The following is a 115,343-nucleotide window of genomic DNA, read 5'->3' on the forward strand; positions in this document are numbered from 1 at the left end:
GTCGGCGACCTCGATGCCGAGCAGCGTGATGCCGGCCAGGAAGGCCATGCCCGCGCCGGCGCCGACGAGGACCGCACCGACGATCGCCATCGAGAGGTGGATCGAGGCCGCGAGGACGATCACGGACGCGGCGGCCAGGACGATGCTCATGCCGAACCAGCGGCGTCGCGAGAGGTCCTTGATGATCGCCGGACCGAGGCCGATGCCGACCGACAGCCCGACGAAGAGGAACGCGAAGAGCAGGTAGAACGCGGCGTCACCGGCGCTGAGCGACTGGGTGAAGAACCGGGCGGTGCCGATCACCACGCCGCCGCCGGCGAACGCGCCGAAGATGCCGAGCACGAGGCCGCGGACGAGCGGCGAGTTGCCGATGAACTTCCAGCCGTCGACGAACTGCCGCACCATGCTGACGTTCTCGCGGTCCGCGGGCGCGGTGCGGCCGCTGATCTCCTTGATGCCGTAGAAGACCACGATCGCCGTGGCCAGCCGGGAGAACGCGTTGAACCAGAGCGCGAGTTGGGCGGGCTCGGCCCAGTCGGCCGGCGCCGCACCGGTGATGCCGCGGACGCTGGCGTCGAGGGCGGCCAGGCCGACGGCCGCGAGCACCGGCGTGAGGCCGTACGTGGTGATCAGGGTCAGCTGGTTGGAGACCTCGAGGCGGGACTTCGGGATCAGGTTGGGTACCGCGGCCTCCTTGGCCGGGATCCAGATCAGCGTGATGGCCTCGATCAGGAAGGTGGCGATCGCCGCCCACCCGACGACGATGCCGCCCGCGAAGCCGAGCAGGGCGACCACCGGGATCGACGCGAACAGCACGAACCGCAGCAGGTCGCAGATGACCATCGTGTAGCGGCGGTCGAACCGGTCGGCGAGCACGCCGGCCACCGGCCCGAGCACGAGCGCGGGCAGCAGCCGCACCGCGATCACGCCACCGAACGCCAGGCCCTTCGCCGTGTCCCCGCTGACCTGCGCCGACGCGAAGATCGAGGTGGCCAGCAGGCCGAGCCAGTCACCGAGCGATGCCACGCCGAGAACGAGCCAGAGCCGCCGGAACGGCCGGATCCGGAGCACGGCCCGCAGTGCGCTGACACCGGAGAGGTCCACCTGCTGCGACCGGTTGGTGGCGGAGCCGCCGGCCCGGGTGGGCCGCTCCAGCTCTTCGCCGCTCACGTTCGTGTCGATGGCCGTACCTCCGCGTCCGGCCCATCGCTGGGCTCCCCCGGGCTCACTTTAGCGGCGCGGACGCCCCTGCCCACCCCGACATTCCCCTGACCCTAGCTGCCCGGACACCCCCTTAAGGGGCTCTGGTACGCGAGGGTGTTTCGCATTGTCAGCGCACCCGCTACGGTGCAGATGTGTCCGGTAAACCCACCGAAACCTCCCAAAGGGAAAGTCTCGACAAGGCGACCGCGGAACTCGATCCGCCGTTCGCCGTCGTCGACCTCGCGGCCTTCGACGCCAACGCGAAAGCGCTGGTGGAGCGGGCCGGCGGCAAGCCGTTGCGGGTCGCCAGCAAGTCGGTGCGCTGCCCCGACCTGCTCACCCGCGTGCTGAGCCGCCCGGGTTGGCAGGGCGTGTTGGCATACACGCTCGCCGAGGCCAACTGGCTCGTCCGCACCGGCGTTACGGACGACGCCGTCGTCGCCTATCCGACCGCGGACCGGGCCGCCCTGCGTGACCTGGCTCACGACGACCGGCTGCGGGCCGGCGTCACCCTGATGGTGGACAGTTCCGAACAGCTCGACTTCATCGCCGCGGTGACGGGCAGCGCCGAGATCCGGCTCTGCATCGACCTCGACGCCTCCTACCGGCTCGCCGGCGGACGGGTGCACCTCGGCGTGTTCCGCTCGCCGGTGCGTGAGCCCGGTCAGGCCCGCACGCTCGCCGAGACGATCGCCAAGCGCCCGGGATTCCGGTTGGTCGGCATCATGTCGTACGAGGCTCAGATCGCCGGTCTGGGCGACGCGCCACCCGGCCGGCGTGCCCGCGGACTCGCCATCCGAGCCATCCAGCGCCGCTCGTACCGCGAGCTGCTGGCGCGGCGCGGTGCCGCGGTCGACGCCGTGCGGGCCGTCGCGGACCTCGAGTTCGTCAACGGCGGCGGCACCGGCAGCGTGCGGCTCACGGGCGCCGACCCCTCGGTCACCGAGATCACCGCCGGCTCCGGCCTCTACGGTCCGACCCTGTTCGACGCGTACACCGCCTGGCGCCCGACCCCGGCCGCGTTCTTCGCCCAGCCGGTGGTCCGCCGGCCCGGTCCCGGCGTGGTCACCGTGCTCGGTGGCGGCTGGATCGCGTCCGGCCCGACCGAGCCGAGCCGGCAGCCGACACCTTGGCTGCCGAGCGGGCTGAAGATGATCGGCACCGAGGGCGCCGGCGAGGTGCAGACGCCCCTGCGTGGCGCCGCCGCCGACGGCTTGCGGGTCGGCGACCGGGTCTGGTTCCGCCACGCGAAGGCCGGCGAGCTCTGCGAGCACGTCAACGACCTGCACCTGGTCGAGGACGGAGCCGTGACGGCGACGGCCCGCACCTACCGAGGTGCGGGCCACGCCTTCCTCTAGTTACACCGAGACGTGCCGGTGCAGGTACTCGCGGATCAAGGCCTTGGCCTCCGCGAGCACCTGCTCGTCGCCGTCGGTGCGGCGACGGAACGCCAGCTTGATCAGCGCGTCGGCCGCCTCGACGGCGATCTCCAGCGCGAACCGCAGGCGTGGCTCGTCGGCCACGTGGAACTGCTCGACGAGCAGCCGGGCCAACTGCTCGGCGATGACCGCGTTGTTGTCGCGCTCCTCGTCGAGCAGGTGCACGTCGACGACGTCGCCGAAGTGCAGGGTCCGGAAGCCGGGCACGGTGCGGTGCATCTCGATGTACTCGTCGATGCCCGCGTCGACGCCTTCCCACCAGTCGGCGAACGTGCCGCTGCCGAAGCGGTTGGCCAGCCGCTCCAGATAGGCCTCCATGTTGCGCAGCGTGAGTGCCTGCACGATGGCCCGCTTGTCGGGGAAGAACTGGTAGACGGAGCCGATCGCCACTTCGGCGCGCTCGGCGAGCAATGTGGTCGTCAGGCCCTCGTAGCCGACCTCGTCGACGATCTCGGCGCACGCATCGAGCATCCGCTGAACGCGGGCCACGCTGCGGCCCTGCACCGGAACCCGGCGCAGGGGGCCCGTGGTGACGGCTGATGTCGTCATGCCTCACCACATCCTTCCTCTTCGGCCCCGCCGCGCGGGGGGAACGTTACTCGGATCAACGAGCAACCCGGATGAGAGGTATTCAGCAGAAGGGCGGTATTTGCGGGGAGTACGCGTGTGACGCTCTTACGCGCGGAACCAAACACTGATATGAATGCTATTCATATTATGGAGGGCGCCGTGACCGCGAGTCGAGCAACCGCGACCAGCGTGCCGCACTGGCGCAACTGGGCGGGCAACCAGCAGGCGACGGCGCGCGAGACGCGGCCCGGCGGCCTCGACGAGCTCTCCGCGATCGTCACCGGGGCCGCGGCGGCCGGCGAGCGGGTCAAGCCCGTCGGATCGGGTCACTCCTTCACCGACATCGCCGTCACCGACGGCATCCGCATCGACCTGGCCGCACTGCCCGGTCGCGTCGACGTCGACCGCGAGCACCGGCGGGTGACCGTGCCGGCCGGCATGACGCTGGCGACGCTCAACGCGTTGCTCAGCACGCACGGCCTGGCGCTGCCCAACCTCGGCGACATCGACGCGCAGACGATCGCGGGCGCCATCTCCACCGGCACGCACGGCACGGGCGCGGCGTACGGCTGCCTGTCCACCTTCGTCGGCGGCCTGACCCTGGTGACCGGCACCGGCGAGGTGCTGCGCTGCGACGAGCACACCAACCCCGAGGTGTTCAGCGCGGCCCGGGTCGGCCTCGGCGCGCTCGGCGTGCTCACCGAGGTGACCCTCCAGTGCGTCGAAGCGTTCACGCTGCGGGCGCACGAGCGCCCCGGCCGGCTGGCCGACGTGCTGGCCGACTGGCCGGCGCTGGTGGCCGACAACGACCACTGCGACCTCTACTGGTTCCCCTACACCGACCGGGTGCAGGTCAAGACGAACAACCGGGTGCCGGCCGACGACCGACCGTTGCCAGGCTGGCGCGGCTGGCTCGACGACGACTTCCTCGCCAACACCGTGTTCGCGGGCGCCTGTCTGCTGGGTCGCGCGGTGCCGGCCACGGTCGCTCCGATCAACGCGGTGTCGGCCCGGGCGCTCACCGAGCGGGTCTACACCGGACGGTCCGATGCCGTCTTCTGCACGCCGCGCCGGGTGCGGTTCACCGAGATGGAGTACGGCCTCCCCCGCGACGCCTTCCCGACGATGCTCGGCGAGCTGCCCCGGATCATCGACCGCCTGCCGTTCAAGGTGCAGTTCCCGGTCGAGGTGCGGTTCACCGCGGCCGACGACATCCCGCTCTCGCACGGGTACGGCCGGGAGTCGGTCTACGTCGCCGTGCACCAGTTCGCCGGCGCACCGTACGAGCCGTACTTCAAGGCCGTCGAGACCCTCGCCCGCGAGCTCGGCGGCCGGCCGCACTGGGGCAAGCTGCACTACCGGGACGCCGAGTCGCTGCGCCCGGTCTACCCACGGTTCGACGGCTTTGTCGCGCTGCGCGACCGGCTCGACCCGCACCGGGTCTTCGCCAACGCTTACACGGAGCGGGTGCTGGGCAGTTGAGCAGCGGAAACGTCCGCTGCGGCCCTTATGCCGACACCACGTCGGCGACTACCACGGTGACGTTGTCGTAGGTGCCCGACGCCAGCGCGAGCGCGACGAGCTCCTTGGCGCACGCGTCCAGGTCGCGGATCTCCCGCAGGGTGCGCCCGATCGTGACGTCCTCGACGTAGTCGGACAGTCCGTCGCTGCACAGCAGCAACCGGTCGCCGGCCTCCACCGGCAGCAGCGCGGTCGCCGCGCGGTAGCTCTCGCCCTGCACCGCCTGCGTGATCATCGAGCGGCGCGGGTGCCCCCGGGCCTCCTCGGCGGTCAGCGCACCCCGGTCGACGAGAAGCTGGACGAACGTGTCGTCGCGGGTCAGCCGCACCATCTCGGTCGCACCGGCGGCCAGCAGGTAGCCACGCGAGTCGCCGACGTGCAGCAGCCCGAGCTGGTCGCCGCGCAGCAGGCCGGCGGTCACGGTGGTGCCGGCGCCCTGCCCCTCGGCTGCGATCTTGGCGTTGGCCCGCTCGACGGCCTCGGCCAGGGCCGCCGCCGGGTCGACGCTGTCGACCTCTTCCAGCCCGCTCAGCGTCGAGATGACGATCTCGCTGGCCATCTCCCCGGCCGGCATGCCCCCGACGCCGTCAGCGATCACCACCAGGCGACGACCGGCGAACGCGGCGTCCTCGTTGTTGGGCCGGGCCGGGCCGACGTCGGTCACGGTCACGGCCTGCAAGATCAAGGGCGGCATGGTTACGAGCATCTCAAACCCGTCGATCGCAGTCTCTACGCAGTATTTCGTAGGGTGTGTGCGTGATGCCGGTGACGCTGGTCGGTCGGACGCGGGAACGCGCCGAGCTGACTGCCGCCTGGGCCGCGACCGCCGGCGGTGCCACCGGCCCCCAGGTCGCGGTGCTGACCGGCGACCCCGGCACCGGCAAGAGCGCCCTGGTCACGGCCGCGCTCGCCGACCTCGACCCGGCCCCGGTGACGGTGCTGCACGGCCAGGCCCGGATCCACTCGCCGGCGCCGTACGACTGGCTGGCCGCCGTGCTGAGCGGCCGCGACACCCGTGGCCTGCCCGCCCCCGGGCCGGCACTGGCCTGGCTCGCCCAGCACGACGCCGCCCCGGTCGAGCGGTTCGCCCCCGGCGCCCTTCTCCGGGTGGCCACGCGCGTGGTCCGCGCGCTGGCCGGCACCGGCCCGGCCGTGCTCGTCGTCGAGGACCTGCACGCGCTCGACCCCGCCAGCCTCAACCTGGTCGGCGACCTGGCCGTCGCACCCGGCCTGCCCGCCCTGCTGCTGGTCACGAGCCGGCCCAGCGCCGACCCCCTGGTCGCCCGCACACTGGCCCGGCTGACCGGCACGCCGGGCGCCGTGCGCCAGCACCTCGGGCCGCTGCGGCCCGCCGACGTCGCCGACGTGCTGGCCCAGGTCTACCCGGGTCGGGACATCACCGAAGCGGCGGCGCGGAAGGTGTGGGACCGCACCGCAGGCAACGCGTACCGGCTGACCGAGCTCATCGCCACCACGGCGGCCGACGACGTGGCCGCGCTGCTGCGGGAGCCCGACGGCACCGCCGAGCCGGCCGCGGAGCTCACCGCGCGCGAGGTGGAGGTGCTGGTCTGCCTGCGCGACGGCATGGCCAACAAGCAGATCGCCCGGGCGCTCGGCATCTCCGTGCGTACCGTCACCGTGCACGTCTCCAACCTGCTGCGCAAGACCGGCACCGCCTCCCGGACGGAGGCGGCGCTGTGGGCGGTCCGCCACAGCCACCGGACTCCCTCGTTGACCCCGCGTAGCCAGCCGTAAACAGTAGGGATTCGTCAAGGGTCCGCATCCATTGACCGACGCCTACCCAGTCGGCAGGCTCCACATTGGTGCTCTTCGACGGCGAGGAGCCCCTTGTCATGAGCGAGGGGGATGGATGAGATCGAGACGATGGCTGGCGGCGTTGACCGCCGCCACGCTGGTCGCCGCGTTCGCAGCGGTGTCGCCGGCCGAGGCCGCGGAACCCAATGCGGCAGACCGCCTCGAGGTATACGTCGGCACGGTGACGCCGGCCCAGCTCGAAGAGCTACGCGCGGCCGGGGTCGACGCGGGTGAGGCGACCGTCGGTGCAGACGGTGCCAACACCAAGGTCGAGACCGTGCTCAGCAAGCGTGAGGCCGACCGCCTCGCCGACCAGGGTGTCAAGCTCGCGGTCAAGAAGGTTCGTGGCAAGGCGGCTTCGCAGGTGCTGCGCGAGCAGGCGCTGGCCGGCTGGGAGGCGTTCCGGCCGTACAACGAGCCCGGTGGCATCCGGGACGAGCTCGTCGCCACCGCCGCCCGCTACCCGAAGCTCACCGAGGTGGTCAACTACGGCCGGTCCACCCAGGGCAAGCAGCTCACCGCGATCCGGGTGACCAAGAACGCCAAGAACGTACGCGACGGCTCCCGCCCGGCGACGCTCTATGTCGGCGCACAGCACGCCCGTGAGTGGATCACGGTGGAGATGACCCGGCGGCTGCTGCACCACGTGCTCGACAACTACGGCAAGGACCCGGTGATCACCAACCTGGTCGACAAGACCGAACTGTGGTTCGTGCCGGTCGTCAACCCCGACGGCTACGACTACACGTTCACCCCCGACAACCGGCTGTGGCGCAAGAACCTGCGTGACAACGACGGTGACGGCCAGATCACCACTGTCGACGGCGTCGACCTCAACCGCAACTTCGGCTACAAGTGGGGCTACGACAACGAGGGCTCGTCGCCGCAGATCACGAGCGACACGTACCGCGGTCCGGCTCCCGACTCCGAGCCGGAGACCAAAGGGCTGCACTCGCTCTACAGCAAGATCCGGCCCGAGTTCTTCATCAACTACCACTCGGCCGCACAGCTCCTGCTCTACGGCGTCGGCTGGCAGGTCAGCACGCCGTCGCCGGACGACGTCATCTCCATCGCGATGGCCGGCGACGACGACCACCCCGCGGTGCCCGGCTACGACCCGGACATCTCGGCCGAGCTCTACACCACCAACGGCGACGCCGACTCCGGCTTGTCGGCCCGGTGGGGTGGCCTGGGCTTCACGCCCGAGATGAGCACCTGCACGGCGGCGGCCAACTCGGTGCCCGACGACGAGTGGCTGGCCGAAGACTGCGTCAGCGACTTCATCTTCCCGGACGACGAGGGCCTCATCCAGGCGGAGTTCGAGAAGAACATCCCGTTCGCGATCGCGACCGGGCGCTCGGCGCTCGACCCGGACGACCCCGTCTCGGTGGTCGGCCGCAGCACGCCGGACTTCGTCGTCGACTCGTTCGACGTCTCCTACGGCACCAAGCAGCCGGTCGCGGTGACCGCGCGGCGGGCGCTCAAGGACGTTCGGATGCACTACACCGTCAACGGCGGCCGGCCGCAAACCGTGAACGTCCGCGAGTGGCGTGGCGGTGAGCGTTACGGCAACGAGGGCAACGACTACTACGCCGAGCTGCGTGGCACCGTGACGCGCGCCAAGAAGGGCGACTCGGTCGAGGTCTGGTTCACCGGCCGCAAGTCCGGCAAGGGCACGGTGGCCAGCGAGCACTTCACCTACTCGGTGTCGCAGGACATCGGCGGCGACGTGCTGGTGCTGGCGGCCGAGGACGTGACCGGCATCAGCCCGGTGCAGACCGGCAGCACGACGGCCAAGTACGCCGACGAGATGGAGGCGTCGCTGCGTGCCGCCGGGCGCTCCAGCGACGTCTACGACTTCGACGCGCGCGGCCGCAAGGCACCCCACCCGCTGGGCGTGCTGTCGCACTACAAGGCCGTCGTCTGGGAGACCGGCGACGACATCATCCCGCGGTCGCAGGGTCAGGTCGGCGGAACGGCGACGAAGGCGGCGCTGGACACCGAGCTGGCCGTCCGGGACTACCTCAACGAGGGCGGCAAGCTCTTCATCACGGGCAAGTACGCGATGTACGCCCAGGGGATCAACGGCTCCTACTACTACGAGCCGGACTTCCCGAGCCAGCCCGAGTGCACGAGCCCGAGCGACCCGCCGTGCCTGCCGCTGTTCAACGACTTCCAGCAGTACTACCTGGGTGCGTACGCGTACATCGACGGCTCGGGTTCGGACGACGACGGCAACCCGCTTCCGCTGAGCGGCAGCAAGGGCCGGTTCACCGGCTTCACGGGTGACCTCAACGCACCAGGCTCCGCGCAGAACCAGGACCACACCGCGTCGTTCCTGGCCACGTCGAGCGTCCTGCCCGAGGCCGAGTTCCCGTGGTTCGGCCCCAGCTCGGCCCCGGTCGGTTGGGTCCGCCCGGGCGCGCCGCCGTTCGACCCGTACGAGGGCGACTACTACGCCTTCAGCGGACGCGGTGACGAGGCCTACAAGCGGCTGAGCCGCACGGTCGACATGGCCGGTGCGTCCAGCGGGGAGCTGCGCTTCTGGACCTCGTACGACATCGAGACGGACTGGGACTTCATGTTCGTCGAGGCGCGCGAGGTGGGCACCGAGAACTGGACGACGCTGGTCGACACCAACGGCAAGACCGGCGACAACCCGGGTGACAGCTGCTCCGCCAACTCGCCTGCCCGGTTGCACCCCCAGCTCAACCACTACGTCACGTACCAGGGCGCCGACCAGCCGTGCCTGAACACCGGCACGAGCGGCAGCTGGCACGCGGCCACCGGCTCGTCCGGCGGCTGGAAGGAGTGGGTGAGCGACCTGACGCCTTATGCCGGCAAGCAGGTCGAACTGTCCATCACGTACATGACTGACTGGGGCACGGAGGGCCTGGGCGTGTTCGTCGACAACGTCCGGATCAACCGCGACGGTCAGCCGCTGGCGTCGACCGGGTTCGAGACCGACCTCGGCGGCTTCGCGGTGCCCGGTCCCCCGGCGGGCTCCGGCCCGAACGTCACGGACTGGACCCGGACCCAGCTCGGGTTCGAGGAAGGCGCCGTGATCGCCACCCGGGACAGCCTCTACTCCGGGTTCGGCTTCGAGGGCCTGGCGCCCGCGCAGCGCGACGACCTGGTCAAGCGGGCGATGCGTCACCTGCTCGGCTGAGTTGAACGGAAGGGCCCCCTCCGCGGAGGGGGCCCTTCCTCATGCTCCGCGCTGGTCGAGCATCACGCGGACGACCCGGGTGACCAGATCCCATGGGACCGGCTCGGCCCAGCGGAACTGGAGGGCGTCCTTGGCTCCCCGGTACGGCGCCACGGCCCGCTCGAAGTCGTCGTCGGCGCGGGGTGCCGGATAGAGCGAGACGAACTTCTTCCAGGCCGCGAAGTAGACCAGGATCTTGCCGTCAACGGTCACCGCCGGGATGTTGTACGAGATCTTCTCTCCGGGGTCCGGCAGGGCGTCGAGGATCGTCGTGCGGACCTGTTGGGTGATCTCCCGCTGGTCGGCGGGCAGCGCGGCGATGTAGTCGTCGACGCTCGCGAACTTGGCGGCCATAACCGTCAGGATGCCGCAGTCGCGGCGGTCAGAACACGAAAACCTGGCGGTCCTCGACCGGTCGGTAGCCGATCTTCGCGTAGATCGAGTTGCTCGTCGGGTTGGCCAGGTCGGTGAACAGCACGACCTCGTGCGGGTGCGCCGACGCACTCACCGCGGCCGTGACGGCCGAACCGTAGCCGTGGCCGCGCGAAGCCCGAGGCGTGTAGACCGGGCCGATCCGCACGACGCCACCGGCCGGCCGCCGCTTCCCGGCCAGGGCGACCGGGGTGCCGTCGACCTCCCACAGGCCGTAGGCGCCGTCCCGGACACCGGCCTCAGCCGTCTCCCGCGCCGACGTGAGCGGCTCGTGGAGCTCCTCGCCACAGGCGGTCAGCCACGCGGCCAGCAGATCCCGATCGGCCGCGCCGGCGACCCGCGCCTGGCCTTTCACCACGGGCGGGACGAGCTCGCCCAGCCGGTAGAGGCGGGACCGGATGCCGGGCCGGGCGGTGGCGCCGGTCCGGCGGCACCAGGCGTCGGCGAACGCGCGCGCCACCTCGTCGGTCGAGTTGACGCCCGGCACGTCGTCGAGGGTCTCGGCCAGCTCGATCGCGGCCGCGACCGTCGCCGGCCCACCGAGCAGGAGGGGCCGTGGCGGCGTCCAGACGAAGGCACTGCCGTCGGGATGCCAGCCGAAGACCGGCCGGCTGCCACCGACGGCGCCCGGGCCGACGTCGGCCACCTTCGCCGAGATGGTCAGCAACAGCGTGTTCTCGACCGGGCGCGCTGACAGAGCAGCTCCGACGGCGCCCTGGAACTCACCGACGTCCGACGTGGTGGACCACATCGGACGAAGGCTAGTCCGTCGTCTTCTTCGCCGCACTCGCCTTCTTCGGCGCCGCCTTCTTCGCCGCTGCGGTCGTCTTCTTGGCCGCCGTCGCCTTCTTCGCGGTGGTCTTCGTCGCCGCAGTCTTCTTCGCCGTGGTGGCCTTGGCGGTGGTCGTCTTGGCGGCGGCCTTCTTCGCCGCCTTCTTGCGCGGCGCCGGACCCTTGGCCCGCTTCTCGGCGAGCATCTCGGACGCCTGCTCGATCGACAGCGACTCCGGCGTCATGCCCCGGCGCAGCGAGGCGTTGACCTCGCCGTCGGTCACGTACGGCCCGAACCGACCATCCTTGATCACCAGCGGCTTCTCGGTGAGCGGGTCGTTGCCCATCTCACGCAACGGCGGAGCGGCGGCCCGGCGCTGCCGGGTCTTGGGCGCGGCCAGCAAGGCCTTGGCCGCCTCGAGCGTGACCGTGAAGAGCTGCTCCTCGTTCTCCAGGGAGCGGAACTCGTCGCCCTTCTTCACGTAAGGCCCGTAGCGGCCGTTGGCGGCCAGGATCTCGGTGCCGTCGTCGTCCTTGCCGACCACCCGGGGCAGCGACAGCAGCCGCAGCGCCTCCTCGAGCGAGAGCGCGTCCGGGGTGTGCGACTTGAGCAGCGACGACTTGCGCTCGCCGCTGGCCACGTACGGCCCGTAGCGGCCGGACTTGAGCACGATGTCCTCGCCGGTCTCGGGGTGGGTGCCCAGCGAGCGCTCGCCACCACCACCGAGGAACAGCTCGTCGACCTTCTCCGGGGTGAGCTCGTCGGGCGCCAGACCCTCGGGAATGGACGCGCGGTCGCCCTGGTTGGCCTCCGGATGATCCTCGCCGTCGGCACCTTCGGCGTGGCCGTTGGATGCCGCCGGCACCAGCGCGCCGGGCAGCGTGCGCTGCAGGTAGGGGCCGTAGCGGCCGACCCGGACGACGACGTCGCGCCCTTGGTCGTCACGGAACAACGGGATCGAGTTGACACTGCGCGCGTCGATCTCGCTGAGGTTGTCGGTGACCAGCCGCTTGAGCCCGCCCGAGGCGGCGATCGTGCCGTCGGCGGAGACGTCGCTGCCGAAGTAGAACGAGGTCAGGAAGTCGGCCGCGGCCATGTCGCCGCCGGCGATCTCGTCGAGCTCGTTCTCCATCGCGGCGGTGAAGTTGTAGTCGACCAGCCGGGGGTAATGGCCCTCCAACAGGCCGATCACCGCGAACGCGAGGAACGACGGGATCAGCGCCTGACCGCGCTTGACCACGTATCCCCGGTCCTGGATGGTCGCCATGATCGACGCGTACGTGGACGGGCGGCCGATGCCCAGCTCTTCGAGCTGCTTGACCAGCGACGCCTCGGTGTAGCGGGACGGCGGCTGGGTGGTGTGACCCAGCGCCTCGAGCTGGTCGGCGGTCAGCGGCTGGTCCTTGACCAGGTTGGGCAGCCGGCGCTCGGCGTCTTCGGCCTCGGCGGACTCGTCGTCGGAGGACTCGACGTAGGCGCGCAGGAAGCCCGGGTCGGTGATCGTCTTGCCGGTCGCGCCGAAGTCGGCCTCTTCGCCGCTCGACGAGACCGCCCGGATCCGGATCGAGACGGACATGCCGACCGCGTCGGTCATCTGCGACGCGATCGTGCGCCGCCAGATCAGCTCGTAGAGCTTGAACTCCTCGGCGGAGAGCTCCTTGGCGACCTCGCCCGGCGTGCGAAAGTGGTCGCCGGCGGGGCGGATCGCCTCGTGCGCCTCCTGGGCGTTCTTGACCTTGCCCGTGTAGCGACGCGGCTCCGGCGGGACGCTGCCCTGGCCGTAGAGCTCGGCGATCTGCCGGCGGGCGGCTGCGATCGCGGTCTCCGACAGGTTGACGGAGTCCGTACGCATATAGGTGATGTAGCCGTTTTCGTAGAGCCGCTGCGCCGTGCGCATCGTCTGCTGCGAGGAGAAGCGCAGCTTGCGCGCCGCCTCCTGCTGGAGCGTCGAGGTGATGAACGGCGCGTACGGCCGGCGCCGGTAAGGCTTCTCCTCGACCCGGGTGACCGTGAACGGCCGATCCTCGAGCCGGGCGGCCAACCCGCGGGCACCGGCCTCGTCGAGGTGGACCACCGCGGCGCCCGGCCGCACCTGACCGGTCGTGGGCTCGAAGTCCTTGCCGGTGGCGATCCGGTCACCGTCGAGCGCGACCAGCGTCGCGGTGAAGGTGCGCGGGCCCTCCTTGGCGGCGGCCGCGTCGACCGCGAGCGTCGCCTGGATGTCCCAGTAGCCGGCGGAGCGGAACGCCATCCGCTGACGCTCGCGCTCGACCACGATGCGGGTCGCGACCGACTGCACGCGGCCGGCGGAGAGCCGCGGCATGACCTTCTTCCAGAGGACCGGCGACACCTCGTAGCCGTAGAGCCGGTCGAGGATGCGCCGGGCCTCCTGCGCGTCGACCAGGTCGCGGTCGATGTCACGGGGGTTGGCCACGGCGGCCTGGATCGCCTGCCGCGTGATCTCGTGGAAGACCATCCGCTTGACCGGGACCTTGGGCTTGAGGGTCTCGACCAGGTGCCAGGCGATCGCCTCGCCCTCGCGGTCCTCATCCGTCGCGAGGAAGACCTCGTCGACCTCCTTGGCCAGTTTGGTCAGCTTGGTGATCTGCTGCTTGCGGTCGGCGGACACGACGTAGAGCGCGGCGAACCCGTTGTCGACGTCGACGCCGAGCCGGGCCCACGGCAGGTCCTTGTATTTGGCTGGGACGTCCGCGGCGTTGCGCGGCAGGTCACGGATGTGGCCCAGGCTGGCCTCCACCACGTAGCCCGGGCCGAGATAGCCCGAGATCGTCTTCGCCTTCGCCGGTGACTCGACGATGACGAGACGGGTGCTCCTGGCGTTGCTCGGCACTGCACTCCCTCACATGTTCGTGGATGTCCAAGGTAACGCGCGGCACGGCGGCGAGGTCGCGATACTCCAGGCGAGCCGGCCGACGGCGGAGCGTCACGCTGAACGGCGACACCGTACACCCAGGTAGAAGGGTGACGGGTGCCACCGCACCGGAACCGGTGTCGATCGAACAGCTGAACAACACGTTCACCCAGGCCAGCATTCCCCTGGTGCCGGTAGTGGACGATCTCCGACAAGCTCCGCCAGACGGGCCAGGCGGCGACGTCCGGTCACCCGGTAGGCGGGGCCGCCGGCCCGCGGGCCGAGCAGTGCGGCGGGCAGGCCCACCGCGGCCAACGCGGCGCCGACCTGATCCCACTGCCCTTCGTCGTTAGCCCCTAATTTCAGGGCAAACCCTGATTCATCCGGCGCACCGGCTGCGGCCACCCAGAGCCGGAGCCTGCGCCCATCGAGGAAGAAACCGGGCGGTGGGCGCTTGACCGCTCCCCGCAGCCACGCCACGCCGAGTCCGGCCAGCGCAGTGGAATAAGAGGTGCGGACGCCCAGGTGACCCTCGACCTCGGTCGGCGACCAGGTCGGTGCCAGGCCGCGCCGGGTGAGCTCGGCGACCAGCACGTGCACCCGCCAGGCCGAGTCGACCACCACCGAGACCCTGGCCGTGCCGCCCATCCGCACCACCTGGCCCGGCCCGGCGAGCAGGCCCGCCAGGTCTCCCGGCGTGGGTTCGCGGGCCTCGACGCCGAACAGCGAGAGCTGCCGCGGCGTCAGCGACACTCCGGTACCTCGTCGAAGGCGCGCGCCAACTCCGGCGAGTTGAGCTTGCTGGTGTCCAGCGCGCTGGCGTCGTACTCCTTGTTGAGGGTCTCGACGGCCGCACCGACCCCGTCGTAGAACGCGGGGTCGGTGTCGAGGTCCTCGATGGCCCGTTTGGCCTTGCCGTAGGCGTCCCGGACGCCGGCCAGCGAGCCGACGAAGCCGTCGACGATCGCCGCGCCCTCGTCCACGTCGGGCACTCCCGCCTGCTCGACCTGCGACCGGGCGGTCTCGCTGGCCTGCTCGGCGCCACCGAGCAACCGGATCAGGTTCTCTTTCGCCTGCGCCGGGGTGGTCCGCGCCGTCATCTGCTGCGAAGTGCCGGAAGAGAGGCTGTCGATCTCTTCGCGCCAGGGGCTCAACGCCTCGCACACGTCCGCCGCCCAGATCCGCGGGGCAGACCGGTCGCCACCGCAGCCGGCGAGCGCCAGCACGATCAGCACGGCCGACAGGACTGCGCGGGGGGTACGCATGTCGAGCAGCATAGAAGCAACGGCCCCCGCTCGACGCGCCTGCGTCGACCGGGGGCCGTTGACCCGTTGTCCGCCGATCAGGCGTTCACGCGCTCCTCTTCGGAGGTGTCAGTGCCCGCTTCGGCTTTTCCCGAATCGGCCTCCGACATGGCGATCGGCTTGCGCTTGCTGAACAGCACCGCACCGACGATGACGGCGACCGCGATGACCGCGATGCCGATCCGCAGGCCGGTGTTCGCGTCGTCGCCGACGCTGAACGTGATGACCGCCGGGGCGATCAGCAGCGCGACCAGGTTCATCACCTTGAGGAGCGGGTTGATGGCCGGGCCGGCGGTGTCCTTGAACGGGTCACCGACGGTGTCGCCGATGACGGTCGCGGCGTGCGCCTCGGAGCCCTTGCCGCCGTAGTGGCCGTCCTCGACCAGCTTCTTCGCGTTGTCCCAGGCGCCACCGGAGTTGGCCAGGAAGACCGCCATCAGGGTGCCCGCGCCGATCGCACCTGCCAGGTAGGAGGCCAGCGCGCCGGCGCCGAGGCCGAAGCCGACCGCGATCGGGGCCAGGATCGCCAGCAGACCCGGGGTGAGCAGCTCGCGTTGCGCGTCGCGGGTGCAGATGTCGACGACCTTGCCGTACTCGGGCCGCTGGGTGCCGTCCATGATGCCCGGGAACTCCCGGAACTGGCGACGGACCTCGACGACGACGGCGCCGGCGGACCGGGCCACCGCGTTGATCGCGAGACCGGAGAACAGGAACACGACCGCGGCGCCGACGATCAGGCCGACCAGGTTCCGCGGGTTGCTGATGTTCAGCAGGTTGAGGATGTAGTTGTCGACGTCCGAGATGCCGGCGTCGGTCAACGAGGTGGCAATCGAGCTCGTGTACGACCCGAACAGCGCGGTCGCGGCGAGGACGGCCGTAGCGATCGCGATGCCCTTGGTGATGGCCTTCGTGGTGTTGCCGACCGCGTCGAGCTCGGTCAGCGTCTTGGCGCCGGCCTCGTCGATGTCGCCGGACATCTCGGCGATGCCCTGCGCGTTGTCGGAGATCGGGCCGAACGTGTCCATCGCGACGATGACGCCGACGGTGGTCAGCAGGCCGATGCCGGCCAGCGCGACCGCGAACAGCGACAGGATCAGCGAACCGCCGCCGAGCAGGAACGCGCCGAACACGCCGGCGCCGATCAGCAGCGCGGAGTAGACGGCCGACTCGAGGCCGACGCTGATGCCGGCGAGCACGACGGTGGCGGCACCGGTCTGCGAGCTCTTGCCGATGTCCTGCACCGGACGCCGCTCGACCTCGGTGAAGTAGCCGGTCAGCGCCTGGATGGCGGCGGCCAGCACGATGCCGATGACGACCGCGCCGATGGCGACCCAGCGCGGGTCGCGGGTGATGCCGGCGACTTCCTCCGAAACACCGTCGAACTCGGCGAACGACGGCTTGAGGTAGAACCAGGAGACCACCGCGACCACGACCGCGGAGATCGCCGCCGAGATGTAGAAGGCCCGGTTGATCGCCTGCAGGCCGTTGCGGTCACTCGCACGGAGGCGGGTGATGAACACACCGATGATCGCGATGATCGCGCCGATGGCCGAGACGATCAGCGGGAAGACCAGGCCGTCCTGGCCGAACGCGGCCCGACCCAGGATCAGGGCGGCGACCAGGGTCACGGCGTACGACTCGAACAGGTCGGCCGCCATGCCGGCGCAGTCACCGACGTTGTCGCCCACGTTGTCGGCGATGGTCGCCGCGTTGCGCGGGTCGTCCTCGGGGATGCCCTGCTCGACCTTGCCGACCAGGTCGGCGCCGACGTCGGCGGCCTTCGTGAAGATGCCGCCGCCGACCCGCATGAACATCGCGAGCAGTGCGGCGCCGAAGCCGAAGCCCTCGAGCACGGTCGGCGCGTCGCCCTTGTAGAGCAGCACGACGACGGTCGCGCCGACGAGGCCAAGGCCGACGGTGAGGAAGCCGACCACGCCGCCGGTGCGGAACGCGATCTGCATCGCCTTCTCACGACCGCCGGTGGCCTCCCGAGCCGCGGCGGCGACCCGCAGGTTGGCGCGGGTGGCCAGAGCCATGCCGGCGCCGCCGATGAACGCGCTGAACACCGCACCGACGACGAAGAACGCCGAGCGGCCGAGCTTGACCATCGTCTCGTTGCCGTCCGCGCCGTGCACCGGCAGGACGAAGAGCAGAACGACCGCGATCACTACGAAGATCGCGAGCGTTCTGAACTGGCGGCGCAGGTAGGCCGAGGCGCCCTCTTGGACGGCGCCGGCGATCTCCTGCATGTTGGTGGTGCCCTGACCAGTCGCCAGAACCGTCCGCCGTAGTGCGGCCGCGAAGCCAAGCGCCACAAGGGCGATGACCAGAGCCACGATCACGTACGAGAAGTTCGCGCTGGAAAGGGACAGCCCGCCGCCCTCGGCGGCCAAGGTCCCGGACCCGGACATCTATGTCCTCCAATAACCGACCAACGCGTCCCGCCGGAGGACTAGCCCGGCGTGGGACGTCTCCAGGTGGAGAGCAATGACGCACCTGACCGGACGGATGGCGAGGTCAGGGCGCTAGCTGATAACCCGCGTACTCTAGCCGTACACCGTGGCGGTATTCACATCGGCGCGGGGTTGTCGCGCACAAAACGTGATCTCTGCTAGCGCGCGACGGGCCAAACCATGCGGACTTCGGTGCCGATGCCCTCGTCGACCGGACGCACCTGGAGATCTTCGACCAATCCCGCTAGCAGGGCGAATCCGACACCGACGGTCAGTGCCTCGTCGGTCAGGGACGTGTTGGCCAGCTCTTCCGGAGGCAGCACCGCGATGCCGAGACCCGCCTCGATCGGCGCGCGGTCGATGACCCGCACGATGTAGTTGCCGCCGTCGGACATCTCGACCTGCACCAGGTTGGGCAGTCCGTACTGGCGGTGCAGCGCGACCGCGCGGGTGCACGCCTCGCCGATCGCGATGCGCACCTCGTCGAGAAGCTCCTCCGGGACCCCGGCGCGCCGGGCCACCGCCACGCCGACCAGGCGTGCGGTCCGGACGTGCGCCGGAGCGGGTGAAAAGGCGAGACGAACTGTCGCCATCACGCGGCCGGACCGGCCTCGGTCGCCCCGTCGACGGTCGCGAACAGGGGGAAGACCTGGTCGAGGGCGGTGATGCGGAAAATCTTCAGCAACGGTTCCTTGTCGCAGACAAGGCTGAGGCCCCCACCCGCGGCGCGCAGCCGCTTGAGCGCGCCGACCAGCACACCCAGCCCGGTGGAGTCGAGAAAGTCGACCCGGCCGAGGTCGACGACGATCTGCGTGGCACCGGCGTCGATCAACTCGATCAGCCGCTCGCGCAGGCGCGGAGCCGTGTAGACGTCGACCTCGCCGCCGACCTCCAGCACGGTGTGCTCGCCCTGGGTCCGGGTCGAGAGCGACAGCTCCATCGAACGCCTCCCGCAGTCGTTGTTTGTCCCTGCGATCTAACCATCGACACGCGGTGTATGCAGCGACGACCTGACCCGCCGTCGACTGATCAGTACATCAGTGCGAGAGTGCAGGCATGACCACAGCGGTTGAAGGGCCGGCTGCCCTGCTCGCCGGCCTGCTCAGCCGACCTCCGGTCACCCATGTCGAAGAGGTCGCCGCCCGGGTCGGTGACCCCGTTCCGTGGCCGTCGTGGGTCCCTCCTTCGGTGGTTTCGGCGTACGCGTCACGCGGCGTGTCGGCGCCATGGCGGCACCAGGCTTCGGCGGCCTCCCTGGCGTTCGAGGGTCGCCACGTGGTCGTCGCGACCGGCACGGCGTCGGGCAAGTCGCTGGCGTACCAGTTGCCGGCGCTGTCGCGGTTGGTCCTGGACCCCCGGGCGACCGCGCTTTATCTGGCGCCGACCAAGGCGTTGGCCGCGGACCAGTTACGCTCCGTCGCCGGCCTTGCTGTCGATGGTGTACGCCCAGCGGCCTACGACGGGGACACGCCCCGCGCCGAACGGGAGTGGATCCGCCAACACTCGCGTTTCGTCCTGACAAATCCGGATATGTTGCACCGAAGCATCCTGCCGGGGCACGCCGCTTGGGGCACGTTCCTCCGCCGGTTGTCGTTCGTCGTCGTCGACGAGTGCCACACCTACCGCGGGGTGTTCGGGTCGCACGTCGCGCACGTGCTGCGGCGGTTGCGGCGGGCGGCGGCTCGCTACGGGCGTACCCCCGTGTTCGTTCTCGCGTCCGCGACGGCCGGCGACCCGGAGACGGCAGCCGCGCGACTGACCGGCCTGCGGGTCGAGGCCGTCACCGAGGACGCGTCCCCGCGCGGTGGTGTGACGTTCGCGCTGTGGGAGCCGCCGCTGGAGACGTCGGCCACGTCCGCGACCCCGGTGCGGCGGTCGGCGGTCCGCGAGACGGCGTCGCTGTTGACCGATGCGGTGACCGCGGGGGTACGCACGGTCGCGTTCGTCCGCTCACGGCGCGGCGCGGAGACGGTGGCCACCGTGGCGCGGCGGTCGCTGGAGGAGGTCTCCCCCGACCTGGCCGGCCGGGTGGCCGCCTATCGGGCCGGCTTCCTGCGCGAGGAACGGCGGTCGTTGGAGGAGGGTCTGCTCTCGGGCTCGCTGCTCGGCCTGGCGTCCACCAACGCGCTGGAGCTCGGCGTCGACCTGGTCGGCCTGGACGCGGTGCTGATCTGCGGCTATCCGGGCACGCGCGCGTCGCTGTGGCAGCAGGCGGGCCGCGCGGGCCGGGCCGGTGACGACGCGCTGGCGGTGCTGGTGGCCCGCGACGACCCGCTCGACACCTATCTCGTGCACCACCCGGAAGCCCTGTTCGGCCAGGCGGTCGAGGCGACGGTGCTGGACCCGTCGAACCCGTACGTCCTGGGTCCACAGCTCTGCTGCGCGGCCGCCGAGGGTCCGCTGACCCAGGCGGACCTCTCGCTGTTCGGCCCGGCCGCCGTGCCGGTGCTGGAGGAGCTGGTCGCTGCGGGCTTGCTGCGCCGGCGCCCGTCGGGTTGGTACTGGCGCCCCTACAAGCGCCCCGACGTGGACCTGCGGGGCAGCGGCGGCCAGCCCATCTGCATCGTCGAGTCGTCGACGGGCCGCCTGCTGGGCATGACGGACGCGTCGTCGTCGCACTTCATGCTTCACGAGGGCGCCGTGTACGTGCACCAGGGCGCGTCCTACGTGGTCGACTCCCTGGATTTCGAGGACGGCTGCGCGCTGGTGCATGCGGAGGAGCCGGACTACTCCACCCACGCCCGCGACGTGACCACGCTGTCGGTGGCCGGGGTCGGCTCGTCGGTGACCGCCGGCCCGGTGTCCATGCATCTGGGTGAGGTCGACGTGACCAGCCAGGTGGTGTCGTACCAGAGGCGGCGCCACGGCTCCGGCGAGGTCATCGACACGCGGCCCTTGGATCTGCCGGCCCGCGAGCTGCGTACGGTCGCGGTCTGGTTCACGGTGTCCCCGGAGGCGTTGTCGGAGGTGGCCGAGGCAGACATACCGGGGGCGCTGCACGCCGCCGAACACGCGGCCATCGGCCTGCTGCCACTGGTAGCCACGTGCGACCGCTGGGACATCGGTGGCATCTCGACGGCGAACCACCCGGACACGGGCCTACCCACGGTCTTCGTCTACGACGGCCACCCCGGCGGAGCAGGCTTCGCCGAACGAGCCTTCGCCGCGGCGTCGTCCTGGCTACAGGCAACCCGCGACGTGATCGCCGAATGCGCCTGCGAGGCTGGTTGCCCGTCGTGCGTTCAGTCTCCCAAGTGCGGGAACGGTAACAACCCCCTGGCAAAGCCCGAGGCCGTGAAGGTCCTGGACATAGTCCTCGCGAACCTGGCCGCGACCCACGCACCGGTCGACGCGGCGCCAGCCGCCATCGGAACGGCCGTGGGCACGCTGCCCGAGGGCGTCGTTGCCGGCGCGGTGACTGACGCAAGTCCGGACCGGGGAAAGGCCGCGGACGACCAAGTCGCTGCGACCGACGCCGGGCTGGTGGATGGCGCGCTCTCTGCGGCGGACGGCGACGGCACGACTGACGTGGCTCTTGCGGATGGCGCGGCTCCGGCCGCACCGGACAAATCGCGTGAGCGGGTAGCTCCACGGCGCAAGCGGGCGACGGCGAAGACCGCTTCGACGGGCGGAGCCGCTGCGGCAGAGACTTCGCGGGGGCAGGCGCAGCTCGCGCCCGCCGACGGCACGGCCGGAGCCGCCGAAGCCGAAGGTTCGGCCGCGCGAGCTTCGCGGAGGCGGGCGAAGCTCGCGCCCACCGACAAGGCGTCCGAAGTTGCTGCCGCGCGGGTTCCGCGAGCACGGGCGAAGCTCGCCGCGACGCCTGTCGCCGATGGACACGACACGGCACCGCCCGTCGCCAAGCGCCGCCGGACGGTTGGCGCGCACCCCGCTGTGCCCGCGAGCCGCACGGAGAGCTCAAGCATCGAGGAGCAGGGCGACGACGGGCTGGCGGCCCCGGCTCGCCCGGCGCTGGCGCAGGGGTCCGCCGAGGACGCCGCAGCCTGACCCCTTCCTGGGTTTCCGCTTGCGGTCGTCGGTGATGATGACCGCATGATGGGCGCGCCGATCGAAGCTTCCGCGCTGGAGCAGGCACTCCGCCCGTTCGGGCGGTCAACGATGCTGCCGGCGGCCGCGTACGTCGGTGAGCACGTGTTCGCCTGGGAACAGCGCCATCTGTTCGCCGGGTCGTGGGTGTCGCTCGGACGCACGGCAGCGCTCGCGGAGGGCGGCAACCAGCGCGCGACCACGGTCGGCGACGTCGGCGTGCTGCTCATCTTCGAAGCCGGCACACCCCGAGCGTTCGCCAACGTCTGCCGGCACCGCGGGCACGAGCTACTGGCCGAAGGCGAGGCCGCGGACCGACCAACGGTGCTGTGCCCGTACCACGGCTGGTCCTACAGCCTCGACGGCCACCTGCGAACCGCGCCGCGAATGGGCCCAGACTTCACCGGCACCGCCTACGGCCTGGTCGAGCTGCCAACCGTCGACTGGCACGGCTGGCTGTTCGTCAACGCCACGGGCACCGCGCGGCCGTTCAGTGCGCACATCGGCACGCTGGCCGCGCACGTCGAGCCGTACCGACCGGAATCGCTGGTCCCTAAGGCCCGACACGACTACGAGGTGGCGGCCAACTGGAAGGTCATCGCGGAGAACTACCACGAGTGCTACCACTGCCCACTGATCCACCCCGAACTGTGCGCGGTATCGCCGCCGAACTCCGGCAACAACTGGCGCGACCCGGGCGCCGCCTGGGTCGGCGGCTCGATGGACCTACGCGACCACGCGGAAACCATGTCGCTGGACGGCCGTTCACACGGTGTCCGGTTGCCGGACGTCGACCAGCGCCTGGTCCGCTACCTCGGCCTGTTCCCGAACATGCTCATCTCGCTGCATCCGGACTACGTGATGACCCACCTCCTCCAACCGCTGTCACCGAGCCGCACCCGCGTCACCTGCGAGTGGCTGTTCCTGGACGAGGTCACCGACCCCTCCTACGCCGTAGATTTCTGGGACCTCACGAACCGCCAAGACTGGGCAGCGTGCGAGTCCGTTCAACGTGGTGTCTCGTCACCTCACTTCGTGCCGGGGCCGTTGGCGCCCAACGAGAACGCCGTCTACGACTGGGTCACCCTGATCGCCCGCGCCTACCGCGACCCAGCGACCACGCTCTAGACCGCCCGAGACGGCCACCACCACCGCGACGCGGCTCCCTGACAAGGTCCGAAGGCGCAACGCACAACCACTAGCCGACGCGGCGATCGGCCTGGCGCGGCGAGAACTCGCCTGCGTCGCGCGTTCGCGAAGCAGGGTCCGTCCACGCGCAGGCCAGCTCATCACGGCGCCCACCCGACCGGGCCGGCCCTTGCGCGAGCCGTCGCGACCCGCGCCGATCCCCTTGGCGGTAGGCGGACTTCAACCGCGACCGTCACCACCACGTCCAAGCCCTGCACCACGCAGCCGCTCATCCGCCCGCCGTTGGCCGAGACGATCTCGGCCGCCCGTGCGCAGGCGGCGTCGCGCCCTTCCAGCGTGCGTGCGGCACCGGCGAGAGCACCGAGGTCGGCGGCGGTTTGTGCCTGGTGGCGGCCGATCGCCGCCACACCAACCGCCGCGCAGGCCAGGCCCAGCAGCACAAACCCCAGCCCGACCCCAAGCACCCAAATGGTCGCCGCACCCCGATCGCGATGTGCCAGAACCGACCGCCAACGCACGACGACACCATCGCGAAGCACCGCCTCACGTGGCCGATCTGTCGCACTACAACCGACCGCGGTCACCATGGGAGGTCCGCATCGTCGGGCTCGCGCGAGGCAGTGGCCGTGGCCGAGACCTCGATCGGCGGTAGGCGGGTGCCGACGACGCGAGCCGGAGCTCGGACCGTGGCGGTCACGATGTCGCCGTTCACCGACACCGTGATAGTGGCGCCGTCCGGGGCCGTTCGGGTCGCTGACAGGCCTCCTTCCTGGCCTCGGGCGGCGGCGAGGGCCACGTCGCGGGCGGCGTCCGCGCATTGGAGTTTGGTTTGGGTGACCGCGACCGCGGCGACTCCGACGAAGAGCAGCAACGCCAACGCCGGTGTGGCGGCTGCCAGCTCTGCCGTTGTCGAACCGCGGTCGCGGCCACGGCCCGTCCAGCCTGGCCGCGAGCGGTCGCGTCGGCCCCGGAGGACTCCCGGCGGCGTCGGAGGTTCGCCGTCTGGGAGTCGACGCGCCGTTGCGGGTTGCGTGAGACGGGCCATGGTCATCAGCCGAGCGCTCGGCTGATGACCGCGGAAAGCGCCGCGATCACTTTGTCGGAGGTGACGACCTTCAGCAGCCCGGCGGCGAACGCGACGGCCGCCAGGGTGCCCACCGCGTACTCCGCCGTGGTCATCCCGTCGTCGGCGCGCAGCCGGGCGAGGAGCATGCGCATGTTTGTGACTCCTTTCGGTCGGTCAGAGGACGTCGCCGAGGATGGCGACGATCACCGGTACTAGACCGGCGAGGATGAAGGCCGGCAGGAAACAGAAGCCGAGCGGCAGCACGATGAGTACGCCCGCGCGGCGCGCAGCGGCCTCCATCGCCACCGCTCGGTCGGCGCGGAGGTCGTCGGCCAGCCGGGTCAGCGCACCGGCCAGCGCCGCACCGCTCGCGGCAGAGCGGACCGCCGCTGCGGCGATCCGGTCACCGCCCGGCATTCCGGCAAGGTGCGACCACGCCTCGACGGGCTCCGCGCCCAACCGCAGCGAGCGGCCCACAGTGGTCAGGCGCTCCTTCAGCGGACCGCCCAGCGCTTCGGCCACCCCGAGCACCGCGACGTCGACCGGCGCGCCCGCTCGCAGTGCGGCGGCGAGCAGGTCGGCGCAGATGGGCGCGTCGGCCTCTTCACGCAGTCGCCGTTGCTTGGCCGCAGCGGGTTCCAGCTGCCCGATGACCCGGTGTGCGACGACCGCCGCCGGAGCGGCAAGCGCCAGCCCCCACCATCCGTCGACGATCACGGCGGTGGCGGCCGCCGTCGCCAATGCGCCGACCTTCGCCGACGATGGACGACGCCGCGGCCGAGGCGAGGCACCACCATCGAGACGCGCCAGCCGACGGCGCGCGGTCGTTCGGCGCAGCAGCAAAGGGGTCATGACAGCCTCGGCTGCAGGCGTTGCGACCAGGCCAGCCCGAGGATCTGCAACCCGACCGCACCGAGCGCGCACAGCGCACCAAGCGGCGTGTGCAACAGCACCGCCAACGGGTCCGACCCGATCGCGTAGCCCAACATCAAACCGCCCAAGGGCAACGCGGCCAGCAGCACCGCGGTGGCCTGTGCGCCGGCCGCCTGCGCGGCTGCCGCGGCCCGGGCACGATCGCCGGCCCGCGCGTCGGCCTCGATGCGGTCGACCAGGTCCGCCAACGGTGCACCGGTGTGGGAAGCCAGCGTCACCGCCGACCGAGCCAGCGTGATCAGACCGTCATCCCCGGGCGATTCCTCGGCGAAAGCCGAGTTGGCCGGGAGACCGGCGCGCAGGTCGGCGGCCAGACCGGTCAACCGATCCAGCGACGCGGACCTGGCTGCCCGCCCAGCCGCAGCTACCCGACGCCGCCGCACGAACAGCACGGCTACGGCACCGTAGGCGCCCAAGGCGACAGCGGCCACCACACCGCCGAGCACGTATCCCACAACCGCGGGGACGCCGATGCCCAGCGGAAAGGCCAGAGCGGAAGACCCGACCGGCAGCCGGAACGACCGACGCGCCACGCCAACCCGAGGAGCGGGCGGCGACAGCACCAGCCGTTGCCGTCGCCGCAAGCGCCGAGAGGACATCACCGCGCACCCGGCCACAACAGATCCGGAACCCGAACACCACGCGCCGCCAGCAACGAGCCCAGCTCGCCCGCCGCCACACCGACGCCAGTCGACCGTTCCCAGGCCGGCCGTACCGTCACGAACCGGTCCGGACCTTCCGTCCCGACCAACCCGACCGTGTCCAGGACGCGGCCGGAGTCGGTCCGCCGCATCTGCAGCACCACCTGCAGGGCCGCCGCCGCCTGGGCGTGCAACGCCACCCTGGGCAGGCCGCCCAGCAGGCCGAGCGCCTCCAACCTCGCAGGTACGTCGGAGATCGCGTTGGCGTGCAACGTGCCCGCGCCACCCTCGTGCCCGGTGTTCAGCGCCCGCAACAGGTCGACGATCTCAGCACCCCGGCATTCGCCGACGATCAGGCGATCCGGTCGCATCCGCAGCGCCTCCCGGACGAGGTCGGTCATCTCGACCCGGCCCGCACCCTCCACGTTGGAGCGCTTGCACTGCAGCCCGACCACGTGCGGGTGGGCCGGCCGCAGCTCGGCCGCGTCTTCGACCAGCACGATCCGCTCGTCGCGAGGCACGAGCTCGATCAGCGTGTTGAGCAACGTGGTCTTGCCTGAGCCGGCGCCACCGATCACCAGGTACGCCAGGCGAGCGGCGACGACCGCGGCCAGCAGGTCGGCGACCGGCGCCGGCACGGTGTCTCGGGCGACGAGATCAGCCAGCGTGTACGGCCGGCCGCGGAAGGTGCGCAACGAAAGATAGGGGCCGCTCGTGGCCACCGGTGGAAGCACGGCGTGCAATCGGGTGCCGTCGGGCAGGATCGCGTCGGCGTAGGGCGACCCGTCGTCGAGCCGCCGACCGGCACCGGCGACGAGCCGTTGAGCCAGACCGCGGACCCACTCGACCGACGAAAGACCGACCCGCTCACGGTGAAGCCCGTTGCCCCGGTCGGCCCACACCTCGACGCCGTTGACCAGCACATCGGTGACCGACGGATCAGCCAACAAGGGAGCCAGCGGCCCCGCACCGACGAGCTCGTCGTGCACCCGGGCGGCAAGCCGCAACACGTCGCGGTCGCCGAGCACCGGGCCACCGGTGTCGCGCACCGCGGCGACAACCGCGGCCGGGCTGACCTCGTCGCGACTCGCGGCGAACCGCCGACGCACCCGACCGGCCAGGTCATCGGGCACTGACCCACCGAACGGCGCCCGTTCGACCGGCAAGGCCGCAGCCGAGCCGACCTCCTGACCACCCGCACCGAACCGCTGGCGCACCCGACCAGCAGACGCAGCCGGACGGCCGAAGGGCGGCGGGTTGGCCGGCAACGCGGTCATGCCGCCGCCTCCGAAGACGCTTCGAAGACCTCTGCAAGAACCACCCGGCACAGGTCCGCGAGTGGCCCTCGGCCGCCCACGGCCGGCGCTTCTCCGTGCTCGAGCCCGCGGGCCAACCCCGGCTCCGGCGCCAGCAGCACCCCGGTCAGCGGGAAACCCACCGACCGCGCCACCTCCTGTGCCGACAGGCGCCCCGGTGCCGGGCCGCGGACCACCACGGACACCGACGAGCAATGCAGCGCGGCCGTCTTGGCGACCTGCGTGGCCGCCGCCGTCGCTCGCAGCTCGGCCGGCACCACCAGCAGCGTGTGATCGGCGCCTTGCAGGGCCGCGACCGCCGCGTCGTCGAGCCGCCGGGGCAGGTCGACCACCACCACGTCGCGTGCCCGGCGACCCGCGTCGAGCACCGCTGTCATCGCGGGCACGGGCAGCGGCAGCGGCTCACCTCGATCGAACGAGACGATCACCAGGTCGCCGCGTTGCGGCAACGAACGCACCAACGCCAGCGGATCAAGCCGGCCGTCGGTGTCGGCCAGCCCCGGCCAGCGCAGCCCGTCAAGGCTCTCCCAGCCGAGGATAAGGTCGAGGCCGCCACCGAGCGGGTCCGCGTCGACCAGCAGCGTGCGGCGGCCGTCTCGCGCGGCGACCACCGCCAACGCCCCGGCCAGCACGCTCGCCCCGGCGCCGCCGCGCCCGCCGACCACGGCGACCACCCGGCCGGCACCGTCGGCGGCAAGCTCGCCGAGGCGCCGCAGCAGCCACTCCTCGGCTTCCGGCAACCGCACGACATATTCCGCGCCTAGTGACTCGGCGAGCTCCCACGCCGGCTCGGGACCGGCCAGCACCAGCCGTTGGCGGCGTGGCAGTCGCGCCCGCAGGCAGGACGCGGCCTGGTCGGCGCCGACCACCACGAGCGGCGCCCTGGACCAGCGTGGTCGGGCCGCGGCGGGGTCGGACGCGACGTCGACCTCGGTGCCGGCGGCGGCCGCGATCCGCAGCAGCTCGTCGAGCAGATCGGCATCGGCCGTCACGACCAGTGGCAGCCGAGTAGCAGGCATCGGGGGCCTCCAACAAGAAGATCGGAGCGGGAAAGGACCCGCCCACCTTCTGATGCGGAGACATGGCTGTTCCAGGCCAATGCCAACCGCTGTGGATAACCCAGAACCTGTGGACAACCAGCCACGGAGAACCACGATGTGATACGCCGAGGACACAGAGGACGGACGAAAAAACGACGACCCCCGTCGGGGGGAGACGGGGGTCGCCTGAGGTTCGGCTCCGGGGGGGTCGAGCCGAACCCACTCAGCGGTTACGGGGGGTGCAACCGCCGAGGGTCGGAAACACGACTGGAAATCGTGTCTCAACTAGCATGCCTGATATGCGCGGTGCGCGTCGAGTGGCGTTTGCCCCAACTCGCACGACACGCCGATGGAGATCCGTGACATCCGTCGCCGCGTCCTGGGGGCGGTACCAAGTTGTACCAGGCTATGCGGTAGATGTCGCACCCCGGTAGGGGCAGCAGGTTTCGCGCCGCACATTAGACTTTCGATCGTGGGCCGGAGCGCCGCGTTTTTCGATCTCGACAAGACCGTCATCGCCAAGTCAAGCGCCTTGGCCTTTGGGCGGCCGTTCTATCGTGATGGCCTCATCACGCGCCGTGACGTCGTGAAATCGGCGTACGCGCAACTGATGTTCCGTCTCGGCGGCACAGACGACCAGTCGATGGCGCGGATTCGTGACTATCTGGCTACCCTCTGCAAGGGCTGGCCGGTCGACCAGGTTGGCCAGATCGTCACCGAGACGCTGCACGAGCTGATCAACCCGTATATCTACGCCGAAGCCGCGACCTTGATCGACGAGCACCAGTCGGCCGGCCGCGACGTGGTGCTGGTCTCCGCCTCCGGCGAGGAGATCGTCAAGCCGATCGGCGCGCTGCTCGGCATCACCGACGTGATCGCGACCCGGATGGGCGTGACCGACGGCCGCTACAACGGCGAGGTCGAGTTCTACGCCGCGGGCTCCGCCAAGGTCGACGCCGTCACCGCGCTGGCCAAGGAGCGCGGCTACGACCTGGCCGACTGCTACGCCTACTCCGACTCGACCTCCGACATCCCACTGCTCGAGTGCGTCGGCCACCCGAGCGCCGTCAACCCGCCCCGCGCGCTGCGCCGCCTCGCCGCCGAGAACAACTGGCCGGTGCTGGAGTTCCGGCACCCCATCCCGATCGGCCGCCGGCTGCGCGAACGCCCGGCCGTCCCGGTCGCCGCCGCGGCGATCGGCGTCGGAGTCGGTGTCGCGATCGGCATCGCCTGGTACGGCCGCCACCGCCGCACCCGCACCGCACCCAGCACCGCGTAATCACAACGGGGACAGAGGGTTCCGATCAAGCGGTCATCGGCGTAGAAAAGGGGATGCGGACCCCAACCAACGACGGGCTCCGTGCACGGCCACCGGGCACCCACGCGCGACCAGCCGCGGCAGGCACGTCCCGGCGGATCGCAAGCAAGCGACCGCCGACGACGACTAAAGGTGCACGCTTGGTAACCCGGCCGGACGTGAGTGACGGCGCCTCAGCCCTGAGGCGCCGTCCACGTCTGTTCGGCCACCTCTTCCAGCGACGCCGCTCCCAGCGAGACCGCCGAAGCGCAATGCCGCAGCCACGACCGCACCCCGTCCGGCGTGCCGGTCGCGAACGCACCCGCCGCGCCGACATACTCCGGCTCCCGGGCCAGATGCCCCACCTCGGGTGCGATCAGCCCACGCGGGTCGAAGCCTGACGACATCAGCGTCAACCGGGCCGCGGCCCGCGCCACCACACCAGGGACGCCGGCGAAGGGCCGCAGAGCCAACAGCTCACCGTGTACGACGGCCGCCAGCACCAGTGGCGGCGCCGCCGTGCCGCCGGCCACCAGCGACGCCAGGGCGTCCAGCCGCGGCCCGGCGGCCGGGTCGAGAGGATGACCAAGCGAGGAGGTGGGCACCGACCCCCGCGCCGCCAGCACGTGCAGCCGCGCGAGCACCTGTCGCGGCGCCTTCGACCAGGTGTCGACCAGCGACGGGAGCGCTGCTGCGACCCGCAGGCAGCCTTGCACCACGGTGTCGGTCACCACGCCGGAGCGAACCAGCTCACGATCATGCGCGTACCCCTCCAAAGCCGCCGAAGCGACCGCGGACCGCAAGCTGACCTCGGCGGCGACCACCCCACCCTGCCGGCGCAAGGCCCGATGTCGCATCGCGGCATCGGCGGCGGCGCGGGCCTCCCCGACGGCATCCCGCACGTCGGCGAGGGCCAGCAGTGGCGCGAGCGGATCAGCGAGAGCGGTCACGACGCAACGCTAGCGGAGCGTACGAAGGCTGCGCGAAAGCGCGCGGTAGTGGCAAGATTCGAACACGTACGGACGTCGCCGTCTCCAACCGGCGCGCGGGCGGGTCCACTCGGCGCGCACACCGCCCCACCGACCCCTCCCAGCCCAGGCGGCCCGGACACTAGATTCCTCCACAGACCCCAACCCCTGCGCAGGGAGCGTGACGATGAGCGAGACCTTGGCGAACTTGCTTCAGGAGAACCGACGTTTCGAGCCACCGGCCGCGCTCGCCGATGCAGCCAACGTCAAGGCCGACGCCTACGCGGAGGCGGACGCCGACCGGTTGGCGTTCTGGGCGAAGCAGGCGCAGCGGCTCGACTGGGCCAAGGAGTGGGACCAGGTGCTCGACTGGTCCAACCCGCCGTTCGCGAAGTGGTTCGTCGGCGGCGAGCTCAACGTGGCCTACAACTGTCTCGACCGCCACGTCGCGGCCGGCAGGGGTGACAAGGTCGCCATCCACTGGGAGGGCGAGCCGGGCGACACCCGCACCCTGACCTACGCCGACCTGTACGCGCTGACCTGCCAGGCGGCCAACGCGCTGACCGAGCTCGGCGTGCGCGCCGGCGACCGGGTCGCGATCTACCTGCCGATGATCCCCGAGGCGGCGGTGGCCATGCTGGCCTGCGCCCGGATCGGTGCGACGCACAGCGTGGTGTTCGGCGGGTTCTCGGCTGACGCGCTGTCCGGCCGGATCCAGGACGCGAGCGCCAAGGTCGTGATCACCGCGGACGGTGGCTACCGCCGCGGCAAGCCGTCCGGGCTCAAGGCGATCGTCGACGAGGCGGTCGCGCAGTGCCCGACGATCGAGCACGTGCTGGTCGTCCGCCGCACCGGGCAGGAGGTGACCTGGGGCGAGCGGGACCTGTGGTGGCACGAGACCGTCGAGACGGCGAGCAACGAGCACGAGGCACAGCCGTTCGACGCCGAGCACCCGCTGTTCATCCTCTACACCAGCGGCACGACGGCCAAGCCCAAGGGCATCCTGCACACCACCGGCGGTTACCTGACGCAGGCCTCGTACACGCAGCACGCGGTCTTCGACCTCAAGCCGGAGACCGACGTCTACTGGTGCACGGCCGACATCGGCTGGGTGACCGGCCACTCCTATATCGTCTACGGGCCGCTCTCCAACGGCGCGACCCAGGTGATGTACGAGGGCACGCCGGACACCCCCCACAAAGGACGGTTCTGGGACATCGTCGACAAGTACGGCGTGACGATCCTCTACACCGCGCCGACGTTGATCCGCACGATGATGAAATGGGGCGACGAGTTCCCGGCCACGGCCAACCTGTCGTCGTTGCGGGTGCTCGGCTCCGTCGGTGAGCCGATCAACCCCGAGGCCTGGATGTGGTACCGGAAGAACATCGGCCACGACAACACGCCGGTCGTCGACACCTGGTGGCAGACCGAGACCGGCGCCATCATGATCTCGCCGCTGCCCGGTGTCACCGCGACGAAGCCGGGCAGTGCGATGCGGCCGTTGCCGGGCATCAGCGCCGACGTGGTCGACGACGAGGGCAACAGCGTGCCGAACGGTGGCGGCGGCTTCCTGGTGCTGCGCGAGCCGTGGCCGTCGATGCTGCGCACGATCTGGGGCGACGACCAGCGCTTCGTCGACACCTACTGGAGCCGCTTCCAGGGCATGTACTTCGCCGGCGACGGCGCCAAGAAGGACGACGACGGCGACCTGTGGCTGCTCGGCCGGGTCGACGACGTGATGCTGGTGTCGGGACACAACATCTCGACCACCGAGGTCGAGTCGGCGCTGGTGTCGCACCCGTCGGTGGCCGAGGCCGCGGTGGTCGGCGCGACCGACCCGACGACCGGCCAGGCGATCGTCGCGTTCACCATCCCGCGCGGATCGGTCGACAGCTCGGGTGACGCGGGTGAGGCGCTGATCAAGGAGCTTCGCGACCACGTGGCCAAGACGCTCGGCCCGATCGCCAAGCCCCGACAGATCATGCTGGTGGCCGAGTTGCCGAAGACCCGATCCGGGAAGATCATGCGCCGGCTGCTGCGTGACGTGGCCGAACATCGGTCGCTCGGCGATGTGACCACTTTGCAGGATTCGACAGTTATGGATCTCATCTCGGATGGCATGAAGTCGGCCAAATCCGACGACGAGTAAATACCGGTCCAACAAGTTGAGCGGGCGGGTCCGTTACCGGACCCGCCCGCTTTCGCGTGCAGGTCGCGGGCGTCGATGTGACGGTGAGTGTCCGCGTCACGAAGATTTTTGAAATAAATCGACGCGTCCCGCTTCCCTCCTGGCTCAGTAATGCTTAGTTTCCTCATTGGCCCCTTATTAGGGGTCGGTTCGTCCGTCCCCGTTACCCCCCGAGGACGGCTCCCTCATACCGGAGGTATCCACGTGCGCAAAGTCGCAGTGGGGCTGCTGGGTCTGTCGCTGGCCGCGACAACGACCAGCTTCGCGCTGAGCGGTGCGGCGCTCGGCCAGTCGCCAGTGGCGGCGGCGAAAGCCCCCACGCAGTCCGAGCCCCAACTGGTCTCGGACGAGCTGTCCAACCCGCTCGAGTCGAAGCGTCGCGAACTTCGCGACGGTGCGATCCAGGACGTCATCGCCGGCAAGGCCCAGCCGCAGATGCTCAACGGCAGCAAGGTCGTCAAGGTCGGTCAGAAGGACCTGAGCAAGGCGGCCCAGAAGCGGACCGGCAAGGCCAAGGTCGACCAGTACGTCGAGCTCCAGCGGGAGAAGTCCGACAAGATCTTCGTGATCCTGACGGAGTTCGGCAACCAGCGCCACCCGAGCTACCCGGACAAGGACATGAACCCGGCCGTGTCGGGTCCGACCACGTTCGAGGGCCCGCTGCACAACCAGATCCCGGCCCCCAACCGGGTGACCGACAACTCGACGATCTGGCAGCCCGACTTCAGCCAGGAGCACTTCCAGAAGCTGTACTTCGGGACCGGCAAGAACGACGAGTCGCTCAAGCAGTACATGGAGCAGCAGTCGTCGGGCCGCTACACCGTCGACGGCACGGTCACCAACTGGGTGAAGGTGCCTTACAATGAGGCGCGCTACGGCCGTTCCAACGACCCGGTCCGCGACGGCCAGCCCGGTGACGACCCCGCCGTCTGCACAGGCAACGTCTGCAGCAACACCTGGGCGCTGATCCGCGACGCCGCCAACGCGTGGTACAACGACCAGCTCGCCCAGGGCCGTCCGGCCGCCGAGGTCAACGCCGAGCTGAAGAGCTTCGACGAGTGGGACCGCTACGACCACGATGGCGACGGCAACTTCAACGAGCCCGACGGCTACATCGACCACTTCCAGATCGTCCACTCCGGCGGCGACCAGGCCGACGGTGACCCGCACCAGGGTGAGGACGCCATCTGGAGCCACCGCTGGGCGGCCTTCCAGGGCACCGGCCAGGGCCCGGTCGACTTCCCGATCGGTGGCGCGCAGATCGGCAACAGCGGCGTCTGGATCTACGACTACACGATCCAGCCGGAAAACGGCGGTCGCAGCGTCTTCTACCACGAGTACTCGCACGACCTCGGTCTGCCGGACGACTACGACACGACCGGCGCGGGCGACAACCCCAACGAGTACTGGACGCTGATGGCGCAGAGCCGCCTCGGCGCGAAGGGCGAGCAGTTCATCGGCGACCGCGCCGGCGACCTGGGCGCCTGGAACAAGCTCCAGCTCGGCTGGCTCGACTACGTGGTGACGCCCGCCGGAGTCAAGGACACCTGGACCCTCGGCCCGGAGGAGTACAACTCCGACAAGCCGCAGGCCCTGGTCGTTCCGCTGGGTCTCAAGGACGTCAGCCACGACGTCGGCCCCGCCGCCGACGGCACCTACCAGTGGTGGAGCGGCGACGCCGACGACCTGACCAACGCGAACGCGAACACGCTCACGCGTCAGGTCACCCTGCCCGCCGGCACGTCCACGCTGACCTTCAAGGCCCGCTGGGACATCGAGGACTGCGGTGCCGACCCGTGCGACTACGCGTACGTCGAGATCGACTCCGGCAGCGGCTTCGTGCCGATCAAGGGCAACATCGCCACGGCCACCGAGGCCGAAGGTGGCGCCGGCATCGACGGTGTCCAGGAGACGTGGACCGACGCGACGTTCGACCTGTCGGCCTTCGCCAACAAGACGGTCGGCCTGCGGTTCCGTTACGAGACCGACCCGGCCCAGCGCGGCAACGACGGCGTCGACCTGCCTAACGGCCTGTTCGTCGACAAGGTCGCGATCACCAACGGCGGCACCACGGTGTTCGCCGACGGCGATGCTGCCGGCAACATGGGCTGGACGGTCGACGGCTTCCAGAACATCACGTCGTCGTTCATCACGCAGCACCCGCACTACTACATCGCCGGTTGGCGGACCTACGTCAGCTACGACAAGTACCTGCAGTACGGCCCGTACTACTTCAACCGGCCCACCGAGGACCGCGTGGACCACTTCCCGTACCAGACGGGTTTGCTGGTCTCCTACTGGGACACCTCGCAGGGCGACAACGACGTGAGCCAGCACCCCGGTGAGGGTCTGAACCTCTACGTCGACGCCCGTCCGAAGACCCTGTACCGCCTCGACGGCCAGCCGTGGCGCACCCGGGTCCAGATCTACGACGCGCCGTTCAGCCTCCGCAAGGCCGACTCGTTCACCCTGCACCACTTCGACCAGGCCATGTACGTCCGCGGGCCGGAGGCGAACCCGCTCTTCGACGACACCAAGGACTACTTCGACGAGGCGCTGCCGAACCACGGCGTCAAGCTGCCTGCGATCGGTGTGAAGATCAAGGTTCTCGAGGAGAAGGGCACGTCCGTCAAGATCAGGGTCAACTGATCTTCGCGGGTACGCCCTGAAGCTCTTTGCGGTAGGCGCCCCCGCATCACTTCGGTGGTGCGGGGGCGTTCTATTTCCAGGAACCGGGGGTAACCCGAGAGCGTCCAAAGGAGGTGCCCGTGAAGCGCCGTCCCGTCGCCGTCGCCGCCGTGTTGCTGCTGGTCGCGTTGACGGCTGCCTGCGGCGCGCAGGGAGGAACCGCCATGCCAACGCCGCCCGCCGCGTCATCCTCGCCTGACGGGCCGGCGGTGCCGGCACCCTCGTCGGTCGCCCCCCGGGGCGGTGGCGGCACGGTGTCGCCGAGCCCTCGTCCTCCGCTTCCGCCGAAGGTCGGCCCGTCGACGCCCAGCGACTACATCGAGGGCGGCACGATCGGTGGGCGGGTGGTCAAGGGCGGGTCCGGCCCCTGCTACGCGGTCGTCAACGACGACAACCAGCGCTTCGCGTTGCACAGCGCCGCCGGGCTCACCCTCGAAGAGGGCAGCTACATCACCGCGCAGGTCGCCCCGCTGACCGCGAAGATCGACTGCGGCGAAGGCATCCCCTACGAGCTGGTCTCGTTCAAGCGTTTGTGAGCTCGACCCAGGTGAACTCGTGGTCGCAGGTCGGCCCCTCGGCGATCCCGATGCGGCGCTCGTCGAGGTCCATCAGCACCGCGTAGACCGTCTCGGACCGCTCGCCATAGACGTCCCGCTCGTCGACGTGCCGGCAGATCGCGTTCGGGTAGCTCTGATGGTCGCGCAGGATCGTCGCCAGGTCGTCTTCGGTCAGCTTGCCCGGCTCGGCCGCGGCGGTCAGCAGGCGCCTGGCCCGGGCCGCGCGGAACAGCGTGGACCCGCCGAAGTCGTTGACCAGGTCGCGCACCGGCAGCGCGGTCTCCAGGTGGTTGGCGTGCGCGAGCACCCCGGCCTCGGGGTGAAGCCAGCCCGCCACGCCCGGCACGAGCTCGAGGTCGATCAGCTCCCCGCCGGCCGGGCCGGCTTGGCCGAGCAGCAGGTTCATCGAGGCGTTGCGCGGGCTGGGCACGACAGCCTTCAGCGCGCGGCCCATGGTGTCGCTCTCGAGCGCGGCACGGAGCACCACGTGGTACGGAACGCCCGGATTGTCCTTAGTGACGCCATCGCGGTCGGTGGTCAGCATGTTGACGCAGATGCCGAGCCCGGCCGAGTTGAGGCCGGCCTTGGCGAGCATGCCGGCCTCGGTCAGCGCGACGATCCGGTGCCCGCGCTCGTCGGTCGTGTCCAGCAGGACCATCGCGCCGCGCTGGTCGGGGTGCCAGTCCCAGTTCTGCGCCATCAGCGTGTGCCCGGTGGCGGTGTGGGTGCCGAGCGCGCCGAGCACCGTGCAGCCGCCGGCGGCGCCGTCCGGCGGGGTCCCGTAGATCAACTCGGTGCGGGCGTTAACCGCGTACAGGTCACCGGCACTGACGCCCGCCCCCTCGGCGGTGGCGTCGAGCATCTCGGCGATCCGTGGGTAGAGGTTCGCGGTCTGCGCGCGGAACGTCTCGCCGGCGCTTCTCGTCGTTTCGGCGGTCAGACCCACCGCACGGAACCGGCCCGCGTAGAGGTCCAGGTTCGCGGTGATCTGGCCGCGCGCAGCCCGCCCGTACGCGAAGCCGCATTCACCCGGCGTACCACTGACGTCGACGTAAGGGACAGGCAGTGTCATACCCCTGACGGTAATCCCTTAGCCCCCGCTCCGGGAGATCTCCGGAGCCGGTCAGGGGCGCCGCTGACCTACGCTGGCCGAATGGAACCGCAGGTGGACGAGACAAGCGTGCTGGTCGACGGGCCGTGGACGCACCGGTCGGTCGGCGCCAACGGCAACCGCTTCCACGTCGTGGAGGCCGGCGCCGGGCCGCTCGTGCTGTTCCTGCACGGGTTCCCCGAGTTCTGGTGGGCGTGGCACGAGATGCTGCCAGCCGTGGCCGACGCCGGCTTCCGGGCGGTCGCGGTCGACATGCGCGGATACGGTGCGAGCGACAAGCCACCGCGGGGGTACGACGGTTTCACCATGGCGGCCGACGTGGCCGGGCTGATCCGGGCGCTCGGCGAGCGGCAGGCGACGATCGTCGGTGCCGGCTTCGGCGGGATGGTCGGCTGGGCCGCCGCGGCGTTCCACCCGAAGATGGTGCGGCGACTGGTCGTGCTCGGCGCCGCGCACCCGCTGCGGTTGCGGGCGGCCATCTTCGCTGATCCGCGCGGGCAGTTCAGCGCCGCGACGCCGACGCTGAAGTTCCAGCTGCCGCGTTACGAGCACGTGTTGGTACGCGACGGCGCCGCGATGGTCGGCGAGTTCCTGCGGCGCTGGTCCGGGCCGGCGTGGCCGTCGACGCCCGGCTTCGCCGACTACGTGGCTCGATGCCAGTCGGCGATGCGGATCCCGCAGGCGGCGTTCTGCGCGCTGGAGGGCTACCGGTGGGCGTTCCGGTCTGTGCTGCGGTTGCACGGGTACCGGTTCGTCAAGCAGATGCAGACGCCCTTGACCACGCCGACGTTGCAGCTGCACGGTGCGTTGGACACCGCCGTGCTGCCCCGTACGGCGCAGGGTTCCGGGCGTTACTGTGTCGCGCCGTACGAGTGGCGCCTCTTGGAAGGTGTCGGCCACTATCCGCACCTGGAGGCGCCGGATCTGGTGCTGGGCGAGGTGCTGCGGTGGGCGAAGTCCTGACAGGGCCTTTCCTGCCGATCAACGTGAGCCGAGACGGAGTCCAGGTGTCGTCTGGCAGTGGCCCGGGATTGCCGGGATACCGGTGTTGTATCTCGGTGATCCCGGGACGCCGCGGCTGGGCTCGTCGCAGGCCGCGTTGAGCGGCAGGAAAGGCCCTAGGCGCGGTGTTCGCGCAGGTCGGTGACCTCGTTGGCCGGCGCCCAGCCCTGGTAGACGCCGAAGTCGAAGGCCTCTAGGCCCAACGACTCGGCGATCGGGGCGCGGCCACCCGTGTACTCGACCCGCAGCCACCCGTCGTGCTCGGCCAGCACGATGAACGGCTCACCCTTCCAGGAGCAGGTGGTCCGCACGTACGCGAGCTCGGCCACGTCGGCCACCGGGACGACCCGGACGTGCCTGCCGGCGCGTACCTCGGTGAAGCCCTCGCCCGGATCCGGTTGGTAGATCCGGACCTGGTCACCGTCCGGGCTCGCGTCGTATTCGCGGTCCTGCCAACGGGCCACGTAACCGTCGCGCATCACTGGTCACCAGCCCGTTTCCAGCCGGGCGCGTCGGCGTCGAGGGTGGCGACCACCGTCTCGGAACCGTCGGCGCGGATCAGCCAGAGCTGGGCGCCATGCGGCAGCCGGGCACTGTCCACCTTGAACTCCGCGATCACGTCGGTGCCTTCGCCGGGCGCGAACCCGTTGCCGCGGAAGGGCGAGCGCTCGATGACCCAGCCCTCCATGGCCCGCATGGCGTTCTCGTTCTGACCGCCGTACGGGATGCGGTAAAGACTCGGCCGGTACGCCGGCCAGCGCAACACGTAGACCTCGGTCGAGTCGGCTGCGAACGGGCTGTTGGCGTAGCCGAGCCCGAGCGCGGTGAACAGCTGCGCCGGGGTGCGCAGGTGCGCGACCTCGGTGACCCGGTGCACGAAGCCCGAGACCCGGTCGTACCCCCGCTCCAGGTAGTAGTCGACCTGGCTCGGCGCGATCGTCTTCTGCATCATCGTCGGCAACGCCGCGTCGACGGCGGCCGGAGCGGGTTCCGGCGCCGGCGCTTCCTCCTTGGGCGCGGCCGCGACCACCGGCTCGTCGTCGCCGGCGTCGAGCCCGACCTCCGCCGCCCAGCTCGCCAGCGCGACGATCTGGGCGCCGGGTAGCTTCGCTCCCACGGGCGTGCCCGGGTTGACCGCGAACGACCAGTTCTCCTGTGGCCAGCTGTTGATCAGCCGGACGAATTTGACCGTGACCGTCTCTGTGCTCTTGTCCAGGTGTTCGGCCATCCGCTCGGCCGAGGTGAACACCACGACGTAGGGCTCGTCGTCGATGGTCTCGGTGCGCCAGACGAAGCCGTCGCTGCCGGGCTGGGCGCCGGCCCTGGACTCGGTGGATACCGGGAGCAACACGCGCGCGAGCAACAAGGTCGACAGGAACGTGTCGGTGCTGCCGGCTCCGGCGGCGGTGAGCAGGCTCTCCTCGACGTCGTTGGCCGGCTGGAAGTCGGCCGGAACGGGACCGCCCGCGGCGGCGAAGACCGACGCCTCCTGCGGTGCGACGGGCCGCTCCAACCAGGACGGTGCCGCGGTGCCGGTGGTCGGCGTGCGGTCGGTCCACGACTGCTGGGACGGGTCGGCCGAGGCTCGGCCCGCCCAGGACTGCGGGGAGCTGGTCACCGGGTTCTCGGCCGTGCCCGCGGAGGCACTGTCCGACCACGACTGTGCGGGGGCGTCGGCTGGGCTCGCCTGGGCGGCTGAGTCTTCCTGACGCGGGTCGCCTGGTTGCGCCGTCGCTCCGGGCTTCGGCTCGGCGGACCACAGGTCGACTGCGGGCGAGCCTGGGGCTGCCGTGGTCGACTGGTCGCTGGTCTGTGCCGGTTGCTGGTCCGCCCAGAGATCTGCGCGGGGACCTTCCGTGCCGGACGCCGTCTCTCTTGCCGACCACAGGTCCGCGCTGAGCGACCCTGACCCGGCGGATGGCTCCTCGGCGTTGGCCACCGGATTCGCGTCCTGCGCGGACCACAGGTCGGCAGCGGGCTTGGCCGCGGCCACCGACTGGTCGGGCTTCTGCTCGGACCACAGGTCCGCGGCAGGGCTGCCCGCAGCCACCGATTGATCCGGCTTCTGATCCGACCACAGGTCCCCAGCAGAGTTGCCCGCAGCTACCGACTCGCCCGGCTTCTGATCCGACCACAGGTCCCCAGCAGAGTTGCCCTCAGCCACCGACTGGGCCGGCTTCTGATCCGACCAGTCGCCCGCAGCAGAGTTGGCCGCAGCCGCCGGCTCGTCGGACTTCTGCCCTGACCACAGGTCCGCAGCAGGCTTCGCCGCAGCCACCGGCTCGTCGGACTTCTGCCCTGACCACAGGTCCGGCGCAGGCTTCCGCGCGGCCACCGGCTCGTCGGACTTCTGCCCGGACCGCAGGTCCGCAGCAGAGTTGGCCGCGGCCACCGGCTCGTCGGGCTTCTGCTCGGACCACAGGTCCGCTACGGACTTGGCCGCGGCGACCGACTCGTTGGGGTTCTGCTCGGACCACAGTTGACCGGCGCGGGGCACCGACTTTGCGGGTTTGTCCTGTTCGGTGGACGGTTGCCGCTCCTGCGACTGCGGTGCGGCGGTTTCGGTCTGTCCATCGGCCGCAGCCGCCCCCGTGGTTGGCTGCCGGCCCGACCACAGGTCGGTCGCACGCGCCGGCGGCTCCGCGGCGGTGGCCTCGGGTCGCTTGTGCTCTGTCCAGAGGTCCGTAGCCCGCGGCTGGTCCGGTGCTTCCCCTTCGGCACCCTGCCGACCGGACCACAGGTCGGTCGCGCGTGCCGCCGGCTCCGCCGTCTCGGACGGCTTCTGCCCCGACCACAGGTCCGTGGCTCGCGGCTGCTCCGAACCCGCCTGCGGTGCACCGTCGGCGAGCCGTTCGCTCGACCACAGGTTCGGGCCGGAACCCGGCTGCTGGGCGGTGTCGACCGACCCGCCAGACCACAGGTCTGTAGCCCGTGGCTTGTCCGCACCCAGAGGGGAGGCCCCATCCGTCGGTCCGGCGACCGGTTGCTCGCCGGACCACCGGTCGGTGGTCGGCGGCTTGTCCGAGCCCGACCGGTCGCCAGACCACAAGTCCGTGGCACGCGCCTGGTCAGACCCCGTCGTTGCCGCCGCATCGGTGGACGGATTGGCCGGCGTCCGTTGACCGGACCACAGGTCGGTAGCTCGGGGCCTCTCCGACCCGGCACCCGGCCCGCCAGCGGGTTGCTGCCCCGACCACAGGTCGGTTGCGCGTGCCGCGGGTTCGGCAGTGGCGGCCGCGTCGGGCCGTTTCTGGTCCGACCAGAGGTCGGTGGCGCGCGGAGCGGGCCTGGCGCCGGTCGCTGACTCGGTCTCCACCGGCGTCGACGGTGCTTGCCTGTCCGGCCACAGCCCCGCCACGGACGGAACCGCGCCTGCCTGCGGGTCAGCCGAGGCAGCACCCCCCGGCGTCGTGGCCGCCGGCGCGCCGGAGACGGGCTGGAAGGGTGCGGGGCTGCTAGCGGCCGACGCGTCCGAGGTGGGGTCGACCCATCGCTGCGCGGGTGCGGAGCCGCTGGCGCGGGAGGGCCACGACGGGTCGCCCGCGCCGGCAGCCGAGCCGGACGGCTGACCTGGCCGCTGTTGAGCGGCCGGCGGCTCCGTCGGTCGCGCTGAGCCGGCGGCGGAAGTCTCGGGCCAGGACTGGCCAGGAGTCCGGCGCACCGAGCCCAGGTCGGACGACGGCGTGGCTCCGGCTCCGAAGGGGCGCCCGCCCGTAGTCGAAAGGTCCGGACCCGCCGGCCCGGACTGCCGGGCAGCCCAGGAATGCGCGGGCGGCCCGTCGGGCGGCTGGGTCGTGGGTGGCGCGGGCGAGGCCGGCCACGACGGTGCCGGACGGGCTGGTGGTGTGCTGTCGGCCCAGCCGGGCGCGTCACGGTCAGCCGCCGGCCGGGGCGATGGCGATGTGGCGGACCCGTTCGGCGTACCCGCTGATGGTCCGGTCTCGTGCGGCGCGCTCGCGGCGGCGCCGTTGGCGGGCGACCAGTTCGCCTGGCGTTGGTCGTCGCGTCCGATCCTGCCCTGTTCGACCTGATCGGGTGCGCCGAAGAAGCCCCCGCCCGAGGTAGGCCGGGACTGTAGCCGCGGGGGCCGCGGCGGCCCTGTGAGCCGCGGCGGACTGGACCTCGCAGGGTCGTCGCGGAACGGTGATCGCGGCCGCATGGGCGGTGCCGGACGTTCGGACGCCTCCCGCGGCGAATCGGCGGGCTGGCGCAACGGCCGCGGCGTCTGGTCACCATGGACCACCGGGGGTGGCCAGACCGACTCGCCGTTGGCCGCGGGCCGCTGGACCTGGCGCTGCGTGGCGTCGCCCACCGGCGGAGGCGGGATCGGCGCGCGGTAGGGCTCCGGGGTGGCGTCGGCGAGCGGCGCAGGTGGGACTGGCGCCCGATAGGGCTCCGGAGTGGCGTCGGCGACGTGCCCAGGGGCGACCGGGGTCCGATAAGGCTCCGGAGTGACGTCGGCGACCTGCGCAGGCGGGAGCGGCGTCCGGTAGGGCTCCGGGACGACATCGGCGACCTGCGCAGGCGGGGCCGGCGTCCGGTAAGGCTCCGGGACGACATCGGCGATCTGCGGAGGCGGCACCGGCGGCCGATAAGGCTCCGGAGTGACGTCCGTGACCTGCGACGGCGGCACCGGCGGGCGATAGGGCTCCGGCGTCACGTCGGTCACCTGCGGCGTCGGAACGGGCCGGTAAGGCGGCGGCGCCGCGGGCGACGACGGAGTGGCATCGGTCGGCGACGGCACCCCGCCGCGCCGGCGCATCGAGGCGATCGGCGAGTCGAACCCGGGTGGCCGGGTCGGACGGTTGCGCTGCGGCGGCTCGATGCTGTCCGGCTCGAGCACGGGACCGGTCACGGCGGCGGCCCGGTCGACGAACGGAGGCTCGATGATCTCGCCCTGGACGACCTGCCCGGGAACGGACGCCCTGGCCCGAGCGCGTGCGGCGGACTCGGCGCGGTCGAGGCGGGCACGGGCACCCATGGTGCGGCCGGGCAGCTTGACGTCACCGCGCGCCAGTTGGGCGACGAACCACGCGGGCAGGTAGCCCTCGATCGGCAGGCCCGGGTTGACCGCGAGCCACCATTCGAGGTTGGGCCAGGTGGCGGCGAGGTCGTGGTAGGGCATGCGCCGCGCCGACCCGGCGTTGTCGGCCAGGCAGATGCGCAGAGCATCACCCGACGTGAAGGCGAGGACGTGCGTGCGGCCGTTGGTGGTCCACGTGCCCCAACCGACCTGTGCCCGCCCGGCGAGCGCGTCGGACGACACCGGCAACAGAAGCTCGGACCGTGCCAGGATGCGGAAGTAGAGTTCCTGGTCTCCGGCACGGAGCGCGTCTCGCATCGCGGCCTCGACCTCGGTGGCCGGTTCCCAATCGGTCACGGCCACCTCCTTCCCGGACAGGCCAGACGCATCGCGTACAACCTACAAGGTGTCGGCTAGATCACGATGTAGGGACGTCACGGGCGATCTCACCGTGCCCACCGTCGATACCCTCCCGATTCGGACCCCCAGGGCAGACCCGAAAGGTGCTCGACGAACGCCGGCTGCGCACCACGTCCCTTCGCGACCGTAGTCGCCGCCGCCTTCTCCCTGCCAATCGTCATCTTGCCAGTTGCCCAGGTCTCCGTCACCGTCCCCGCCAACGCGCGCGGACACCCTCCCGAGCCCGTCCTGGCGCCTCGAACCGGCGACCGCACGGACTCTTCGCCCGCGTGCGACCCGCCCGACCTGGCAACCAACACCGGCGTGACGCTAGCGGTAGTTGACCTCGCCGTGGATACAGATCACCCGCAACGCCGCGACCGGGTGACAAGCGGCACGGACTTTCTGGACACCACGGACCTCCGGGGCCACCGCGCGTTCACTGGAAGAGGCTGGTGTTCTTCTTCTCCGTGCTCAGGTAGTCGGCCGCGGAATCGTCCAGCGCACGCTTGATGTCGCGGAGCATGGACTGTAGGTCCGCGGAGGCGGTGCGCCAGCGGGACTGCCGTTGGTCGTACGCCTGCCTGGCCTCGCCGTCCCATGTGGCGATGAGCGGCGCGGCATCGCGTTCGAGCTGACCCAGCTGGGTGTCGAGGGTGTTCAACGCCCGTTGGATGTCGGAGCTCGCCTGCTGCAGGGCGGGAAAGTTGACGACCAGGACGTCGTCCTTCATCACATCTCTCCTCTACAACGGCAGCTGGATGCCGCGGTTGGTGGTGGCGATCCGGCTCGCGGCGTCGCCGTCCGCGGCCTCGTAGTGTCTTCCCGCGGTGCGGATCGCGCCGGCCGTCTCGCGGAGGGCGCGCTGCATCGCGGCCTGATCCTGTGACCACTGCTGTTTGACCTGCTCGAAGGAGCGGCCTCCGGCACCACGCCAAGCGGACTGCAGCACGGCGAGCTCGGCCATGAGGCTGCTCAGCATGCTTTGTAGCGTCTGGTCGACCTGCTCGAACCTGGCCGCGGTCTGCTGCATCACCGCCGCCTGGGCCTGGGTCTGGGACACCCGGACGTCACCCCGCTCTCGCGTCGAAGTTGGCGAATGTCTCGCATGCCGTCGCTGACGTTAGACCCGTGAGCACACGTTCGGTAGTCCCAAGACCACCGGCTGTGGACAACTTCTGCCTGTGGATAACCTCAGACCGGCTCCCGCGCTCGGGCAGGATCGAGGGATGCACTCTCCTCGATCAATGCCACCACCGCCGACGGCAGGCGCAGCGGCCGCACGCCGCCATAACCGAGCATCGCCAGCGTCTCCGCACCGACCACCGCATGCCGGCGGCCGCGGTCCGTGACGATGCTGACCGTTCCGGCGGGCTGGCCGCCCGGCGCGACCGCCTCCACCAGGGCGGCCCGGCCTGGCGCCACGACCACGTGGTCGACGCCGTCACCCGGTCGCGATCTGACGGCATCCGCGACATCAGGCAGGTCGGCATCGACCACCACATCGGCGACGGCGCGCTCGTCCCGCACTTCGGCACACAGCGCACGCCCGACCGACTCGAGAAGGGAAGGGGTCACGGTGGGCACGAGACCGTCGGGCACGAGATCCGGCGCCTTCGCGCTGGTGGCGAGTCGCCCCTGGCTCAGGTCCGTCGGCCGGTCCTGCCGGCCCGCCGTCAACAGCAGGTCGGCCTGCACCTGCGTGATGCCGGCGAGGCCCTCGCGCACCGCCACCACATACTGCCGCCCGCCGCCCTGACTGGTCACGACGAAGACCTCGCCGATCAACGCCGAAGGCACCCCGGTGGAAGGTTCACCCGCTCCGGCTATGCGCGGCACAGCGAGGTCGACGCCGGCCGGCAGCGCGTCGAGCAACGCCGGAGCGGCCAGCACCGGCGCGGTCGCCCAGCCGAGCGCGGTCAACGCGAGGCCCGGATCGCGTACCCGAAAACGATGCCCTTGCCAGACGAGATGCAGGGAGCCGTCCGAATGCCGTGCCAGCACTCCGCGATCACCCAGCCGCGTGCCGCCCGTCCCGGTGGCGCCGACGAGCAGGGCCGATGCCGGCCCAGGCAGAGCGCAGACGGTCCATGGTGGACCGAGCAGGCGTCCGGCCGCGGGCAACGAGTCCGGGGCGTCGGCGATGCCCAGCGTGCTGCCGCGTGGCACGCCCTCGATGGAGCGGCGCGACACCAGCACCGTCTTGGGCTGCGGCGAGCCGACCGCGAGCAGCGCCGAGGCGTAGTTGACGACCAGGTGCAGCTTGCCCTCGCGATACACGTAGCGAGCGCCGGACTCACGCTCGACGATCATCGCCGAGGTGTCACGCCATGCTGTGCCGCCGCCGTCGACGAGCGCGCCATAAACGACGAATCCGCCCAACGCGATCGCGGCGAGGAGCACTCCGGCCAAGGTCGCGCCGACCGCTCGGCGAAATGGCGGCTGCGCCGGGTCGGTCTCGTGCGTGACCAGGGCAGATACCACGCGCTGCACCATGAACTGGTGCGACTGCAACTGGTCCTGCCGCGTTGGCATCGGGACTCCCTTGTGGTCGGTGCCGGCCCTAGGATGCGGTCAGTAACCGCGCCGAATACGGACGGGAGGCTACCGCGATGACATCGATGACGGTGGACCCGTCGCGAAACACCGCGCGGTCAACTCCACAATGGAAGCGCATTCGGGCCGGCCAGGTGATCACCGCCCAGGTCGCGATCGCTCTGGTACTAGCGGCCATCGGCCGAGGCCCGCTCCTGCTCAGCGCCGCCGGCGTGGCCGCCGCCGCGACGGTCGTCGTCGCGTTTGCCCGTGTACAAGGCCGATGGCTGTTCGACTGGCTGACAGCGGGCGTCCGATACGCGACACGGCGGCGCGCGTTGCCAGCACACGCCAGCGCGGGTGAGCTGCTCCGTTTTCTGGCGCCCGACCTGGCCACAACCGACGACGGCTGCTTCCTCGACGCGGAAGGCCTGGTGGCGGTCTTCGAGTTGGCCGAGCCCGCCGTGCTGCCCGACCTAGCGGCCCTGGTCGGTCCGGTCGCCGATCCGCCGCACGCCAGGTTGGAGGTTCTGGTCGCCGCCGGCCGGCCCAGGCTGTCCGGCACTGCCGCGACCGCGTCCTACCGGCAGTTGACCCAGGACCGGGTATTGACGCAGCGGCGGACCTTCGTCGTAGTCCGGGTGGTGCGGCCGCCGGGATGGTCGGACACCGCCCTACGCCCGACGATGTCTGCTATCAGCCGGCGGATCGCCCGACGCATCGGCCCGCACCGGCGTCTCGACCGCGACGACGCGCTGGCCACCGTGGCGGAGCTCGCCCACCACGACGGCCGCCACGGCGTCGACGAACGCTGGCCCTTCGTCGCGATGGGCGGGCTATGGCAGGCCTGCTACCGGATGGCGCTGCCCGGGGCCGAGGGCGCGGCTCAGCAGGCCCGGATCGTAGCCGGACTGCTCAGCCTGCCGGCAGCCGCGACCACGGTGTCAGTAGCGGTCACCGCGGCCTCGGAGGTGCGCCTGTGCGTTCGCCTGGCCGGCGAGTCGCCACAGCATCTGGCGCACGCCGACCAAGCCCTTGGCGAGCTGGCGGCCGCCGCCCATGCGACCGTCCAGCGGCTCGACGGTGACCACCGCTTCGCGGTTGCCGAAACGCTGCCGTTCACTGGGCACTCCAGGACGCTCGGTCTGCCAACCCGCTACGCAAAAGCGGTGAGCCTGCGCCAGGGGGCTGGGCCGGCGACGCCGGGAGCGCCGGCGACGCCGGGGACGCCGGCGACGCCGGGAGCGCCGGCGACGCCGGGAGCCCCGGCGACGCCGGGGACGCCCGGCAATCCCGGTCGACCAAGGCCGAGCCCGCGCCGGCGGAGAGAGCCGAACCCACCCGAGGTCGCCGACCCGGTCGGCGACGCGCTGCCACCCGCCGGGATGATCCTGGGCTACGACCGACACGGTGTCCCGGTGGTAGCCCAGGTGTTTCGGCCGACCGGGACCCGGATGGTTGTGGTGGGAGAGCTGGCAACCGCGCAGATCCTCACGTTGCGCTCGCTGGCGCTCGGTGCCCGAATCGACGTGCGGACGCGCAGGTGGGCAGCCTGGCACGAGTTCGCCGAGGATCTCGGCGCGGCGGCCGGCACCATGACGGTGACGCCAGACGCGACGCACCTCCAGCGCTGGGCCCAATCACGCGAACCGCCGCCCAGCCAGCTACCTTCCGCAACCGACGAGGCAGGCGCGGCCCGACTACATCCTGGTCCGAGCCCGCGAGACACAGGCCAGCTCGAGATGCGCCAGCCCGCCGCCGGAAGGTACCGGCCGGATGTTGAAGGGCCAGCGACGGACTCACTAGACGCCGGACCGCGGGGAACGCCATGGGAGCCCCGGTTGACGGTTTTCGACGTTGCTACTCGTGGGACTTCGGTTCGCGGCGACCGTGTGGGCGTGGTCGGGAGTTTCGGACGCGACGTCGGCGAGAAGGCGAGCGGCGGGCACCGACGTGATCAGGGCAGCGGTCCGGTCAGGAGTCGCGAGGTCAGGCGGCACGTGCTCGAGGTCGGCTGGGAGGACGATCTCGAGGTCGAGAGCAACGCGGCGGCCGGTAGTCAGGGCATCGACCCGGACGCGAGGTGGCACGCCATGCTCACCGTGCGCGATGAGGTCACCGAGGCCGATGTCGACCTGCTGACGACCGCGGACCTGGTCGTGTTGGGCGCCCTTCCGCCGCAGGGGGCGGCAACCGCGGCCGATGCGCTCGGGTTTGCCGCCGCCGCTGACTGGCTGACTCGGATTCGGGACGACATGGTGGCGGTCGTCTGTGGCGGCAGGTTGCGGTGGGCGGTGCTGGCCGCGACGCCGGTCGAGCAGTCGTTGATCGGTGCACCGAGCGACGTCGATGGGTCGCAGCACGTGACCAGGGCTGGAAACTCACTGTGAGGGGGCGACTAGCGGCGATCTCCATGGCACTATGCCGCGCATGGGTTTCATGAAAGGTGTTCTTGTCAGGCTGCTGGCCACGGCGTTCGCGTTCTGGCTGGCGACTCTGATCATTCCCGGCATCACGCTGGACACCGACTCGACCGGGCAGGTCGTGCTGACCGTTCTGCTGGTCGCGGTGATTTTCGGTGTGGTGAACGCCGTGCTGCAGCCGATCATCAAGACGCTCGGGTGCGGGCTTTACATCCTGACTCTCGGGCTGATCGCCATCGTGGTCAACGCGTTGCTGTTCATGTTGACCGGGTGGATCGCCGAGCAGGTCGATCTGCCGTTCGAGGTCGAGAGCTTCTGGCCCGCGGCGGTGCTGGGCGCGCTGTTCGTGAGCCTCGTCACCTGGGTCCTCGGCCTGATCTTCGATCGCGACTGATCCCGCCAGCAAAAGCGACGAAAGCGGCCCCTGCCGGGGCCGCGGGCACGGCATTGGCCCGCGACCGCATATCGGTCGCGGGCTAACGTCGGCTGTGTGGATACGACCACCAGGGACAGCGCGCGCACGACCGAACCCGTGAACAGCGAGGGCACAACGACGCCGCGCACCCTGGACACCGCACGAACCGCCGCGCCGACCGCTGAACGGACCGAAGCACCGACCGTCGAGGGAACCGCGACAGCATCCGCTGGCAGCGCCCCGATTCCGGTCTGGAAAGAGGTCCGTGGCGAGCATCTGCTCTCCTCCGACCCCAGCCTCATCGACGTCGACCGCGTGTTCCACTGGCTCTCGACCGACTCCTACTGGGCCGCCAACCGCCCCCGCGACATCGTCGAGCGCTCCCTCGAACACTCCGTGGTCCTTGGCGTCTACCGCGAACAGACCCAGGTCGCCTTCGCGCGGGTCGTCACCGATCGGGCGACCTTCGGCTGGTTGTGCGACGTCTACGTCGACCCCGCCGAGCGCGGCCACGGCCTCGGCACCTGGCTCGCCGAGACCGCCCGTGACCTGCTCGCCGACATCGGCGTGCTCCGGATCATCCTCGCGACGCTGGACGCGCACGGGGTCTACGCCAAGGCCGGCTTCGAGCCCGTCGCCCGGCCGGACCGGTGGATGGAGATCGACCGGCGGAACACCCCATGACCGAACTGCGCAAGGGATACCTGTTCGGCCTCGGCGCGTACCTCCTCTGGGGGTTCATGCCGATCTACATCAAACAACTGCACCAGGCCGGCTCCGTCGAGATCCTCGCCCACCGCGTCGTCTGGTCGGTCGTGCTGGTCGCGCTTCTCCTGGCGGCGCTGCGCAGAGGCAAGCAACTGGTAGCCCTGCTCAAGCGACCGCGCGCCCTCGCCGCCATCGCCTTCGCCGCGACGCTTCTCGCGGTCAACTGGTGGATGTACATCTACGGCGTCAACAGCGACCGCGTCGTCGAGACCGCCCTCGGCTACTTCATCAACCCGCTGGTCACGGTCGTGCTCGGCGTCACCGTGCTGCGGGAGCGCCTCAGGCCGCTCCAGTGGCTCGCCGTCGGCATCGGCGCCGGCGCCGTCGCGGTGCTCACCATCGACTACGGCCGACTCCCGTACATCGCGCTGACCCTGGCGGTCAGCTTCGGCGGCTACGGCCTCGTGAAGAAGCGGCTCAGGCTGGCCGCCGCGGAGGGGCTGCTGGTCGAGTCCGGCGTGCTCGCGCTGCCGAGCCTCGCCTACCTGCTCTACCTGACCAGCACCCCGACGAGCACCTTCGGCGACGACGCCCACATCACGATCCTGCTCGTCCTGGCCGGCGCCGTGACCGCGATCCCGCTGCTGTTCTTCGCCGGCGCCGCCAACCGGATCCCGCTGACCGCGCTCGGGATCCTCCAGTACCTCACGCCGATCCTCCAACTGGCGCTCGGCGTCTTCCTCTACCACGAGCCCATGCCGCCGGCCCGGCTCGCCGGCTTCGCGCTCGTCTGGCTCGCCCTGATCGTCTTCACCGCCGACGGCCTCCGCACCGCACGACGCACGGCCCGCGCCAACAGGGAGCTCGCGGGAGCCACGATCTAGGGCACGTCGTACGCGAGCAGCGCCGTCCCGTCGTACCGCGTCAGCTCCAACCGCACCAGCTCACGCCCGGTGAACCGCGTCGCGCCGTTCATCTCGACCGTCTCGCCCGCGGCCGCCACCCACGAGCCGACCTGCTCCTTGGCCCCGTCGGCGCCGTACGCCACGAGCCGGAACGTCCACGACTTCGAGCTGTCCCCACCGGCCTTGTACGTGCACCGCATGTCGATCTCGGTGCCCCACTTGACGCCGTTGATGCCGATCTCCGCGGTCACCGGCACCGTGTTGCCCACGGGCTGCATCGCGACCAGCTTGCCGGTGACCTGCGTGCCCCGGGCAGCGCTGACCGTGCCGGCGTTGGAGCGACCGCCGAACCAGCCGGCCTCCACACCCGCGACCCCGACTCCGACCACCGCGGCGAGGCCGGCCGCGACCAGCACCGCGCCGACGGTCCGACGGCGGCGAGCCCGAAGGGCGCGGCGCCGCTCGTCGCCGACCCGGGTCAGCAGCCCGGGCAGCCGGTCCGGCTGGGGCGCCGCCGAGGACGGGTCCAACAGAGCGGGGTCGGCCAGCCGCCCGAGCAGTCCGGGCAGCACGGCGATCTCCGCGACCGCTTCCCGGCACTCCGGGCAGCCGGCCAGGTGGCGTTCGTACTCGGCGCGCTCGCTCGGCGACAGGGCACCCAGAACGTAGGCGCCGTCGTCGAGCGCGTGCGGGCAGTTGGTCACTGGGTCACCCCCATCTCCTCCAGTACGAGGCGCAACGACCGCAGCGCGTAGTGCGTGCGGGACTTCACCGTGCCGGGTGGCACGCCGAGCCGGGCGGCCGCCTCGGACACCGAGCGTCCTTGGTAGAAACACTCGACGAGGACGTCGCGATGCGCGGCTGACAAGCGGCCCAACGCCTCGGCGACCGTCCACGCCTCCACCGCCCGGTCGGCCTCGTCGACCTCGGGCGGCGGCTCGGGCAGGTCGTCGGTCACCACCTCGCCGACCCGCGACGTCCGCCGGCGCCACGCGTCGATGGCGAGGTGTCGTGCGGTCGTGAACAGCCACGCCCGCACGGAGCCGCGCTCCGGGTCGAGCGCCTCCGGATGGCGCCAGGCCCGCAGCATCGTCTCCTGCACCAGGTCTTCGGCCCGTTGCCGGTCGCCGCTCACCAGCCGCAGCGCGTGCGCGAAGAGCGCGTCTCCGTGCTCTTCGTTGAGCGCGCGCAGCAGCTCAGCGTCGTCGTCGGCCAAGCTCCCGGCCTCCCCTGGTCTGTGTCCACCCGAGTGCACGTACGGGAGGCGGCAGCGGTTCAGCCGTTTCCGTTTTCCGGTGCACCCAACGCGTCAGAGACCGTGCGGGCGACCGCCAGCAGCTTCGCCCGGACCACGCGGGCCGACGTCATCATCTCGGCGGCCGGCAACGCGCAGGCGAGCACCACCCGCCGCTCCATGTCGCGGTCGGGCGAGACGATGACCGCGGCGCAGGCCACGCCGGGTCGGTACTGCCCCATCTCGAGGTGCATGCCGCGGCGCTCGCCGGCGGCCAGGTCGCTCTCGAACGCCTCGGTCGTCGTCAGCGTCTGCTGCGTGAACGGCCGCATGCCGTATTCCCGGAGGTAGCGGAACCGCTGATCGGGCGTCAGCGTGGCCAGCAGGGCCTTCCCCAGCGCCGTCGCGTGCGCTCCCTCGTCGAAACCAGGGACCATCTCCTCCAGGTACGGTGACCGCGGTCCCTCCGCCGACGCGGTGATGGCGACCTGCCCGCCGACGAATCGGCCGAGGAAATGGCTGTAGCCGGTGTCGACGGCCGCCTTGCGCAGCGCGTCACCGACCGCGGGCGGCCCACGGAACGCGGCCACGAGCTCGCGATAACGATCGGCGACCTCGAGCCCGACGATGTAGGTGCCGTCCTCCCGACGGATGACGTAGCCCTCGTAGGCCAGCGTCCGCACGAGGTGATAGGTAGTCGCGACGGTGAGCTCGCACCGGCGGGCGACCTGTTTGACGGTGAGCCCTTTCGGCGCTCGACCCACCGCTTCCAGCACGCGTAGGGCGCGGGACACGCTGCGGATCAGATCCGATGGTTCTGCCAGAGGGTCGCGCACACCCACCTCCGCGGGCCGGGGCTTACACCATATGAAAAAGCTCCCGTCCGCGAAATGCCTGTTGGTATCGAGAACGCCAAATTTCTCGACACGGAGCGTCAATGCGCCCGATACGCGGAGTTTCCTCTACTCGCTCTGTCGGACAGCTGACCGATCAAGAGCAAGATCAAGATGTCCCGGGTTCGCGGTGGACCTGACCGTCGCTCCCGCCGGAGACCGCTCGCTGACGCGTCGCTGCCAGCCTCGCCGTCGGTCACCGGCCCTTTACTGTCAGCGCGACGGGCAGCGGCTCCGCCAAGGCGGCAACCGCCGCGGGTGCGGCCGCCAACAAGCCCGCGACCGCCGCCAAGCCGGCGGTCAGCCGGTGCGGTCCGCGATGAAGTCGCAGAGCGACTCCAAAGCCGCGCGGGTCGGGTTGTCAGGCAACGGCGCGAGCCGCTCCCGCGCCTCCTCCGCATAACTGCGCACGGTCTCCCGAGCCTGCTTCATCGCCGAGGACTCGCGAAGCAGGCACAGTGCCTCGGCGTGCAGGTCGTCGTCCGTGACCGGGCCGGCGGCCAGGATCTCGCGCAGCCGCGCGGCCGCCGGGGACGTGTCGTCCGAGGCCTGCGCGAACAGCACCGGCAGCGTCGGCACACCCTCGCGCAGGTCGGTGCCGGGCGTCTTGCCGCTCTGCTCCGACTCGGACGCGATGTCGAGCAGGTCGTCGGAGAGCTGGAACGCGATGCCCATCTTCTCGCCGTAGCGGGCCAGCGCCTCCGTGGCCTCCGGACCCGCGCCGCCGAACATGCCGCCGAACCGGGCCGAGGTCGCGATCAGCGAGCCGGTCTTCTCCGCCAGCACGTCGAGGTAGTGCGCGACCGGGTCCATACCGGACCGCGGACCGACCGTCTCGGCGATCTGCCCGTGCACGAGCCGGGCGAACGTGCGCGCCTGCAGCCGGACGGCCTCGGTGCCCAGGTCGGCGGCCAGATCGGCGGCCCGGGCGAACAGGTAGTCGCCCACCAGGATCGCCACGGAGTTGGTCCACCGCGAGTTCGCACTGCGCACGCCGCGCCGCACGGGCGCCTCGTCCATCACGTCGTCGTGGTAGAGCGTCGCCAGGTGCGTCAGCTCCATCACCACCGCGGCCGGCACCACCATGGGCGCCGTCGGGTCACCGAACTGCGCGCCGAGGGCGACCAGCAGCGGCCGGAACCGCTTGCCGCCCGCCTCGACGAGATGCCGCGCCGCTTCCGTGACCATCGGGTCGGCACTCGTCACGCACGCACGCAACTCGTCTTCGACCGCGGCCAGGACCTCACGCGCCGACGCCTCGACCTCTGGATCGACGAAGTCGAGCCCGATCGACGTCAGCTCTTGCGCCCCCCTCACCACGTAACCCACGATGCCACACCGCGAAATCGACTCAGCGCGCGGAGGTACCCGGCCAGCACCGGCGTGGCAACCCAAAAAAGCAGGTGGGGGCCGCGAAAGCGACCCCCACCCAAGGAAACCGGGATTATCGGATGAACTGCCCAGCGGTGTCGGACAGGTTGAGCAGGGGTGCCGGCGCCACACCGAGCACCAGCGTCGCGGCCACACCGATCACCAGAGCCGCCGCGGTCAGCGCACCGGGCACGGCGATCGTCGGCGTGGTCTCACCCGGCTCGGAAAGCCACATCATGACCACCACGCGCAGGTACGGGAACGCGAGGATCATGCTCGTGACGACACCGGCGATCACCAGCCAGGTCTGCCCACCGTCCAGCGCCGCACCGAACACGGCGAACTTGCTGATGAAGCCGCTGGTGAGCGGGATGCCGGCGAAGGCCAGCAGGATGAACGTGAAGACACCCGCGAACACCGGCGAGCGGCGGCCCAGGCCGGCCCAGCGGGACAGGTGGGTGGCCTCCCCGTCGGCGTCGCGCACCAGCGTCACCACCGCGAAGGCGGCGATCACCGTGAAGCCGTACGCCACGAGGTAGAACATCGTGCTCGAGATGCCCTCCCGGACCCCGGCGAGCACACCGACGAGCAGGTAGCCGGCGTTGGCGATCGACGAGTAGGCCAGCAGCCGCTTGAGGTCGGTCTGCGTGACCGAGAGCACCGCGCCGACCAGCATGGTCAGGATCGCGATCGCGCCGAGCACCGGGGTGAAGTCCCAGCGCGCACCGTCGAACGCGACGTAGAGGATCCGGAGCAGGGCACCGAACGCGGCGACCTTGGTGCAGGCCGCCATGAAGCCGGTGACCGGGGTCGGCGCGCCCTGGTAGACGTCCGGCGTCCACACGTGGAACGGCGCCGCGGCCGCCTTGAAGAGCAGGCCGATCGCGATCATCGCCAGGCCGGCGAAGAGCAGCGCGCGGTTGGCCGGGGAAGCGGTCGCCGCGGCGTGGATGGTGGCGAAGTCGACGCCGCCAGCCTGCCGCCCCGGGGCCGCCTCCACCGACGCCGTGAAGCCGTAGACCAGCGCGACACCGAACAGGAAGAACGCCGACGCGTACGCGCCGAGCATGAAGTACTTGAGCGCGGCCTCCTGGCTGACGAGGCGCCGGCGGCGAGCCAGCGCGCACATCAGGTAGAGCGGCAGCGAGAGCACCTCGAGCGCGATGAACATCGTCAGCAGGTCGTTCGCCGAGACGAAGAGCATCATGCCGAAGATGGCGAACGTGGCCAACGGGTAGACCTCGGTGGCGCCGTCGGCCCGGGCCGCCTGCTTGCGGTCCTCCTCGGAGCCCACCGTGATCGCGGCCTGGGCGACGAACGGGCCGCCCTTCTCCAGCGACCGCTCACCGATCAGCAGCACCGCCATGATGGCCAGCACGATGATCGAGCCCTGCAGGAACAGCGCCGGACCGTCGACCGCGATCGCGCCGCCGGCCGTCACCACCCGCGTCTCCGCCTGGGTGACCAGAACGACCAGGGCCGCGACCAGACCGGCCAGCGCCAGCACGAGCTGGGTCAGGTGGCGGCTGCGCTTCGGCACGAACGCCTCGACGAGGACACCGAGCGCCGCCACGCCGAACATGATGAGGAGCGGCGCTATCGCGGCGTAGTCGATGCCGGGGAACTTGATCGTCATTTGACTGCTGCCTCCGTGGTGGTGCCGGAGATGGGGGCCGGATCCGACTTGCCCACGTCTTGCATGGTGGCCTGGACGGCCGGGTTGATCACGTCGGTCACCGGCTTCGGGTAGAAGCCGAGGAACAGGATCAGCAGGATCAGCGGTGCGACCACGAGCTTCTCCCGCACCGTCAGGTCACGGCGCATGCGTGGCTCTTCGAGCAGCGCCGGGTTCAGGTTGCCCTGCGTCGTCCGCTGCACCATCCAGAGCACGTACGCGGCCGCCAGGATGATGCCGAGCGTCGCGATCACCGCCACCGGCTTGTTGACGGTGAAGGTGCCGATCAGCACCAGGAACTCCGAGACGAACGGCGCCGTGCCGGGCAGGGCCAGCGAGGCCAGACCGGCGAAGAACAGCACGCCGGCCAGCACCGGCACGAGCTTGCCGGCGCCGCCGAAGTCGCGGATGTTCTGGGAACCGCGGCGGGCGACCAGCATGCCGACCACGAGGAACAGCAGGCCGGTGGCCAGGCCGTGGTTGAGCATGTAGAGCACCGCGCCGGTGCCGGCCTGGGTGGTGAACGCGAAGATGCCCACGCCGATGAAGCCGAAGTGCGCGATCGACGTGTACGACACCAGCCGCTTGAGGTCGTTCTGGCCGATCGCCAGCAGCGCCGCGTAGATGATGCCGATCACCGCCAGCGCGATCGCCCACGGTGCGAACCAGCGCGACGCCTCCGGGAAGAGCGGCAGGCAGTAGCGCAGGATGCCGAACGTGCCGACCTTGTCGAGCACGCCGACCAGCAGCGCGGCGGCACCCGCGGGGGCTGCGCCACCGGCGTCCGGCAGCCAGGTGTGGAACGGGAAGAACGGCGCCTTGATGGCGAAGGCGATGAAGAAGCCCAGGAACAGCCAGCGACCGGTGTTGGTGGCGAAGTCGCTGTTGGTCAGCGCCACCCAGTCGAAGGTGTGTCCGCCGACCACCCACAGGCCGATCACCGCGGCCAGCATGAACAGGCCGCCGACCAGCGAGTACAGGAAGAACTTGACGGCCGCGTACTGCCGCTGGTGCCCGCCGAAGCTGCCGATCAGGAAGTACATCGGGACGAGCATGACTTCGAAGAACACGTAGAACAGGAAGACGTCGGCGGCAGCGAAGACGCCGATCATCGTGAACTCGAGGACCAGCAGCAGCGCGAAGTACGTCGGGATGCTGCGCCGGCTCTTGTCGGCGTCGTGCCACGAGGCCAGGATCACGATCGGCACCAGCACCGTGACCATCAGCAGCATGACCAGCGCGATGCCGTCGACCGCGAAGGTGAACCGGGCGTCCCAGGTCGGGATCCACTGGTACGACTCGCGGAGCTGGAGCCGCTCGCCGCCCGCGCTGAAGGCGATCCACATGACCACCGACAGCACGAAGACCACCAGCGACCAGGCCAGGGCGACGAGCTTGGCGAGCTCCGGCTTGGACTTGGGCAGGCACCAGACGACGATCGCTCCGAGGAGCGGCAACCCCGTCAGCACCGTTAGGTACGGGAAGTCCTGCATCGCTAGCTCAGCCATCCCATCTGCACGGCGACGAACGCGGCGACCACGAGCAGCGCGCCGGCCATCATTGACATCGCATACGACCGGACGAAGCCGGTCTGCAGCCGGCGCAACCGGCCGGAGCCGCCGCCGACCGCGGCCGCGAGGCCGTTGACCGCGCCGTCGATGCCCCGGTTGTCGAAGAAGACCAGCGCGCGGGTCAGGAAGATGCCGGGCTTCTCGAAGACGATCTCGTTGAAGGCGTCGGCGTAGAGGTTGCGGCGGGCCGCGGTGACGACCACACCGGCCGGCTGCTCGACGATCGCGGTGCCGCGGCGGAACAGCAGGTAGGCCAGGCCGATGCCGGCGAACGTGAGCACCAGCGAGAGCGCGGTGATCAGCCCGTGTGACATGACCGGGTGCAGGCCCTCGGCCTCGGGCGGCAGCGGCGGCTCGAGCCACTTGGCGACCGGGGTGGCCATCAGGCCACCGGCGATCGCCGAGCCGATCGCGAGCAGCACCAGAGGTCCGACCATGATCGGTGGCGACTCGTGCGGGTGGTCGATGTCCTCGGTCCACCGCTTGGGTCCGAGGAAGGTGAGCACCCAGAGCCGCGTCATGTAGAACGCGGTGAGCCCGGCGCCGAGCAGCGCGGCCCAGCCGTACAGCCAGGCGGTCCAGCCCTCCCGCTCGAAGGCGGCGACGATGATCGGCTCCTTGGTGAAGAAGCCGGAGAAGCCCGGGAAGCCCACGATCGCCAGCCAGCCCGCGGTGAACGTGCCGAACGTCCACGGCATCAGCTTCCACAGCCCGCCGAAGCGGCGGATGTTGACCTGGTCCTTCATGCCGTGCATGACCGAGCCGGCACCGAGGAACATGTTGGCCTTGAAGAAGCCGTGCGCGAGCAGGTGGATGATCGCCAGCGCGTACGCTCCGCCGCCCAGGCCGACGCCGAGGAACATGTAGCCGATCTGCGAGACCGTCGACCAGGCCAGCACGCGCTTGATGTCGTCCTTGGCCGCACCGATGATGCAGCCGATCAACAGCGTGAGCGCGCCGACGCTGACCACGACGGTCTGCAGCACCTCGTTGGCCGAGAAGATCGCGTTGGACCGGGCGATCAGGTAGACGCCCGCGGTCACCATCGTGGCCGCGTGGATCAGGGCCGAGACCGGCGTCGGGCCCTCCATCGCGTCCGGCAACCACGCCTGCAGCGGGAACTGGCCGGACTTGCCGGTCGCGCCGAGCAGGAGCAGCAGGCCCATCAGCAGCACGACGGTCGACGACAGGCCGCCGACGCCGTTGAACACGTCCTCGTAGTTCGTCGAGCCGAGGTACGCGAACATCGTGAAGATCGCGATGACCAGGCCGGCGTCGCCGACGCGGTTCATCAGGAACGCCTTCTTGCCCGCGGTCGCCGCGGCCGGACGCGTGTACCAGAAGGAGATCAGCAGGTACGACGCCAGGCCGACGCCCTCCCAGCCGAGGTAGAGCATCACGTAGTTGTTGCCGAGAACCAGCAGCAACATCGCGGCGGCGAAGAGGTTGAAGTAGCCGAAGAAGGTGTGCCGGCGGTCGTCGTGCGCCATGTAGCCGACCGCGTACAGGTGGATCAGGAAACCCACACCCGTGATCAGCAGGCAGAAGACGGCGGCCAGCGGGTCGAACAGCAGACCGATGTCAACCTTGAGGTTGCCGACCGAGATGAACTCCCACAGGTTGCGCTCCACCTCCCGGTTGGGCTGGTCGCGCAGCGAGAAGAAGTAGATCAACGTCAGCACGAAGGCGGAGCCGATGGCCGCTGTGCCGAGCCAGTGCGCGAACTTCGCGCTCCGCCGCCCGAGCAGCAGGATGACCGCCGCGCTCACCAGCGGGATGGCGATGAGCAGCCATACGCTGCCCAGTACGCCCGTCGCGTGGGCGTACTCGATCGTCTGTTCCACGAATGCGGCCCCTCTAGTACTTCAGCAGGTTCGCGTCGTCGACGCTCGCCGAGCGCCGCGTCCGGAAGATCGTCATGATGATCGCCAGACCGACCACGACCTCCGCCGCGGCGACGACCATGACAAAGAACGCGATGATCTGGCCGTTGAGGTTGCCGTTGATCCGGCTGAACGTGACCAGAGTCAGGTTGGCCGAGTTGAGCATCAGCTCGATGCACATGAAGAGCACGATCGCGTTGCGGCGGATCAACACGCCGACGGCCCCGATCGTGAACAGGATGCCGGCCAGCACCAGGTAGTAGCTCGGGTTCATTTCTCGGTGCCCTTCGGGGCGGTCTCGCGCGGGCTGAGCTCACGCGTCGGGAGGATCTCGGGGATGCTCGCCCGGTTGAGCGTGCCGTCTGGCAGCCGCGCCGGGGTGGCGACCGAGTCTGAGGTGGCGTACACGCCGGGGCCGGCCTTCGACCCGGGGTGGTTGCCGGCGCGGAAGCGCAGCCGCATGAGATCCGGCTGGGCCAGCCGCTCGCTCTTCGGCTTGTGGATGTGCGCCAGCACCATCGCGCCCACCGCCGCGGTGATCAGCAACGCTGAGGTCGCCTCGAACGCGAAGACGTAGTTGGTGAACAGCAGTGCCGCGATGCCCTGCACGTTGCCGTCGCGGTTGGCGGCCTCGAGACCCACCGCCGTGGTGTCGCCGACCGCGCGGGCGACCAGCGTGCCGACCAGGCCGGCGAAGCCGAGCCCGACGAGGACCGCGGCGACGCGCTGGCCGCGCAGCGTCTCGATCAGTGAGTCCGACGCGTCCCGGCCGACCAGCATCAGCACGAACAGGAACAGCATCATGATCGCGCCGGTGTAGACGATGATCTGCACCATGCCGATGAACGGACCGGCCTGCACGACGTAGAACACGCCCAGGCAGAGCATGGTCAGCACCAGCCAGAGCGCCGAGTGCACGGCGTTGCGGGCGGCCACCATGCCGATCGCGCCGAGCAGCGCGAGCGGGGCGAGAATCCAGAAGGTCACCGCCTCACCCGTCGTGACGGTAGCCGCCAACGCGATGTTGCTCATGACGCTTCTCCCGTCGCGTCCTTGGTGCCGGTCTCCGACCAGGGCGCCTTTTCGGCTCCGGCCGAGGTGCCCGGGTTGGTGAGCGCACCGACGTAGTAGTCCTTCTCGGTGTCACCCAGCCGCATCGGGTGCGGCGGCTGCTCCATGCCGGGCAGCAGCGGCGCGAGCAGCTGCTCCTTGGTGAAGATCAGGTCCTGGCGGGAGTCGCGGGCGAGCTCGTACTCGTTGCTCATGGTCAGCGAACGGGTCGGGCACGCCTCGATGCACAGGCCGCAGAAGATGCACCGGGCGTAGTTGATCTGGTAGATGCTGGCGTACCGCTCACCGGGCGAGAAGCGTTGCTCGTCGGTGTTGTCGCCACCCTCGACATAGATCGCGTCGGCCGGGCAGGCCCAGGCGCACAGCTCGCACCCGATGCACTTCTCCAGCCCGTCCGGGTGCCGGTTGAGGATGTGTCGGCCGTGGTAGCGCGGTGCCGCCGGAGCCGGCTCGAACGGGTAGTCGGTCGTCACGATCTTGCGGAACATGTGCGAGAACGTGACGCCGAAGCCCTTGAACGTGCCCGTGATGGCGCCCATCTCAGCCTTCCTTCTCTTCGGACGTGGTGGACTCGATGACGTCGGGTGCGCCACCGCCCACGTTGGCCGGCTGCCGCTCCGCCACCCCGCGCCGGGCCTGCGGGCTCGGCGGCACCACGAGGTCCATCGGCGGGAGCGGGAAGCTGCCCTGCGGCCGCTGGTTGACCTGTTCCTGCAGCGAGACCTGCGGCTGCTTCTTGCGGTCCGGCCAGAGCAGCGTGATCAGCAGGACCACGACCAGGGCGCCGCCGATGATCCCCCAGCGCACGGCGTCGCTGTTCTCCTTCTGGAGGACGCGGATGCCGGCCAGCGCGAGGATCCAGACCAGGTTGATCGGCAGCAGTACGCGCCAGCCGAGCCGCATGAACTGGTCGTAGCGCAGCCGGGGCAGCGTGCCGCGGAGCCAGACGAAGACGAAGACCAGCAGGATGACCTTGGCGAAGAACCAGATCATGCCGAACCAACCCTCGTTGGCACCGGACCAGATGCTGATCGGCCAGGGCGCACGCCAGCCGCCGAGGAACAGCGTCGTGGCGACCGCCGAGACGGTCACCATGTTCACGTACTCGGCGAGCATGAACAGCGCGAACTTCAGCGAGCTGTATTCGGTCATGAAGCCGGCGACCAGCTCGGACTCCGCCTCGGGCAGGTCGAACGGCGCGCGGTTGGTCTCACCGACGGCGGAGATGAAGTAGATGATGAAGCTCGGCAGCAGCAGGATCGCGTACCAGCCGGGTGCGAAGAACTCGAAGCCCCCCAGTGAGGCGCTCCGGTCGCTGCCGGCCTGGGCCGCGACGATGCCGCTGGTCGACATCGTGCCGGCCGTCATGAACACCGCGACGATCGACAGGCCCATGGCGACCTCGTACGAGATCATCTGGGCGCTCGACCGCAGGCCACCGAGCAGCGGGTACGTCGAGCCGGAGGCCCAACCGCCGAGCACGATGCCGTAGATGCCCATCGAGGACGCGGCCAGGATCACCAGCACGGCCACCGAGACGTCGGTGACCTGCAACGGCGTCTGGTGCCCGAAGATGCTCACGATCGGGCCGAACGGGATGACCGCCAGCGCGGTCACCGCGCAGATCACCGAGATCGTCGGCGCGAAGAAGTAGACGACCTTGTCGGCGGCCTTCGGCAGGATGTCTTCCTTGAAGGCCATCTTCAGGCCGTCGGCCAGCGTCTGCAGCAGGCCGAGCGGGCCGACCTGGTTGGGGCCGGGCCGCACCTGCATGAAGCCGACGACGCGCCGCTCGAACCAGACGCCGAGCAGCGTGGCGAGCACCGCGAAGACGAACGCGAAGACAATCTTGATGAGCGCGATCCACCAGGGATCGTGCCCGAAGTCGGACAGCGTCGGGTCCTGCGCGAGATACACCGCAGGCGTCATCGAACCCCTCCAGCCGAGATCGAGACGACCGCGCCGGAGGTGACGCCGAGCGTCCGCCGAGTGGTCGAACCGGGCGAATTGGTCGGCAGCCAGACAACGCCGGCCGGCATGTCCGTGATCATCGCCGGCAGCGTCACCGCACCGCGGCCCGTGCCGACCGTGACCGCCTCGCCGTCGGCGACGCCGATCGCCTCGGCGGTCGCCTTGTCGAGCCGGACCACCGGCGGCCGGGCCGTGCCGGCGAGCTCCTCGTTGCCGTCGAGCAGGCTGCCCAGGTCGATCAGCTGGTGCCAGGTCGCCAGCACGGCCTCGCCGTCGCCGGGCTCGACCACGTCGGTCGGCTCGTGCAGCGGAGCGTGCGGGCGGTCGGCCCGGGTCACCGGGAGGCCGCCGAGCTCGCGGCGGACCGTGTTGACGTCGCCGGTGCCGAGCGTGACGCCCAGCGCCGCGGCGAGCGCGTCGATCACCCGGCCGTCGTTCATCGACTCGGTCGGCAGCACCGCCTCGAAGGTCCGCAGGCGGCCCTCCCAGTCGAGGAAGCTGCCGGCCTTCTCGGCGACCGGCGAGACCGGGAAGACCACGTCGGCCCGGCGGCTGACCGCGCTGAGCCGGACCTCGAGGCTGACCAGGAACGGCACCGCGTCGAGGGCCTGCTCGGCGAGCTTGGGGTCCGACAGGTCGGCCGGGTCGACGCCGGCGACGACCAGCGCGCCGAGTCGGCCACCGGCGGCGGCCACCAGCATCGCGTCGGTGTCGCGGCCGGGCTGGCTCGGGATCACTCCCGCGGCCACGTCCCAGGCGCCGGCCAGTTCGGCCCGCGCCGCCGCGTCGACGGCCAGCCGGCCACCGGGCAGCAGGTTCGGCAGGCAGCCCGCGTCGACCGCGCCGCGGTCACCCGCGCGCCGCGGCACCCACGCCAGCTTCGCGCCGGTGCGCTCGGCCAGCGCCGCGGCGGCCGAGAGGCCACCGGGCACCGAGGCCAGCCGCTCGCCGACGAGCAGCAGCGCGCCCGGCGCCTTGAGCGCCTCGGCGACCACGTCGTGCTCGGCGAGGACCCGCGCCTCCTCGCCCGGGATGATCCGGGCGACCTTGGCGCCGAGCTTCTCCAGGCCCCGCGTCACGTACGGCGAGAGCGCGTAGATCGGCAGCTTGCGCTTGGTGAACTGCTTGCGCAGGCGGAGGAAGAGGATGGGCGACTCCTCCTCGGGCTCCAGCCCGACGATGACCACCGCCGGCGCCGTGTCGATGTCGGAGTAGGTGACATCGGTGGTGCCGACCACGGAGGAGGCCAGGAACTCCGTCTCCTCGGTCGAGAGCGGCCGCGAGCGGAAGTCGATGTCGTTCGTGCCGAGGGCGACCCGGGCGAACTTGGCGTACGCGTACGCGTCCTCGACGGTCAGCCGGCCGCCGGTCAGCACGCCGACGCCGTGCGCACCGTCGCGCGCGGTGCGCAGCCCTTCGGCGGCGACGCTCAGCGCCTCGCTCCAGGACGCCTCGCGCAGTTCGCCGCTGGCCGCGTCGCGGACCAGCGGCGTGGTGAGCCGGTCGGTGGCGGTCGCGTAGCGGAAGCCCCAGCGACCCTTGTCGCAGTTCCACTCCTCGTTGACCGCCGGGTCGTCGCCGGCCAGCCGGCGGAGCACCTTGCCGCGCCGGTGGTCGGTGCGCATGCTGCAGCCCGAGGCGCAGTGCTCACAGGTCGACGGGCTCGACACGAGGTCGAACGGCCGGGAGCGGAAGCGGTACTGCGAACCGGTCAACGCGCCCACCGGGCAGATCTGCACCGTGTTGCCGGAGAAGTAGGAGTTGAAGGGAACGTCGCCCTCGGCCTCGTCGCCGGCCGCCGCGTCGTACACCTCGTCGCGGTAGACGTTGATCTCTTCGTTGCTGCTGCGGTTCATCAGGTCGATGAACTTGTCGCCCGCGATCTCCTCGGAGAACCGGGTGCAGCGCTGGCAGAGCACGCACCGCTCGCGGTCCAGCAGGACCTGCGAGGAGATGTTGATCGGCTTCTGGTATTCGCGCTTGTGCTCGTGGAACCGCGAGTCGGCCCGGCCGGTCGACATCGCCTGGTTCTGCAGCGGGCACTCACCGCCCTTGTCGCACATCGGGCAGTCGAGCGGGTGGTTGATCAGGAGCAGCTCCATGATGCCCTCCTGCGCCTTCTTGGCGACCGGAGAGCTGAGCTGGGTCTTGACCACCATTCCGTCGGCGACCGCCTGGGTGCAGGAGGCGACCGGCTTGCGCTGCCCCTCGACCTCGACCAGGCACTGCCGGCAGGCGCCCGCGGGCGCCAGCAGCGGGTGGTCGCAGAACCGCGGGATCGCGATGCCGAGCTGCTCGGCGACGCGGATGAGCAGCGTCCCCTTCGGCGCGGTCACCTCGACGCCGTCGATGGTCAGCGTGACCTCGTCGGCCTTCTTGGCTACATCCGTCATGTCAGTGCGCCCCCACGAGAGCCTTCTCGGACAGCCGGGGAGCCGTCCGGCCCTCGATGTAGTCGAGGTAGTCCTGCTTGAAGTACTGCAACGAGGACGTCACCGGGCTCGTCGCGCCGTCGCCCAGACCGCAGAACGAGCGGCCCAGGATGTTGTCACAGGTGTCGAGCAGCGTGTCGAGGTCTTCGTGGGTGCCCTGACCGCTCAGGATCCGCTGGTAGACCCGGACCATCCAGTAGTTGCCCTCGCGGCACGGCGTGCACTTGCCGCACGACTCGTGGTGGTAGAACTCCAGCCACCGGTACGTCGCGTAGACCGGGCAGTCCTGGTCGGAGAAGATCTGCGTCGCCGTGGTGCCGAGGATGCTGCCGGCACCCGCAACGCCCTCGAAGTCGAGCGGCACGTCCATGTGGTCGGCCGTGAGCAGCGGGGTCGACGAACCACCCGGGGTCCAGAAGCGCAGCTCGTGACCGGGCTGCATGCCACCGGCGAGCTCGATCAGCTCGCGCAGCGTGATGCCCATCGAGCACTCGTACTGCCCCGGGTTGTTGATCCGGCCGGACAGCGAGTAGATCATCGGACCCGACGACTTCTCGGTGCCCATCGTCTTCCACCAGTCGGCGCCGCCGAGCACGATGTACGGCACGCTGGCGATGGTGCCGACGTTGTTGACCACCGTGGGCGAGGCGTAGAGGCCGTGGGTCGCCGGGAACGGCGGACGCAGCCGGGGCTGGCCGCGGAAGCCCTCGAGCGAGTCGAGCAGGGCGGTCTCTTCACCGCAGATGTAGGCGCCGGCGCCGCTGTGCACCACGACGTCGAGGTTGAACCCGGACTTGAGGATGTTCTGCCCGAGGTAACCCTTGTCGTACGCCTCGACGACCGCGTTGCGCAGCCGGCGGGCGGCGTGCACCGCCTCGCCGCGGATGTAGATGTACGCCCGCTCGGCGCGGATGGCGTACGAGGCGATGATGACGCCCTCGATCAGCGAGTGCGGATCGTGCGTCATCAGCGGCAGGTCCTTGCAGGTGCCGGGCTCGCCCTCGTCGGCGTTGACGACGAGGTAGTGCGGCTTGCCGTCTCCCTGCGGGATGAAACCCCACTTCAGACCGGTCGGGAAGCCCGCGCCACCGCGCCCGCGCAGGCCCGAGTCCTTGATGAGCTGGATCAGGTCGTCGGGGTTGGCCTTGAGCGCCTTCTTGAGCGCCGCGTAGCCGTCGAGCTGCTCGTAGGTCTTCATCGTCCAGGCGTTGGGCGAGAGCCAACGCTTGGTCAGGACCGGGGTGAGCTTCTCGAGAACTTCCCGCCGAGGAGTGGTGGTCACTTGTTCGCCTCCTTGGCGCCGCGGAGCTTGTCCTCCTGCGGCTTCGGCGCGTCGCCGGCCGGCTTGGCGTCGCTCGCGGGCTTGTTGGCGGCGGCACCGGCCTGCGCCGCTGCCTTGCCCGAGCCGGCGTCTTCCTTCTTCTTGATCGGGGTGTCCGGGTTGAAGCCGGCCACCGCGATGCCGTGCTCCTGGGCCAGGTGCAGGCCGCGCAGGGTGGCCGCGCCGGCCACGCCGTCGGCGACCGCGTCGTCCCGGGTGTCCGGGAAGCCGGCCAGCTGGAGCGACATCTCCTTGAGCGTGCAGAGCCGGGCGCCGCGGCTGGGCTGCGGGCGGTTGCCGCGCTGGAGCTCGTCGACCAGGTCGACCGCGGCACCGGGGGTGACGTTGTCGAAGAAGTCGTAGTTGACGGTCACGACCGGGCCGTAGTCGCAGGCCGCCAGGCACTCGGCGTGCTCCAGCGTGATCGAGCCGTCGGCGGTGGTCTCGTCGTGCCCGACGCCGAGGTGCTCGCTGAGGGTGTCGTAGACCTCCTGGCCGCCGAGCACGTTGCACATCGTGTTGGTGCAGACGCTGACCAGGTAGTCACCGGTCGGGCGGCGCTTGTACATCGTGTAGAAGGACGCGACCGCGCCGACCTGGGCCTTGTTGATGCCCAGCACCTCGGCGCAGAACTCCACGCCGGCCGGGGAGACGTGCCCCTCGACCGACTGCACGAGGTGCAGCAGCGGCAGCAGCGCGGACCGGGTGCGGTCGGCCGGATAGCGGGCCAGGATCTCCCGGGCCCGCTGCCGGATCTCCTCGTCGAAGACCGTCGTTGGCGTCGTCATCGGTCACACCCACCCATCACGGGGTCCAGCGAGGCGCCGCCGGCGATGACGTCGGCGATCAGGCCGCCCTCGGCCATCGCGGGAAGCGCCTGAAGGTTCACGAAGCTCGGCTCGCGGAAGTGCACCCGGTAGGGCCGGGTGCCGCCGTCGGACACCGCGTGGGCGCCCAACTCCCCGCGCGGGCCTTCGATCGCCACGTAGACCTGGCCGGGCGGCACCCGGAAGCCCTCGGTGACGAGCTTGAAGTGGTGGATCAGCGACTCCATCGACTGACCCATGATCTTGGCGACGTGCTCCAGCGAGTTGCCGAGGCCGTCGACACCGAGCGCGAGCTGCGCCGGCCACGCGATCTTCTTGTCGGCGACCATGATCGGGCCGGGCCGGAGCTTGTCCAGTGCCTGCTCGATCAGCTTCAGCGACTCACGGATCTCGGCGAGCCGCACCTGGTAACGGCCCCACACGTCGCCGTCGTTGGAGGTCGGCACGTCGAACTCGTAGTTCTCGTAGCCGCAGTACGGCTCGGTCTTGCGCAGGTCCCACGGAAGGCCGGCGGAACGCAGCACCGGGCCGGTGACGCCGAGCGCCACGCAGGCGGTCACGTCGAGCACCGCGACGCCCTGGGTGCGCTCGGTCCAGATCGGCTGGCCGGAGAGCAGGTCCTCGTATTCCTTGAGCCGCTTCGGCATCATCGTGAGGAACTCTTGGATCTTCTTGATCGCGCTGTCCGGCACGTCCTGCGCGACGCCGCCCGGGCGCACGTAGGCCATGTTCATTCGCAGGCCCGAGACCATCTCGAAGATCTCGAGGATGTACTCGCGCTCGCGGAAGCCGTACAACATGATCGAGATCGCGCCCAGCTCCATGCCGGTCGTGGCCAGCCAGACCAGGTGCGACGAGATCCGGTTGAGCTCCATCATCAGCACGCGGATGGTGGACGCCCGCTCGGTGATCTGGTCCTCGATGCCGAGCAGCTTCTCGACCGCCAGGCTGTAGGCGGTCTCGTTGAAGATCGGCGAGAGGTAGTCCATCCGGGTCACGAACGTCGTGCCCTGCACCCAGTTGCGGTATTCGATCGATTTCTCGATGCCGGTGTGCAGGTAGCCCACGACCGACCGCATCTCGCGGACCGTCTCGCCCTCGAGCTCGAGGATGAGCCGCAGCACGCCGTGCGTCGACGGGTGCTGCGGACCCATGTTGACGACGATGCGCTCGTCGCTGACCGGGTCGGTGCCGCTGACGACGGTGTCCCAGTCGCCGCCGGTGACGGTGAAGACCTTGCCCTCGGACGTCTCGCGCTCGGTGGCGTAAGTCGGGTTAGTGCTCACTGGTAGCTCCTCCGCCGGTCCGGGGGTGGGATCTCGGCGCCCTTGTACTCCACCGGAACCCCGCCGAGCGGGTAGTCCTTGCGTTGCGGGTAGCCCTCCCAGTCATCCGGCATGAGGATGCGGGTCAGACCGGGGTGGCCGTCGAAGATGATGCCGAACATGTCGTACGTCTCGCGCTCCTGCCAGTCGGCGGTCGGGTAGACCGGCGTGACCGACGGGACGTGCGGGTGCTCCGTGCCGACCGCGACCTCGAGCCGCACCCGGCGCCGGTAGGTCATCGACGCGAGGTGGTAGGTCACGTGCAGCCGGCGCTCGTCGGAGCCGAGGTAGTCCACACCGGACACCGAGGAGCAGAGCTCGAAGCGCAGCGACTCGTCGTCGCGCATCGCGCGGGCGACGTCGAGGATCCGCTCGGCCTTGACGTGCAGGGTCAGCTCGTTGCGGTCGACGACCACCTTCTCGATGGCGTCGTCGAGACCCGGGAAGGCCTCGGCCAGCGCGTCGTAGACCTCGTCGAAGTAGCCGCCGTACGGGCGCTCGCTCCCACCGGCACCGACCCGCCGGCGGACCAGGCCGCCGAAGCCGGAGGTGTCACCGGAGCCGGAGATGCCGAACATGCCACGACCGGCCACAGAGGACGGCGGAAGCTCGGCCGGAGCGCCTGTGGTCGCGCCGACCGGAGTGGCCTGCACAGGCACGCCGCCGCCGGGCTTGGCGCTGGGCGCCTGCGGGTCCTGGTTGGTCGGGTTAGCCGACTCGTCCGCCGGCTTCGGGCGCTCGGCGTGCTGCTGAGCGTCGGTCACCGGGTCCTTGTCGGGACTGGTCGTCACCACCGTCCACCTCCCTGGAGGTGCCGTTCTTCCTTCATCCAGTTCTCGATCCGCAGCTGTTCCTCGCGGCCGTCACGGACCGCCTGGGTCCACTCGGCGCGCCGGGCCTTGTCGTTGCGGTAGGACGAAGGCATCGAGCCGTACGGCACGAGCGGAACGTCACCGCGCTCCTTGCGCTGCTCGAGCATGCGCCGGCCGTTGGGGCCGAGCGGCTCGTGGTTGATCTTCTCGCGCAGCTTAAGAATCGCGTCGATCAGCATCTCGGGCCGCGGCGGGCAGCCGGGCAGGTACATGTCGACCGGCACGACGTGGTCGACGCCCTGCACGATGGCGTAGTTGTTGAACATGCCGCCGCTGCTCGCGCAGACACCCATCGAGAGCACCCAGCGGGGCTCGGCCATCTGGTCGTAGATCTGCCGCAGCACGGGCGCCATCTTCTGCGACACCCGGCCGGCCACGATCATCAGGTCGGCCTGGCGGGGCGACGCACGGAACACCTCCATGCCCCAGCGACCCAGGTCGTAGTGCGGGCCGCCGGCCGCCATCATCTCGATCGCGCAGCAGGCCAGGCCGAACGTGGCGCCCCAGACCGACGACTTGCGGGACCAGTTGACGAGCTTCTCCACGGAGGTGAGCAGAACGCCCGCGGGAAGTTTCTCTTCGATACCCATGCTGGCGTGCCTCCCTTCAGTCCCAGTCCAGGCCGCCGCGACGCCAGACGTAGGCGTAGGCGATGAACACGGTGCCGATGAACATGACCATCTCGACGAACCCGAAGAGCCCGAGCGAGTCGAAGCTCACGGCCCACGGGTACAGGAAGATGATTTCGATGTCGAAGACGATGAACAGCATCGCCGTCAGGTAGAACTTGATCGGGAACCGGCCGCCGCCAACAGGCTGCGGGCTAGGTTCGATGCCGCACTCGTATGCGTCGAGCTTGGCCCGGTTGTACCGGCGCGGGCCGGCGATCCGGGCCGACGCGACGGAGAACAGCGCGAAGAAGGCAGCCAGGGCGAACAGCCCCAGGATCGGTGCGTACGGCGAGAGCGTCATGGTCTTCCCTGCTCGTCCTTTCCTGCCCTCTGTCGAGAATCAGCGTCTGAGTATTCACCGTTGTGCAGGCCTTCGCTTGGCGGGGTCGGGCCCAGTTGCCGTGCTTATGCGGCTGGCACCACCTTGGTCATCGCGTTGATGACCCGGTCCATCGCGTCGCCACCGCGAGGATCCGTCAGGTTGGCCAGCAGTTTGAGAACGAACCGCATCAGCGTCGGGTGCGGCATGCCGTGCTTCGTGGCGACCCGCATGATCTGCGGGTTGCCGATCAGCTTCACGAAGATGTTGCCGAGCCGGTAGTACCCGCCGTAGCGGGCCTTCAACTCGGTCGGGTACGCGGCCAGCGCGCGCTCGCGGTCGAGACCGGTGCGGCCCAACGCCTGCGCGACCACCTCGGCCGCGAGCTCACCGGACTCCATCGCGTACGCGATGCCCTCGCCGTTGAAGGGGTTGACCATGCCGCCGGAGTCGCCGACCAGCAGGACACCGCGGGTGTAGTGCGGCACGCGGTTGAAGCCCATCGGCAGCGCGGCACCGAGGATCGGGCCGTCGGCGTTGGCCTCGTCGTTCATGCCCCACTCGGGCGGCGTCGCGCCCAGCCACTCGGTCAGCATCCGCCGGTAGTTGGTCTTGCCGAACGCCGCCGAGGAGTTGAGCACGCCGAGGCCGACGTTGACCCGCCCGTCGCCCATGCCGAAGATCCAGCCGTAGCCGGGCAGCAGGCGGTCGCCGCCCTCCTTGCTGCGCAGCTCCAACCAGGACTCGAGGTAGTCGTCGTCGTGCTTGGCCGGCGAGTGGTAGTAGCGGCGGACGGCCACGCCGATCGGCCGGTCCTCTCGCTTGGCCAGCCCGAGCGCGAGCGGGAAGCGGCCGGAGACGCCGTCGGCCGAGATGATCAGCGGCGCGCGGAACTCCAGCGGCTCGCCACCCTCGCCCTCGGCGGTCACGCCGACCGCGCGGTAGGTGTCGTCGAGCACCGGGCCGGTGACGGTCACTCCGGTGCGCAGGTCGGCGCCGGCCTTCACGGCCTGCTTCGCGATCAGGTCGTCGAAGTCGAAGCGGGTGCGCACCAGGCCGTAGTTGGGGTAGCTGGCGAGGTCCGGCCAGTCGAGCTCGAGGCGCACGCCGCCGCCGATCACCCGCAGGCCCTTGTTGCGCAGCCAGCCCTGCTCCTCGAAGGAGCCGTCGGCGGTGAGGCCCAGCTTGATCAGCTGCTTGACCGCGCGCGGGGTCAGCCCGTCGCCGCAGACCTTCTCGCGGGGAAACTGCGACTTCTCCAGGACCAGCACGCGTACGCCGTGCCGGGCCAGGTGGTACGCGGTCGTGGAGCCACCCGGTCCGGCGCCGACGACGATCACGTCGGCGTCGTTGTCCCTGCTGGCGGCTACCACGACTCCCCCTCGGGTTCCGGCTGTTTTCGCTCCTCGGGGGCTCGTGAAATGCTTCACAAGCTCCCCTGTTTGGAGTCTAGAACCGGGGATACTGTGGGCGGCCGGTTAGGTATACCTAACTCTCGGAGCAGAACCGAGTTGTCGATCGATGTCCGATTCGCCAATCCGACATTTCTGAAAAATGCTCATTCGCGAATGGCGCGGTGCAGCGCGACGATTCCGCCCGACAGATTCCGCCAGCCGACGGCACCCCATCCGGTCTCCTGGATCCGTGCCGCGAGATCTCGCTGGTTAGGCCACATCTGGATCGACTCGGCCAGGTAGACGTACGCGTCCGGGTTGCTGGACACCCGACGGGCGACCGCGGGGAGTGACCGCATCAGATACGAGAGGTAGATGGTGCGGAAGGTGAAGTTGGTGGGGTGGCTGAACTCACAGACCACGAGCCTGCCGCCGGGCCTGGTCACCCGGGCCAGCTCGCGCAGTGCGCCGCGGGTGTCGACGACATTGCGGAGCGCGAAGGAGATGGTGACCGCGTCAAAGGTGGCGTCGGCAAAGGGCAGCGCCAATGCGTCGCCGGCGAGCAGCGGAACGGTCGGCCTGGTGTGCCGGCCGGCGCGCAGCATTCCGACCGACAGATCCGCGCCGACCGCGTAGGCGCCGGATCGGGCCAGCTCTTCGGTGGAGACACCGGTGCCGGCGCCGACGTCCAGCACCTTCTCCCCCGGTTGGAGTCCGAGCGCGGCGCGGGTGGCCTTCCGCCAGCCGCGGTCCTGGCCGAACGACAGCACGGTGTTGGTCAGGTCGTACCGCTCGGCCACCCCGTCGAACATCTCGGCGACCTCGTGCGGCTGCTTGTCCAGGTTGGCTCGCGTCACCCGGCCACTCTATGGTTCGGCCCGCTCCCTGGTCGGGAGCGGGCCGAGGATGTTGCCTGTCCGTCAGCTGTCCGGGGTCACCGTGACGATCCGGCGCCGGCGGGCGACGAGGAACAGCACGACACCCGCGACGACGACCAAGGCGCCGACGCCACCGATGATGCCGGCCTTGGCGCCGGTCACCGGGAGGCCACCGCCGCCGCCTTCGCCGGGCTCGCCACCGGGCGGGGTGCTCGGCTCGCCTGTCGCGGCCGCGCCGACGAAGATGTCGAAGCGCGCCTGGTTGTCGGCCTCGTCCGCGTCGGTGAGCTCCTTGCGCTGCTCGGCGGTGGCCGCGCGCGCTTCGTCGCCGGGCTGCTCGGGGTCGGTCGCGCCAGGCTCGAGCGCGCGGGCGTCGATGATGCCGTCCGTGATCACGCCGGCCTTCGCGTCGTCGGCGACCTTGACGCTGATCTCCGGCAGCAGCACCTCACCCGGCTTGAGCACGATCTCGTCGTCCTCGCAGATGATGCCGTTGACGTCTTCCCACTCGATGCAGTTGCCCGGCACGCTTGCGAAGGTGACGCCCTCCGGCAGCTTGACCGAGTAGCCGACGCCGACCACGCGCTTGCTGCCGTGGTTGAAGATCGCCGAGTCGAGCGGCGCGGTGCCGCCCGGCGGCACCGGGGTGCGGGTCTCCTCGCCGGCCTCGTCGCCGTCGGCGACCACCTCGGCGTAGATGTCCTGCGCCCAGACCGTCAGGTCGTAGCTCTTCGGCTCGACGGTGACGTCGACGTCCGCGGAGTTGTTCTCCTCGTTCGTGTCGCCGGGAACGATGGCGATGATCGAGAAGAAGCCGCCGTCGCCCTTCTTGCCGTTGGCGTTGAAGAGCGGAATGCCGATGACCACGTCCTGGTCAGCGGCGATGTCACCGATCGGGCAGGCGTACGCGGCCGGCCCCGACTTCGTGCAGCCGTCCGGCGTAACGTAGCCGACCTTGCCCTTGAGCCCGGACAGGTCGAGCTTGACCGACACGTCCTTGGCGGCGGCGTTGCCGAAGTTGCGCAACTCAACCTGGAACGGCTTGGCCTTCGCCTCCTTGACGCCCTTGGCGAGGTGGAGGCTGATCGGGGTGACGGCGACGTCCGGGCCGTCGGCGGCGAGCGCCGGTCCAGCGGCGACGGCGACCAGGCCGACCGCGAGAGCGGCGGCCGCACCGGCGCGGAGGACCACGGCGCGCAAGCGCGTGTTCATCGGCTCCTCGTGGGGGCTGTGAGGCAGAAGTTGCCTGTGGGACAGCTGGGAATGGGAACAGCGCACGGTAACCACAGCCGGTTGGAGTGCGCTAGAGCGTGATCGGATAGAAAAACGCCGAGGCGGGATGGTTTCCCATCCCGCCTCGGCTCTATATGTACGACCGCCTCGCGGTCGGCGTCTCATGGGCGATGCGTGTGGTCACGTTCTCGCGACGTCAGGGACGCTATCGACCGTCGAAAACCGCCCGCTAGCAGGCGGTACCAATCGTGTGCTGACCGTTGCCGAAATGTTGCCGAAGCCCGTCGATGAAACGTTTTCAGTGCTGTTCGACGAGCGGCAGGGCCGTGCCGACGCCGCCACCCGGCAGCGCGATCGACGAGAAGTGCGAGACCACGCGGTCGTCGGTCGGGTCGTCGGCCGGCGTGTGGTGCACCCGCAGGTGGTTGTAGAGGGTGTCCCGCTGCGCCGGGATGCGGCCCGCGGACCGGATCATCCAGATCAGCTCGTGCAAGTTGGACCGATGCCGCGCACCGGCGGAAGAGATGACGTTCTCCTCCAACATGATCGAACCGAGGTCGTCGACGCCCATGTGCAGGGCGAGCTGGCCGACGTCCTTGCCGGTGGTCAGCCACGACGCCTGCAGGTGCGGCACGGTCTCGAAGAACAGCCGGGCCACCGCGATCAGCCGCAGGTATTCCAGGGTGGTCGCCTGGGTCCGGCCCTTGAGGTGGTTGTTCTCCGGTTGGTAGGTCCACGGGATGAAGGCCCGGAAGCCGCGGGTGCGGTCCTGCACGTCGCGGATCATCCGCAGGTGCTCGATTCGCTCGGCGTTGGTCTCGCCGGTGCCCATCATCATCGTCGCGGTGCTCTCGAGGCCGAGCCCGTGCGCGATCTCCATGACCTCGAGCCAGCGGGCGCCGGACTCCTTGAGCGGCGCGATCGCCTTGCGCGGCCGGTCGGGCAACATCTCCGCACCGGCGCCGGCGATCGAGTCGAGACCGGCCGTCTTGATCCGGGAAATCGCCTCCTCCAGCGACACACCGGAGACCTTGGCCATGTGCAGGATCTCCGACGGGCCGATCGAGTGGATGACCAGCTGCGGATAGGCGGCCTTGACGGAGCTGAACAGCTCCTCGTAGTACTCGACGCCGTAGTCCGGGTGGTGCCCGCCCTGGAGCATGACCTGCGTGGCGCCGAGCTCGACGGCCTCGCCGCAGCGACGCAGGATCTCCTCGGTCGGGTGGGTCCAACCCTCGGCGTGCTTCGGCGCCCGGAAGAAGGCGCAGAACTTGCAGGCCGTCACGCAGACGTTCGTGTAGTTGATATTGCGATCGATCAGGTACGTGACGATGCCGTCCGGATAGCGGCGACGACGCACCGCGTCGGCCGCCTCGCCGAGCGCATGAAACGGCGCCTCGGTGTAGATCAGCAACGCCTCCTCGGCGGTGATCCGCCCACCGTCGGCGCCCCGCTGCAGAACCTCGTCGATCTCCCGCCGGTTATCCACGGACCGAGCCTAGCCCGCGCCGATCAGGCCGCACGCCGGACCGCGCGGGTAGTGTCGAGCGTCGCGTAGGGGGTGCTGGTGATTCACGGCGTTTGGACCGGCGGGCGGCTAGGTCTGTGGGGCGAGCAAGCGCTGCCAGACGTGCCCGGTGAGCCCGCCACGCTGACGCTCGCCCTGCCGACGGCCGACGGCCGACCGGTCCCCGCCTCCGACGAACCGCCCGCCGACGCCACGCTGGCTTCGTGGCCCGTCTCAGTTGTGCTGCTCGGTCCGGGGCCGGCCCTGGAACTGCTCGCCGATCTCGACGATCTGGACTGGACGCCAGGCAGTGACCTGCGCTACCTGGCGGTCGTCGCCGCGTACGCCAACGGGCTGTTCAACCGTGGTCGACTGCTTCCCGCCCTGGTCACCGCCGACGGCGCGCACGCGGCCCGCTGGCGACCGGTGCTCACCGGCCGCGACGCCGCCGCCTTCCGGGAGTTGGCAGCGGCCATGCCGGGCGCGGTCCGGGCCGTCGACGCCGCGCCGCCTGGCCAGGTGCTGCGCGAGCTGCTCGACGCGTTCACCGACGCGGCCGCCCGCCGCGCCCTGCCGGAGCGGCTGCTGCTCGGCCACCGCCCCGGGCCGAAGGCGCCGGTCGCCGACCGGTGGATGCGCGCCCTGACGGCGGACGACCCGTCGGTCACCGCGACGACCACGCAACGCCCCGAGCTGGCCGCGCTGCGCACCGCGCTGGACGCGTGGCACCGCGCGGCGCACCAGGCCAACGAGCCGGTACGGGTGTGCTTCCGGCTGGTCGAGCCGCTGCCGACCACCGACCGCTGGGACCTCGAGTTCGCGCTGCAGTCGGTCGACGACCCGTCGCTGTACGTACCCGCCGAGGTGATCTGGGCCGGTCAGCGTGTGCCCGGCCTGCCCGCGCGCCCCGACGAGACCCTGCTCGCCGGCCTCGGCCGGGCGGTCCGGCTGTTCCCGCCGCTGGACGAAGCACTCCGCGAAGCGCAACCCACGGAGAGCATCCTCGACACCGCCGCGGCGTTCACGTTCCTGCGCCAGGCCGCTCCACTGCTGCAAGCCGCCGGTTACGGGGTGCAGCTGCCGGCCTGGGCGGGCCGCAAGAGCCTCGGCCTGAAGCTGACCACGCGCACCAAGTCGACGGCGAACGGCGGCAAGGCGCTGGCCGCGCAGGGTGTCGGCAAGGACCAACTGGTGGACTTCAAGGTCGACCTGATGGTCGGCGACGAGGAGATCAGCGCGGCTGACCTGCACGACCTGGCCCGCCTGAAGGTGCCGCTGCTGCGGGTCAAGGGCCGCTGGGTCGAGCTCGACGACCGCCAGCTCACGGCGGCCATCCGGGCGGTCGAGCAGCACCGCACGGGCGAGCTCACCGTCGCCGAGGTGCTGGGCCAGGTCGCCGCGGGCGGCGAGGAGGACCTGCCCCTGGTCGCGGTCGACGCGGACGGCTGGCTCGGCGACCTGCTCTCCGGGGACGCGGACCACCGCCTCCAACCGACCCCGACGCCGCCATCCTTCCAAGGCACGCTGCGCCCGTACCAGGAACGCGGCCTGTCCTGGCTCGACTTCCTCTCGCGCCTGGGCATCGGCGGCATCCTCGCGGACGACATGGGCCTGGGGAAGAGCCCGCAGACACTGGCACTCCTGCTCGCGGAGCGGGAACGCGGCGTCAAAAGCTCGACGCTGTTGGTCTGTCCCATGTCGTTGGTGAGCAACTGGCGCAAGGAGGCCGAGAAGTTCGCTCCCTCGCTCGACGTCTACGTGCACCACGGTGCGACGCGGGACGTCGGGCGGCTCGGGCACGCCGATCTGGTGATCACCACGTACGGGACGGCCTTGCGGGATCTCGACGCTTTGCGGCAGGTCGAATGGGGTCGGGTGGTGTGCGACGAGGCGCAGGCCATCAAGAACTCGGCGACCCGCCAGTCACAGGCTGTGCGGGCCATCCCGGCTGGCACCCGACTCGCGCTGACCGGCACGCCGGTCGAGAACCATCTGGCCGAGCTATGGTCCATCATGGACTTCGCCAACCCGGGGCTGCTCGGGCCGGCCAAGACGTTCCGGCGGCGTTATCAGGAGCCCATCGAGGTGCGGCAGGACGAGGACGCCGCCGCCGCGTTGAAGCGGGCTACCGGGCCGTTCGTGTTGCGGCGCCTCAAGACCGACAAGACCATCATCTCCGACCTGCCCGAGAAGCTGGAGATGAAGGTCTGGTGTCCGCTCACCACCGAGCAGGCTGCTCTCTACCAGGCGGTCGTCGACGACATGATGAACAAGATCGGGTCTAGCGCGGGCATCGAGCGCCGGGGCAACGTGCTGGCCGCGATGACCCGGCTCAAGCAGGTCTGCAACCACCCGGCGCACCTGCTGCGCGACGGGTCCAAGCTGGCCGGCCGGTCCGGCAAGCTCGCCCGGTTGCAGGAGCTGGCCGAGGAGATCGTCGAAGAGGGCGACAAGGGCCTGGTCTTCACGCAGTACGCCGAGTTCGGCACGCTACTCCAGCCTTATCTGGCCGCGCACCTCGACCGGCCGGTGCTCTGGCTCCATGGTGGACTGTCGAAGCAGCGCCGGGACGAGTTGGTCACCCGGTTTCAGAACGACCCGGAGCCGATGATCTTCCTGTTGTCGCTCAAGGCGGCCGGCACCGGGCTCAACCTGACCGCGGCCAACCACGTGATCCACGTCGACCGGTGGTGGAATCCCGCCGTCGAGGACCAGGCGACCGACCGCGCGTACCGGATCGGGCAGGCGCGCAACGTGCAGGTCCGCAAGTTCATCTGCACCGGCACGATCGAGGAGCGGGTGGACGAGATGATCGAGCGCAAGAAGGCGTTGGCGCAACGGGTGGTCGGCACCGGCGAGGAATGGCTGACCGAACTGTCCACCGAGGAGCTGCGCGACCTGTTCGCGCTCGACCCGAAGGCGGTGGGCTGATGCCGATCGGTCCCGACGGCTGGTTCGAGGGCGGCAAGACCATCAAGGTCGAGGGCGGCATCAAGGCTCGCTCGCGCCGCGGCACGATCGGCGAGGAGTGGTGGTCCCGGCGGTTCATCGACATCCTCGAAGGCATCTGCGACAAAGGCCGCCTGGACCGGGGCCGCCGGTACGCGCGCCAGGGCCAGGTGCTCAACCTCGACCTGGAGCCGGGCCGGCTGGGCGCCCGCGTGCAGGGTTCGCGCGCCGAGCCGTACCAGGTGGAAGTCAAGATCCCGGTGTTCGACGGGGCTGCCTGGACCCGCGTCGAGGAGGCGCTGGCACACCAGGCGGTGTTCCGGGCCAAGCTGCTGGCCGGCGAGATGCCGACGCAGATCGTGACCGTTTTCGACGACCTCGGGCTGCCGCTGTTCCCGGCGGAGCTCGACATGAAGTGCTCCTGCCCTGACTGGGGCTTTCCCTGCAAGCACCTGTCGGCGGTGCTGTATCTGCTCGCCGAGGCTTTCGACGACGACCCGTTCCTGGTGCTGGCCTGGCGCGGTCGGGCTCGCGAGGAGCTGCTGGGTGCGCTGCGCGGGCCGGTCGTCGAGGAACCACCGGTCGATCCGCTGGAGGTGCCCGACCGCCCGCTGCGCGTCGACGACTTCTACCAACCGGGCGTGTCGCTGGCGAAGCTCAAGGAACTGCCCGGAGGGTCGACCGCACCCCCTGAGCTGCTGTTGCGCGTGTTGGATCCGCCGGCTGTGCGGGTGCGGCACATTCCCCTGGTCGACCTGCTCCGGCCCGTCTACCGGGATCTCGGCGAGGATCAAGCGTCGTAGTCGACGACCAGCTTGTCGGTGACCGGGCTCGACTGGCAGGTCAGCACGTAGCCCCGCTCGAGCTCGTCGGGCTCCAGCGCATAGTTGCGGGCCATCGTGACCTCGCCCTCGACCACCCGCGCCCGGCAGGTCGAGCACACCCCGCCCTTGCAGGCGAACGGCAGCTCGGAGCGCACGCGCAGCGCGGCGTCGAGGACCCGCTCGTCGCGGCGCATCCGCAGGGTCGAGACCCGGCCGTCGAGCAGCACGGACACCTCGACGGGCGCGGCGTCGTCGGCCGTGCTGGGCCGCCGGGGCGGCTCGGGAGCCTCGTCGACGTGGAAAAGCTCGGTGTGCACGGTGCGGTGGCCGGCGAGCACGTTGCGCGCGTCGGTGACCAGCCCGTACGGCCCGCACAGGAACCATTCGTCGACCTCACCGGCCGGGACGAGCCGGTCGAGGATGCGGGTCAGGCGGTCGGCGTCGATCCGGCCGGAGAGCAGCTCGGACTCGCCGGGCTCCTGCGAGAGCACGTGCACCAGGTGCAGGCGGGCGGCGTACCGGTCCTTGAGGTCACCGAGCTCGTCGGCGAACATCACGCTGCGGGCGAACCGGTTGCCGTAGAGCACGGTGAACCGGCTGTGTTCCTCGGTCGCGAGCGCGGTGGCGACGAGCGAGAGCACTGGTGTGATGCCCGAGCCCGCGGCGATCGCGCCGTAGTGCCGTCGCCGGCCGGCCTCGAAGGCGGAGGTGAACTTCCCCAGCGGGGGCATCACGTCGATCGCGTCGCCCCGCCGCAGCGCGCCGGCCGCGTAGCTGGAGAAGACGCCGCCGGGGATCTCCTTGACGCCGATCCGGAGCAGCCCGGTGTCGGCCAGGTCGGCGGGCGTCGAGCAGATGGAGTACGACCGCCGCGCGTCGTCGTCGACCTTGCGCACGGTGAGGTGCTGCCCGGCCCGGAAGGCGAACTGCTCGCGCAGCTCGGCGGGCACCAAGAAGGTGATCGCGACGGCGTCGTCGGTGAGCCGGTCGATCGCCGCCACCGGCAGCGGGTGGAACACCGGGCGCCGGCGGGTCGGTCGGCTGATCGTCACGCTCATCGTCAGTAGGCCTTCATCGCGTCGAACGGCTCGCCGCAGGCGCGGCAGCGCCACAGCGCCTTGCAGGCGGTCGAGCCGAAGCGGCTCAGCTGCTCGGTGTCGGGCGAACCGCAGTTCGTGCAGCGTACGGCCAGCGACAGCGCCACCGGCCGCGCCGGGCCGGGCGGTGCGACACCGGCGGCGGCCAGCTTCTCCCGGCCGCCGGCCGAGATCCAGTCGGTGCTCCAGGCGGGCGCGAACACGGTGCGGACCTCGTGGTCGGCGTGCCCGGCGGCGCGCAGGGCGGCGCCGATGTCGGCACGGATGACGTCCATCGCCGGGCAGCCGGTGTACGTCGGCGTGATCGTGACGATGACGTGGCCGCGCTCGTCGGTCTCGACCTCGCGCAGGATGCCGAGCTCGTCGATGGTGACCACGCGCAGCTCCGGGTCGACGACCCCCGCCACCGCCTCGCGCGCGGCCGTCACCACCGCGCTCCCGGATGGTCCCGGTGCAGTTGCTGCATCTCGGCCAGCAGCTCGACCAGGTGGGTGCGCTCGCCGGTCGGTTCGGCGACCGGCGCCGGCACCGTCAGCGTCGCGCGGCTGAACACGTCTTCCACAGTGGACGTCCACGTCTTGCGCATCTCGGCCGGGTCGACGGGGCCGCCGTCGTCGCCGGCGAACAGGCCGTCGACGAACGGCCACACGGTGTCGAAGGCCGCCTGCATGCGCCGGTGGGACTCGTCGGTGCCGTCGCCCAGCCGCAGTGTCCACAGTGTGCTGTGGTCGAGGTGGTAGGCCGACTCCTTGCGCGCCTTGCCGGCGATCGCGGCGAGCCGGTCGTCGCCGGCACCCGCCAGCGCCTCGTAGAACGGGAGCTGGAACGCCGAGAGCAGCAGCAGCTTGGCGATCACCATGCCGAAGTCGGGCTCGGGCTGCTCGACCAGCCGGCAGTTGCGGAACTCGGCGGGGCCGCGCTGGTAGGCCAGGGCGTCCTCGTCACGGCCCGCGCCCTCGAGCTCGCCGGCGTACGTCAGCAGCAGCCGCGCGGCGCCGAGCTGGTCGAGCGCGATGTTCGCCAGCGCGACGTCTTCCTCCATCTCCGGCCCGGCGGCGTACCAGGCACCGAGCCGCTGGGCGGTGACGAGTGCGTCGTCGCCCAGCCGGAGGACGTAGTCGACCGTGGTCACAGGTGCTTCGCTCCGTCTGGTACGTCGTAGAAGGTGGGGTGCCGGTAGACCTTGTCGGCGGCGGGGTCGAAGAAGGAGTCCTTCTCGTCGGGGCTGGACGCGGTGATGGCGGTGGCCGGCACGACCCAGATGGAGACACCTTCCTCGCGCCGGGTGTAGACGTCGCGGGCGTTGCGCAGGGCCAGCTCCGCGTCCGGCGCGTGCAGACTGCCGACGTGGGTGTGCGACAGCCCGCGGCGCGGTCGCACGAACACTTCGAACAAAGGCTCGCCTGTCATACAGCCACCACTTCCTCCTGCTTCGCGGCGTACGCCGCGGCCGCCTCGCGTACCCAGGCACCGTCTGAATGAGCCCGGCGCCGGTGCGCCATCCGCTCGGCGTTGCAGGGGCCGTCGCCCTTGATCACTCGCATCAGCTCGTCGAAGTCCGGTGCGGTGTAGTCGTGTGCCTGGCGCTCGCTGTTCCAGCGGAGGTCGGGATCCGGGATCCGCAGACCCAGTACGCCAGCCTGCTGGACGCACATGTCGACGAAGCGCTGCCGCAGGTCGTCGTTGGAGAAGCGCTTGATCTTCCACGCCATCGACTGCGCGGAGTGGGTGGAGTCGGTGTCGGGCGGGCCGAACATCGCTAGCGACGGGTACCACCAGCGGTCGACGGCGTCCTGGGCCATCGCGTGCTGCTCGGGCGTGCCGTGCGAGAGGGTGTGCAGGATCTCGTAGCCCTGCCGCTGGTGGAAGGACTCCTCCTTGCAGATCCTGATCATCGCCCGCGCGTACGGCCCGTAGGAGCAGCGGCACAGCGGCACTTGGTTGACGATGGCGGCGCCGTCGACGAGCCAGCCGATCGCGCCGATGTCGGCCCAGGTCAACGTGGGGTAGTTGAAGATCGAGCTGTATTTCTGCCGGCCGTCGAGCAGCATGTCGACCAGCTCCGCGCGGGTGACGCCGAGGGTCTCCGCGGCCGCGTAGAGATAAAGGCCGTGTCCCGCCTCGTCCTGGACCTTGGCCAGCAGGATCGCCTTGCGCTTGAGCGAGGGTGCGCGGGTGATCCAGCTGCCCTCGGGCTGCATTCCGATGATCTCGGAGTGGGCGTGCTGGGCGATCTGCCGGACCAGGCCGCGCCGATAGGCGTCGGGCATCCAGTCGCGGGGCTCGATTTTCTGGTCGGCGTCGATCACGGCGTCGAAGTAGTCCTGAAGTGCCGCCGGATCGCCCTCGACCCGACCACGGTGTGCGGCGGCGCGTAACGCCGCCTCGGCGGCCTCGACCTGCCCGAGGAGACCACCGTCGGACCCGGCTTCCGGGCCGGCGAAGTCATTCCCGTACATGCCCTCAGTGTTACAGCTTCCTGACACACAAGCCAGCATCTGTAACAAACCCGTGGCGCGACATCACCCTGAGTGACCAGGACCGTGCATTCAGCAAATCATTTCTTCCACTATGGACAATGACCCGCCTCACTTGGATGTCTAAGATTTCCTTAACTCTGTAGGCGAATGGCCCCCAAACAGCGTTATATCGGGCTGCTAACGCAGTTTCCACCCGTGCCATTGACCTGCGGACGGTCGTAGACTCGACCGCGGTAGATCGCCGACCCCTGCGATCGGTTACCGAGAGCCACCCCCCGGCCAGAAAACAACCGGAGATCACCCTTCATGCGTCCACGCGTGGTTATGGTGCTCGCCATCGCAGCCCTGCTGCTCGGTGGAGTGCTGCTCGTGCCCGCCGCATACGCCAAGATCAGCGATGGCGGTGACGGTGGCACCGCTGCGACGGCTGCCGGACCCGTCCCGACGATCCCACCGAAGGTGGTCGAACCGCCGCAGCCGACCCTCGCGGCCCAGCCGGTGTCGGTCAAGGTCGACGGCGGGTTCTACGCGTGGGCCCTGATGGATCTCAAGACCGGCAAGATCTCCGGCTCGAAGAACAGCGCGTCACAGACGAGCTCGACCGAGTCGATGATCAAAACGTGGATCGTGTCGGATTACCTCCGTCAATTGGACGAATCGGGCAAGCCGCTTGATTCCACCTATAAGACGATGATTCAGCGGGCTATTCGTAACAGCGACGACGACGCGGCCGGCACCATCAACAAGCTGGGCGGCGGCACCGCCCAGACCAAACGCATGATCACGTGGTGCGGGCTGAAGAACACCCAGCTCGGAAGAATCTCCGGCTACGAAGGCTGGTGGAGCTTCACCGAGATGTCCGCGCAGGACGTGACGCGCCTCGGCAAGTGCATCCAGTCCGGCAAGGCGGCGGGCAAGAAATACACGCCGCTGGTGCTCAGCGAGATGACCAAGGTCGCGGGCAAGGTCACGCAGCAGGCGAAGACGTCCGGCGGCGGCCGCTGGGGCATCATCGACGGTTTGCCCAAGGAGCTCGTCGCCAAAGAGGGCCCGATCAGCATCAAGAACGGCTGGACCCCGCTCGTCTACGACAACGACTGGCACATCAGCTGCATGGCCATCAGCAAGGACTGGGTACTCGCCGTGCAGACGCGTTACCCCATCTCGAAGGGCCTGGCTTATGGTGCGAAGGTGTGTCAGGACACCGCGACGCAGCTGGTGACCCCGAAGGTCGGCGCAGCGCTGAAGATCCCTGCTTCCAGTGGCAGCCAGGGCTGACCGTTGGCAACTCGTCCTAAGCGGCGCCGAGCCCGGCGCACCACGACCGTTGTCGCCATAGCCGTCGTTCTCGCAGCTTTGGCTGTCGCCGGGATACGCCTCTGGCCAGGCTCGCCGATGGCCACCCGCGCGGCCGCACGCTGGGAGACCCCGCCCGGCCTGACCGGCGCCACCGGTGACCCCGACGCCTCGCCGACCAACCCCCCGACCAAGTCGGCCTCCCCCAAGCCCACGCTCAAGCCCCTCCCGGTCGCCGCCACTGACGTTCAGATCGACCACACCGGCTGGTACTCGTGGGCGCTGCTCGACACCCGCACCGGGAAGATGTCTGGTCCGGCCGACCGCACCGACCTGAGCACGACCGCCTCGTTGATCAAGTCCTGGATCGGCGCCGACTTCCTGCGCCGCTCGGCCGAGCAGGGCACCGAGCCGAGCGCGTCGCGGATGGCCCAGGTCGAGACGATGATCCGGGACAGCGACAACAACGCCGCGCAGTCGCTCTACGAAGCCAACGGCGGGTCCCCGTCGATCAAGCGCCTGATCTCCATGTGCAAGCTGCAGGACAGCAAGGTCGCGGCCGACGGTGGCTGGAGCCGCACGCTGCTCTCCCCGGCCGACGTCACCCGCCTCGGCGCCTGCATCGCGAACGGCACCGCCGCTGGTCCGAAATGGACGAAGTACCTGCTCGACGAGATGCGGGCGGTACGCGGCACCGGCAACTTCGGGATCCGCAAGGCCTTCCCGGCGGCCGACCAGAAGAAGATCGCCATCAAGAACGGCTGGGTCGACCGGCAGCGCGAGCAGGAGTACCACGTCAGCTGCATGGCGATCGGGGACGGCTGGGTGATCGGCGTGATGACCAAGTACGAGATCAACAAGGGCTACACGTACGGCGCCGACATCTGTGAGCAGGTCGGCGAGCAACTCCGCGCGGCCGCGAGCTAGATCTCCAAGTTTCCGGGTGCGGGCCGCGCCGGCTCGCTAACCTGACCCAGGGAATCTTGGACAGAACGAAGGTCTGCCACCCTTCGTCCGGCGCATCCGGGGCTGATTGTGAGCACTAGCCATAGGCGGCGCCGGGACCACCGCGCCACGACCGTCATCGCCCTCATCGGCGTACTCGCCGTCGTCGGCTTCGCCGGAGCACGGTTCTGGCCGGGGTCACCGTTCGCCTCGCGGTCGGCGGCCCGCACGCGGATCGCTCCTCAGGCCGTCGCCACGAGCCGGGTGCCCGAGTCAGCACCCAAGACCGGGCTCTCGCCGCTGCCGGTGAAGGCGACCGAGATCAGGATCTCGCACAGCGGCTGGTACTCGTGGGCGCTGCTCGACACCCGTACTGGCGAGCTGTCCGGTCCGACCGACCGCACCGCGCTGAGCACCACCGCGTCGCTGATCAAGTCGTGGATCGGGGCGGACTTCCTGCACCGGACGGCCGAGCGGGGCCAGCGCCCGACCGACGAAGAGGCCGAACAGCTCGAGACCATGATCCGCGACAGTGACAACGAGGCAGCGGACGCACTCTTCGACGCCGTCGGTCGGGAGGACTCGATCCGGCGGTTGATCTCGACCTGCGACCTCCACGAGAGCATGGCCGCCTCGGACGGCGGCTGGAGCGGCACCCTGATGTCACCGGCCGACATCACCCGACTGGGCGCGTGCATCGCCGACGGGCGCGCGGCCGGCCCGGTCTGGACCGACTACCTGCTCGACCAGCTCCGGGCGGTTCGCGACGACGGGGACTTCGGCATCCGCAAGGCGTTCCCGGAAGACCAGCAGAGGACGATCGCGACGAAGAACGGCTGGGTCGACCGGGAGGAGGAGCAGGAGTACCACGTCAGCTGCATGGCCATCGGCACCGGCTGGGTGGTCGGCGCGATGGCCCGCTACGAGATCGAGAAAGGCCCGGCGTACGGCGCCGAGATCTGCAAGCTGGTCGGCGCGCAGCTCCGCAAGGCGGCCGGAGGCTAGTCGGTGTAGAAGGCCGGGCCGGTCGCCGGTAGCTCGGGCGCCTCGCCCGCGATCGCCGCACGGCGGGCGAACTCGCGCAGCCCGGCGATCTGCCGGTCGCCCAGGGAGAAGTCGAGCACCCGGAAGTACTCGGCCAGCGTCTCCGCGTCGAAGGGCTCCCAGCGGGCCGCGGCGGCCGCCACCTCGTCGAGCTCCGACAGGCACAGCTCGCGCGAGCGCAGGAACGCCTCGTGCACCTCTTTGACCTGGCCGGGGTTGCGCTCGGCGAACTCGCGCCGGGCGGCCCAGACGGCGAACACCATCGGCAGACCGGTCCACTCGCGCCAGGCCTGGCCCAGGTCCGTGACCGTCAGGCCGCGACCCGGAGCCTCGTAGAGCGCCCGCAGGGCGGCGTCGCCGATCAGCACCGCGGCGTCGGCCTCCAGCAGCATCTGGGTCAGCTCGGGCGGACACCGGAAGTATTCAGGTGTCACGCCGTGGCGCTGGGTCAGCAGCATCTGTGCGAGCAGCACGCCGGTCCGCGAGGTCGAGCCGAGCGCGACCCGGGCGCCGTCCAGGTCGGTGAGCGGCTTGGTCGAGACCATGTTGACGGACAGCACCGGGCCGTCGCTGCCGACCGCGAGGTCGGGCAGCAGGACGAGCTCGTCGGCGTGGCGCAGGTACTCCACCAGCGAGATCGGGCCGATGTCGAGGTCGCCGGCGACCAGGGCGGTGTTGAGCTTGTCCGGGGTGTCCTTGTGGAGGTCGACGTCGAGCAGGGCACCCGAGCGCATGAGGCCCCAGTAGATCGGAAGACAGTTCAGGAACTGGATGTGCCCGACTCGGGGTCTGCGAATCTCCGTCATGGTGACCTCACCGTATCCCGAGCAGTGGGATGCCGCTCAGGCGACCGCCGGGGATGTGACGCGCTCCTGCCGGATCGCGCGCGCGACCGGCACCGCGACGGCGACCACCGCGAGCACTCCGGCCAGGCCGAACCCCAACACCAGGGCACGCGGCGAGAAGGGGCCGAGCAGGGCGCCGGCCAGCAGGTACCCGAACATCGCACCGCCGTTGGCCGCCGCGTTGAGCCCCGCGAACGCCCGGCCGCGCGCCCGCTCCGGCACCCGGCGCGAGACCAGGATCGTGCTGAACACGCCGAGACCGCCGTTGAGCAGGCCGCCGGCCAGCCAGAGCAGCACGACCAGCCAGACACCAGGTGCGGCCGCACTGATCACGACCGGCACACAGGTCGAGCCGAGCAGGATGAGCAACGCGCCGACCAGGTTGGCGTCGTCGTCGAAGCGGCGGACCGCCTTGGCGAACACCCAGGCACCGGCCGCCATGCCTGCGGTCCAGGACGCGGTGACCAGCCCGAACGCAGAGGCGGAGGCGCCCAGGGTGTCGCGGATGAAGAAGACCTCGACGACGTTGACGCCGCCGACGCCGGCGACCACGGCGCCGAAGGCCAGGAAGGTGGCCAGCATCAGGCCGTCGCCACGCAGCGTCCAGGCCGTCTTGGCCGCTGCCGCGGCCGCTTCGGGTGCGGCGCCGCGACGGGTCTTCAGCAGCAGCCCCGCGCAGGCTATGGCCAGATACGTGGCGGCGCCGATCAGCAGGGGTGGCCGGGAGCCGAGACCGCCAACCAGGAAGCCGGCCGCCGCCGGCCCGACCAGCATGCCGATCATCGACGCGGTCTGCCCGATCGCACTCGCTCTCGGCAGGTCGTCCGGCGTGACCATCGAGGGCACCAGCGCGGCGAACACCGGGTTGGTGATCGCGAGCCCGGATGCCAGCACGGCGACGAGGGCGATCAACGCGACGGGCGCGGTGACGAAGGCCAGCGCGGTGCAGACCAGCGCCTGGGCGACGCCGATGCCGACCAGCAATGTGCGGCTGTCAAGCCGGTCGGCCAGCCGGCCCGCCAGCGGAGCGAGCGCGACCAACGGCGTCGTCGCGGCCAGCCAGAGCCCGGAGACGGCGACACCGCCCGCGCCGCGCTCCTGCAGGGCAAGCGCGAGTGTGGTGGCGGCGAGCGTGTCACCGGCCATGGACAGAGCACGTGAGCCGGCGGTGACGTAGACGTCACTCCAGCGCGAAGAACCGGCAGATATGAAGGACATGCTTCGAAAATAATCCTTCACATCTGCCGGGGCAACCCCCTCGATGGACTAGTCGTCGGGGAAGGCGGCGAAATGCACGCGAACCGTGCGGGCTCCGTCCGGCGGCGCCTCGCGGTGCCGCCTCTTGAGCGGGTCGATCAACTCGTGCACCTGCTCGAGGAAGGTCTTGAGCTCGTCAGCGGTGACGAAGATCGTCGAGCTCGTGAGCCCGGCGGCGTCGCGCCACTCCTGCGGCTCGTCGCGGGCACGGGACAGGAACGTCCGCAGGCGCGCCTGGTCCCGCTCGAGGTAGACGGCCATCAGCGCGTCCTCGGCCGCCCGCGCCTCCGGGTCGCCGCGGCCCTGCTCGAGGTCGATCTGGAAGGAGTGCACGGGACTCTGCCAGACCCGCTCACGCCCGTCCCCCCGGCTGGGCGCCTCCTCGATCATGTTGACCTTGGCCAACTCCCGAAGGTGATAGCTGGTGGCACTAGGTGACAACCCGACGATCTCCGCGAACTCGGTAGCGGTCGTCGGCTCCCCGGTGGAGTTGAGGTGCTCCAGAATCGCCAACCGAGCCGGATGCGCCAACGCCCGCATCATCTTGGGATCCGTGATCTGACGCCGCTCCTGCCCGACCTCCGCCATACGAACATCGTCCCACCGCCGCCGTAAATGCCTGGCCGGCGGTCCGGGGCGGGCGTAACGTGGAGCGCCGCCGCGCTTGGAGGCGTGGTTACCGGGCACTGCCGGCACCGGCGGGCGTTGAGCGCTTCGCGCGGAGTTCCGGGCGGCCCAGGTCTTCCCGAGTCCCCCACTGACCACCGCCGGAAGGTTTCCTCGGATGACCCTGCCCGTTGTCAACACCGATGCCACCGAGCCCGCCAGCGATCTCGAGACCGACCTCGACGCCGAGCGGGCGCACCTGACCGCGTCGCGCGCCGCCCTCGGCCGGATGCGCAACCGCGCCGAGGCCCTGTTCAGCACCGGCGGCAACGTCGCCGGTGACGCTTACACCGCCGAGACCCTCGGGCGTACGCTCGCCCGCCGTGTCGCCGAGCTCGCCGACGACCCGGACACCCCGCTGTTCTTCGGGCGGCTCGACTTCGGCACCGGGCCGGACGCCGAGGACCACGCGGGGCACCGCTACCACGTCGGGCGCCGGCACGTCACCGATGACGACGGTGAGCCGATGGTGCTCGACTGGCGTGCGCCGGTGTCCCGCGCCTTCTACCGGGCCAGCGCCAAGGAACCGCAGGGCATCGCCGTGCGGCGCCGGTTCGGGTTCGCCGCCGGGCTGCTGACCAGCTTCGAGGACGAGCACCTTGACCGGGGTGAGGAGCTCGGCACCGCCAGCCGGATCCTGACCGCCGAGATCGAGCGGCCCCGCGTCGGGCCGATGCGTGACATCGTCGCCACGATCCAACCCGAGCAGGACGAACTGGTCCGGGCCGACCTGGACGTCTCGATCTGCGTGCAGGGCGCTCCCGGCACCGGAAAGACCGCGGTCGGCCTGCACCGCGCCGCCTACCTGCTCTACCTGCATCGGGAGCGGCTGCGCCGGTCCGGCGTGCTGGTCGTCGGGCCGAACCGGGCGTTCCTGTCCTACATCTCCGCGGTGCTGCCGGCGCTCGGCGAGGTCGAGGTCGAGCAGGCGACGGTCGACGACCTGATCGCGGCCGTCCGGGTGCGCGCCGAGGACTCCCCGGCCGCCGCGACGGTCAAGCACGACGCCCGGATGGCCGCCGTCCTGGCCACCGCCCTGGACGCCCACATCGGCGGCGACGTCGAGCCGATGACGGTGCCCGACGGCTCGTACCGCTGGCGGATCGGTGCCGAAGTTCTGCGCCGCCTGGTCGACGACGTGCGCGCCGAGAACCTGCCCTACGGCACCGCCCGCGAACGGATCCGGGCACGCGTGGTCAGCCTGCTGCAACGCCAGTCCGAGGCGCGCCGCGGTGACTCGCCCAACGACGCCTGGCTGCGCCGGATGGGCAAGGCCAAGCAGGTCACCGACTTCCTCGACCAGGTCTGGCCCGCGGTGACGCCGGAGGGCCTGGTCGCGGAGATCCTCACCGAACCGCCGGCGGGGGTGTTGACCGACGACGAGCGCGAGCTGATCCGCTGGCCGGCGGCACCCCGGTCGCTCAAGGCCGCCAAGTGGACCACCGCCGACCTGGTGCTGATCGACGAGGCCGCAGGCCTGATCGAACGGCGCCCGAGCTTCGGCCACGTCGTCGTCGACGAGGCGCAGGACCTGTCGGCGATGCAGGCCCGCGCGATCGCCCGGCGCAGCGAGCACGGCTCGATCACCCTGCTCGGCGACCTCGCCCAGGGCACCGCGCCGTGGGCCGCCGCCGACTGGCGCGACACGCTGCGCCACCTCGGCAAGCCGGACGCCGAGGTGGTCCCGCTGACCATCGGCTTCCGCGTGCCGGCGGCCGTCGTCGCGTTCGCCAACCGCCTGCTGCCCGCGCTGGCGGTCGACGTGCCGGCGGCCCGCTCGCTGCGTCACGACGGCGGGCTGACGATCGAGCACGTGGCCGACCTCGCCGCGGCGACGGTCGACGAGGTCCGGGACGCGCTGCGGCACGACGGCTCGGTCGGTGTGATCACGGCCGACGCCGCGGTGGACGGCCTCCGCGCAGCGCTGACCAAAGCCGGCATCGAGAACGCGACCGCCGACGACGTGGAGTCCGAAGCGCGGGTCACCGTCGTGCCGGCTTCGGTCGTCAAGGGCCTCGAGTACGACCATGTGGTCGTCGTCGAACCGGCCGCCATCGTGGCGGCCGAGCCCCGCGGCCTGCACCGCCTCTACGTGGTGCTCACCCGAGCGGTCAGCCGCCTGGCGGTCCTGCACACCGCAGCGCTCCCGGCGGTGCTGACCGACTAGAGCGTGCCGGCCTCCGGCCAGTGCGTCCAGTGGGTGTTGGGCACCGGCGACGGCCGATAACGGGTCGCGTCGCCGGTCGCCAGCACCTCGGCGAGCTGCTGGAACGTCGCGCACTCGCTCGGCAGCTCGTCGTCGACCGGCTGGCGCCACTCGTCGAGCCGAAGGATCTCGGGCAGGTCGGCCGGGATCCGGCGGCGCAGCTCGGCCTCGTCGGCGAGCAACGCCTCCCGGTGGGCGGGCGTCAACAGCCGGAACACGTCGACGAGTTCGGCACCCCGGGCCGCGCCGAGCTCGATCGCCGTGCCGCGAACGACCAGCGGACCGCCGGCGTACGTCTCCGGCTCGTCGACGTCCTCGATCTCGTCCCAGTTGTCGACGCGTTCGAGGAAGTCGGCGTTGTCCATGCCCGGCTCGCCCTGGGTCAGGCAGTTGCCGAAGACGTGCAGGACGTCTTCGAGGTTGCCGACCCGGGGCGAGTAGCCGACCGTCTCGATCACCAGCGCCCAGCGGCGATCGTCACGGAAGGCGTGCAGGCGCACGTCGACCGGGTAGTAGTAGCCGTTGTCGAGATCGGGAAAGTCGGTCCCGTCGAGCTGTTCGAGGATGTCGGCCGCGGCGATGGTCACCAACGCAATCTAGCGATCCGGCCCTGCTCGCCCGACGCGTAGCAGACCGCCAACCCGGCACACTCGACCGCGTCGAAGCTGCCGCCGTCGAACGGAGACCAATTGCGGCCGCCGTCGTAGGAGATGTCGCTGCCCGTCGGGCCGACCGCCAGCACCGGCCCCAGGCGGGTCATCCAGGCCGCGCCCGAGCGGTACTCGCCCGGCTCCTCCGCGGCCCGCGTCCAGGTGCGGCCGCCGTCGCGGGTGACGGCCGCGCCGTCGGGGGCGGCAGCAGGAGTCGCGTAGTCGCCGCCGACTGCCACTCCGTGGTCGCGGTCGCGGAACGCCAGCGAGTAGATGCCCGCCGAAGGCCCGCTCGGCACCGGCGTCTCCGAGACCCTCCAGGTGCGACCCAGGTCGTCGCTTCGGAACACCCGCGCGGTCGCGCCGCCGCCCGTGGCGAAGTAGGCACGCCCGCCGGACGCGACCAGGCACGTGCCGCTGGCCGCGAACGCGAACTCGCCCGGCAGGGCTGCCGGCATCCCGGCCGACGGCAGCACCGACCACGAGCGACCCGCGTCGCTGGTGGCCAGGATGCGGAACTTGCCGTCGACCGGGTCCGACAGGGCCAGACCGTGCCGTTCGTCGAGGAAGGTCAGGCAGTCGTAGAAGGCAGCAGGGTCGGTGTTGCGGAACGCCTCCGTCCAGGTGCGGCCGCCGTCGGACGTGCGGTAGACGCGGGAGTCCTCGCCGGTGCCGATCGAGAGCGCGACCGCCTGCCGTGCGTCGAACGCCTCGATGTCACGAAGCTCCAGCTCGACGGCCGCCGCGGGGCCGACCGACGACCACGTGCGGCCGCCGTTGACCGTGCGCAGCACGGTCCCGCCACTGCCGCTGGCCCAGACCGTGGCCGCACTGACCACGGAGAGGCCGCGCAGCCGCGCGGTGCTGTCGGTCGGCGAGAGGTCCCAGGACGGTGACGGGGTATGGGTGAACCCCGCCGAGACGGCCAGCACGCCCAGTGAGACGGCGGCCATCGACGCTTTCCGCATCCACATGCCGACCGAACTTACCCTGGATCAGCACCTGTGGATATCTTCTTCCACACCCGCTGAGCCAGCTCCCCCAGACGCTCGAGCGCCCGGCCGCGCGAGCCGAGCGCACAGAGGCTGCCGAGGAGCAGGTCCTTGTCACGGTCGGGCGGCGGCAGGTCGGCGAGGATGCGCTTGGCGCTGTCGGCACCGAAGCCGCGCGTCCAGCCGTTGTTGTCGAAGAAGTGGATGCGTTCGATGGCCTCCTTCAGGGTCTCACTGCGGCTGTCCACAGTGATCTGTCCGGTCGTCAGGTCGACGGCGCCGGTCGCCATCGCCCAGCCGATCAGCGGGTGTGCGCACGACTCCACCGCGGCGAAAGCGCCGTGGCGGGCGGCTTGGAGCGAGTGGTGCACGTCGTCGTAGTCGGGAAGGTAGGCGAGCACGGCATGGCCTCGTCCAGGATTGCCAACCTTGCCGGGGTCGCGCAGGACGGGCTGGAGGGCGTGGGCTCGGGCCTGTTCGAGCACCCACGCGGCCGCCAGTTCGGCGGCGTCGCTACGAGGGGTGTGGTCGTCGCTGGGCACCCATGCGGTGCGGTGCGTAAGAACGCTCACAAACCCCGACGGTAATCACGAAAGCCGTCGATTATGGCGAATACCTAAGAACCGCTCGGCCAGTCTGCGCTGACCGAACGGACGGGTACGACGAGCGGCCCGTCGACGCCGTCCACGACTCGGACCTTGGCCCGGTAGAAGCGCGACAGGATCTCCTCGGTCAGCACCTCGCGCGGGGTGCCGGCGGCGACCACGAGGCCTTCGGCGAGCAGCACCAGCCGGTCCGCGTAGCCGCCCGCGATCGAGAGGTCGTGCATCGTCGCCAGCACCGTCAAGCCCTGGTCGCGGCGCAGGGTGTCGACGAGCTCCAGCACCTCCTGCTGGTGGCCGATGTCGAGCGCGCTGGTCGGCTCGTCGAGCAGCAGCAGCGACGGCTCCTGGGCCAGTGCCCGCGCCAGGAACACCCGCTGCCGCTCGCCGCCGGAGAGGGTGTCGAGCTCGCGGTCGGCGAACCCGGTCAGGTCCAAGCGATCCAGCAGCGCCGTCACCGCGGCCAGGTCAGCAGCGGACTCCCGGCCGAGCAGCGACACGAACGGCGTGCGGCCGAGCAGCACGTAGTCGAAGACCGACATCCCCGGGGGTACGACCGGCGACTGCGCGACGGTGGCCACGGTCCGGGCTCGAGCCCGGCGCCGCAGGCGTTCGATGGGCGTACCCATCAGGGAAACCGCGCCCCCGGCGGGCAGCAGGCCGCCGATCGCCCGCAGCAACGTCGACTTGCCCGCGCCGTTCGGCCCGATCACCGCGACCCATTCCCCCGCCGCGACGGTGAGGTCGACCCCACGCAGGATCGGCGCCCTGCCCAGGGTGACGTGCAGGTCGCGAACCGAGATGACGCTCATGTGATCACCCGCTTGGCGGTGCGCAGCACGAGCACGAAGAACGGCCCGCCGACGAAAGCGGTGACCACGCCGATGGGGATCTCGGCGGGTGCGGCGAAGGTGCGCCCGGCCAGGTCCGCGAGGGTCAGGAAGGCGGCGCCGAACAGCATCGACAGTGGCAGGATCGCCCGGTAGCTGCTGCCGGCCAGCATTCGCACGATGTGCGGCACGACGATGCCGACGAACCCGATCAGCCCGGACACCGAGACCGCCGCGGCCGTGCCGAGCGAAGCCGCCGCGATCAGGATGTAGCGCGACCGCTGCGGGTGCAGGCCGAGGCCGCTCGCCTCGTCGTCGCCGACCGAGAGCACGTCGAGCTCGCGGCGCAAGGCCAGCACCACGACAGTCGTGACCACCGCGTACGGCAGCAGCAGCCGCACCTCGTGCCAGCCGTTGGTGGCCAGCCGCCCGAGCAGCCACGAGTAGATCGCCCGGATGTCGTCGGCGTTGCGCTGCATCAGGTAGGTCTGCCCGGCCGCGAGGAACGCTGACACGGCGACACCGGCCAGGATCAGCGACGCCGGGGTGCGGTCCCGGCCGGCGACGCCGAGCAGATAGGTGAGCGCGACCGCGATCAGCGCACCGGCGAACGCCGCCAGCGGCACGCTGGGCGGCAGCGAGCCCAGGTCGGCGCCGCGCAGCGCGACCACGGCGGTGACCGCGAGTCCGGCGCCGGCCGCCGCGCCCAACAGGTACGGGTCGGCCAGCGGGTTGCGGAACGCGCCCTGGTAGCAGCCGCCGGCCAGCGACAGCATCGCGCCCACGAGCAGCGCGAGCACGACCCGGGGCAGCCGGAGCTGGAGCACGATCGCCGCGTCGCGCTCCGAAAGTCCGCTGTGGATGTCGACGCCCGGGATCAGGTCCAGCAGCTCGGCCGCGACCCCACCGGGCGGCAGCGAGACCGGGCCGAACGCCAACCCGGCGATGGCCGCGACGACCACGGCGACAACGCCGCCGAGCAGCCACGGCCACCGTACGCCGGGGAGTTTGCTGGTTTTCAGGCCGGCACCTTCGAGACGGCGTCGACGATCTGCCGGAGCAGGTCGACGGTGCGCGGTCCCCAGCGCGAGGCGATGTCGTCGTTGAGCCCGACGATCTGCCCGCTCTTCACCGCGGTGATGCCGGACCAGCCGGGCCGGGCCTTGACCGTGTCGGCGTTCTGCTGGCAGCACACCGTGTCGGCCAGGAAGATCAGGTCAGGGTCGGCCTTGACCAGCGACTCGGCCGAGAGCTGCGGGTAGCCGCCCTTGCTGCCGTCGGCGTCCGCCGGGTCCGCCACGTTCTCGAGGCCGAGCTGGGCGAACAGCGAGCCGACGAAGGTCTTGGAGGTCAGCGAGTAGAGCTCCGGCCCGAGCTCGTAGTAGTACGTCAGCTTGGTCGCGCGCTTCGGCACGTCAGCGACCAGCTTGTCGACGTCCTCGCGCATCCGCTTGGCGAGATCCTCGGCGGCCGGGCGGTTGCCGGTCAGCGCGCCGATGTCGGTGATCTGCTGGTACGTGTCGTCGAGCGTCTTGCCGGCCGGGGCCACGTACACCGGGATCTTGAGCTGGGTGAGCTGTGCGACCACGTTGTTCATGTCGTTGGAGAGCACGACCAGGTCGGGGTTCTGCTCGGCGATCGCCTCCGCGTTGGGCTGGAACGCCGACAGCTTCGACTTGGGCGCGTCGGCCGGGAAGTTCGACTGGTCGTCGACGGCCTTCACCTGCGGGCCGGCACCGATCGCGAAGAGCACCTCGGTCGCGGTCGGCGACAGCGCCACGATCTTGGTGGGCTTGGCGGCCACGGTGAGGTCGCCGACGGTGACGGGGAAGTCCGGGGTAGCGCTGACGTTCGTGTTCGGCGGGGTGCCGCCGTTCTCGGTGCCACCGCCGGACCCGCAGCCGGCGAGCGCGAGGGCCGCGCCGAGGGCGACGGCGACGAAACGGGCCGGATATCGCATCAGAGCCTCCTGTCGGTCGAGGTCTGGTGCTTCGCCGACAGGGGGTTCGCCCGGCCCGCGAGGCGCCCTTCCTCGAGAGCGCTGGTTCGCGACCTTGGCAGGCGACCTGGCTTGTCCCCCGGAAAAAGGGGCATCACAGTTGCGGGACAGCGCCGGGTTCACACCGGCTTCGCTGCGTGGGGTCGGGAGCACGGTAACGCACAGGTCACCATGGTCGGCAGGACTGTTACGCCGCCGTTAGTCGCGTCACCGGCGCCCCGCGCTCGAACGCGGGACGCCGGTGACGTCGATGCTCAGCTCTGGGTGATCCGGACGTCGTCGACGCCGGCCTCGACGAGCGAAGCGGTCGAGGCATCGGTCGCCTCGATCAGGATCCGGACCGACTGCCCGGCGTACGCGGACAGGTTGGCGTTCGCGACCGCCCACGCACCGTTGCGGTTGGCGGCCGCGCCGGCCTGCGTGAAGACGGCCGTCGTGCCGCCGTTGTGGACCACGCTGACCCGGAAGAAGTCAGCCGACGACGAGTTCGAGCCGTGCGCGAGGTACCACGACAGGCTCAGCGTCAGCGTGCCGCTGGCGGGCAGGGTGATCGCCGGCGAGCGGACGCTGGTCAGGCCGCCGTCGACGTCGAAGTCGCCCGCGGCGCTGCCGGCCGACGCGCCGGTGACCAGGTCGTTGCTGCCGCTGACGGTGGTGCCGAGCTGCTTGGCACCGCTCGAGGTGGTGGCCGCCGGGTCACCGCGCACCCACTGACCGCTGGTCGCGGTGTCGGTGCCGGACGGGTTGGTAGTCCAGCCAGTGGCCGTCTCGAAGGTGTCGGAGTAGACGGTCGTGCCGCCACCGCCGCCGCAGTACTGCGCCTCCTTGCCGATGATTCGGTACGGACAGTCCGCGGCCTCCAGCAACATGAGCACGGCTTCCCGGTTGCGGCTGGTCTGCGCCGGGATCACCTCGTCGGGCGGGTAGAAGCCGCCGCCGCTGGCCGACCCCGGGTACATCTCGAACGTGTAAGCCCAGATGTTGTGGGCCGCCCACATCCAGTCGATGCTCGTGCCGTCGGCGATGTAGAGGTCGGACGACTGCTCCGGTGTGTAGCCGTTGGTCGCCGCCATCTGCTGCCCGAGGGTCGCGAAGGTGTTGTACTGGTCCGCGGTCATGCCGGTCGCGGTGTTCGCGGTCGTGTAGCCGTACGGCCAGAGCACCAGCTGCGAGTACGTGTGGAAGTCGATGTTGGCCTTGATCTGCTGCTGGCCGCCTACGACCCGGCTGTTGACGAAGTCGCGCAGGCCTTGGGTCTCCGGGGCGCTGAACGCCGACGGGCCGCGGTAGGTCTCCGAGCTGGTCGTGCCGGACGAACCGCCGCAGCAACCCCACTGGTAGCTCCAGTTGCGGTTGAGGTCGGTGCCCACATTGGACGAGCCGGAGTTGGGCTGCCGGTTCTTGCGCCAACTGCGGTAGGAGCCGGTGGCGATGTCGTACTCGCTGCCGTCGGGGTTGACGGTCGGCACGATCCAGATCTCCCGGCTGTTGACGAGGTTGGTGATCCGGGAGTCCGAGCCGTAGTTGTCGGTGAACAGGTTGAGCAGGTAGATGGCCATCTCGACGGTCAGATGCTCACGCGCGTGCTGCTGGTGGTTGAACAGGATCTCCGGCTCGGCCTCGTCGAGGTTGACGTTGTCGGAGATCTTGATCAGCATCAGGTCGCGGCCCTCGTACGAGCTGCCGATCGACAGCTTGCGGGCGATCGACGGGTGGTCCGCGACGACCTGGTTGACCACTGCCGTCAGCTCGGCGTAGTCGTGGTAGTTGGAGTCCGCGGGCGGGAAAGCCAGCGTCGACGGCCCACCACTGGTCGCGGGTGCCGTCACCCGTTCCAGCTTGAAGCCGAGCCGCCCGATGGCCGCGGCCTCGGCGGCGGTGGCGGTGACGTTGAGTACGCCGTGCTCGACATAGTCGATGGCGGCACCGGTGCGGGCGACGGCGTTGCGCTCGGCCAGGGTCTTCGGGCCGAGAACGCGGTACTCGACCGACGGCGCGGCGGCGGCGCCGAGACCGCCGGGCGCCGGTTTCGCCGCGACCGGGTTCGCCGAGGCGACTAGCAGGCCGACGATCGCGGAGCTGACCAGTGCGGTCAGCGCGCGGCGCCGGCCCAGAGGGATGGCCATGCATGACCTCCATGGGGGTAGGTGGAGGAACGTTGGTCGAACCTCACCACCCGATTCATGGTCATATCAATATGGGTCTTTGTGCGTGACCATGCCAGGTCGATCATCCCGCCGGCAATGAATTCCAGCGCATCGCGGTCTGGTGAAACTTCCTTTCAGCAGCGATAGTGACAGCCATGAACGCATCAGCGCGGGCGGCCGTCGCGGTTTTCGGCGCGGTTGCCTTGATTGCCGGGTTCGCGGCACCGGCCGGCGCCGCCACCTCAGTGCCCGTCCATGACGAGCAGATCACGTACCAGGGCTGGTCGACCTATCGCGACTGGCGTACCGGCACGCACCAGGGCACCCTGGCCTTGCCGGGCATTCCCGGCGTTCCGGGTCTGCAGGGTGGCGTGACCATCCTGCGTCCACAGGGGACGACCGATTACACCGACCCGCACACCGGCGTGACCCGCAGCTGGAACTACGCCACCTGGACCTCGCCGAAGCGCGACGTCGGGTTCGACGCGAGCGAGCTCATCGCCTCGTGGAACGCCGAGACGCCGCGCGGCACCTGGATCCAGGTGGAGATGCAGGGCACGTACAACACCGGAAACCAGACCCCGTGGTACGTGATGGGCCGCTGGGCCTCCGGCGACGAGGACATCCGGCGCACCTCGGTGAACCGGCAGGGCGACCCGTACTCGACGATCTGGACCGACACGTTCTCCATCGACGACGTCGCCAACGGCGTGATGCTGCGCTCGTACCAGATGCGGCTGACCCTCTACAAGGCGCCGGGCCAGCTCGCCGCGCCGCGGGTGTGGGCGCTGGGCGCGATGTCCTCCTACGTGCCTGACCGGTTCACCGTGCCGCCGAGCGCCGGGCACATCGCCTGGGGCAAGGAACTGGCCGTGCCAGCCTACTCGCAGAACATCCACGAGGGGCACTATCCGGAGTACGACGGCGGCGGCGAGGCCTGGTGCTCGCCGACCTCGACCGAGATGGTCGTGGAGTACTGGGGCCGCAAGCCATCGGCCGAGGACACCGCGTGGGTCGACCCGACCTACCCGGACCCGTCGGTCAACCACGCGGCGCGGATGACCTACGACTACGCGTACGACGGTGCCGGCAACTGGCCGTTCAACACGGCGTACGCGGCGTCCTTCCGGGGGCTGGAAGGCAAGGTCACCCGGCTGCACTCACTGGACGAGGCCGAACGCTTCATCGCCGCCGGCATCCCGATCGTCACCTCGCAGTCGTTCCTGGCCAGCGAGCTCGACGGCGCCAACTACGGGACGTCCGGGCACCTGTTCGTGATCGTCGGCTTCACCAAGGACGGCGACGTCATCGTCAACGACCCGGCGAGCTCGTCGAACGACGTGGTCCGCAACGTCTACAAGCGCAGCCAGTTCGAGCAGATCTGGCTCCGCACGAAGCGGATCAACGCGAGCGGCGGCACCTCGGGCGGCACCGGCGGCATCGCCTACCTGATCAAGCCGTGGTGGAAGTCCTGGCCGACAGTGGCCGGCTCGACCAACTGGTAGCTACGAAGCGGTGGCCGGCGGCTCGTCGTCGCCGGCCAGCGCCGACCGCAGCTTGGCCTTGTCGGCGCGGCGCTTGTCGACCCGGTCCGCGAGCTGCTGCGCCATCTGGTCGCGCCAGGTGCGCAGGAAGAACCACGAGATCGTCGCCGATAACGCCAGGGCCAGGATCAACTTGAGGAACAGGCCCATCGGGATCGGCAGCAGCGCGGCGAAGATGACCACGAAGAGCCCGAGCCGGGCCAGCGTGTACTTGACGGTGGGGCTCACGACATCACGTCCTGCGGCTGCGCGCGGCGCTCGGCCAGCGACGGGGGCGCGTCGTACTCGCGCACGACGCTGTAGCGGGTGTCCCGCTCGACCGGCCGGAAGCCGGCGTCCCAGATCATGTCGAGCAGGTCTTCGCGGTGCATGGTGTTGGGCGTGCCGTACGAGTCGGCGTCGTGCGTGATCTTGTATTCGACCACCGAGCCGTCCAGGTCGTCGACGCCGAAGTTGAGCGAGAGCTGGGCGACCGAGAGGCCGTGCATCACCCAGAAGCACTTCACGTGCGGCACGTTGTCGAACATCAGGCGGGACACGGCGAACGTCTTGAGCGACTCGGCCGGCGACGCCATCGTGGTGCGCGCCTGGAGCTTGTTGCGGACCTTGCCGTCCTTCGAGTCGACGAAGTCGTGCTGGTAGCGCAGCGGGATGAAGACCGCGAAACCGCCGGTCTCGTCCTGCAGCTCACGCAGCCGCATCACGTGGTCGACGCGGTGCCGGGGCTCCTCGATGTGCCCGTACAGCATCGTGGCCGGGGTCTTCATGCCCTTGCTGTGTGCCAGCTTGTGGATCCGCGACCAGTCTTCCCAGTGGCACTCGTGGTCGACGATGTGCTGGCGGACCTCCCAGTCGAAGATCTCCGCACCGCCGCCGGTCAGTGACTCCAGGCCGGCGTCCATCAGCTCGTCGAGGATCGCGTCCGCCGACAGCCCGCTGATCTTCTCGAACCACTGCACCTCGGTCGCGGTGAAGCACTTGAGGTTGACGTTCGGCAGCGCGGCCTTCAGCTCGCGCAGCACCTTCGGGTAGTAGCGCCACGGCAGGGTCGGGTGCAGGCCGTTGACGATGTGCAGTTCGGTGAGCTGCTCGCTCTCCATCTCCTTGGCCTTGCGAACGGCCTCGTCGATGCGCATCGTGTACGCGTCCTTCTCGCCCGGCTTGCGCTGGAACGAGCAGTATGCGCAGCTGGCCGAACAGACGTTGGTCAGGTTGAGGTGCCGGTTGATGTTGAACATCACCCGGTCGCCGTTGAGCTCCGTGCGTTTGTGGTGTGCCAGCCGGCCGAGCCAGGCCAGGTCGTCGCACTCGTAGAGGTCCACACCGTCCTGCCGGGAAAGTCGGATGCCGGCGTAGACCTTTTCCTCGAGCTCGTGCTTACGTGCCTCGTCCATGCAGGCGAGCGTACGTGCCGCCGTCCGATGATCACTGATTGGCCACCACCGTTCATCGGTTCTCAGCGTCTCGTTACCGCTGCTGCCATCGACAGTGACCACAGTTTTGCGGTAGTAACGAGTGTGACGGGATACACCAGAGGGCTCCTCGCGTCTCAACCGGGACGTAATGTGCCGTCCGGTGTTCGGTCGTCACAACGCGACAACCGGGGAGGATCATGACGCGCCGGCAGCCCAACCGCCACGACGGCCCGGACATGCGGGTCATCAGACCAGTGGCGTGGGCCGCGTTGCTGACGGCGACCGCTGCGGCGGCCGCCGGTTTCGGCACACCCGCGCTGGCCGTCCCGCGGGCGGCCGATCCGCCCCTGCCCAACACCGTGCCCGACGCCGGTTCGCGCCCGGAGCCGCTCGGCACCATCCAGCTGCCCGGCCAGCCGCCGGCCACGAGCGTTCCGCAGCTGCCGTCCGTGGTCGCCAGTGGCCCGTTGGCCGCCCGGATCAACGCGAGCGCGACCGAGGTCGCCACGCTCGGCGAGCAGGTGCTCGCGCTGCAGCAGGAGCGTGACCTGGCGGCGGCCGACGTGTCGCTGGCCGATGCCAACCTGCGCCAGATGCGCGACCAGCTGGCCGCGGCCCAGCGCAACGCCGACAGCGCCGCCGCCGACGCGCTCAAGGCCGCGGCCGCGCTGCCTCCGGGCAGGTACGACCGTGACCTGCAGGATCTCGGCATGCTCCAGCGCATGCTGACGGGTCAGACGACGGGGCCGCACCCGGAGATCGCCGGCGACGAGGTCGAACGAGCACGGCTCGCCGAGCAGAACGCGACCGCCTATTACGCCGCGATGCAGACGAAACACCAGAAGCTGCTCAGCGACGTCAGCGCGCTCGAGAAGACCCGCAAGTCCAAGGAAGACGCGCTGCGCGCGCTCCGGGCCGACAACATCGAAGCGGTCGAGGCTTACGAGCGCCAGCAGGAGCGCGCCGAGCAGCGGATCGGCGCGCAGTACATCTCGGGCGAGAGCGTCGCCGGGATGAAGGCCAACAACAAGGCGATGGTCGCGGTCCGCTACGCGCTGGCCCAGCTCGGCGACCCCTATGTCTGGGCGGCCGAAGGCCCTGACTCGTTCGACTGCTCCGGCCTGATGTGGGCGGCTTACCGGGCGGCCGGTTTCCGCGATCTGCCCCGCGTGGCGCGCGACCAATACTTCTACAGCCGCAATCGCAGCGTGTCGCGGTCGGCGCTGCTGCCCGGCGACCTGATCTTCTTCGCTTCCGGGTCCAGCTGGCAGAGCGTGCACCACGTCGGCATGTACATCGGCGGCGGCAAGATGGTGCACGCGCCCACCACCGGCGACGTCGTGAAGGTGTCGACGGTCTGGTGGTCCCGGTTCTACGGCGCCACCCGGATCTTCCCGGCGCAGCAGGCCACCCCGCCGCCGACCACCCCGCCGGCCAAGCCGCCGGTCACGAAGCCGCCGACCAAGCCGCCGACGAAGCCGCCGACGAACCCGGGCGGGACGAAGCCTCCGGTCACGGCGCCTCCGACCAAGCCGCCGACGGAGCCGCCACCGACGACCGAGCCCCCGGAGGAGCCGACCGATCCGCCGGCCGAGGAGACGACTCCGCCGGAAGAGACGACACCACCCGCGCAGGACGAGAAGGACCCGACCACGCCTCCGGCCACACAGGAGGACGCGCCACCGACCGACTCGGCCGCCACGCCGACCGGCACGTCAGGGAGCTGAGGGCGCTTCCCGACGTACGGGGGTGTGCGGTTGTGCCACGATGTGACATTGGCACGCCGCGCCGGGCGAACACGCGCGCGCCCGGCGGCGGGCAGGGAGGCAGCGATGGACGAGAAGCCGCAGCAGTCCAACGAAGCACAGAGCGACGAGTCTGTGCTGCCCAGCGATCTGCCGCCGTTGCCGGCGCCACCGCCGGTGGGCACAGCGCTGCCCGAGGCCGGTGGGGAAGAAGAGCTTCCGGAGGCGTACGAGCCGCCGGCGCCACCGGCCGACGAGGGTGCGCTCTGGCCCAACCCCGCGCCCGGTTGGACGCGACCGACGCCGGTCTCGGAGATCTCGCACATCCCGACCGCGCCGGCGGGTGGCACAGCGACCTCGGCCGTCGGGCGAGCATCGGTGCGCACCAGCACGGCGCCGGACGCCGAGCACGTCGCCGCGCCCTCGGTGCCCGGCACCTACCGGGCCGGCGAGAGCACGCCGCCGGCCGAAGCACCGGCCGAACCGCCCGCCGAGCCGCCGGCCGAGGCGCCGCTGCCCGCCCGGCCCACGCCGATCACACCGGTGGCGGCCAAGGGGCCGGTGCCGCCGCTGGACCGGCGGGTGCCCAAGGTCCCGGTCGCCGACGAGTCGCCGTGGTCGGGCTTCTCCGTGCCGTTCAACAAGGCCGAGCAGGAAGCGTCGCCCGGTTACGTCCGGCCTGAGCCGGCGGCCGGCCCGGCCGCCCCGCCGGCCGCACCCGGCTACTCGCTGCCCGGTGTCGAGCCGGTCTCCGCCGAGGGCGAGCCGGCCGCATCGGCCATCCCCGCTCAGCGGGCCGGCTGGTCGGCGAGCACGCCGGCCTCGGTCGCGCCGATCCCGGCTCCCGCCGAGCCCGAGCCGTCCGACCACGGCCGCGCGGCCCGGGTCAAGGCGCGGGTCATCGTGCCGGGCGCCCGCCGGCCCTCTGCCGCCGACCTTCCCTACGGCGTGCCGTCCGTCACCAGTGGCAGTGCCCGGGTTTACCGCGCCGGCGACGCGGACCTGGGAGGTGCTTCTCCGTCAGGGGCCGGCCCGGACGATCCCGACCCTGAGCCTGAACCCGAGCGCCCACGACCGGACGAGCCCGGACCTGACCAGCCCGAGCCCTCGCCTGCTGAGCCTGAGCCGGCGCCCGGCGAGCCTGAGCCTGAGCCGGGTCCTGATCGCCCGGCGCCCGGACGGCGGCCGACGCCGCCCCCGGAGCCGCAGCCGGAGCCGCCGCTGCGTCCGCAGCCGCCGTTCCCCGGCCCGGAGCCGGCCCCGTCGCCCTTCCCGCCGCCCGGCCCGACACCGACGCCACCCAGCCCGGGTCCGACGCCGCCCGGCCCACCGCCGGTGCCGCCGTCGCCGATCCCGCAGCCGCCGCCCTCGCCGGTCCCACCCGTGCCGGAGCCGCAGCCGCCCGTGCCGCCTGGCCCGCCGGTGCCGCCGCCCGGTCCGCCGCCGGGTCCGTCGCCCGCCCCGCCGTTCCCACCGCCGCCCGCGGTCGTCGGCGCCGGCCCGACGCCCGCTCCGGCGCTGCCGAGCTGGCCGGAGTCGATCAACCCGACCGCGCCGGGCGCCTCGCCGGCCGCGGCCGACTACCACCGGTGGGCACAGGGCCAGCGGCCCGGTCGGCTCTACGGCCAGTCGGACGAGCCGGCGCAGATGACGACGGCCTATCCCGCCGCGACGATGGACAACTCCGGCTCGCTGACCGGCCACATCCTGGCCCAGGGGCGGGCCGAGCCGACCCAGGCCAAGCGCAGCTACGCCAAGGTGGGCCTGTTCCTCGCGGTGGGCCTCGGCGTCCTGATCGGCATCGGTGTGCTCGTCGTCCTGTTCGTCAGCAACTCGATCACGGGGTTCCTCGGGTAACTCGCGCGCGTGATGCCGCACACGGGTAGCCGCCTCGATATGACGTCGGGCGGCCACACACCGTACACTCGTCAAGTTCATCGACCGGCGCGCTTCCGCGCCCCATGGGCGATCTTGCGAAGCGTGCACCCTGAACTTGATGTTGACGCGCGAGATGGCCCGCCCACGAGAGGCCCCACTTGACCGCGTTTGCTGACCCCAGCACGTTTCCGTCCATCTTTGACGCAACTGCCGCGACCGAAGGCACCGAAGAGGCCCAGGAGGGCTTCGAGGCGCTAGGCCTGCCCCACAAGCTGGTCCGGGCACTGGCCCGCGAAGGCATCGTCACCCCGTTCGAGATCCAGAAGGCCACCGTCCCCGACGCGCTGGCCGGCAAGGACGTGCTCGGCCGCGGCCAGACCGGCTCCGGCAAGACGCTCGCCTTCGGCCTGCCGGTGCTGGCCCGGGTCGCCCGCGGCGAGCGGGCGCGGCCCAAACACCCGCGCGCGCTGGTCCTCGTGCCGACGCGCGAGCTGGCCATGCAGGTCAACGACGCGCTGCTGCCGCTGGGCAAGGCGCTCGGCGTCTTCCTGAAGACCGCGGTCGGCGGCGTCCCGTACGACCGTCAGATCGACGCGCTCCAGCGCGGTGTCGAGATCATCGTCGCGACGCCGGGCCGGCTCGGCGACCTGATCCAGCGCGGCATCTGCTCGCTCGACGACATCGAGGTCACCGTCCTCGACGAGGCCGACCAGATGGCCGACATGGGCTTCCTGCCCGAGGTGACCGAGCTTCTGGCCAAGACGCCGGCCGGCACGCAGCGGCTGCTCTTCTCGGCGACCCTGGACAACGACGTGGACTCGCTGGTCAAGCGGTTCATGAACGACCCGGTCACGCACTCGACCGAGCCGGCCGTCGCCACGGTCACGACGATGGACCACCACCTCCTGCTGATCCCGCCGCACGACAAGTTCCAGGTCGCCGCGTCGATCGCCGCCCGCGAGGGCCGGACGATGATGTTCGCCCGCACCCAGATGGGCGTCGACCGGCTGGTCGAGCAGCTCGCGGCGGTCGGCGTCCGCGCCGGTGGCCTGCACGGCGGCAAGACCCAGCGCGCGCGCACGCGTACCCTCGCCGAGTTCAAGGAGGGTCGGACCACCGTGCTGGTGGCCACCGACGTCGCGGCGCGCGGCATCCACGTCAACGGGGTCACGCTGGTCGTCCACATCGACCCGCCGCGCGACGCCAAGGACTACCTGCACCGCGCCGGGCGCACCGCCCGGGCCGGCGAGTCCGGCTCGGTGGCCACCCTGGTGCTGCCCAAGCAGCGGCGCAGCACGCTGGCCATGCTGGGCAAGGCGGGCGTCGAGCCGGCCGAGACCCGCGTCCGCGCTGGTGACGCCGCGCTGACCGAGCTCACCGGCGCGCGGGAGCCCAGCGGCGTCCCGGTCAAGCCGGACCTGGAGCAGCCGCGCCGGCCGCAGCGCCCCAGCGGCGACCGGCACGGCAGCGACCACCGCCACGGTGGCGAGCACCGCCACGCCGGGTCCCGCGGGCCGCGCAGCGGTCCTCGCAGCGGCCCGCGCCGTACCCACTAGATCGGCGCACCTTCGGTAACGTGATCGCATGGCCACGTTGCCGAAGGTTCTCCTGTGGACTCGCACCGACCTGCCCGGCGCCGAGACCGTCGTCTTCGACGATCGGCGCGGGCTGGTCGCGCGGGGCACCCAGCAGGCGGTCGACCCCATCCCCTACCTGGCCCGCTACGAGCTTGCCGTCGACGAGAACTGGCAGACGGCCCGGCTGGACGTCAGCGTCGAGGGCGCCGGCTGGATGCGCACGGTCCGGTTGCAGCGGGCCACCGGTCGCTGGCGCGCCACGACCGGCGAGCAGGGTGACCTCGACGCGGCGCTGGTCGCCGCGGGTCAACGGCGGGTCGGCCTTCCTGGCATCGAGGACTCCTCCCGGCTCGAACGCGCCCTCGACGTCGACCTCGGCGGTTCACCGCTGACCAACACGCTGGTGATCCGCCGTCTCGGGCTGCTCAACGCCACGCCCGACCGGCCCAATACGATCATGGCGGCCTGGGTGCTGCTGCCCAGCCTGGAGATCATCGCGGCCGAGCACACGTACACGCCGCTGGGCGGCAAACGGATCCGCTACGAGAGCGACACTTTCCGTGCGGACCTGACCGTCGACGACTCCGGCTTCGTGATCGACTATCCGGGGCTGGCCAAGCGGGGTTAGCCCCGCCAGTCACCCGAGGCCAGGAAGCTTTCCAGCACGTGCAAGTGGGGTGCCAGGTCGAGGCCGGCCGCGGCCACCCATTCGTCCGCGTAGTAGGTGTCGGCGTAGCGTTCGCCGCCGTCGCAGAGCAGGGTCACCACCGAGCCGCGTACGCCGGCCCCGCGCATCTCCGCGATCAGGGCGAAAGCGCCCCACAGGTTCGTACCCGTGGAGCCTCCGACGCGGCGGCCGAGCACCGCGGAGGCCGCCCGCATCGCGGCCAGCGACGCCGCGTCCGGCACCTCGAACATCCGGTCGACGACCTGCGGCTGGAACGAGGCCTCGACCACCGGACGGCCGATCCCCTCGATCCGTGACCCGAGACCGGTGCTGACCGACCAGTCGCCGGTGGCGTACGCGGGATAGAAGGCCGAGTTCTCGGGGTCGACCACGCAGATCTTGGTGGGATACCGCTGATACCGGACGTACCGGCCGATCGTCGCGCTGGTGCCGCCGGTGCCCGCGCCCACCACCACCCAGGTCGGCAGCGGGTGCCGCTCACGCGACATCTGGTTGAAGATCGACTCGGCGATGTTGTTGTTGCCCCGCCAGTCGGTGGCCCGCTCGGCGTACGTGAACTGGTCCATGAAGTGGCCGCGGAGATCGGCGGCGAGCCGCCGGGCGGTGTCGACCGTGGTGGACGGGTCGTCGACCAGATGGCACTTGCCGCCCTGGAACTCGATCAACGCGATCTTCTCGGCGGAGGTCGACGCCGGCATCACCGCGATGAACGGCAGGTCGAGCATTCGGGCGAAGTACGCCTCGGAGACCGCTGTCGACCCGGACGACGCCTCGACGACCGTGGTGCGTGGGCCGATCCAGCCGTTGCAGAGCCCGTAGAGGAACAGCGAGCGGGCCAACCGGTGCTTGAGCGAGCCGGTCGGGTGCACCGACTCGTCCTTGAGGTAGAGGTCGACCCCCCACTCCCGGGGCAGCGGGAAAGGCAGCAGGTGGGTGTCGGCGGAACGGTTCGCGTCGGCTTCGACCGCGGCGACCGCTTCGGTCACCCACGCCCGATCAGCGTCGTCACATCGGTCGAGCTGTTCCATGGGTTGCAGGCTAATCCGACGGCGGCGACACCGGACGCGGGCGGTTCTCCCACTTGGCCGAGAGGGCGATCGCGGTGCGCGTCGATGCCACCCCCGGTGTCCGGTTCAGCCGCACGATCAGCCGCTCGAGCTCGGCGATCGTGCCCACCCGCACGGTCAGCAGGAACGACTCGACGCCGGCCATGAAGTAGCAGGTCTCGATCTCGGGCAGTTCGCGCAGGAGCTCCTGGAGGTCGTCGGCGTCGGTGGTCGACTCCTCGACGACGCCGATCAGCGCGGTCACGCCGAGCCCGATCGCCTCGGGGTCGACGTCGGCCCGGTAGCCACGGACCACACCGGACGATTCGAGCTTTCCGACCCGCTCGTGCACCGCCGGCGCGGACAGCCCGACCTGTCGAGCGAGCTCGGCGAAGGACAGCCGGGCGTTGGTACGCAACAACTCCACGAGTCGCAGGTCGATGGCATCCACGTCCTGTAGACCCTAACGGGGGCCGGGAGTGGACGATTCGCCGGTCCGCGTGAAACATGGTCAAAGGAGAGTACGGCTCGCAATTTTACCGGGGATCTTCCCACACAGTGCGTTTTCCCCGATTCCAGGACAGTGCACTCTCACGGTGCTCTAATGGCCGTACGTCCCTATGAAAGCCTCTCGCGCACTGCCGGGGCGCACATCTGAGACCAGTTCGAGAGGCTTTCGCTGACGCGAGGAGGGGACCGTGGACACTGGAGACCGTCTGCTGACGCCGGGCGAGGTGGCCGCACTCTTCCGGGTCGACCCAAAGACCGTGACGCGATGGGCTGCGGCGGGCCGAATTGGGAGCATCCGGACACCAGGTGGACACCGGCGCTTCCGGGAGTCCGAGGTACGTGCCCTGCTCGAGGGCGAAGGCGTGCTCGACGACCTCGACGACGGCGCGGGCCGTTCGCCGAACTCAGGGCCGTCGCAGAGCGGCAACCACGGGCCGACGAACGCCGGCCTGCACTGACCGTTCACGCGTCCGGCTGGGGCCCGCTGGGCGGGCCACCGGACGCACCGCCGATCGCTCCTGTCCAGCGCGGCGAAAGATCATGTGAGACGCCGATGGCGTCGAGGATCTTGCCGGCCACGAAGTCGACCAACTGGGCCGCGGTCGCCGTGGCACCCGCACCGTAGAAACCCGGACTCGCCGGCAGCACCACCGCGCCGGCGGCGTCGAGTTCCAGCAGGTGCAGCAGGTGACTGCGGGTCACCGGGGTCTCCCGGGGCACCAGCACCGTCGGGCGCCGCTCCTTGAGACTGACCTCCGCCGCCCGCTGCAGCAGGTCCTTCGACAGGCCCAGGGCGATGCCGGCGCAGGCCGCCGTGCTCGCCGGCACGACCACCATGCCGCGCGCCGGGTACGAACCGCTGCTCGGCCCCGCGGCGAGGTCGCCGGCCGGCCAGAACAGCAGGTCGGCGCCGGCCAGGTCGCGGCCGAGCCAGCGGGCCAGGTCGTCCTTCCAGTGCCCGTCGCGCAGCGGTGACCCGGTCTCGTCGAGGATCGTCAGCCGCGCCGCCCGCGAGACGACGAGATCGACCGGCTCGCCCGCGTCGAGCAACCCGCGCAGCACCGAAGCCGCATATGGCGTACCAGATGCTCCCGAGACCCCTACTACCCACGGCGTTCGCATACGGTCAAGCCTATGAGCCGGGCTTAGCCCCACCCGGCCCGCACTCGGGAGGCCGCTGCCCATGGTGACGCCCGGTCTGTTCTGCCCCATCCCGCCGCGGATCTCGCCGCACGCGGACGCCGCGCAGGACTGGTTGACCGGCTGGCTCGTGGAGCGGGGCGTCGAGGCCGAGACGGCCGAGCGACTGCACCACAGCGGCTTCGCCCGCTACGCCGGTCGTCTCTACCCGGACGCTTCCGAGCTCGATCTGCGCCTCATCACGGCGCTGTTCACCTGGTTCTTCCTGCTCGACGACACGGTCGACGGCAACGCCATACCGCCACTGCACCGGGTGCGGGCGACCGTCGACGGGGTCTTCGCCACGATCGACACCGACGGCCGGCATCCCGCGCCGGGCCTGAGCGCCCCGATGCGGGCGATGCTGCTCGACTCGTGGCGGGCGATCACCGGCGGCCTGTCGGAGACGTCGGTCGACCGGATCAACGACGCGCTGCGCCACCACCTGGACGGCATCCTGGTCGAGGCCAGCAACAAGTGGGTCGGCCGCCGCCCGGGCATCGTGGAATACATCCAGCTCCGCCGCGCCACCTCGGCGGCGTACGTGTCGTACGCCTTGATCGAGTTCGCCGGCTCGGGCCGCGTGCGGATCCCGGAGGCGGTCTACCACCATCCGGTGCTGCGCGAGATCAGCGCGGCGGGCAACGACCTGCTCTCGTGGTTCAACGACCTGTTGTCGCTGGAGCGCGACGAGGACACGTCGGCCGGCCACAACCTGGTGCTGGCCACGGCGCGGGAGCGGGGCCTGGCCCGGGAGGCGGCCATCCGCGAGGTGATCGACCGTTGGCAGGAGCGGATGACCCGGTTCGTGGAGCTACGAGCGGCGGTGCCGGCCTTCGGCGCCCGCATCGACGCCGCGGTCCGCCGCTACGTCGAGGGCGTAGCCGACTCGGTCCGCGGCACGATCGACTGGTCACTGGAGTCACCCCGCTACCCGATGCCCGCCGTGGTCGAGGAGTGGGTCGACCGCCAGGCCTAGTGGCTCAATCATTGAGACACAATGGGGGTTCGATGTCTGGATGACAGCGACATCGGGACATCTCCCCATGCTGTACACGCCTCCGCCACTCACGTCGGAGGATCTATCGGTGCTTGCCGAGATCCGCAACATGCGCCGCGATCTGGCGATCGCTCTGCGCGTACCGAAACGGTGGAACGGCGGTCTTCGCCGCACAATGCTCGCGCGTGCCATCCGAGGGTCGAACAGCATCGAGGGTTACCACGTCGAGGAGGATGACGCCGCCGCTGCCCTCGACGATGAAGAGCCGTTGTCGGCAGACCAGCGCACGTGGGCCGAGATTCGCGGCTACCGACAAGCACTCGGTTACGTGCTTCAGATGGCCAACGACTCGCACTTCTCCTTCAACAGCACCGCCTTGCGGCGCATGCACTTCATGATGCTTCAGCACGAGCTTGGGAAAAGCCCCGGCCAGTACCGAACCCGGACCATCTACGTTCAGGACGAGCGCACGGGCCGCAACGTGTACGAGGGGCCGGACGCCGCCGAGGTGCCTTTGTTGGTCGAGGCTTTAGCCGACAGCCTCCATGCGGGAGTGGGAAACGATCCGATCGTCCAGGCCGCGATGGCGCACCTGAACCTCGTGATGATCCACCCGTTTCGCGACGGGAACGGCCGCATGTCCAGGGCGCTGCAGACGCTCGTGCTGTCCCGTCAGGCGATCGCGGAGCCAGCGTTCTCCAGCATCGAAGAATGGCTCGGACACAACACCGACGATTACTACCGCGTTCTCGCCATCACAGGTCAGGGCGTTTGGAAACCCCGCCCGGACGCGCACCTGTGGATTGACTTCAATCTACGCGCGCACCATATGCAGGCACAGACGACGCAACGCCGGCTGGACGAAGCGATCGCGATCTGGGCGGAGCTGGACCGACTCGTGGGCGACAACGCGCTGCCCGAGCGCGTAACAGCCCAGCTGTACGACGCGGTGTTGGGTTACCGGCTTCGGCGTTCCGGTTATGCCAAGGCCACCGAAACCGAGGACTGCACGGCGAGCAGGGATCTGGGACGCCTCGTGGACCTCGGAATCCTGGTGCCACGCGGCGAGACGCGAGGGCGTCACTACGTCGCGGGCGATGTCTTGAACGAGCTGCGGACGCGATGCCAGGAACGCCGCCGACCCCTCCAAGATCCGTTCCCCTGGATGCGGGACCGACTGGCGCGCGAAGACGTCGGCTAGGCGCGCAGGCCCTGGAGGGCGACCAGGTCCAGGAGGGCGAAGGCGAACAGGACGATGCCGATCACGCCGTTTGCGGTGAAGAAGGCTCTGTTGACTCGCGACAGGTCGCTGGGCTTCACGATCGAGTGCTCGTAGACCAGGACCAGCGCCGTGATCGCTACGCCGGTCAGCCAGAGCCAGCCCAGGTCGGCGAGGACGCCGAACCAGATGTAGAAGGCGACCGTGACCACGTGGGTCACCGCCGAGATGATCAGGGCGCCGCGTACGCCGTGCTTCACCGGGACCGAGCCGATGCCGATGCGGCGGTCCGCCTCCAGGTCCTGCACGGCGTAGATGCAGTCGAAGCCGCCGATCCACGTGCCGACCGCCACGCCGAGCACGAAGGCCGGCCACGACCACTCGCCGGTCACGCCGATCCAAGCCCCGACCGGGGCCACCGCCTGCGCTGCCGCCAGGAAGAACTGCGGATAGTTGGTGAAGCGCTTCGCGTACGAGTAGATGACCAGCAGGAACAACGCGAGCGGCGACAGGATCAGGCAGAGCGGGTTCAGTGCCGCCGCCGCGCCCTCGAAGACGGCCAGGGAGAGCAACAGGCCGATCCAGGCGGTACGCAGCGACACCTCGCCGGTGATCAGCTCGCGCTTGGCCGTGCGGGGGTTCTGCGCGTCGATCCGCCGGTCGATGATCCGGTTCGCGGCCATCGCGACCGTGCGGGCGCCGACCATCGCGATCGTGATCAGCGCCAGGGTGTCCCACTGCACGCTTCCGCCGTCGAGCCGCATGGCGGCCAGGGCGGCGACGTAGGCGAACGGCAGGGCGAAGATCGAGTGTTCGATCATCACCAGCCGCATGAAGGCCCTGACCCGGTTCGGGGCCGGTGCCGCCACGGCGACCATCAGATGCCGTACTCCTTCCACCTCTTGTCGACCAACGCCGTGATCTCCGGCGACATGGTCATCTCGTCCGGCCAACCGCGGGTGTAGCCCTCGGTCGGCAGCTTGCGGGTCGCGTCGACACCCGCCTTGCCACCCCAGAACTGCTGGTACGACGCGTGGTCGAGGTGGTCGACCGGGCCTTGGGTGAGCACCAGGTCGTGCGCGTAGTCGACGTTGCCGAACGCGCGGAACGCCACCTCGGCGTAGTCGTGCACGTCGCAGTCGTCGTCGACGACCACGATCAGCTTGGCCAGCGAGAGCAGGTGCGCGCCCCAGACCGCGCTCATCACCTTCTGCGCGTGCTTCGGGTAGCGCTTGTTGATCGAGACGATCACGCAGTTGTGGAACACCCCGGCGGACGGCAGGTCGTAGTCGACGATGTCCGGAATCAGCAGCTTGAGCAGCGGCAGGAAGATCCGCTCGGTGGCCTTGCCAAGCCCGTGGTCCTCCTGCGGCGGCTTCGAAGTGATGATCGATTGGTAGACCGGGTCGCGCTGGGTGGTGATGCACTCGACGTGCAGCACCGGGAACGGCTCGACCGGGGTGTAGAAGCCGGTGTGGTCACCGAACGGACCCTCCGGCAGCCGCTCGCCGGGCTCGATGTAGCCCTCGATCACGATCTGCGCCTGCGCCGGCACCTGGAGCGGCACGGTCAGGCAGTCGACCATCTCGACCCGCTCGCCGCGCAGGAAGCCCGCGAACAGGTACTCGTCGATGTCGCCGGGCAGCGGGGCGCTGGCGGAGTAGCTGACCACCGGGTCCGCACCGATCGCGATGGCCACCGGCAGCCGCTCGCCGCGCCGCTCGGCCACCGCGTGGTGCGCGGTCGAGTCCTTGTGGATCTGCCAGTGCATGCCGAGCGTGTTGTGCGAGTGCTGCTGGAGGCGGTAGAGGCCGAGGTTGCGCTTGCCTGTTTCCGGGTGCTTGGTGTGGGTCAGCCCGAAGTTGTGGAAGATGCCACCGTCGCCCGGCCAGACCTGGAGCCCCGGCAGCCGGTTGAGGTCGACGTCCTTGCCCCGGTAGACCACCTGCTGGCACGGAGCGGTCTTGACCTTCTTCGGGGGCACGGACTTGAGCTGGAGGACCTTGCCGAGCCCGTCGCGAATCCCCGACCAGCCCACCGGGAGCTCGGGCTTGACCAGCGCACCGATCCGGTCGCCGACCTCGTCGAGCGACTCGACGCCGAGCGCCATCGCGGTGCGCCGCTCGGTGCCGAACAGGTTGATCGCGACCGGCATTTCGCCGCGGGTCGGCCGTTCGAACAACAGCGCCGGCCCGCCGGCCCGGACGGTGCGGGTCACCACCTCGCTGATCTCCAGCGTCGGGTCGACCGGCACTCCGACGCGCCGCAGCTCACCGGCGCTCTCGAGGGCAGCGATGAAGTCCTTGAGGTCGGGGTACGGAAAGGCGCGGGCCATAGGTAGCAGTCTCGCCTATGACCCGCGCCGCACCGTCTCGGCCCCCGGGAGTCAGAAGATCAGGTCGGCGGCGGACGCCGGCAGGCCCTCGGCCGGCCCGACACGGATCTCCTGCGCGAAGACGTCGTCGGGGGGCGTGAACCGCTTGAGGACCGCGCCGTCCAGCGTGACGAGCTGGAGCTGCTCGTGACCGGCGAAGGTCCGCACGAGGAGGTGGTCCTCGCCGACCCAGTCGACGATCTGGCCTGTGTCGGCCATCGCGAAGCGCGAGCGGACGGCGCCGGACTGCGGGTCGACGACCGCGACCGTCAGTGGCCCGACGCCACCGACGGGTCCGCTGAGCGCCAACTGGCCGGCGGCCGAGAAGTTCGGTGCGGCCGTGAACGAGGCGTCCGGCACCGGGACCGAGTGTCGCTGCCGGCCGGCGAAATCGTAGTAGCCGACCTTGCTCGCCTGCTCCAGCGAGCCTTCGCCCTGCGAGGTGACCAGGGTGATCGCGAAGCCGTTGCTGTCCGGCGTCCAGCGCATGCGCACATCGCCCGAACGGAAGTCCGGCAGCGGAACCTCCTCGCTGCGCAACGTCTCGACGTCGGCCACGACCGCGGTGATCATGCCGTCCTTGGAGGGGTTCCGGAACGCTACCCGCCGGCCGTCCGGCGACCAGACGCCTTCACCGGCGTTGCCCGGAATGTCCGGGAACCAGCGCACCTCGCCCGTCGCCCTCGTCATGACGCCGTACCTGTTCGGATGGGCGCCGCTGTTGTCGCCGACCGCGACCAGCACCTGTTCGCCGTCGGGCGACGGCGTGACGGATCGGTACGCGAGCCGCTTGTACGTGCCCGTCTCGCGATCGAGCAGGAGCGAGTAGTTGAAGGCCGGGCTGCCGTCCTCGATGGCCAGGTCGCGGACGCCACTGTAGGCCATGACCACCCCACCGACCGGACCGCCGAGCGCCGGGCTGCCCTGGCCGTCGCCGTCGCCCTCGCCGACACCGCTGACCGCGAAACCGCCGGCCAACGCGGCGCAGAGGGCCAGGGTGACCGCACCACCGGCGCGGTGCCGGCGGCTGCGGCGGGCGCAGGACAGCGCAGTGCGAGCGAGGCCCTCCGGTGGCGGTCCGTCGTCGGCGATCTCCTCGAACGTCTCTCGCAGCGCGCCCGTGACGCGGTCGTTCATCGTGCCACCTCCTGGGTGGTGGTGTCGCCAATGGTCAGTTCGGGGGCGAGCTCGCGCAGCCGGGCCAGTGCGCGAGCCGCCTGGCTGCGGACGGTCGACTCGGCGCAGCCGAGAATCTCCGCGATCTCGCTGTCGGGCCGATCCTCGAAGTAGCGCAGCACCAGGACCGCCCGGTGTTTGGGCGCCAGTCGATCGAGCGCCTGGCGCAACGCCAGGTGCAGGTCGACGGTCTCGGTCGGGTCGCCCACCACGGCCCGCTCCGGCACGGCGCCGGTGGCCACCTCGGCGCGCCGGCGCAGGCTGCGCCACCAGCTGGTCTGCTGGCGATAGAGCGCGGTGCGCAGGTACGCCTCGGGCGCGCCGGACCGGATCCGCGGCCAGTGCCGGGCGCCCTTGATGAGCACCGTCTGGAGCAGGTCTTCGGCCTGCTGGCGGTGGCCGGTCAGCGCCAGCGCGGTGCGGAACAGCGCGTGCGACCTGGCTCCGACGAACTCGCTGAACTCCGCTTCGAGATCAGCGTCCATGCTTGTCCTTCATACCCCTGACAACGCCGCCGTCGCGGCCGCTGCTGCTTGGGTCAGGCGGTCGCCTGTGCGCGAATGGTGTCGGCGACGTCGTCGGCCCGGGTGTGTTTGCCGGACCAACTGGCCACGTTGGACTTCTGCACGGCCCAGGCGGTCACCGCGCGGCCGTCGCGGGTCTCGATGCGCAGGCCGCCGTAGCCGGTCTTGGCGTCGGTGATCTCGGCCAG

The 115,343-nt window shown here is 70.5% G+C and carries 100 protein-coding genes, 1 pseudogene and 1 riboswitch (2 of these 102 cut by a window edge); of the genes and pseudogenes, 29 read left to right on the forward strand and 72 right to left on the reverse strand.

Going from position 1 to position 115,343, the window contains the following annotated elements; genetic code table 11:
* Window positions 1–1,071, reverse strand: the 5' portion of a protein-coding gene (gene tmk, locus AB0J88_RS14400; protein WP_364346090.1) for a dTMP kinase. Its footprint begins 1,146 nt before the window's first position; the window shows 1,071 of its 2,217 coding nt (coding positions 1–1,071); its start codon is at window positions 1,069–1,071; its stop codon lies beyond the left edge, outside the window.
* A gap of 284 nt (window positions 1,072–1,355) precedes the next feature.
* On the opposite strand from tmk, the gene AB0J88_RS14405 reads away from it, so the two are divergent.
* A complete protein-coding gene (locus AB0J88_RS14405) occupies window positions 1,356–2,561 on the forward strand; it encodes an amino acid deaminase/aldolase (protein ID WP_364344924.1) in 1,206 nt (401 codons plus the stop codon).
* Here the strand turns inward: AB0J88_RS14405 and AB0J88_RS14410 are convergent, their stop codons facing one another.
* A complete protein-coding gene (locus AB0J88_RS14410; protein ID WP_089252532.1) occupies window positions 2,562–3,191 on the reverse strand; it encodes a TetR family transcriptional regulator in 630 nt (209 codons plus the stop codon).
* A 168-nt stretch (window positions 3,192–3,359) separates the two neighbouring features.
* Here AB0J88_RS14410 and AB0J88_RS14415 point away from each other — a divergent pair, with 168 nt between their 5' ends.
* Window positions 3,360–4,694 carry a D-arabinono-1,4-lactone oxidase gene (locus AB0J88_RS14415; protein ID WP_364344921.1) on the forward strand — a complete coding sequence of 445 codons (1,335 nt, stop codon included), beginning with the start codon at window positions 3,360–3,362 and terminating at the stop codon, window positions 4,692–4,694.
* 25 nt (window positions 4,695–4,719) lie between these two features.
* Here the strand turns inward: AB0J88_RS14415 and AB0J88_RS14420 are convergent, their stop codons facing one another.
* Window positions 4,720–5,427 carry a protein phosphatase 2C domain-containing protein gene (locus AB0J88_RS14420; protein ID WP_364344919.1) on the reverse strand — a complete coding sequence of 236 codons (708 nt, stop codon included), beginning with the start codon at window positions 5,425–5,427 and terminating at the stop codon, window positions 4,720–4,722.
* Between the two features lie 65 nt (window positions 5,428–5,492).
* Here AB0J88_RS14420 and AB0J88_RS14425 point away from each other — a divergent pair, with 65 nt between their 5' ends.
* Window positions 5,493–6,488 (forward strand): AAA family ATPase, encoded by a 996-nt coding sequence (locus AB0J88_RS14425; protein ID WP_364346088.1) that lies wholly within the window; start codon window positions 5,493–5,495, stop codon window positions 6,486–6,488.
* Window positions 6,489–6,603: 115 nt separating this feature from the next.
* Window positions 6,604–9,717 carry a M14 family zinc carboxypeptidase gene (locus AB0J88_RS14430; protein WP_364344916.1) on the forward strand — a complete coding sequence of 1,038 codons (3,114 nt, stop codon included), beginning with the start codon at window positions 6,604–6,606 and terminating at the stop codon, window positions 9,715–9,717.
* Between the two features lie 39 nt (window positions 9,718–9,756).
* On the opposite strand, the gene AB0J88_RS14435 is transcribed toward AB0J88_RS14430, so the two are convergent.
* The 8 genes from AB0J88_RS14435 to AB0J88_RS14470 form a co-directional block, all read right to left on the reverse strand.
* Window positions 9,757–10,110 (reverse strand): DUF1801 domain-containing protein, encoded by a 354-nt coding sequence (locus tag AB0J88_RS14435; RefSeq protein WP_364344913.1) that lies wholly within the window; start codon window positions 10,108–10,110, stop codon window positions 9,757–9,759.
* A 28-nt stretch (window positions 10,111–10,138) separates the two neighbouring features.
* Window positions 10,139–10,939 (reverse strand): GNAT family N-acetyltransferase, encoded by an 801-nt coding sequence (locus AB0J88_RS14440; protein WP_364344910.1) that lies wholly within the window; start codon window positions 10,937–10,939, stop codon window positions 10,139–10,141.
* A gap of 10 nt (window positions 10,940–10,949) precedes the next feature.
* Window positions 10,950–13,811: a type I DNA topoisomerase gene (gene topA / locus AB0J88_RS14445; protein ID WP_364344907.1), complete on the reverse strand. Its 2,862-nt coding sequence runs from the start codon at window positions 13,809–13,811 to the stop codon at window positions 10,950–10,952.
* Between the two features lie 186 nt (window positions 13,812–13,997).
* Window positions 13,998–14,585 carry a hypothetical protein gene (locus tag AB0J88_RS14450; RefSeq protein ID WP_364344904.1) on the reverse strand — a complete coding sequence of 196 codons (588 nt, stop codon included), beginning with the start codon at window positions 14,583–14,585 and terminating at the stop codon, window positions 13,998–14,000.
* Window positions 14,576–15,097, reverse strand: a complete 522-nt coding sequence (locus AB0J88_RS14455) for a hypothetical protein (protein WP_364344901.1) — start codon at window positions 15,095–15,097, stop codon at window positions 14,576–14,578. The genes AB0J88_RS14450 and AB0J88_RS14455 overlap by 10 nt, the downstream gene beginning before the upstream one ends.
* A gap of 77 nt (window positions 15,098–15,174) precedes the next feature.
* Window positions 15,175–17,547, reverse strand: a complete 2,373-nt coding sequence (locus tag AB0J88_RS14460; protein WP_364344898.1) for a sodium-translocating pyrophosphatase — start codon at window positions 17,545–17,547, stop codon at window positions 15,175–15,177.
* A gap of 200 nt (window positions 17,548–17,747) precedes the next feature.
* A complete protein-coding gene (locus AB0J88_RS14465; RefSeq protein ID WP_364344895.1) occupies window positions 17,748–18,185 on the reverse strand; it encodes an ATP-binding protein in 438 nt (145 codons plus the stop codon).
* Window positions 18,182–18,529 carry an STAS domain-containing protein gene (locus AB0J88_RS14470; protein ID WP_364344892.1) on the reverse strand — a complete coding sequence of 116 codons (348 nt, stop codon included), beginning with the start codon at window positions 18,527–18,529 and terminating at the stop codon, window positions 18,182–18,184. The genes AB0J88_RS14465 and AB0J88_RS14470 overlap by 4 nt, the downstream gene beginning before the upstream one ends.
* Before the next feature lie 173 nt (window positions 18,530–18,702).
* On the opposite strand from AB0J88_RS14470, the pseudogene AB0J88_RS14475 reads away from it, so the two are divergent.
* Window positions 18,703–20,922 (forward strand): annotated as a pseudogene (locus AB0J88_RS14475) (DEAD/DEAH box helicase); the annotation flags it as partial.
* A gap of 720 nt (window positions 20,923–21,642) precedes the next feature.
* On the forward strand, window positions 21,643–22,764 hold the full coding sequence (locus AB0J88_RS14480; RefSeq protein WP_364344889.1) for an aromatic ring-hydroxylating dioxygenase subunit alpha: 1,122 nt from the start codon (window positions 21,643–21,645) through the stop codon (window positions 22,762–22,764).
* A 161-nt stretch (window positions 22,765–22,925) separates the two neighbouring features.
* On the opposite strand, the gene AB0J88_RS14485 is transcribed toward AB0J88_RS14480, so the two are convergent.
* The 7 genes from AB0J88_RS14485 to ssd form a co-directional block, all read right to left on the reverse strand.
* Complete coding sequence (locus tag AB0J88_RS14485; RefSeq protein WP_364344886.1) at window positions 22,926–23,372, reverse strand: Rv3654c family TadE-like protein; 447 nt, start codon at window positions 23,370–23,372, stop codon at window positions 22,926–22,928.
* Window positions 23,366–23,683, reverse strand: a complete 318-nt coding sequence (locus tag AB0J88_RS14490) for a TadE family type IV pilus minor pilin (RefSeq protein ID WP_364346086.1) — start codon at window positions 23,681–23,683, stop codon at window positions 23,366–23,368. The genes AB0J88_RS14485 and AB0J88_RS14490 overlap by 7 nt, the downstream gene beginning before the upstream one ends.
* A 152-nt stretch (window positions 23,684–23,835) precedes the next feature.
* Window positions 23,836–24,003, reverse strand: coding sequence for a DUF4244 domain-containing protein (locus AB0J88_RS14495; RefSeq protein WP_364344883.1), 168 nt, complete (start codon window positions 24,001–24,003; stop codon window positions 23,836–23,838).
* A gap of 22 nt (window positions 24,004–24,025) precedes the next feature.
* Window positions 24,026–24,703, reverse strand: coding sequence for a type II secretion system F family protein (locus AB0J88_RS14500; RefSeq protein WP_364344880.1), 678 nt, complete (start codon window positions 24,701–24,703; stop codon window positions 24,026–24,028).
* Window positions 24,700–25,383, reverse strand: coding sequence for a hypothetical protein (locus tag AB0J88_RS14505; protein ID WP_364344877.1), 684 nt, complete (start codon window positions 25,381–25,383; stop codon window positions 24,700–24,702). The genes AB0J88_RS14500 and AB0J88_RS14505 overlap by 4 nt, the downstream gene beginning before the upstream one ends.
* Entirely contained in the window at window positions 25,383–26,702 is a 1,320-nt protein-coding gene (locus AB0J88_RS14510) for a TadA family conjugal transfer-associated ATPase (RefSeq protein WP_364344874.1), read from the reverse strand. Before AB0J88_RS14510 ends, AB0J88_RS14505 begins: the two co-directional genes overlap by 1 nt.
* Window positions 26,699–27,733 (reverse strand): septum site-determining protein Ssd, encoded by a 1,035-nt coding sequence (ssd, locus tag AB0J88_RS14515; protein WP_364346084.1) that lies wholly within the window; start codon window positions 27,731–27,733, stop codon window positions 26,699–26,701. The genes AB0J88_RS14510 and ssd overlap by 4 nt, the downstream gene beginning before the upstream one ends.
* 520 nt (window positions 27,734–28,253) lie before the next feature.
* Here ssd and AB0J88_RS14520 point away from each other — a divergent pair.
* Window positions 28,254–29,060 (forward strand): HAD-IB family hydrolase, encoded by an 807-nt coding sequence (locus AB0J88_RS14520; RefSeq protein ID WP_364346082.1) that lies wholly within the window; start codon window positions 28,254–28,256, stop codon window positions 29,058–29,060.
* Between the two features lie 212 nt (window positions 29,061–29,272).
* On the opposite strand, the gene AB0J88_RS14525 is transcribed toward AB0J88_RS14520, so the two are convergent.
* Window positions 29,273–30,028 carry an oxidoreductase gene (locus AB0J88_RS14525; RefSeq protein WP_364344871.1) on the reverse strand — a complete coding sequence of 252 codons (756 nt, stop codon included), beginning with the start codon at window positions 30,026–30,028 and terminating at the stop codon, window positions 29,273–29,275.
* Between the two features lie 205 nt (window positions 30,029–30,233).
* Here AB0J88_RS14525 and acs point away from each other — a divergent pair, with 205 nt between their 5' ends.
* The 3 genes from acs to AB0J88_RS14540 all read left to right on the forward strand — a co-directional run bounded on the left by acs (window position 30,234) and on the right by AB0J88_RS14540 (window position 35,461).
* Window positions 30,234–32,198: an acetate--CoA ligase gene (gene acs, locus AB0J88_RS14530; protein WP_364344868.1), complete on the forward strand. Its 1,965-nt coding sequence runs from the start codon at window positions 30,234–30,236 to the stop codon at window positions 32,196–32,198.
* 306 nt (window positions 32,199–32,504) lie between these two features.
* The gene (locus tag AB0J88_RS14535) at window positions 32,505–34,886 is read left to right on the forward strand and encodes an immune inhibitor A domain-containing protein (protein ID WP_364346080.1); all 2,382 of its coding nucleotides are present in this window, start codon (window positions 32,505–32,507) and stop codon (window positions 34,884–34,886) included.
* A 119-nt stretch (window positions 34,887–35,005) separates the two neighbouring features.
* Window positions 35,006–35,461, forward strand: a complete 456-nt coding sequence (locus AB0J88_RS14540; protein ID WP_364344865.1) for a hypothetical protein — start codon at window positions 35,006–35,008, stop codon at window positions 35,459–35,461.
* On the opposite strand, the gene AB0J88_RS14545 is transcribed toward AB0J88_RS14540, so the two are convergent.
* A complete protein-coding gene (locus AB0J88_RS14545; protein ID WP_364344862.1) occupies window positions 35,448–36,554 on the reverse strand; it encodes a C45 family peptidase in 1,107 nt (368 codons plus the stop codon). The genes AB0J88_RS14540 and AB0J88_RS14545 overlap by 14 nt on opposite strands.
* 81 nt (window positions 36,555–36,635) lie before the next feature.
* On the opposite strand from AB0J88_RS14545, the gene AB0J88_RS14550 reads away from it, so the two are divergent.
* A complete protein-coding gene (locus AB0J88_RS14550; RefSeq protein ID WP_364344859.1) occupies window positions 36,636–37,556 on the forward strand; it encodes an alpha/beta hydrolase in 921 nt (306 codons plus the stop codon).
* A 155-nt stretch (window positions 37,557–37,711) separates the two neighbouring features.
* Here AB0J88_RS14550 and AB0J88_RS14555 read toward each other — a convergent pair whose 3' ends face one another.
* The 5 genes from AB0J88_RS14555 to eccB form a co-directional block, all read right to left on the reverse strand.
* Entirely contained in the window at window positions 37,712–38,077 is a 366-nt protein-coding gene (locus tag AB0J88_RS14555; RefSeq protein WP_364344856.1) for a hypothetical protein, read from the reverse strand.
* Window positions 38,074–42,975 carry an SseB family protein gene (locus tag AB0J88_RS14560; RefSeq protein ID WP_364344853.1) on the reverse strand — a complete coding sequence of 1,634 codons (4,902 nt, stop codon included), beginning with the start codon at window positions 42,973–42,975 and terminating at the stop codon, window positions 38,074–38,076. Before AB0J88_RS14560 ends, AB0J88_RS14555 begins: the two co-directional genes overlap by 4 nt.
* 481 nt (window positions 42,976–43,456) lie before the next feature.
* Complete coding sequence (locus AB0J88_RS14565; protein ID WP_364344850.1) at window positions 43,457–43,750, reverse strand: WXG100 family type VII secretion target; 294 nt, start codon at window positions 43,748–43,750, stop codon at window positions 43,457–43,459.
* Between the two features lie 12 nt (window positions 43,751–43,762).
* The gene (locus AB0J88_RS14570; RefSeq protein ID WP_364344847.1) at window positions 43,763–44,080 is read right to left on the reverse strand and encodes a WXG100 family type VII secretion target; all 318 of its coding nucleotides are present in this window, start codon (window positions 44,078–44,080) and stop codon (window positions 43,763–43,765) included.
* Between the two features lie 131 nt (window positions 44,081–44,211).
* Window positions 44,212–45,552, reverse strand: a complete 1,341-nt coding sequence (eccB, locus tag AB0J88_RS14575) for a type VII secretion protein EccB (RefSeq protein WP_364344844.1) — start codon at window positions 45,550–45,552, stop codon at window positions 44,212–44,214.
* A gap of 77 nt (window positions 45,553–45,629) precedes the next feature.
* On the opposite strand from eccB, the gene AB0J88_RS14580 reads away from it, so the two are divergent.
* From AB0J88_RS14580 to rarD, 4 genes are all read left to right on the forward strand, one after another.
* Window positions 45,630–47,942, forward strand: a complete 2,313-nt coding sequence (locus AB0J88_RS14580; protein ID WP_364344841.1) for a hypothetical protein — start codon at window positions 45,630–45,632, stop codon at window positions 47,940–47,942.
* Between the two features lie 40 nt (window positions 47,943–47,982).
* Window positions 47,983–48,369 carry a phage holin family protein gene (locus AB0J88_RS14585; protein WP_364344838.1) on the forward strand — a complete coding sequence of 129 codons (387 nt, stop codon included), beginning with the start codon at window positions 47,983–47,985 and terminating at the stop codon, window positions 48,367–48,369.
* A gap of 264 nt (window positions 48,370–48,633) precedes the next feature.
* Window positions 48,634–49,074, forward strand: a complete 441-nt coding sequence (locus tag AB0J88_RS14590; RefSeq protein WP_364346078.1) for a GNAT family N-acetyltransferase — start codon at window positions 48,634–48,636, stop codon at window positions 49,072–49,074.
* Window positions 49,071–49,982 carry an EamA family transporter RarD gene (gene rarD / locus AB0J88_RS14595; protein WP_364344835.1) on the forward strand — a complete coding sequence of 304 codons (912 nt, stop codon included), beginning with the start codon at window positions 49,071–49,073 and terminating at the stop codon, window positions 49,980–49,982. Before AB0J88_RS14590 ends, rarD begins: the two co-directional genes overlap by 4 nt.
* Here rarD and AB0J88_RS14600 read toward each other — a convergent pair.
* The 22 genes from AB0J88_RS14600 to mqnC form a co-directional block, all read right to left on the reverse strand.
* Window positions 49,979–50,707, reverse strand: a complete 729-nt coding sequence (locus AB0J88_RS14600) for a zf-HC2 domain-containing protein (protein ID WP_364344832.1) — start codon at window positions 50,705–50,707, stop codon at window positions 49,979–49,981. The two genes, rarD and AB0J88_RS14600, sit on opposite strands and share 4 nt — an antisense overlap.
* Window positions 50,704–51,198, reverse strand: a complete 495-nt coding sequence (locus AB0J88_RS14605; RefSeq protein WP_364346076.1) for a sigma-70 family RNA polymerase sigma factor — start codon at window positions 51,196–51,198, stop codon at window positions 50,704–50,706. The genes AB0J88_RS14600 and AB0J88_RS14605 overlap by 4 nt, the downstream gene beginning before the upstream one ends.
* Before the next feature lie 80 nt (window positions 51,199–51,278).
* Window positions 51,279–52,073 carry an IclR family transcriptional regulator C-terminal domain-containing protein gene (locus tag AB0J88_RS14610; RefSeq protein WP_364344829.1) on the reverse strand — a complete coding sequence of 265 codons (795 nt, stop codon included), beginning with the start codon at window positions 52,071–52,073 and terminating at the stop codon, window positions 51,279–51,281.
* 357 nt (window positions 52,074–52,430) lie between these two features.
* Window positions 52,431–53,447, reverse strand: a complete 1,017-nt coding sequence (locus AB0J88_RS14615; RefSeq protein WP_364344826.1) for a polyprenyl synthetase family protein — start codon at window positions 53,445–53,447, stop codon at window positions 52,431–52,433.
* 127 nt (window positions 53,448–53,574) lie between these two features.
* On the reverse strand, window positions 53,575–55,137 hold the full coding sequence (gene nuoN, locus AB0J88_RS14620; RefSeq protein WP_364344823.1) for an NADH-quinone oxidoreductase subunit NuoN: 1,563 nt from the start codon (window positions 55,135–55,137) through the stop codon (window positions 53,575–53,577).
* Window positions 55,134–56,669 (reverse strand): NADH-quinone oxidoreductase subunit M, encoded by a 1,536-nt coding sequence (locus tag AB0J88_RS14625; RefSeq protein WP_364346074.1) that lies wholly within the window; start codon window positions 56,667–56,669, stop codon window positions 55,134–55,136. The genes nuoN and AB0J88_RS14625 overlap by 4 nt, the downstream gene beginning before the upstream one ends.
* Window positions 56,670–56,671: 2 nt before the next feature.
* Window positions 56,672–58,591, reverse strand: a complete 1,920-nt coding sequence (gene nuoL / locus AB0J88_RS14630) for an NADH-quinone oxidoreductase subunit L (protein WP_364344820.1) — start codon at window positions 58,589–58,591, stop codon at window positions 56,672–56,674.
* Window positions 58,592–58,604: 13 nt separating this feature from the next.
* Window positions 58,605–58,904: an NADH-quinone oxidoreductase subunit NuoK gene (nuoK, locus tag AB0J88_RS14635; protein ID WP_089252461.1), complete on the reverse strand. Its 300-nt coding sequence runs from the start codon at window positions 58,902–58,904 to the stop codon at window positions 58,605–58,607.
* A complete protein-coding gene (locus AB0J88_RS14640; RefSeq protein WP_364344817.1) occupies window positions 58,901–59,662 on the reverse strand; it encodes an NADH-quinone oxidoreductase subunit J in 762 nt (253 codons plus the stop codon). Before AB0J88_RS14640 ends, nuoK begins: the two co-directional genes overlap by 4 nt.
* The gene (gene nuoI, locus AB0J88_RS14645) at window positions 59,659–60,240 is read right to left on the reverse strand and encodes an NADH-quinone oxidoreductase subunit NuoI (protein ID WP_089252457.1); all 582 of its coding nucleotides are present in this window, start codon (window positions 60,238–60,240) and stop codon (window positions 59,659–59,661) included. The genes AB0J88_RS14640 and nuoI overlap by 4 nt, the downstream gene beginning before the upstream one ends.
* A 1-nt stretch (window position 60,241) precedes the next feature.
* On the reverse strand, window positions 60,242–61,630 hold the full coding sequence (nuoH, locus tag AB0J88_RS14650; protein ID WP_364344813.1) for an NADH-quinone oxidoreductase subunit NuoH: 1,389 nt from the start codon (window positions 61,628–61,630) through the stop codon (window positions 60,242–60,244).
* Complete coding sequence (locus AB0J88_RS14655; protein WP_364344810.1) at window positions 61,627–64,065, reverse strand: NADH-quinone oxidoreductase subunit G; 2,439 nt, start codon at window positions 64,063–64,065, stop codon at window positions 61,627–61,629. The genes nuoH and AB0J88_RS14655 overlap by 4 nt, the downstream gene beginning before the upstream one ends.
* Window position 64,066: 1 nt before the next feature.
* Entirely contained in the window at window positions 64,067–65,386 is a 1,320-nt protein-coding gene (gene nuoF, locus AB0J88_RS14660) for an NADH-quinone oxidoreductase subunit NuoF (RefSeq protein WP_364344807.1), read from the reverse strand.
* Window positions 65,383–66,213 (reverse strand): NADH-quinone oxidoreductase subunit NuoE, encoded by an 831-nt coding sequence (nuoE, locus tag AB0J88_RS14665; RefSeq protein WP_364344804.1) that lies wholly within the window; start codon window positions 66,211–66,213, stop codon window positions 65,383–65,385. Before nuoE ends, nuoF begins: the two co-directional genes overlap by 4 nt.
* The gene (locus AB0J88_RS14670; protein ID WP_364344801.1) at window positions 66,210–67,538 is read right to left on the reverse strand and encodes an NADH-quinone oxidoreductase subunit D; all 1,329 of its coding nucleotides are present in this window, start codon (window positions 67,536–67,538) and stop codon (window positions 66,210–66,212) included. Before AB0J88_RS14670 ends, nuoE begins: the two co-directional genes overlap by 4 nt.
* Entirely contained in the window at window positions 67,535–68,236 is a 702-nt protein-coding gene (locus AB0J88_RS14675; RefSeq protein WP_364346072.1) for an NADH-quinone oxidoreductase subunit C, read from the reverse strand. The genes AB0J88_RS14670 and AB0J88_RS14675 overlap by 4 nt, the downstream gene beginning before the upstream one ends.
* Window positions 68,237–68,364: 128 nt before the next feature.
* A complete protein-coding gene (locus tag AB0J88_RS14680; RefSeq protein WP_364344798.1) occupies window positions 68,365–69,039 on the reverse strand; it encodes an NADH-quinone oxidoreductase subunit B family protein in 675 nt (224 codons plus the stop codon).
* A gap of 16 nt (window positions 69,040–69,055) precedes the next feature.
* On the reverse strand, window positions 69,056–69,421 hold the full coding sequence (locus tag AB0J88_RS14685) for an NADH-quinone oxidoreductase subunit A (protein WP_364344795.1): 366 nt from the start codon (window positions 69,419–69,421) through the stop codon (window positions 69,056–69,058).
* A 104-nt stretch (window positions 69,422–69,525) separates the two neighbouring features.
* Window positions 69,526–70,812 (reverse strand): geranylgeranyl reductase family protein, encoded by a 1,287-nt coding sequence (locus AB0J88_RS14690; protein WP_364344792.1) that lies wholly within the window; start codon window positions 70,810–70,812, stop codon window positions 69,526–69,528.
* A 185-nt stretch (window positions 70,813–70,997) separates the two neighbouring features.
* A complete protein-coding gene (locus tag AB0J88_RS14695) occupies window positions 70,998–71,690 on the reverse strand; it encodes a demethylmenaquinone methyltransferase (RefSeq protein WP_364344789.1) in 693 nt (230 codons plus the stop codon).
* 63 nt (window positions 71,691–71,753) lie between these two features.
* Window positions 71,754–72,923, reverse strand: coding sequence for a cell wall anchor protein (locus AB0J88_RS14700; protein WP_364344786.1), 1,170 nt, complete (start codon window positions 72,921–72,923; stop codon window positions 71,754–71,756).
* 319 nt (window positions 72,924–73,242) lie between these two features.
* A complete protein-coding gene (gene mqnC, locus AB0J88_RS14705; protein WP_364344783.1) occupies window positions 73,243–74,433 on the reverse strand; it encodes a cyclic dehypoxanthinyl futalosine synthase in 1,191 nt (396 codons plus the stop codon).
* 78 nt (window positions 74,434–74,511) lie between these two features.
* On the opposite strand from mqnC, the gene AB0J88_RS14710 reads away from it, so the two are divergent.
* On the forward strand, window positions 74,512–77,382 hold the full coding sequence (locus AB0J88_RS14710) for a DEAD/DEAH box helicase (protein WP_364344780.1): 2,871 nt from the start codon (window positions 74,512–74,514) through the stop codon (window positions 77,380–77,382).
* Entirely contained in the window at window positions 77,382–78,203 is an 822-nt protein-coding gene (locus tag AB0J88_RS14715) for an SWIM zinc finger family protein (protein WP_364344777.1), read from the forward strand. The genes AB0J88_RS14710 and AB0J88_RS14715 overlap by 1 nt, the downstream gene beginning before the upstream one ends.
* On the opposite strand, the gene paaE is transcribed toward AB0J88_RS14715, so the two are convergent.
* From paaE to paaA, 5 genes are read right to left on the reverse strand one after another with little or no spacing between them, the layout of a single operon-like run.
* Window positions 78,191–79,282: a 1,2-phenylacetyl-CoA epoxidase subunit PaaE gene (paaE, locus tag AB0J88_RS14720; RefSeq protein WP_364344774.1), complete on the reverse strand. Its 1,092-nt coding sequence runs from the start codon at window positions 79,280–79,282 to the stop codon at window positions 78,191–78,193. The two genes, AB0J88_RS14715 and paaE, sit on opposite strands and share 13 nt — an antisense overlap.
* Window positions 79,283–79,284: 2 nt before the next feature.
* Entirely contained in the window at window positions 79,285–79,749 is a 465-nt protein-coding gene (paaD, locus tag AB0J88_RS14725) for a 1,2-phenylacetyl-CoA epoxidase subunit PaaD (RefSeq protein WP_364344771.1), read from the reverse strand.
* On the reverse strand, window positions 79,746–80,453 hold the full coding sequence (paaC, locus tag AB0J88_RS14730; protein ID WP_364344768.1) for a 1,2-phenylacetyl-CoA epoxidase subunit PaaC: 708 nt from the start codon (window positions 80,451–80,453) through the stop codon (window positions 79,746–79,748). Before paaC ends, paaD begins: the two co-directional genes overlap by 4 nt.
* Window positions 80,450–80,731 (reverse strand): 1,2-phenylacetyl-CoA epoxidase subunit PaaB, encoded by a 282-nt coding sequence (paaB, locus tag AB0J88_RS14735; protein WP_364344765.1) that lies wholly within the window; start codon window positions 80,729–80,731, stop codon window positions 80,450–80,452. Before paaB ends, paaC begins: the two co-directional genes overlap by 4 nt.
* Window positions 80,728–81,780: a 1,2-phenylacetyl-CoA epoxidase subunit PaaA gene (gene paaA, locus AB0J88_RS14740; protein ID WP_364344762.1), complete on the reverse strand. Its 1,053-nt coding sequence runs from the start codon at window positions 81,778–81,780 to the stop codon at window positions 80,728–80,730. The genes paaB and paaA overlap by 4 nt, the downstream gene beginning before the upstream one ends.
* Window positions 81,781–82,107: 327 nt before the next feature.
* On the opposite strand from paaA, the gene AB0J88_RS14745 reads away from it, so the two are divergent.
* From AB0J88_RS14745 to AB0J88_RS14755, 3 genes are all read left to right on the forward strand, one after another.
* Window positions 82,108–83,079 carry a hypothetical protein gene (locus AB0J88_RS14745; RefSeq protein ID WP_364344759.1) on the forward strand — a complete coding sequence of 324 codons (972 nt, stop codon included), beginning with the start codon at window positions 82,108–82,110 and terminating at the stop codon, window positions 83,077–83,079.
* 117 nt (window positions 83,080–83,196) lie between these two features.
* Window positions 83,197–84,024 carry a serine hydrolase gene (locus AB0J88_RS14750; protein WP_364344756.1) on the forward strand — a complete coding sequence of 276 codons (828 nt, stop codon included), beginning with the start codon at window positions 83,197–83,199 and terminating at the stop codon, window positions 84,022–84,024.
* 108 nt (window positions 84,025–84,132) lie between these two features.
* Entirely contained in the window at window positions 84,133–85,047 is a 915-nt protein-coding gene (locus AB0J88_RS14755; protein ID WP_364344753.1) for a serine hydrolase, read from the forward strand.
* Here AB0J88_RS14755 and AB0J88_RS14760 read toward each other — a convergent pair.
* Genes AB0J88_RS14760 through AB0J88_RS14770 form a run of 3 tightly spaced genes read right to left on the reverse strand, consistent with a single transcriptional unit; the run spans window position 85,044 to window position 87,776 of the window.
* Complete coding sequence (locus tag AB0J88_RS14760; RefSeq protein ID WP_364344750.1) at window positions 85,044–85,892, reverse strand: menaquinone biosynthesis protein; 849 nt, start codon at window positions 85,890–85,892, stop codon at window positions 85,044–85,046. The two genes, AB0J88_RS14755 and AB0J88_RS14760, sit on opposite strands and share 4 nt — an antisense overlap.
* Before the next feature lie 36 nt (window positions 85,893–85,928).
* Window positions 85,929–87,149: an MFS transporter gene (locus AB0J88_RS14765; protein ID WP_364344747.1), complete on the reverse strand. Its 1,221-nt coding sequence runs from the start codon at window positions 87,147–87,149 to the stop codon at window positions 85,929–85,931.
* A gap of 48 nt (window positions 87,150–87,197) precedes the next feature.
* Entirely contained in the window at window positions 87,198–87,776 is a 579-nt protein-coding gene (locus AB0J88_RS14770) for a helix-turn-helix domain-containing protein (RefSeq protein ID WP_364344744.1), read from the reverse strand.
* Between the two features lie 196 nt (window positions 87,777–87,972).
* Between AB0J88_RS14770 and AB0J88_RS14775 the strand changes: the two genes are divergently transcribed.
* Window positions 87,973–90,021 carry an AAA family ATPase gene (locus tag AB0J88_RS14775; RefSeq protein WP_364344741.1) on the forward strand — a complete coding sequence of 683 codons (2,049 nt, stop codon included), beginning with the start codon at window positions 87,973–87,975 and terminating at the stop codon, window positions 90,019–90,021.
* Here AB0J88_RS14775 and AB0J88_RS14780 read toward each other — a convergent pair.
* The 7 genes from AB0J88_RS14780 to AB0J88_RS14810 form a co-directional block, all read right to left on the reverse strand.
* Window positions 90,018–90,647: a hypothetical protein gene (locus AB0J88_RS14780; protein ID WP_364344738.1), complete on the reverse strand. Its 630-nt coding sequence runs from the start codon at window positions 90,645–90,647 to the stop codon at window positions 90,018–90,020. The two genes, AB0J88_RS14775 and AB0J88_RS14780, sit on opposite strands and share 4 nt — an antisense overlap.
* Entirely contained in the window at window positions 90,644–91,684 is a 1,041-nt protein-coding gene (locus tag AB0J88_RS14785) for an oxidoreductase (protein WP_364344735.1), read from the reverse strand. Before AB0J88_RS14785 ends, AB0J88_RS14780 begins: the two co-directional genes overlap by 4 nt.
* Window positions 91,685–91,695: 11 nt before the next feature.
* Complete coding sequence (locus AB0J88_RS14790; RefSeq protein ID WP_364344732.1) at window positions 91,696–92,274, reverse strand: hypothetical protein; 579 nt, start codon at window positions 92,272–92,274, stop codon at window positions 91,696–91,698.
* A 44-nt stretch (window positions 92,275–92,318) separates the two neighbouring features.
* A complete protein-coding gene (locus AB0J88_RS14795; RefSeq protein ID WP_364344729.1) occupies window positions 92,319–93,116 on the reverse strand; it encodes an ABC transporter ATP-binding protein in 798 nt (265 codons plus the stop codon).
* A complete protein-coding gene (locus AB0J88_RS14800) occupies window positions 93,113–94,156 on the reverse strand; it encodes an iron ABC transporter permease (RefSeq protein ID WP_364346070.1) in 1,044 nt (347 codons plus the stop codon). Before AB0J88_RS14800 ends, AB0J88_RS14795 begins: the two co-directional genes overlap by 4 nt.
* Complete coding sequence (locus AB0J88_RS14805) at window positions 94,153–95,094, reverse strand: ABC transporter substrate-binding protein (protein WP_364344726.1); 942 nt, start codon at window positions 95,092–95,094, stop codon at window positions 94,153–94,155. The genes AB0J88_RS14800 and AB0J88_RS14805 overlap by 4 nt, the downstream gene beginning before the upstream one ends.
* A 78-nt stretch (window positions 95,095–95,172) precedes the next feature.
* Window positions 95,173–95,322: riboswitch (cobalamin riboswitch) on the reverse strand.
* Between the two features lie 65 nt (window positions 95,323–95,387).
* Window positions 95,388–97,259, reverse strand: coding sequence for a M14 family zinc carboxypeptidase (locus AB0J88_RS14810; protein ID WP_364344723.1), 1,872 nt, complete (start codon window positions 97,257–97,259; stop codon window positions 95,388–95,390).
* A gap of 176 nt (window positions 97,260–97,435) precedes the next feature.
* Here AB0J88_RS14810 and AB0J88_RS14815 point away from each other — a divergent pair, with 176 nt between their 5' ends.
* Window positions 97,436–98,785 (forward strand): C39 family peptidase, encoded by a 1,350-nt coding sequence (locus tag AB0J88_RS14815; RefSeq protein WP_364344720.1) that lies wholly within the window; start codon window positions 97,436–97,438, stop codon window positions 98,783–98,785.
* Here AB0J88_RS14815 and AB0J88_RS14820 read toward each other — a convergent pair whose 3' ends face one another.
* Window positions 98,786–99,052: a DUF4229 domain-containing protein gene (locus tag AB0J88_RS14820; protein ID WP_364344717.1), complete on the reverse strand. Its 267-nt coding sequence runs from the start codon at window positions 99,050–99,052 to the stop codon at window positions 98,786–98,788.
* Window positions 99,049–100,218 (reverse strand): aminofutalosine synthase MqnE, encoded by a 1,170-nt coding sequence (mqnE, locus tag AB0J88_RS14825; RefSeq protein WP_364344714.1) that lies wholly within the window; start codon window positions 100,216–100,218, stop codon window positions 99,049–99,051. Before mqnE ends, AB0J88_RS14820 begins: the two co-directional genes overlap by 4 nt.
* Before the next feature lie 218 nt (window positions 100,219–100,436).
* Between mqnE and AB0J88_RS14830 the strand changes: the two genes are divergently transcribed.
* From AB0J88_RS14830 to AB0J88_RS14845, 4 genes are all read left to right on the forward strand, one after another.
* Window positions 100,437–101,966 (forward strand): NlpC/P60 family protein, encoded by a 1,530-nt coding sequence (locus tag AB0J88_RS14830; RefSeq protein WP_364344711.1) that lies wholly within the window; start codon window positions 100,437–100,439, stop codon window positions 101,964–101,966.
* Window positions 101,967–102,071: 105 nt separating this feature from the next.
* Window positions 102,072–103,841, forward strand: coding sequence for a hypothetical protein (locus AB0J88_RS14835; protein ID WP_364344708.1), 1,770 nt, complete (start codon window positions 102,072–102,074; stop codon window positions 103,839–103,841).
* Between the two features lie 215 nt (window positions 103,842–104,056).
* Complete coding sequence (locus AB0J88_RS14840) at window positions 104,057–105,418, forward strand: DEAD/DEAH box helicase (RefSeq protein WP_364346068.1); 1,362 nt, start codon at window positions 104,057–104,059, stop codon at window positions 105,416–105,418.
* Window positions 105,419–105,446: 28 nt separating this feature from the next.
* Window positions 105,447–106,067 (forward strand): putative glycolipid-binding domain-containing protein, encoded by a 621-nt coding sequence (locus tag AB0J88_RS14845; RefSeq protein ID WP_364344705.1) that lies wholly within the window; start codon window positions 105,447–105,449, stop codon window positions 106,065–106,067.
* Here the strand turns inward: AB0J88_RS14845 and AB0J88_RS14850 are convergent.
* Window positions 106,064–107,155, reverse strand: coding sequence for a PLP-dependent cysteine synthase family protein (locus AB0J88_RS14850; protein ID WP_364344703.1), 1,092 nt, complete (start codon window positions 107,153–107,155; stop codon window positions 106,064–106,066). The two genes, AB0J88_RS14845 and AB0J88_RS14850, sit on opposite strands and share 4 nt — an antisense overlap.
* 10 nt (window positions 107,156–107,165) lie before the next feature.
* A complete protein-coding gene (locus AB0J88_RS14855; protein WP_364344700.1) occupies window positions 107,166–107,624 on the reverse strand; it encodes an Lrp/AsnC family transcriptional regulator in 459 nt (152 codons plus the stop codon).
* 247 nt (window positions 107,625–107,871) lie between these two features.
* On the opposite strand from AB0J88_RS14855, the gene AB0J88_RS14860 reads away from it, so the two are divergent.
* Complete coding sequence (locus AB0J88_RS14860; protein WP_364344697.1) at window positions 107,872–108,141, forward strand: BldC family transcriptional regulator; 270 nt, start codon at window positions 107,872–107,874, stop codon at window positions 108,139–108,141.
* A gap of 4 nt (window positions 108,142–108,145) precedes the next feature.
* On the opposite strand, the gene AB0J88_RS14865 is transcribed toward AB0J88_RS14860, so the two are convergent.
* Window positions 108,146–108,805: a UbiX family flavin prenyltransferase gene (locus AB0J88_RS14865; RefSeq protein ID WP_364344694.1), complete on the reverse strand. Its 660-nt coding sequence runs from the start codon at window positions 108,803–108,805 to the stop codon at window positions 108,146–108,148.
* 61 nt (window positions 108,806–108,866) lie between these two features.
* Here AB0J88_RS14865 and AB0J88_RS14870 point away from each other — a divergent pair, with 61 nt between their 5' ends.
* Both AB0J88_RS14870 and AB0J88_RS14875 read left to right on the forward strand, forming a co-directional pair.
* A complete protein-coding gene (locus AB0J88_RS14870) occupies window positions 108,867–109,841 on the forward strand; it encodes a terpene synthase (RefSeq protein WP_364344691.1) in 975 nt (324 codons plus the stop codon).
* A gap of 109 nt (window positions 109,842–109,950) precedes the next feature.
* Window positions 109,951–111,063, forward strand: coding sequence for a Fic family protein (locus tag AB0J88_RS14875; RefSeq protein ID WP_364344688.1), 1,113 nt, complete (start codon window positions 109,951–109,953; stop codon window positions 111,061–111,063).
* On the opposite strand, the gene mqnP is transcribed toward AB0J88_RS14875, so the two are convergent.
* The 5 genes in view from mqnP to AB0J88_RS14900 are tightly spaced (at most 53 nt apart) and all read right to left on the reverse strand, a layout consistent with a single transcriptional unit that may run on beyond the window.
* A complete protein-coding gene (gene mqnP, locus AB0J88_RS14880) occupies window positions 111,060–111,959 on the reverse strand; it encodes a menaquinone biosynthesis prenyltransferase MqnP (RefSeq protein WP_364344685.1) in 900 nt (299 codons plus the stop codon). The genes AB0J88_RS14875 and mqnP overlap by 4 nt on opposite strands.
* Window positions 111,959–113,416 carry a menaquinone biosynthesis decarboxylase gene (locus AB0J88_RS14885; protein WP_364344682.1) on the reverse strand — a complete coding sequence of 486 codons (1,458 nt, stop codon included), beginning with the start codon at window positions 113,414–113,416 and terminating at the stop codon, window positions 111,959–111,961. Before AB0J88_RS14885 ends, mqnP begins: the two co-directional genes overlap by 1 nt.
* 51 nt (window positions 113,417–113,467) lie before the next feature.
* Window positions 113,468–114,592 carry a hypothetical protein gene (locus AB0J88_RS14890; RefSeq protein WP_364344679.1) on the reverse strand — a complete coding sequence of 375 codons (1,125 nt, stop codon included), beginning with the start codon at window positions 114,590–114,592 and terminating at the stop codon, window positions 113,468–113,470.
* Complete coding sequence (locus AB0J88_RS14895) at window positions 114,589–115,116, reverse strand: SigE family RNA polymerase sigma factor (protein WP_364344676.1); 528 nt, start codon at window positions 115,114–115,116, stop codon at window positions 114,589–114,591. The genes AB0J88_RS14890 and AB0J88_RS14895 overlap by 4 nt, the downstream gene beginning before the upstream one ends.
* Window positions 115,117–115,169: 53 nt before the next feature.
* Window positions 115,170–115,343 carry the final stretch of a PH domain-containing protein gene (locus AB0J88_RS14900; RefSeq protein WP_364344673.1) on the reverse strand. The gene runs 252 nt beyond the window's last position, so 174 of the gene's 426 nt are visible here — the last part of the coding sequence; its start codon lies off the right edge, out of view — the gene reads right to left on this strand; the stop codon is at window positions 115,170–115,172.

The sequence above is a fragment of the Asanoa sp. NPDC049475 genome (assembly GCF_040676915.1).
Taxonomy (GTDB): domain Bacteria; phylum Actinomycetota; class Actinomycetes; order Mycobacteriales; family Micromonosporaceae; genus Asanoa.

Coding starts and splice junctions, on each gene's coding strand:
- AB0J88_RS14410 (WP_089252532.1), bottom strand. CDS start 3,191: ATGACGACATCAGCCGTCACCACGGGCCCCCTGCGCCGGGTTCCGGTG.
- AB0J88_RS14415 (WP_364344921.1), top strand. CDS start 3,360: ATGGAGGGCGCCGTGACCGCGAGTCGAGCAACCGCGACCAGCGTGCCG.
- AB0J88_RS14420 (WP_364344919.1), bottom strand. CDS start 5,427: ATGCCGCCCTTGATCTTGCAGGCCGTGACCGTGACCGACGTCGGCCCG.
- AB0J88_RS14425 (WP_364346088.1), top strand. CDS start 5,493: ATGCCGGTGACGCTGGTCGGTCGGACGCGGGAACGCGCCGAGCTGACT.
- AB0J88_RS14430 (WP_364344916.1), top strand. CDS start 6,604: ATGAGATCGAGACGATGGCTGGCGGCGTTGACCGCCGCCACGCTGGTC.
- AB0J88_RS14435 (WP_364344913.1), bottom strand. CDS start 10,110: ATGGCCGCCAAGTTCGCGAGCGTCGACGACTACATCGCCGCGCTGCCC.
- AB0J88_RS14440 (WP_364344910.1), bottom strand. CDS start 10,939: ATGTGGTCCACCACGTCGGACGTCGGTGAGTTCCAGGGCGCCGTCGGA.
- AB0J88_RS14455 (WP_364344901.1), bottom strand. CDS start 15,097: ATGCGTACCCCCCGCGCAGTCCTGTCGGCCGTGCTGATCGTGCTGGCG.
- AB0J88_RS14460 (WP_364344898.1), bottom strand. CDS start 17,547: ATGTCCGGGTCCGGGACCTTGGCCGCCGAGGGCGGCGGGCTGTCCCTT.
- AB0J88_RS14470 (WP_364344892.1), bottom strand. CDS start 18,529: ATGGAGCTGTCGCTCTCGACCCGGACCCAGGGCGAGCACACCGTGCTG.
- AB0J88_RS14480 (WP_364344889.1), top strand. CDS start 21,643: ATGATGGGCGCGCCGATCGAAGCTTCCGCGCTGGAGCAGGCACTCCGC.
- AB0J88_RS14485 (WP_364344886.1), bottom strand. CDS start 23,372: ATGGTGACCGCGGTCGGTTGTAGTGCGACAGATCGGCCACGTGAGGCG.
- AB0J88_RS14495 (WP_364344883.1), bottom strand. CDS start 24,003: ATGCGCATGCTCCTCGCCCGGCTGCGCGCCGACGACGGGATGACCACG.
- AB0J88_RS14500 (WP_364344880.1), bottom strand. CDS start 24,703: ATGACCCCTTTGCTGCTGCGCCGAACGACCGCGCGCCGTCGGCTGGCG.
- AB0J88_RS14505 (WP_364344877.1), bottom strand. CDS start 25,383: ATGTCCTCTCGGCGCTTGCGGCGACGGCAACGGCTGGTGCTGTCGCCG.
- AB0J88_RS14510 (WP_364344874.1), bottom strand. CDS start 26,702: ATGACCGCGTTGCCGGCCAACCCGCCGCCCTTCGGCCGTCCGGCTGCG.
- acs (WP_364344868.1), top strand. CDS start 30,234: ATGAGCGAGACCTTGGCGAACTTGCTTCAGGAGAACCGACGTTTCGAG.
- AB0J88_RS14545 (WP_364344862.1), bottom strand. CDS start 36,554: ATGACACTGCCTGTCCCTTACGTCGACGTCAGTGGTACGCCGGGTGAA.
- AB0J88_RS14550 (WP_364344859.1), top strand. CDS start 36,636: ATGGAACCGCAGGTGGACGAGACAAGCGTGCTGGTCGACGGGCCGTGG.
- AB0J88_RS14565 (WP_364344850.1), bottom strand. CDS start 43,750: ATGAAGGACGACGTCCTGGTCGTCAACTTTCCCGCCCTGCAGCAGGCG.
- eccB (WP_364344844.1), bottom strand. CDS start 45,552: ATGCCAACGCGGCAGGACCAGTTGCAGTCGCACCAGTTCATGGTGCAG.
- AB0J88_RS14580 (WP_364344841.1), top strand. CDS start 45,630: ATGACATCGATGACGGTGGACCCGTCGCGAAACACCGCGCGGTCAACT.
- AB0J88_RS14585 (WP_364344838.1), top strand. CDS start 47,983: ATGGGTTTCATGAAAGGTGTTCTTGTCAGGCTGCTGGCCACGGCGTTC.
- rarD (WP_364344835.1), top strand. CDS start 49,071: ATGACCGAACTGCGCAAGGGATACCTGTTCGGCCTCGGCGCGTACCTC.
- nuoN (WP_364344823.1), bottom strand. CDS start 55,137: ATGACGATCAAGTTCCCCGGCATCGACTACGCCGCGATAGCGCCGCTC.
- AB0J88_RS14625 (WP_364346074.1), bottom strand. CDS start 56,669: ATGCAGGACTTCCCGTACCTAACGGTGCTGACGGGGTTGCCGCTCCTC.
- nuoK (WP_089252461.1), bottom strand. CDS start 58,904: ATGAACCCGAGCTACTACCTGGTGCTGGCCGGCATCCTGTTCACGATC.
- AB0J88_RS14640 (WP_364344817.1), bottom strand. CDS start 59,662: ATGAGCAACATCGCGTTGGCGGCTACCGTCACGACGGGTGAGGCGGTG.
- nuoI (WP_089252457.1), bottom strand. CDS start 60,240: ATGGGCGCCATCACGGGCACGTTCAAGGGCTTCGGCGTCACGTTCTCG.
- nuoH (WP_364344813.1), bottom strand. CDS start 61,630: ATGACGCCTGCGGTGTATCTCGCGCAGGACCCGACGCTGTCCGACTTC.
- AB0J88_RS14655 (WP_364344810.1), bottom strand. CDS start 64,065: ATGACGGATGTAGCCAAGAAGGCCGACGAGGTCACGCTGACCATCGAC.
- nuoE (WP_364344804.1), bottom strand. CDS start 66,213: ATGACGACGCCAACGACGGTCTTCGACGAGGAGATCCGGCAGCGGGCC.
- AB0J88_RS14680 (WP_364344798.1), bottom strand. CDS start 69,039: ATGGGTATCGAAGAGAAACTTCCCGCGGGCGTTCTGCTCACCTCCGTG.
- AB0J88_RS14685 (WP_364344795.1), bottom strand. CDS start 69,421: ATGACGCTCTCGCCGTACGCACCGATCCTGGGGCTGTTCGCCCTGGCT.
- AB0J88_RS14700 (WP_364344786.1), bottom strand. CDS start 72,923: ATGAACACGCGCTTGCGCGCCGTGGTCCTCCGCGCCGGTGCGGCCGCC.
- AB0J88_RS14715 (WP_364344777.1), top strand. CDS start 77,382: ATGCCGATCGGTCCCGACGGCTGGTTCGAGGGCGGCAAGACCATCAAG.
- paaE (WP_364344774.1), bottom strand. CDS start 79,282: ATGAGCGTGACGATCAGCCGACCGACCCGCCGGCGCCCGGTGTTCCAC.
- paaB (WP_364344765.1), bottom strand. CDS start 80,731: ATGACAGGCGAGCCTTTGTTCGAAGTGTTCGTGCGACCGCGCCGCGGG.
- paaA (WP_364344762.1), bottom strand. CDS start 81,780: ATGTACGGGAATGACTTCGCCGGCCCGGAAGCCGGGTCCGACGGTGGT.
- AB0J88_RS14745 (WP_364344759.1), top strand. CDS start 82,108: ATGCGTCCACGCGTGGTTATGGTGCTCGCCATCGCAGCCCTGCTGCTC.
- AB0J88_RS14750 (WP_364344756.1), top strand. CDS start 83,197: ATGGCCACCCGCGCGGCCGCACGCTGGGAGACCCCGCCCGGCCTGACC.
- AB0J88_RS14760 (WP_364344750.1), bottom strand. CDS start 85,892: ATGACGGAGATTCGCAGACCCCGAGTCGGGCACATCCAGTTCCTGAAC.
- AB0J88_RS14765 (WP_364344747.1), bottom strand. CDS start 87,149: ATGTCCTTCATATCTGCCGGTTCTTCGCGCTGGAGTGACGTCTACGTC.
- AB0J88_RS14770 (WP_364344744.1), bottom strand. CDS start 87,776: ATGGCGGAGGTCGGGCAGGAGCGGCGTCAGATCACGGATCCCAAGATG.
- AB0J88_RS14775 (WP_364344741.1), top strand. CDS start 87,973: ATGACCCTGCCCGTTGTCAACACCGATGCCACCGAGCCCGCCAGCGAT.
- AB0J88_RS14785 (WP_364344735.1), bottom strand. CDS start 91,684: ATGTGGATGCGGAAAGCGTCGATGGCCGCCGTCTCACTGGGCGTGCTG.
- AB0J88_RS14795 (WP_364344729.1), bottom strand. CDS start 93,116: ATGAGCGTCATCTCGGTTCGCGACCTGCACGTCACCCTGGGCAGGGCG.
- AB0J88_RS14805 (WP_364344726.1), bottom strand. CDS start 95,094: ATGCGATATCCGGCCCGTTTCGTCGCCGTCGCCCTCGGCGCGGCCCTC.
- AB0J88_RS14810 (WP_364344723.1), bottom strand. CDS start 97,259: ATGGCCATCCCTCTGGGCCGGCGCCGCGCGCTGACCGCACTGGTCAGC.
- AB0J88_RS14815 (WP_364344720.1), top strand. CDS start 97,436: ATGAACGCATCAGCGCGGGCGGCCGTCGCGGTTTTCGGCGCGGTTGCC.
- mqnE (WP_364344714.1), bottom strand. CDS start 100,218: ATGGACGAGGCACGTAAGCACGAGCTCGAGGAAAAGGTCTACGCCGGC.
- AB0J88_RS14830 (WP_364344711.1), top strand. CDS start 100,437: ATGACGCGCCGGCAGCCCAACCGCCACGACGGCCCGGACATGCGGGTC.
- AB0J88_RS14835 (WP_364344708.1), top strand. CDS start 102,072: ATGGACGAGAAGCCGCAGCAGTCCAACGAAGCACAGAGCGACGAGTCT.
- AB0J88_RS14845 (WP_364344705.1), top strand. CDS start 105,447: ATGGCCACGTTGCCGAAGGTTCTCCTGTGGACTCGCACCGACCTGCCC.
- AB0J88_RS14850 (WP_364344703.1), bottom strand. CDS start 107,155: ATGGAACAGCTCGACCGATGTGACGACGCTGATCGGGCGTGGGTGACC.
- AB0J88_RS14865 (WP_364344694.1), bottom strand. CDS start 108,805: ATGCGAACGCCGTGGGTAGTAGGGGTCTCGGGAGCATCTGGTACGCCA.
- AB0J88_RS14870 (WP_364344691.1), top strand. CDS start 108,867: ATGGTGACGCCCGGTCTGTTCTGCCCCATCCCGCCGCGGATCTCGCCG.
- mqnP (WP_364344685.1), bottom strand. CDS start 111,959: ATGGTCGCCGTGGCGGCACCGGCCCCGAACCGGGTCAGGGCCTTCATG.
- AB0J88_RS14885 (WP_364344682.1), bottom strand. CDS start 113,416: ATGGCCCGCGCCTTTCCGTACCCCGACCTCAAGGACTTCATCGCTGCC.
- AB0J88_RS14890 (WP_364344679.1), bottom strand. CDS start 114,592: ATGAACGACCGCGTCACGGGCGCGCTGCGAGAGACGTTCGAGGAGATC.
- AB0J88_RS14895 (WP_364344676.1), bottom strand. CDS start 115,116: ATGGACGCTGATCTCGAAGCGGAGTTCAGCGAGTTCGTCGGAGCCAGG.